General features: G+C 63.9%; 104 protein-coding genes and 1 tRNA gene. 54 read left to right on the top strand and 51 right to left on the bottom strand.

The annotated features are described in order from the left end of the window. Nucleotides 1-22: 22 nt before the first annotated feature. Nucleotides 23-1051: a DNA polymerase III subunit delta gene (gene holA, locus H1B27_RS03545; RefSeq protein WP_197965112.1), complete on the top strand. Its 1029-nt coding sequence runs from the start codon at nt 23-25 to the stop codon at nt 1049-1051. Between the two features lie 214 nt (nt 1052-1265). On the opposite strand, the gene H1B27_RS03540 is transcribed toward holA, so the two are convergent. The 7 genes from H1B27_RS03540 to hemJ all read right to left on the bottom strand — a co-directional run bounded on the left by H1B27_RS03540 (nt 1266) and on the right by hemJ (nt 9972). Then, nucleotides 1266-2150, bottom strand: a complete 885-nt coding sequence (locus H1B27_RS03540) for a ParB/RepB/Spo0J family partition protein (RefSeq protein WP_197965025.1) — start codon at nt 2148-2150, stop codon at nt 1266-1268. 147 nt (nt 2151-2297) lie between these two features. Next, nucleotides 2298-3164 (bottom strand): ParA family protein, encoded by an 867-nt coding sequence (locus tag H1B27_RS03535; protein ID WP_197965024.1) that lies wholly within the window; start codon nt 3162-3164, stop codon nt 2298-2300. A gap of 28 nt (nt 3165-3192) precedes the next feature. Then, nucleotides 3193-3834, bottom strand: a complete 642-nt coding sequence (rsmG, locus tag H1B27_RS03530) for a 16S rRNA (guanine(527)-N(7))-methyltransferase RsmG (protein ID WP_197965111.1) — start codon at nt 3832-3834, stop codon at nt 3193-3195. A 138-nt stretch (nt 3835-3972) separates the two neighbouring features. Further along, on the bottom strand, nt 3973-5853 hold the full coding sequence (mnmG, locus tag H1B27_RS03525) for a tRNA uridine-5-carboxymethylaminomethyl(34) synthesis enzyme MnmG (RefSeq protein ID WP_197965023.1): 1881 nt from the start codon (nt 5851-5853) through the stop codon (nt 3973-3975). A 510-nt stretch (nt 5854-6363) separates the two neighbouring features. Then, nucleotides 6364-7722, bottom strand: a complete 1359-nt coding sequence (gene mnmE, locus H1B27_RS03520) for a tRNA uridine-5-carboxymethylaminomethyl(34) synthesis GTPase MnmE (RefSeq protein WP_197965022.1) — start codon at nt 7720-7722, stop codon at nt 6364-6366. A gap of 312 nt (nt 7723-8034) precedes the next feature. Beyond that, nucleotides 8035-9300: a transcription termination factor Rho gene (rho, locus tag H1B27_RS03515; protein WP_061880048.1), complete on the bottom strand. Its 1266-nt coding sequence runs from the start codon at nt 9298-9300 to the stop codon at nt 8035-8037. A 249-nt stretch (nt 9301-9549) separates the two neighbouring features. Further along, a complete protein-coding gene (gene hemJ, locus H1B27_RS03510) occupies nt 9550-9972 on the bottom strand; it encodes a protoporphyrinogen oxidase HemJ (RefSeq protein ID WP_028181379.1) in 423 nt (140 codons plus the stop codon). 521 nt (nt 9973-10493) lie between these two features. Here hemJ and H1B27_RS03505 point away from each other — a divergent pair. Genes H1B27_RS03505 through dnaQ form a run of 4 tightly spaced genes read left to right on the top strand, consistent with a single transcriptional unit; the run spans nt 10494 to nt 13329 of the window. Continuing rightward, entirely contained in the window at nt 10494-11339 is an 846-nt protein-coding gene (locus tag H1B27_RS03505; protein ID WP_061880046.1) for a pyruvate, water dikinase regulatory protein, read from the top strand. An 8-nt stretch (nt 11340-11347) separates the two neighbouring features. Beyond that, a complete protein-coding gene (locus H1B27_RS03500) occupies nt 11348-11956 on the top strand; it encodes a Maf family nucleotide pyrophosphatase (RefSeq protein ID WP_197965021.1) in 609 nt (202 codons plus the stop codon). Nucleotides 11957-11979: 23 nt separating this feature from the next. Then, complete coding sequence (gene coaE, locus H1B27_RS03495; RefSeq protein WP_061880044.1) at nt 11980-12579, top strand: dephospho-CoA kinase; 600 nt, start codon at nt 11980-11982, stop codon at nt 12577-12579. A 27-nt stretch (nt 12580-12606) separates the two neighbouring features. Then, nucleotides 12607-13329, top strand: a complete 723-nt coding sequence (gene dnaQ / locus H1B27_RS03490) for a DNA polymerase III subunit epsilon (protein WP_197965020.1) — start codon at nt 12607-12609, stop codon at nt 13327-13329. On the opposite strand, the gene secB is transcribed toward dnaQ, so the two are convergent. Further along, on the bottom strand, nt 13320-13805 hold the full coding sequence (gene secB / locus H1B27_RS03485) for a protein-export chaperone SecB (protein WP_028181895.1): 486 nt from the start codon (nt 13803-13805) through the stop codon (nt 13320-13322). The two genes, dnaQ and secB, sit on opposite strands and share 10 nt — an antisense overlap. A 397-nt stretch (nt 13806-14202) precedes the next feature. Here secB and H1B27_RS03480 point away from each other — a divergent pair, with 397 nt between their 5' ends. From H1B27_RS03480 to H1B27_RS03470, 3 genes are read left to right on the top strand one after another with little or no spacing between them, the layout of a single operon-like run. Further along, nucleotides 14203-14910: a Tim44/TimA family putative adaptor protein gene (locus tag H1B27_RS03480; RefSeq protein ID WP_197965019.1), complete on the top strand. Its 708-nt coding sequence runs from the start codon at nt 14203-14205 to the stop codon at nt 14908-14910. After that, on the top strand, nt 14888-16447 hold the full coding sequence (gene mltA / locus H1B27_RS03475) for a murein transglycosylase A (RefSeq protein ID WP_197965018.1): 1560 nt from the start codon (nt 14888-14890) through the stop codon (nt 16445-16447). Before H1B27_RS03480 ends, mltA begins: the two co-directional genes overlap by 23 nt. Next, on the top strand, nt 16444-17034 hold the full coding sequence (locus H1B27_RS03470; RefSeq protein ID WP_197965017.1) for a Smr/MutS family protein: 591 nt from the start codon (nt 16444-16446) through the stop codon (nt 17032-17034). Before mltA ends, H1B27_RS03470 begins: the two co-directional genes overlap by 4 nt. A gap of 60 nt (nt 17035-17094) precedes the next feature. On the opposite strand, the gene H1B27_RS03465 is transcribed toward H1B27_RS03470, so the two are convergent. The 5 genes from H1B27_RS03465 to hslV are packed head-to-tail and all read right to left on the bottom strand — an operon-like array spanning nt 17095 to nt 21292. Beyond that, the gene (locus H1B27_RS03465; RefSeq protein ID WP_197965016.1) at nt 17095-18219 is read right to left on the bottom strand and encodes a hypothetical protein; all 1125 of its coding nucleotides are present in this window, start codon (nt 18217-18219) and stop codon (nt 17095-17097) included. 28 nt (nt 18220-18247) lie between these two features. Further along, nucleotides 18248-19552: an ATP-dependent protease ATPase subunit HslU gene (gene hslU, locus H1B27_RS03460; protein ID WP_061880038.1), complete on the bottom strand. Its 1305-nt coding sequence runs from the start codon at nt 19550-19552 to the stop codon at nt 18248-18250. A 49-nt stretch (nt 19553-19601) separates the two neighbouring features. Next, entirely contained in the window at nt 19602-20249 is a 648-nt protein-coding gene (locus tag H1B27_RS03455) for a DUF2585 domain-containing protein (protein ID WP_210343205.1), read from the bottom strand. Continuing rightward, a complete protein-coding gene (locus H1B27_RS03450; protein WP_197965015.1) occupies nt 20246-20728 on the bottom strand; it encodes a GNAT family N-acetyltransferase in 483 nt (160 codons plus the stop codon). Before H1B27_RS03450 ends, H1B27_RS03455 begins: the two co-directional genes overlap by 4 nt. A 3-nt stretch (nt 20729-20731) precedes the next feature. After that, nucleotides 20732-21292, bottom strand: a complete 561-nt coding sequence (gene hslV, locus H1B27_RS03445) for an ATP-dependent protease subunit HslV (RefSeq protein ID WP_061880035.1) — start codon at nt 21290-21292, stop codon at nt 20732-20734. Nucleotides 21293-21490: 198 nt separating this feature from the next. Here hslV and hisB point away from each other — a divergent pair, with 198 nt between their 5' ends. From hisB to H1B27_RS03405, 8 genes are all read left to right on the top strand, one after another. After that, nucleotides 21491-22084: an imidazoleglycerol-phosphate dehydratase HisB gene (gene hisB / locus H1B27_RS03440; RefSeq protein WP_197965014.1), complete on the top strand. Its 594-nt coding sequence runs from the start codon at nt 21491-21493 to the stop codon at nt 22082-22084. A 65-nt stretch (nt 22085-22149) separates the two neighbouring features. Then, nucleotides 22150-22680 carry a DUF2628 domain-containing protein gene (locus tag H1B27_RS03435; protein WP_197965013.1) on the top strand — a complete coding sequence of 177 codons (531 nt, stop codon included), beginning with the start codon at nt 22150-22152 and terminating at the stop codon, nt 22678-22680. Continuing rightward, nucleotides 22677-23327, top strand: coding sequence for an imidazole glycerol phosphate synthase subunit HisH (hisH, locus tag H1B27_RS03430; protein WP_197965012.1), 651 nt, complete (start codon nt 22677-22679; stop codon nt 23325-23327). The genes H1B27_RS03435 and hisH overlap by 4 nt, the downstream gene beginning before the upstream one ends. Nucleotides 23328-23481: 154 nt before the next feature. Further along, on the top strand, nt 23482-24216 hold the full coding sequence (gene hisA, locus H1B27_RS03425) for a 1-(5-phosphoribosyl)-5-[(5-phosphoribosylamino)methylideneamino]imidazole-4-carboxamide isomerase (RefSeq protein ID WP_197965011.1): 735 nt from the start codon (nt 23482-23484) through the stop codon (nt 24214-24216). Nucleotides 24217-24226: 10 nt separating this feature from the next. Continuing rightward, nucleotides 24227-25000, top strand: a complete 774-nt coding sequence (gene hisF, locus H1B27_RS03420) for an imidazole glycerol phosphate synthase subunit HisF (RefSeq protein ID WP_061023640.1) — start codon at nt 24227-24229, stop codon at nt 24998-25000. A 71-nt stretch (nt 25001-25071) separates the two neighbouring features. Next, entirely contained in the window at nt 25072-25398 is a 327-nt protein-coding gene (locus H1B27_RS03415; RefSeq protein ID WP_028180742.1) for a phosphoribosyl-ATP diphosphatase, read from the top strand. Between the two features lie 21 nt (nt 25399-25419). After that, nucleotides 25420-26376, top strand: a complete 957-nt coding sequence (coaA, locus tag H1B27_RS03410) for a type I pantothenate kinase (RefSeq protein WP_061880030.1) — start codon at nt 25420-25422, stop codon at nt 26374-26376. Between the two features lie 494 nt (nt 26377-26870). Next, a complete protein-coding gene (locus H1B27_RS03405) occupies nt 26871-28841 on the top strand; it encodes a hybrid sensor histidine kinase/response regulator (RefSeq protein WP_197965010.1) in 1971 nt (656 codons plus the stop codon). A 17-nt stretch (nt 28842-28858) separates the two neighbouring features. Here H1B27_RS03405 and H1B27_RS03400 read toward each other — a convergent pair whose 3' ends face one another. The 5 genes from H1B27_RS03400 to H1B27_RS03380 form a co-directional block, all read right to left on the bottom strand. Then, nucleotides 28859-29917, bottom strand: coding sequence for an AI-2E family transporter (locus H1B27_RS03400; protein WP_197965009.1), 1059 nt, complete (start codon nt 29915-29917; stop codon nt 28859-28861). Between the two features lie 90 nt (nt 29918-30007). Continuing rightward, entirely contained in the window at nt 30008-30637 is a 630-nt protein-coding gene (locus H1B27_RS03395; protein ID WP_197965008.1) for a histidine phosphatase family protein, read from the bottom strand. Between the two features lie 62 nt (nt 30638-30699). Beyond that, nucleotides 30700-32973, bottom strand: coding sequence for a PAS domain-containing hybrid sensor histidine kinase/response regulator (locus H1B27_RS03390; RefSeq protein ID WP_197965007.1), 2274 nt, complete (start codon nt 32971-32973; stop codon nt 30700-30702). Nucleotides 32974-33098: 125 nt separating this feature from the next. Next, nucleotides 33099-33566: a hypothetical protein gene (locus tag H1B27_RS03385; RefSeq protein WP_197965006.1), complete on the bottom strand. Its 468-nt coding sequence runs from the start codon at nt 33564-33566 to the stop codon at nt 33099-33101. A gap of 110 nt (nt 33567-33676) precedes the next feature. Further along, the gene (locus tag H1B27_RS03380) at nt 33677-35215 is read right to left on the bottom strand and encodes a YifB family Mg chelatase-like AAA ATPase (RefSeq protein WP_197965005.1); all 1539 of its coding nucleotides are present in this window, start codon (nt 35213-35215) and stop codon (nt 33677-33679) included. 229 nt (nt 35216-35444) lie between these two features. On the opposite strand from H1B27_RS03380, the gene H1B27_RS03375 reads away from it, so the two are divergent. Together H1B27_RS03375 and H1B27_RS03370 are read left to right on the top strand one after the other, a co-directional pair. Continuing rightward, nucleotides 35445-35690, top strand: coding sequence for a PilZ domain-containing protein (locus H1B27_RS03375; protein ID WP_018644993.1), 246 nt, complete (start codon nt 35445-35447; stop codon nt 35688-35690). A gap of 78 nt (nt 35691-35768) precedes the next feature. Further along, nucleotides 35769-36539, top strand: a complete 771-nt coding sequence (locus H1B27_RS03370; protein ID WP_197965004.1) for a tetratricopeptide repeat protein — start codon at nt 35769-35771, stop codon at nt 36537-36539. 34 nt (nt 36540-36573) lie between these two features. Here the strand turns inward: H1B27_RS03370 and H1B27_RS03365 are convergent, their stop codons facing one another. The 7 genes from H1B27_RS03365 to rsmI all read right to left on the bottom strand — a co-directional run bounded on the left by H1B27_RS03365 (nt 36574) and on the right by rsmI (nt 43762). Further along, a complete protein-coding gene (locus H1B27_RS03365) occupies nt 36574-37863 on the bottom strand; it encodes a CpaE/TadZ family protein (RefSeq protein ID WP_197965003.1) in 1290 nt (429 codons plus the stop codon). Beyond that, entirely contained in the window at nt 37860-38591 is a 732-nt protein-coding gene (locus H1B27_RS03360; protein ID WP_197965002.1) for a CpaD family pilus assembly protein, read from the bottom strand. The genes H1B27_RS03365 and H1B27_RS03360 overlap by 4 nt, the downstream gene beginning before the upstream one ends. 56 nt (nt 38592-38647) lie before the next feature. Beyond that, entirely contained in the window at nt 38648-40165 is a 1518-nt protein-coding gene (locus H1B27_RS03355) for a type II and III secretion system protein family protein (protein WP_197965001.1), read from the bottom strand. Between the two features lie 10 nt (nt 40166-40175). After that, nucleotides 40176-40994 (bottom strand): Flp pilus assembly protein CpaB, encoded by an 819-nt coding sequence (gene cpaB, locus H1B27_RS03350; protein WP_197965000.1) that lies wholly within the window; start codon nt 40992-40994, stop codon nt 40176-40178. Nucleotides 40995-41468: 474 nt separating this feature from the next. Beyond that, a complete protein-coding gene (gene gshB / locus H1B27_RS03345; RefSeq protein WP_197964999.1) occupies nt 41469-42413 on the bottom strand; it encodes a glutathione synthase in 945 nt (314 codons plus the stop codon). A gap of 10 nt (nt 42414-42423) precedes the next feature. Beyond that, nucleotides 42424-42825 carry a YraN family protein gene (locus H1B27_RS03340; protein WP_131870580.1) on the bottom strand — a complete coding sequence of 134 codons (402 nt, stop codon included), beginning with the start codon at nt 42823-42825 and terminating at the stop codon, nt 42424-42426. Further along, nucleotides 42812-43762, bottom strand: a complete 951-nt coding sequence (rsmI, locus tag H1B27_RS03335) for a 16S rRNA (cytidine(1402)-2'-O)-methyltransferase (protein WP_197964998.1) — start codon at nt 43760-43762, stop codon at nt 42812-42814. Before rsmI ends, H1B27_RS03340 begins: the two co-directional genes overlap by 14 nt. Before the next feature lie 350 nt (nt 43763-44112). Here rsmI and H1B27_RS03330 point away from each other — a divergent pair, with 350 nt between their 5' ends. Further along, nucleotides 44113-45345 (top strand): penicillin-binding protein activator, encoded by a 1233-nt coding sequence (locus tag H1B27_RS03330; protein ID WP_197964997.1) that lies wholly within the window; start codon nt 44113-44115, stop codon nt 45343-45345. A gap of 160 nt (nt 45346-45505) precedes the next feature. Here the strand turns inward: H1B27_RS03330 and hemW are convergent, their stop codons facing one another. Genes hemW through rph form a run of 3 tightly spaced genes read right to left on the bottom strand, consistent with a single transcriptional unit; the run spans nt 45506 to nt 48066 of the window. Further along, entirely contained in the window at nt 45506-46690 is a 1185-nt protein-coding gene (hemW, locus tag H1B27_RS03325) for a radical SAM family heme chaperone HemW (RefSeq protein ID WP_197965109.1), read from the bottom strand. Nucleotides 46691-46706: 16 nt separating this feature from the next. Then, complete coding sequence (gene rdgB, locus H1B27_RS03320; RefSeq protein ID WP_194390646.1) at nt 46707-47342, bottom strand: RdgB/HAM1 family non-canonical purine NTP pyrophosphatase; 636 nt, start codon at nt 47340-47342, stop codon at nt 46707-46709. A 10-nt stretch (nt 47343-47352) separates the two neighbouring features. Next, the gene (rph, locus tag H1B27_RS03315; RefSeq protein ID WP_028178946.1) at nt 47353-48066 is read right to left on the bottom strand and encodes a ribonuclease PH; all 714 of its coding nucleotides are present in this window, start codon (nt 48064-48066) and stop codon (nt 47353-47355) included. Nucleotides 48067-48234: 168 nt separating this feature from the next. Here rph and hrcA point away from each other — a divergent pair, with 168 nt between their 5' ends. Beyond that, complete coding sequence (gene hrcA, locus H1B27_RS03310) at nt 48235-49323, top strand: heat-inducible transcriptional repressor HrcA (protein WP_061880012.1); 1089 nt, start codon at nt 48235-48237, stop codon at nt 49321-49323. Nucleotides 49324-49419: 96 nt separating this feature from the next. Next, nucleotides 49420-50037: a nucleotide exchange factor GrpE gene (gene grpE, locus H1B27_RS03305; protein WP_197964996.1), complete on the top strand. Its 618-nt coding sequence runs from the start codon at nt 49420-49422 to the stop codon at nt 50035-50037. 129 nt (nt 50038-50166) lie between these two features. Here grpE and H1B27_RS03300 read toward each other — a convergent pair whose 3' ends face one another. Then, complete coding sequence (locus H1B27_RS03300) at nt 50167-51108, bottom strand: hypothetical protein (RefSeq protein ID WP_197964995.1); 942 nt, start codon at nt 51106-51108, stop codon at nt 50167-50169. A 394-nt stretch (nt 51109-51502) separates the two neighbouring features. Here H1B27_RS03300 and dnaK point away from each other — a divergent pair, with 394 nt between their 5' ends. The 8 genes from dnaK (at nt 51503) to H1B27_RS03260 (ending at nt 58791) form a co-directional block, all read left to right on the top strand. After that, nucleotides 51503-53404, top strand: a complete 1902-nt coding sequence (gene dnaK / locus H1B27_RS03295; protein ID WP_025033017.1) for a molecular chaperone DnaK — start codon at nt 51503-51505, stop codon at nt 53402-53404. Nucleotides 53405-53664: 260 nt separating this feature from the next. After that, nucleotides 53665-54801, top strand: a complete 1137-nt coding sequence (dnaJ, locus tag H1B27_RS03290) for a molecular chaperone DnaJ (protein WP_061880008.1) — start codon at nt 53665-53667, stop codon at nt 54799-54801. 88 nt (nt 54802-54889) lie between these two features. Beyond that, on the top strand, nt 54890-55489 hold the full coding sequence (locus H1B27_RS03285) for a class I SAM-dependent methyltransferase (protein WP_028178941.1): 600 nt from the start codon (nt 54890-54892) through the stop codon (nt 55487-55489). 57 nt (nt 55490-55546) lie between these two features. Further along, the gene (locus H1B27_RS03280; RefSeq protein WP_194390641.1) at nt 55547-56125 is read left to right on the top strand and encodes an NADPH-dependent FMN reductase; all 579 of its coding nucleotides are present in this window, start codon (nt 55547-55549) and stop codon (nt 56123-56125) included. A 6-nt stretch (nt 56126-56131) separates the two neighbouring features. Then, a complete protein-coding gene (gene pyrF / locus H1B27_RS03275) occupies nt 56132-56842 on the top strand; it encodes an orotidine-5'-phosphate decarboxylase (protein ID WP_061880006.1) in 711 nt (236 codons plus the stop codon). Nucleotides 56843-56861: 19 nt separating this feature from the next. After that, nucleotides 56862-57173 carry a DUF1330 domain-containing protein gene (locus H1B27_RS03270; protein ID WP_197964994.1) on the top strand — a complete coding sequence of 104 codons (312 nt, stop codon included), beginning with the start codon at nt 56862-56864 and terminating at the stop codon, nt 57171-57173. A gap of 156 nt (nt 57174-57329) precedes the next feature. Next, on the top strand, nt 57330-58145 hold the full coding sequence (gene dapB / locus H1B27_RS03265) for a 4-hydroxy-tetrahydrodipicolinate reductase (protein WP_197964993.1): 816 nt from the start codon (nt 57330-57332) through the stop codon (nt 58143-58145). Between the two features lie 22 nt (nt 58146-58167). Continuing rightward, nucleotides 58168-58791 carry a 2,3-bisphosphoglycerate-dependent phosphoglycerate mutase gene (locus tag H1B27_RS03260; RefSeq protein WP_197964992.1) on the top strand — a complete coding sequence of 208 codons (624 nt, stop codon included), beginning with the start codon at nt 58168-58170 and terminating at the stop codon, nt 58789-58791. A 40-nt stretch (nt 58792-58831) separates the two neighbouring features. Here H1B27_RS03260 and H1B27_RS03255 read toward each other — a convergent pair whose 3' ends face one another. Both H1B27_RS03255 and H1B27_RS03250 read right to left on the bottom strand, forming a co-directional pair. Then, on the bottom strand, nt 58832-59728 hold the full coding sequence (locus H1B27_RS03255) for a methylated-DNA--[protein]-cysteine S-methyltransferase (protein ID WP_197964991.1): 897 nt from the start codon (nt 59726-59728) through the stop codon (nt 58832-58834). A 54-nt stretch (nt 59729-59782) separates the two neighbouring features. Further along, on the bottom strand, nt 59783-60316 hold the full coding sequence (locus tag H1B27_RS03250; RefSeq protein WP_197964990.1) for a DUF2244 domain-containing protein: 534 nt from the start codon (nt 60314-60316) through the stop codon (nt 59783-59785). Nucleotides 60317-60338: 22 nt separating this feature from the next. Here H1B27_RS03250 and nth point away from each other — a divergent pair, with 22 nt between their 5' ends. The 3 genes from nth to H1B27_RS03235 are packed head-to-tail and all read left to right on the top strand — an operon-like array spanning nt 60339 to nt 63887. Continuing rightward, on the top strand, nt 60339-61091 hold the full coding sequence (nth, locus tag H1B27_RS03245) for an endonuclease III (RefSeq protein WP_197964989.1): 753 nt from the start codon (nt 60339-60341) through the stop codon (nt 61089-61091). 53 nt (nt 61092-61144) lie between these two features. Next, nucleotides 61145-62272, top strand: a complete 1128-nt coding sequence (locus H1B27_RS03240) for an HlyD family secretion protein (protein WP_197964988.1) — start codon at nt 61145-61147, stop codon at nt 62270-62272. Next, nucleotides 62259-63887: an MFS transporter gene (locus tag H1B27_RS03235; protein ID WP_197964987.1), complete on the top strand. Its 1629-nt coding sequence runs from the start codon at nt 62259-62261 to the stop codon at nt 63885-63887. Before H1B27_RS03240 ends, H1B27_RS03235 begins: the two co-directional genes overlap by 14 nt. Before the next feature lie 77 nt (nt 63888-63964). Here the strand turns inward: H1B27_RS03235 and H1B27_RS03230 are convergent, their stop codons facing one another. From H1B27_RS03230 to H1B27_RS03220, 3 genes are all read right to left on the bottom strand, one after another. Further along, nucleotides 63965-64705, bottom strand: coding sequence for a sulfate transporter family protein (locus H1B27_RS03230; protein ID WP_197964986.1), 741 nt, complete (start codon nt 64703-64705; stop codon nt 63965-63967). Between the two features lie 234 nt (nt 64706-64939). Then, complete coding sequence (nikR, locus tag H1B27_RS03225) at nt 64940-65386, bottom strand: nickel-responsive transcriptional regulator NikR (protein ID WP_197964985.1); 447 nt, start codon at nt 65384-65386, stop codon at nt 64940-64942. Nucleotides 65387-65460: 74 nt separating this feature from the next. Continuing rightward, the gene (locus H1B27_RS03220) at nt 65461-67905 is read right to left on the bottom strand and encodes a heavy metal translocating P-type ATPase (protein WP_197964984.1); all 2445 of its coding nucleotides are present in this window, start codon (nt 67903-67905) and stop codon (nt 65461-65463) included. 56 nt (nt 67906-67961) lie between these two features. Here H1B27_RS03220 and H1B27_RS03215 point away from each other — a divergent pair, with 56 nt between their 5' ends. Next, complete coding sequence (locus H1B27_RS03215; RefSeq protein WP_197964983.1) at nt 67962-68237, top strand: metal-sensitive transcriptional regulator; 276 nt, start codon at nt 67962-67964, stop codon at nt 68235-68237. 173 nt (nt 68238-68410) lie between these two features. On the opposite strand, the gene H1B27_RS03210 is transcribed toward H1B27_RS03215, so the two are convergent. Next, complete coding sequence (locus H1B27_RS03210) at nt 68411-69376, bottom strand: YiiX/YebB-like N1pC/P60 family cysteine hydrolase (RefSeq protein ID WP_061879995.1); 966 nt, start codon at nt 69374-69376, stop codon at nt 68411-68413. Between the two features lie 192 nt (nt 69377-69568). Here H1B27_RS03210 and H1B27_RS03205 point away from each other — a divergent pair, with 192 nt between their 5' ends. Further along, complete coding sequence (locus H1B27_RS03205) at nt 69569-70957, top strand: flavin monoamine oxidase family protein (RefSeq protein WP_197964982.1); 1389 nt, start codon at nt 69569-69571, stop codon at nt 70955-70957. A gap of 191 nt (nt 70958-71148) precedes the next feature. On the opposite strand, the gene H1B27_RS03200 is transcribed toward H1B27_RS03205, so the two are convergent. From H1B27_RS03200 to pheS, 4 genes are all read right to left on the bottom strand, one after another. Further along, nucleotides 71149-71919: a sulfite exporter TauE/SafE family protein gene (locus H1B27_RS03200; protein ID WP_197964981.1), complete on the bottom strand. Its 771-nt coding sequence runs from the start codon at nt 71917-71919 to the stop codon at nt 71149-71151. A 55-nt stretch (nt 71920-71974) separates the two neighbouring features. After that, nucleotides 71975-74383 carry a phenylalanine--tRNA ligase subunit beta gene (pheT, locus tag H1B27_RS03195; RefSeq protein ID WP_197964980.1) on the bottom strand — a complete coding sequence of 803 codons (2409 nt, stop codon included), beginning with the start codon at nt 74381-74383 and terminating at the stop codon, nt 71975-71977. Next, nucleotides 74380-74844: an endonuclease domain-containing protein gene (locus H1B27_RS03190; protein WP_197964979.1), complete on the bottom strand. Its 465-nt coding sequence runs from the start codon at nt 74842-74844 to the stop codon at nt 74380-74382. The genes pheT and H1B27_RS03190 overlap by 4 nt, the downstream gene beginning before the upstream one ends. A gap of 80 nt (nt 74845-74924) precedes the next feature. Then, the gene (gene pheS / locus H1B27_RS03185) at nt 74925-76007 is read right to left on the bottom strand and encodes a phenylalanine--tRNA ligase subunit alpha (RefSeq protein ID WP_197964978.1); all 1083 of its coding nucleotides are present in this window, start codon (nt 76005-76007) and stop codon (nt 74925-74927) included. Between the two features lie 31 nt (nt 76008-76038). Between pheS and H1B27_RS03180 the strand changes: the two genes are divergently transcribed. Next, nucleotides 76039-76578, top strand: coding sequence for a hypothetical protein (locus H1B27_RS03180; RefSeq protein ID WP_311976924.1), 540 nt, complete (start codon nt 76039-76041; stop codon nt 76576-76578). A gap of 8 nt (nt 76579-76586) precedes the next feature. On the opposite strand, the gene rplT is transcribed toward H1B27_RS03180, so the two are convergent. Then, nucleotides 76587-76946: a 50S ribosomal protein L20 gene (gene rplT, locus H1B27_RS03175; RefSeq protein WP_027561620.1), complete on the bottom strand. Its 360-nt coding sequence runs from the start codon at nt 76944-76946 to the stop codon at nt 76587-76589. A 79-nt stretch (nt 76947-77025) separates the two neighbouring features. Further along, the gene (gene rpmI / locus H1B27_RS03170; RefSeq protein ID WP_008539890.1) at nt 77026-77226 is read right to left on the bottom strand and encodes a 50S ribosomal protein L35; all 201 of its coding nucleotides are present in this window, start codon (nt 77224-77226) and stop codon (nt 77026-77028) included. A 275-nt stretch (nt 77227-77501) separates the two neighbouring features. Here rpmI and H1B27_RS03165 point away from each other — a divergent pair, with 275 nt between their 5' ends. Next, a complete protein-coding gene (locus H1B27_RS03165; RefSeq protein WP_197964977.1) occupies nt 77502-77900 on the top strand; it encodes a hypothetical protein in 399 nt (132 codons plus the stop codon). Between the two features lie 150 nt (nt 77901-78050). On the opposite strand, the gene infC is transcribed toward H1B27_RS03165, so the two are convergent. After that, on the bottom strand, nt 78051-78590 hold the full coding sequence (gene infC / locus H1B27_RS03160) for a translation initiation factor IF-3 (RefSeq protein WP_082822073.1): 540 nt from the start codon (nt 78588-78590) through the stop codon (nt 78051-78053). Between the two features lie 249 nt (nt 78591-78839). Between infC and H1B27_RS03155 the strand changes: the two genes are divergently transcribed. Together H1B27_RS03155 and H1B27_RS03150 are read left to right on the top strand one after the other, a co-directional pair. Next, entirely contained in the window at nt 78840-79628 is a 789-nt protein-coding gene (locus H1B27_RS03155) for an alpha/beta hydrolase (RefSeq protein ID WP_061879987.1), read from the top strand. 143 nt (nt 79629-79771) lie between these two features. Further along, a complete protein-coding gene (locus H1B27_RS03150; protein WP_197964976.1) occupies nt 79772-80239 on the top strand; it encodes a nuclear transport factor 2 family protein in 468 nt (155 codons plus the stop codon). Between the two features lie 115 nt (nt 80240-80354). Here the strand turns inward: H1B27_RS03150 and H1B27_RS03145 are convergent, their stop codons facing one another. From H1B27_RS03145 to H1B27_RS03135, 3 genes are all read right to left on the bottom strand, one after another. Continuing rightward, nucleotides 80355-81152, bottom strand: coding sequence for an acyl-CoA thioesterase domain-containing protein (locus tag H1B27_RS03145; RefSeq protein WP_197964975.1), 798 nt, complete (start codon nt 81150-81152; stop codon nt 80355-80357). Nucleotides 81153-81307: 155 nt separating this feature from the next. After that, nucleotides 81308-82483 (bottom strand): tRNA epoxyqueuosine(34) reductase QueG, encoded by a 1176-nt coding sequence (queG, locus tag H1B27_RS03140; protein WP_197964974.1) that lies wholly within the window; start codon nt 82481-82483, stop codon nt 81308-81310. After that, complete coding sequence (locus H1B27_RS03135; RefSeq protein WP_028179134.1) at nt 82432-83124, bottom strand: glutathione S-transferase family protein; 693 nt, start codon at nt 83122-83124, stop codon at nt 82432-82434. The genes queG and H1B27_RS03135 overlap by 52 nt, the downstream gene beginning before the upstream one ends. A gap of 169 nt (nt 83125-83293) precedes the next feature. Here H1B27_RS03135 and H1B27_RS03130 point away from each other — a divergent pair, with 169 nt between their 5' ends. Continuing rightward, nucleotides 83294-84100, top strand: a complete 807-nt coding sequence (locus H1B27_RS03130; protein ID WP_197964973.1) for an undecaprenyl-diphosphate phosphatase — start codon at nt 83294-83296, stop codon at nt 84098-84100. Between the two features lie 78 nt (nt 84101-84178). Here H1B27_RS03130 and H1B27_RS03125 read toward each other — a convergent pair whose 3' ends face one another. Beyond that, nucleotides 84179-85144 (bottom strand): complex I NDUFA9 subunit family protein, encoded by a 966-nt coding sequence (locus tag H1B27_RS03125; RefSeq protein ID WP_197964972.1) that lies wholly within the window; start codon nt 85142-85144, stop codon nt 84179-84181. 154 nt (nt 85145-85298) lie between these two features. On the opposite strand from H1B27_RS03125, the gene H1B27_RS03120 reads away from it, so the two are divergent. The 14 genes from H1B27_RS03120 to H1B27_RS03055 all read left to right on the top strand — a co-directional run bounded on the left by H1B27_RS03120 (nt 85299) and on the right by H1B27_RS03055 (nt 108807). Then, a tRNA-Leu gene (locus H1B27_RS03120) sits at nt 85299-85385 on the top strand. An 84-nt stretch (nt 85386-85469) separates the two neighbouring features. Then, a complete protein-coding gene (locus tag H1B27_RS03115) occupies nt 85470-87005 on the top strand; it encodes a DUF6538 domain-containing protein (protein WP_197964971.1) in 1536 nt (511 codons plus the stop codon). Between the two features lie 106 nt (nt 87006-87111). After that, entirely contained in the window at nt 87112-87360 is a 249-nt protein-coding gene (locus H1B27_RS03110) for a hypothetical protein (protein ID WP_197964970.1), read from the top strand. A 159-nt stretch (nt 87361-87519) separates the two neighbouring features. Next, nucleotides 87520-89340 (top strand): McrB family protein, encoded by a 1821-nt coding sequence (locus H1B27_RS03105; RefSeq protein WP_197964969.1) that lies wholly within the window; start codon nt 87520-87522, stop codon nt 89338-89340. Further along, nucleotides 89337-90698 carry a 5-methylcytosine restriction system specificity protein McrC gene (locus tag H1B27_RS03100; protein ID WP_197964968.1) on the top strand — a complete coding sequence of 454 codons (1362 nt, stop codon included), beginning with the start codon at nt 89337-89339 and terminating at the stop codon, nt 90696-90698. The genes H1B27_RS03105 and H1B27_RS03100 overlap by 4 nt, the downstream gene beginning before the upstream one ends. 203 nt (nt 90699-90901) lie before the next feature. Beyond that, the gene (gene mads1 / locus H1B27_RS03095) at nt 90902-91117 is read left to right on the top strand and encodes a methylation-associated defense system helix-turn-helix domain-containing protein MAD1 (protein WP_197964967.1); all 216 of its coding nucleotides are present in this window, start codon (nt 90902-90904) and stop codon (nt 91115-91117) included. Beyond that, complete coding sequence (gene mads2 / locus H1B27_RS03090; RefSeq protein WP_210343202.1) at nt 91092-93194, top strand: methylation-associated defense system DNA methyltransferase MAD2; 2103 nt, start codon at nt 91092-91094, stop codon at nt 93192-93194. Before mads1 ends, mads2 begins: the two co-directional genes overlap by 26 nt. After that, the gene (gene mads3, locus H1B27_RS03085; protein WP_197964965.1) at nt 93191-94489 is read left to right on the top strand and encodes a methylation-associated defense system AAA family ATPase MAD3; all 1299 of its coding nucleotides are present in this window, start codon (nt 93191-93193) and stop codon (nt 94487-94489) included. The genes mads2 and mads3 overlap by 4 nt, the downstream gene beginning before the upstream one ends. Beyond that, complete coding sequence (mads4, locus tag H1B27_RS03080) at nt 94486-95118, top strand: methylation-associated defense system protein MAD4 (RefSeq protein ID WP_197964964.1); 633 nt, start codon at nt 94486-94488, stop codon at nt 95116-95118. The genes mads3 and mads4 overlap by 4 nt, the downstream gene beginning before the upstream one ends. Continuing rightward, entirely contained in the window at nt 95115-96524 is a 1410-nt protein-coding gene (mads5, locus tag H1B27_RS03075) for a methylation-associated defense system restriction endonuclease subunit S MAD5 (protein WP_197964963.1), read from the top strand. Before mads4 ends, mads5 begins: the two co-directional genes overlap by 4 nt. Beyond that, nucleotides 96524-100654 carry a methylation-associated defense system protein kinase MAD6 gene (gene mads6 / locus H1B27_RS03070; RefSeq protein WP_197964962.1) on the top strand — a complete coding sequence of 1377 codons (4131 nt, stop codon included), beginning with the start codon at nt 96524-96526 and terminating at the stop codon, nt 100652-100654. Before mads5 ends, mads6 begins: the two co-directional genes overlap by 1 nt. Next, nucleotides 100654-102336 (top strand): methylation-associated defense system protein MAD7, encoded by a 1683-nt coding sequence (gene mads7, locus H1B27_RS03065; RefSeq protein WP_197964961.1) that lies wholly within the window; start codon nt 100654-100656, stop codon nt 102334-102336. The genes mads6 and mads7 overlap by 1 nt, the downstream gene beginning before the upstream one ends. Beyond that, the gene (gene mads8, locus H1B27_RS03060; RefSeq protein ID WP_210343201.1) at nt 102333-107867 is read left to right on the top strand and encodes a methylation-associated defense system ATP-binding protein MAD8; all 5535 of its coding nucleotides are present in this window, start codon (nt 102333-102335) and stop codon (nt 107865-107867) included. Before mads7 ends, mads8 begins: the two co-directional genes overlap by 4 nt. Nucleotides 107868-107892: 25 nt before the next feature. Next, nucleotides 107893-108807 carry a restriction endonuclease gene (locus H1B27_RS03055; RefSeq protein ID WP_197964959.1) on the top strand — a complete coding sequence of 305 codons (915 nt, stop codon included), beginning with the start codon at nt 107893-107895 and terminating at the stop codon, nt 108805-108807. A gap of 599 nt (nt 108808-109406) precedes the next feature. Here H1B27_RS03055 and H1B27_RS03050 read toward each other — a convergent pair. Continuing rightward, nucleotides 109407-109988, bottom strand: a complete 582-nt coding sequence (locus tag H1B27_RS03050; protein ID WP_197964958.1) for a hypothetical protein — start codon at nt 109986-109988, stop codon at nt 109407-109409. A gap of 110 nt (nt 109989-110098) precedes the next feature. Beyond that, nucleotides 110099-110491, bottom strand: coding sequence for a hypothetical protein (locus H1B27_RS03045; protein WP_197964957.1), 393 nt, complete (start codon nt 110489-110491; stop codon nt 110099-110101). Nucleotides 110492-110702: 211 nt separating this feature from the next. Here H1B27_RS03045 and H1B27_RS03040 point away from each other — a divergent pair, with 211 nt between their 5' ends. Next, nucleotides 110703-110963 (top strand): helix-turn-helix domain-containing protein, encoded by a 261-nt coding sequence (locus H1B27_RS03040; protein WP_197964956.1) that lies wholly within the window; start codon nt 110703-110705, stop codon nt 110961-110963. Between the two features lie 26 nt (nt 110964-110989). Here the strand turns inward: H1B27_RS03040 and H1B27_RS03035 are convergent, their stop codons facing one another. From H1B27_RS03035 to H1B27_RS03025, 3 genes are all read right to left on the bottom strand, one after another. Continuing rightward, nucleotides 110990-111754 (bottom strand): PP2C family protein-serine/threonine phosphatase, encoded by a 765-nt coding sequence (locus H1B27_RS03035; RefSeq protein WP_197964955.1) that lies wholly within the window; start codon nt 111752-111754, stop codon nt 110990-110992. Between the two features lie 624 nt (nt 111755-112378). Continuing rightward, nucleotides 112379-112618, bottom strand: coding sequence for a hypothetical protein (locus H1B27_RS03030; RefSeq protein WP_197964954.1), 240 nt, complete (start codon nt 112616-112618; stop codon nt 112379-112381). Nucleotides 112619-113002: 384 nt separating this feature from the next. Next, the gene (locus H1B27_RS03025) at nt 113003-113629 is read right to left on the bottom strand and encodes an ATP-dependent DNA ligase (RefSeq protein WP_197964953.1); all 627 of its coding nucleotides are present in this window, start codon (nt 113627-113629) and stop codon (nt 113003-113005) included. Nucleotides 113630-113898 lie beyond the last annotated feature (269 nt).

The raw sequence follows: 113898 nt of genomic DNA, 5'->3' as shown, positions 1-113898 counted from the left end.
CCCCGGAATGACAATCTGGACCATGGTCGCGCTGCGCGGAAAAGAGATCGACGCTTTCCTCGCCCGTCCTGATGCGGGCCGTCCGATCATCCTTCTCTACGGTCCCGATGCCGGCCTCGTGCGCGAGCGCGCCGATGCGCTGATCGCGTCAGCCGTCGACGATCCCAACGATCCGTTCTCGCTGGTCAAGCTCGACGGCGACGAGCTCTCCGCCGAGCCCTCGCGCCTCGTCGACGAAGCCATGACGGTGCCGCTGTTCGGCGGCCGCCGCGCCATCCGCGTTCGCGCCGGCTCGCGCAGCTTTGCCAGCGGCATCGAGACGCTGGCCGAGATGAACGTGAAGGATTGCCGCATTGTGATCGAGGCCGGCGAGCTTCGCCCGGAATCGCCGCTGCGCAAGACTTGCGAGCGCGCCAAGACGGCCGTGGCGATCGGCTGCTATCCCGACACTGAGCGCGATCTGGCCAGGCTGATGGAGGACGAGCTCCGTATCGCGAATTTGCGCATCGCGCAGGACGCCCGCGCGGCGCTGATGTCCTTTCTCGGCGGCGACCGCCAGGCCTCGCGCAACGAGCTGCGCAAGCTGACGCTCTATGCTCACGGCAAGGGCGAGGTCACGCTGGATGACGTCATGGCTGTGGTCGCCGATGCGTCGGAGCTGAAGCTCGATCCGATCGTCGACGGCGCCTTTGCCGGACGGCCCGACATCGTCGAGACCGAGTTCGCCAAGGCCATGATCGCCGGCACCTATCCCGGCGTGATCATATCCGCCGCGCTGCGGCAGGCTGCGTGGCTGCACAAATCCGCGCTCGCGATCGCCGACGGCACGCCGGCCTCCGCCGTGCTCGACGGCGGCTTTCCACGCCTGCATTTTTCGCGAAAGCCCGCGGTCGAAACCGCGCTGCGCAATTTCAGCCCGGCGCGGCTTGCCGCCATCATCGAGCAGCTCGCAACCGCGGCGCTCGACACCCGCAAGCAGTCCACCCTCGCCGCGGCGATAGCCCAGCGCGCACTGATGTCAATCGCCGCGAACGCGAAGCGGCGGGGCTGAGCTCTCTCCGCGTCACTGCGAACGCAACGAAGCAAGGGGCCAAATCCGTCGTCCTGAGGCGCGAGTGGCACGATGCTGCGCATCGTGCCAGAAGCCTCGAAGGATGAAAGGCCGCGCTGCTACAGCCGGGCCGTCGCCCTTCGAGGGCCGCCGAAGAAGCGGCCACTTCAGGATGACGGGTGGAGATCAGTGCCCGCGGCACGGGACAGCGGCGTTACAGCGCGCCCTTGGCGAGCCGCTTCATCACCTCGTCGAGCTGATCGAGGTTGCGGTAGTTGATCTGCACGGAGCCGCCGGGATCACGGTGATTGACGGTGACCTTGAGACCCAGCGCGTCGCTGACGCGCTTTTCGAGGTCGATCGTATCGGGGTCCTTTTCCTTCACGCCGGCGCGCGCCTTCTGCGGCTTGCGCTCGGGCACGCCCTCTTCATGTGCCAGCGCCTCGGCCTGGCGCACGTTGAGCCCCTCCTCGACGATGCGCTTGGCGGCGGCGAGCGGATCCGGCACGCCGATCAGCGCGCGGGCGTGGCCCGCCGTCAATTCGCCGGTCGCGATGTAGGCCTGCACCTCGGCCGGCAGCTTCGTCAGCCGCATCATGTTGGCGACGTGGCTGCGGCTCTTGCCGACGACCTTCGCGATGTCGTCCTGGCTGCGTTTGAACTCGTTGGCGAGCGCGTGATAGCCCTGCGCCTCTTCCATCGGGTTGAGGTCTTCACGCTGCACGTTCTCGATGATCGCGAACTCCAGCGCGTCGCTGTCGCTGATGTCGACCGGAACGATCGGCACGTCATGCAGGCCGGCGAGCTGCGAGGCGCGCCAGCGCCGCTCGCCCGCGATGATCTCGTAGCGATCCTGCGCGCCCTTCACCGGACGCACCACGATCGGCTGGATCACGCCGTGCTGCCTGATGGAGTCGGAGAGCTCCTTGAGCTCGGCCTCCGAAAAGGTACGGCGCGGGTTGCGCGGGTTGGGCTTGATGAACTCGATCGGAACCTTGCGCTGCGCGCGCGGACGATCGACATGCTGAGCCTCGCCGCCGACGTCACCGATCAGACTCGCAAGACCTCGGCCCAGTCGCGAACGCGCTTCGTCGGCCATCGCCAGCTCCCTTGGATTCACGGTGCAGCACTCCAGAACTGAATTTCGAATCGTAGGGTGGGTTAGCGAAGCGTAACCCACCTCCTCTGTTTCCACGGAGATAGACAGTGGTGGGTTACGCCTTCGGCTAACCCACCCTACGCAGCCTCAATGCGTCGTGCGCAACTCGCGCTCGCGCTGGATCACTTCGGTGGCGAGCCGCAAATAGGCTTCGCTGCCGACGCATTTGAGATCATAGACCAGCACCGGCTTGCCGTAGGACGGCGCTTCCGAGATGCGCACGTTGCGCGGGATCATGGTCTTGTAGACCTTCTCGCCCATGAACTGGCGGACGTCGGCGACGACCTGGTTCGAGAGGTTGTTGCGCGAGTCGAACATGGTCAGCACGATGCCGTGGATCGACAGGTTCGGATTGAGCGTCGAACGCACCTGCTCCACCGTCTGCAGCAATTGTGAAAGACCCTCGAGCGCGAAGAACTCGCATTGCAGCGGCACCAGGATCGCGTCGGAGGCCGCCATCGCGTTCACCGTGAGCAGGTTGAGCGAGGGCGGGCAGTCGATCAGCACATAGGTGTAGTCGGCGTCCGGCGAGACGTTGTTGTTGAGCGCGCCGATGGCATCGCGCAGCTTGAAGGCGCGGCCGGGCGTGGTGCCGAGCTCGAGCTCGAGGCCGGAGAGGTCCATGGTCGAGGGCGCGATGTGCAGCCGCGGCACCGCGGTCGAGACCACCGCCTCGCGCAATGCGGCTTCGCCGACCAGCACGTCGTAGGTCGAGCAGGAACGGTTGCGGCGATCGATGCCGAGGCCGGTCGAGGCGTTGCCCTGCGGATCGAGATCGACGATCAGGACGCGCTCGCCGATCGCCGCGAGCGCCGTGCCGAGATTGATCGCTGTGGTTGTCTTCCCCACACCGCCCTTCTGGTTCGCCAGCGCCAGGATGCGCGGGTGGCCATGCGGGACCTCGTTGGCCTCTTGGGCCGGCTGTTCTTGCTGCGGTTCGTCAATCACGCTCATCGCAATTCCCCACTCACCCCTGAACGCCTCACCCGCGTCGTTCGACGGACGTCAGCTCCACGATCCAGCCGTCACCCGTGCGGCTTCGATGGAGCTGAGGTTGAATATTCCAATATTTAGCGGCTTCGGTCAATTCAGCCTCTACATCTTGACCCTTCGGAAACAGCGCCTTTGCGCCCTGGCGCATCAGCGGCTCCGCAAAGCCGATGAGTTGATGTAGCGGAGCCAGTGCGCGTGCGGTGACGCAATCGACGGGGCCGGTGATTCTATCCACATTATCCCCGATCTCAGCGAGATGTACGACTCCCGGAGATGCGGTGACGCGAATCGCTTCGCGCAGGAAGGCCGCCTTCTTGGCGATTCGCTCGACGAGGTGGACGCTCGCGCCGGGCGTCCCGGCCATGGCGCAGGCCAGGACGACACCGGGGAAGCCGCCGCCACTGCCGAGGTCGGCCCAACGTCTTGCGGTCGGTGCGAGATCGATCAGCTGAAGCGAATCGGCGATGTGCCGCGTCCAGAGATGCGGCAAGGTCGAAGGCGCGACCAGATTGGTCTTGGCCTGCCACTCGCGCAGCAGCGCGATGTAGCGATCGAGCCGGGCTTCGGTTTCACGTGAAACGGGAGCAAGCTTGAGCGCCGCGGTCTTGTCGGCTGCAATGATCGCGTCCAGCGATTGATCGTTGGCGCTGGCCTTGTCGATCTTCGGTCGACCCGGTGTCGTGTCGGATGGACGCACGGCGGCGCCTGCTCCGCCTCGTCGCGATAGCGGCCTGTCCCCGCCCGGTCCGCGCTGTTTCACGTGAAACGCCTATGCAATTGCCTTGGAAGTTCTCCGGGCTTCACGGCGCAGATAGGCCGCGAGGATGCCGAGGGCGGCCGGTGTCATCCCATCGATCCGGCCAGCCTGGCCGACGGTGAAGGGCCGGGCCTTCTCCAGCTTGGCCCGGACCTCGTTGGAGAGACCCGGGACCCGCTGGTAATCGATGTCCGAGAGCACCATCCCCTCGTCGCGCCTGAACGCTTCGACGTCGGCGCTCTGGCGCTCCAGATAGACATCGTATTTCGCATCGATCTCGAGATGGGCGGCGATGACCGGATCGATCGCCGCCAGCTCCGGCCAGATCGCGCGGACCTGGCTCCAGCCGATCTCCGGATACGCCATCAGCTCGAAGGCCGACCGGCGCTGGCCATCCCGGTTCAGGGAGAGTCCGTGCTTGATAGCCTCGTTCGGGGTGATGGTCAGGGACTTCGACAGCGTCCGGGCTGCATTCAGAGCATCCATCTTGGCGCGATGATGCCTGATACGGGCACTGCCGACACATCCCAAGGCGATGCCCTTCTCGGTCAGGCGCTGGTCCGCATTGTCAGCCCGCAGCGTCAAACGATATTCGGCCCTGGAGGTGAACATCCGATAGGGCTCGCTGATGCCGCGGGTGACGAGGTCATCGATCATGACGCCGAGATAGCCGTCAGCCCGATCGAACACCATCAGCGCGGCCCCACTGGCGGACAATGCCGCATTCAGCCCAGCCACGATACCCTGCCCGGCGGCCTCTTCATATCCGGTGGTGCCGTTGATCTGCCCGGCCAGGAACAGCCCGCGCAGGCGCTTGGTCTGCAGGGTCGGATCGAGCTCGCGGGGATCGATGTGGTCGTACTCGATGGCATAGCCCGGCCGCACCATCTTCACCCGCTCCAGGCCCGGAATGCTGGCGAGGATCGCAAGCTGGACCTCCTCCGGCAGCGAGGTCGAGATGCCGTTGGGATAGACGGTCGTATCGTCCAGCCCTTCCGGCTCCAGGAAGATCTGATGGCCGTCGCGGTCGCCGAAGCGGACGATCTTGTCCTCGATCGAGGGGCAATAGCGCGGACCCGAGCTCTTGATCTGGCCGGAGTACATCGGAGAGCGATGGACATTGGCGCGGATCACCTCATGGGTCGCGGCCGTGGTCCGGGTGATCCCGCACTGGATCTGCGGGGTCGTGATCCGCTCCGTCAGGACCGAGAACGGCTCCGGCGGCTCGTCCCCGGGCTGCATCTCGACGGCGGACCAGTCGATCGTGGTGCCGTCCAGACGGGGCGGCGTGCCGGTCTTGAGGCGTCCGAGGGTGAAGCCGGAACGCTCGAAGGAGCTTGAAAGGCCCATCGCAGGAGCTTCGCCGACCCGGCCGGCGGGCCAGCTCTTCTCACCGAGATGGATCAGACCGCGGAGGAATGTGCCGGTGGTGACCACAACCGCCCCTGCCCGCAGCTCCCGGCCATCAGCCAGGCGAAGACCTGTGACCCGCCCTTCGGCCACGATCAACTCGTCGGCCTCGCCTTCGATGACGGAAAGGCCCTCGGTCTCCCGGATCGCGGCCTGCATGGCGGCCGCATAGAGCTTCCGGTCCGCCTGGGCTCGCGGACCGCGGACGGCCGGCCCCTTCCGCCGATTGAGAACACGAAACTGGATGCCGCCGGCGTCGCCCACGCGACCCATCAGACCATCGAGAGCATCGATTTCGCGGACCAGGTGACCCTTGCCGAGACCACCGATGGCCGGATTACAGGACATCGCGCCCACAGTCGCGAAGTGGTGCGTCACCAGAGCGGTCGACGCGCCCATCCGCGCCGCCGCAGCAGCAGCCTCACAGCCGGCGTGGCCGCCGCCGATCACGATGACGTCGAAGCTTGCTCGCTCTGTTCGCATGGTCGGACTTCTATCTCAGAGCGGAAAAGGCCGGAAGTGGAAACTCAGGGCCGGACCTGTTTCACGTGACACAGGTGCTGGTGGCCAATGCCGGTTCTCGCGAAACAACCCCATGCACAGTAGAAGAGCGTTGAAGATGCTGTTGTTTCACGACGCCAAAACGAACCATGGGCCGGGGTAGATTGCGCGGATGCTCCTGGGCGATTCATCGAGAAAAGGAGATCAGCACCTCACACCTTATGCGAGCGCGGCGAAAGCTATCTAGAGCATGCCGTGTACGGACGGTTGGTTGCTTCGTCGCAAGGGCTCCTCGCAATGACGGAATCGCGGCCAGCGGCCCTGGCGTCCACCCCTATAAGTGAGCCCCCAGGTCGTGCAATGAGCGAGTGTATTAGAGCCTAACGATCCGCCGGTGTTTCACGTGAAACGGGCCGTAGGAATTCCCCGCCACTGTTTCACGTGAAACACAAGGAATGGAACAAATCCTAGTGCTACAATGAAGAACTAGCCCTACTTTCCAATGCAGAACTTCTGAAAGATAGCCCCGAGGACGTCCTCAACGTCCACCCGACCCAGCAGCCGGCCTAGAGAATAGGCCGCAGCGCGCAGCTCTTCGGCCGCCAGCTCTTCGCCCTCTTCTACAAGCTCCAGACTCCGGCGCAAGCTGTCCGACGCCTGACGCAGCAAATCACGCTGCCGCGCCCGGGTCACCAAGGCGCCTTCCGTTGTCCCGAAGAAGTTGGCGGCAAACATTACGAGGGCCTCGACCAGTTCCGGAATGCCGTCGCCCCGGCTCGCGGAGATCGGGAACTCGCCAGGCGGCACGGGGTCCTCGCGCCCACCGAGATCGATCTTGTTGCGGACGATCCAGACCAAGCCGCCCGGCGAAACAGCACCGTCGCCGGATCTCCGAAGCGAGCGCATGGCTTCCGGGTCGACAGCTTGCCCGCCCTCCACCAACCACAGGACCAGGTCGGCATCCCCGGCTCGCGCACGCGCCCGACGCACGCCCTCCTGCTCCACGGGATCATTGGTCTCGCGAATGCCGGCGGTGTCGATGACAGTGACGGGGTAACCGTCGAGATCGAGCTGCACCTCGATCACGTCGCGCGTGGTGCCGGCATGAGGCGAGACGATCGCGACATCGCGCCGCGCGAGCTGGTTGATCAAGGTCGACTTGCCGACATTCGGCTCGCCCGCGATCGCCACCACCAGCCCGTCGCGCAGACGTTCAGCTTGTCCCTGTGCCGCAAGGACTTTCGAGATTTCGTCATACAGGGCTTGGATTGCCCTGACTGCCGGCGCCATCAATTCGGCCGGCACGTCGCCTTCGTCGGAGAAATCGATGCCCGCTTCGATCAGCGCGGACGCCTCGATGATGCGCTCGCGCCAGTCGCGCGCGCGATCGCCGAGCAGGCCCTGCAACTGGCGCAGCGCCTGGCGCCGTTGCCGGTCGGTGTCGGCATGGATGAGATCGTCGAGACCCTCGGCTTCGGTGAGGTCGAGTTTTCCGTTCTCGAATGCGCGCCGCGTGAACTCGCCCGGCTCCGCCGCGCGCGTATTCGGAATAGTCGAAATATCCGCAAGGAGCGCCGCAAGCACCGCACGTCCGCCATGGACGTGAAACTCGGCGACGTCCTCGCCGGTCGCGCTGGCCGGTCCCGGAAACCAGAGCACCACCGCATCGTCGATCGGCTGGCCCGCGCCGTCACGAAGCAACCGGCGGCTTGCCTGTCGCGGCGCCGGCTGCCGGCCCGCGAGCCTTGTCAGCACCCGGACGGCCTGCGAGCCCGACACGCGCACCACCGCGATCGCGCTGGGCGCCCGGCCGGATGACAGCGCAAAAATGGTCTGGTCTCTCGGATGCATGGCCTATTTGTCCGCCTCCTGGCGAAAAGGCAAACTTCCGATTTCCGCCGGCCAACCGGAGGATTTGCTGCACTAAATTATGTCGCCATACTTATGCTGCAACGCAGCATTATTGCAGCATTTTGCTGCAAAAGTGCCCAACCCGAGAGAACCCAGGCCGAGTCAAATTCCAGCTTTTCTTTGCGATATCAATAAATTAATGACCGCCGCGATCCGGACAGGAAACAACCCTCCATGCTGCAATTACGCTGCAGCAAAGCCGCAAACAAAAGGGCGCCCGAAGGCGCCCTGCAATCCTTTGCTGCACCGCACTCAGGTGTTCATGGAGTCGAAGAACTCCGAGTTGCTCTTGGTCGAGCGCAGCTTGTCGAGCAGGAAGTCGATCGCGTCCATCGTGCCCATCGGATTGAGGATGCGGCGGAGCACGTACATCTTCTTGAGCACCTGCGGATCGGTGATGAGCTCCTCCTTGCGGGTGCCGGAGCGCGAGATGTCGATCGCCGGGAAGGTGCGCTTGTCCGACACCTTGCGGTCCAGGATCAGTTCCGAGTTACCGGTGCCCTTGAACTCTTCGAAGATGACTTCGTCCATGCGGCTGCCGGTATCGACCAGCGCGGTCGCGATGATGGTTAGCGAGCCGCCCTCCTCGATGTTGCGGGCGGCGCCGAAGAACCGCTTCGGGCGCTGCAGCGCGTTGGCGTCGACACCGCCGGTCAGCACCTTGCCCGATGACGGCACCACGGTGTTGTAGGCGCGGCCGAGGCGGGTGATCGAATCGAGCAAGATCACGACGTCGCGGCCGTGCTCAACCAGGCGCTTGGCCTTCTCGATCACCATCTCGGCGACCTGGACGTGGCGCACCGCCGGCTCGTCGAAGGTCGAGGACACGACCTCGCCCTTCACCGAACGTTGCATGTCCGTGACTTCTTCCGGACGCTCGTCGATCAGCAGCACGATCAGATAGCATTCGGGATGATTGTGCGTGATCGAGTGCGCGATGTTCTGCATCAGCACCGTCTTGCCGGTGCGCGGCGGCGCGACAATCAATGCGCGCTGGCCCTTGCCGATCGGCGCGACGATGTCGATCACGCGTGCGGACAGGTCTTTCCGCGTCGGATCGTCGATTTCCATGCGGAAGCGCTGATTCGGAAACAGCGGCGTGAGGTTGTCGAAATTGACTTTGTGCTTGGACTTTTCCGGGTCCTCGAAATTGAGCGTGTTGACCTTCAGCAGCGCGAAATAGCGCTCGCCCTCCTTCGGGCTGCGGATATGGCCTTCGATGGTGTCGCCGGTGCGCAGGCCGAAACGGCGGATCTGCGAGGGCGACACGTAGATGTCGTCGGGGCCCGGCAGATAATTTGCATCGGGCGAGCGGAGGAAGCCGAAGCCGTCGGAGAGCACCTCGACGACGCCTTCGCCGACGATGTCGGTCTCGGCGAGCGAGAGCTGCTTGAGGATGGCGAACAGCAGCTCCTGCTTGCGCATGGTGCTTGCGTTCTCGACCCCGTTCTCTTCCGCGAACGAGACGAGCTCGGCCGGGGTTTTCGACTTGAGGTCCTGGAGTTTAATTTCCCGCATTGGGGTGGTCCTGTGGGGTAGCCTTAAGAAGAGGGGGGTGCGAGGAGGCTCTGAAATGCGGACGCGAGAAGGTAAGGTCCGCAGGACTGGCAAGGTGAGCGCCGGGAGGCTTCAAACCTGATGCGGTATCCGGCTTCTGGAAAGCCCGGACACAACCACATCCGCCTGCGTTGGGTGGGATGTCGACAATATAGAAAATCGCTTCCAGCTCCGCAAGCCGAAGCGCTGAGCGAATCGTCGGCGCGATGCCTAGAACGGCTTCACGATCACCATGATGACGATGAAGATCATCAGAACGGTCGGCACCTCATTGATTATTCGATAGAATTTCTGGCTCCGCGGGCGCCGGTCGGCGGCGAAATCCTTCAGCCAACGGGAAAAAAAGCCGTGGACCGCGGACATCGCCAGGACCAATGCCAGTTTTACGTGCAACCAGGGCGATGCGAACCAATGACCGGACCACGCGAGATAGAGACCGGCCAGCCAGGTCACGATCATGGCCGGGTTGATGATCGCCTTGAGCAACCGGCGTTCCATGACCTTGAACGTTTCCGACTGCTTCGAGCCGATCTCCGCCTCGCAATGATAAACGAACAGCCGCGGCAGATAGAGCATGCCGGCCATCCAGGAGATGACCGCGATCACGTGCAGCGCCTTGATCCACTCGTACATTCCGGCAGCCTTCCGTGTCTTGCCTGACGCGTTTTCTGGACGCTAACGGGATCCATGTCGTTCGAACGCGCCCTGTCTCACCGGACAGTGGATGGAACGAGCTCGGTAAGAATTCATTCATAGATTTGGGTGCACACACATATCCGCGTGCTCGGCTCTTCTAAACCTAAAAATTTTAGAATCTTAAGGTTTGAGTCTTAGTGACCGTGGATTGGACTCACACAATTCCGTCCGCCGCTTCGCACGCGCTTGTTCACATCCATCAACATATCCTGCGCGGCCTTGAGCCATTCGGATAAGCCGCCCGGACTCAAGAGCTTGCGGTTCCCCGTCGGCAGCTTATCAAGAGGGTTATCCGCGCAATCCCGCTCGCCTCGTCGGAGGGTGCCGGACTTGTCCTGACGGGCACTGGTGTGAAGAAAATTGGCCGTTGTCCCGCCCCTGGTGTCGCACATCCCTTTCCAAGGGGTTAAGCTCCACAGAAATCCACAAACCGCCCCGCCCTCATACAAAGAGTTTCTGTGCCGACCTCGAACAATTATTTCCATCTGCATCTGGTCTCGGACTCCACGGGTGAGACGCTCATCACCGTGGCGCGCGCGGTCGCGGCCCAATACGCCAACGTGACGCCCGTCGAGCACGTCTATCCGCTGGTGCGCAGCCAGAAGCAGCTCGACCGTGTGCTCGATGAGATCGAGGAAGCGCCGGGAATCGTACTGTTCACGCTGCTCGAAAAGGATCTCGTCGCGAGGCTCGAGGACAAGTGCAAGCAGATCAACGTTCCAAGCCTGTCGATCATCGGCCCGGTGATGCAGCTGTTCGAAGCCTATCTCGGCGCTGCAACCACCGGACGTGTCGGGGCCCAGCACGTTCTCAACGCGGAATATTTCAAGCGCATCGACGCGTTGAACTACACGATGATTCATGACGATGGTCAGCACGTCGAAGGTCTCGACGAAGCCGACGTGGTCCTGGTCGGCGTATCCCGGACGTCGAAGACGCCGACCTCGATCTATCTCGCCAATCGCGGCATCCGCACCGCCAACGTGCCGCTGGTTCCAGGCATTCCGGTGCCCTCGCAACTGGAGACGCTGACGCGCCCGCTGGTCGTCAGCCTGCACGCGACGCCGGAACGCCTGATCCAGATCCGGCAGAATCGCCTGCTCTCCATGGGCGCTGAATCCGGCAGCGGCAGCGACACCTATACCGACAAGCAATCGGTCACCGAGGAAGTCGCGTTCGCTCGCAAGCTCAGCGCCAAGCACGACTGGCCGCTGCTCGACGTCACGCGCCGCTCGATCGAGGAAACCGCGGCGGCGATCATGAAGCTCTATAGTGATCGCCAGCGCAACCGGCCCTCGGAATAGTTTCCGCCATGGCTCTGTGGCGCGGCACATCTCCGTTGATCCTGGCCTCACAAAGCAGCGCGCGCAAAATGCTGCTGGCCAATGCCGGGCTCGAATTCGAGGCCGTGACGGCCGATATCGACGAGCGCGGCATTCAGGCCGCATCGCGACTCTCAAACCCGCGCGAGATCGCCCTGTTGCTGGCGCGAGAAAAGGCCAGGGCGGTTTCGGCGAGTCATCCAGGAAGCTACGTGATCGGCGCCGATCAGACATTGGCTCTCGGGATGCGTCTCTTCAACAAGCCCGCAGGCCGCGCACAGGCGCTGGCGCAGTTGCGCGATCTCGCCGGCAAGAGCCACGAGCTGAATTCGGCCGTGGCCGTTGCGCGTGACGGCAAGATTGTCTTCGAGGACGTGTCGGTCGCCCGCATGACGATGAGAGAGACGACCGAGGCCGAGCTTTCGGCCTATCTCGCCGCCGCTGGCGATGCCGTCACGACCAGCGTCGGCGCCTATCAGCTCGAAGGCCTCGGCATCCATCTGTTCGAGCGGATCGAGGGCGATCATTTCACCATTCTCGGCCTGCCACTGCTGCCGCTGCTTGCGTTCCTGCGCCGCGAGCGGCTAGTTGCAGTGTGACTGACAGACATGGCTATGGCTTGATGCGGATCCTCGGACTGACCGGCTCGATCGGGATGGGCAAATCCACCACCGCGAAACTATTCGCGGAGGCCGGTGTGCCCGTCTACGATGCGGATGCCGCCGTGCATCAGCTCTATGAAGGCGAAGCGGCTCCCGCGATCGAGGCCGCCTTCCCCGGCACCACCGTCAACGGCAAGGTCGACCGCACAAAACTGTCGGCGCGCGTCGTGCACGATCCTGCCGCGATCAAGCAGCTCGAGCAGATCGTTCATCCGATGCTGGGCGCCTCCCGGCAGAGATTCTTCGCCGACGCCGAGGCCGCCAAGGCGCCGGTCGTGGTGCTGGACATCCCGTTGCTGTTCGAGACCGGCGGCGACAAGCGGGTGGACGCCGTGGTCGTGGTCTCGACGTCGCCGGAGCTCCAGCGCCAGCGGGTGCTGGCGCGCGGCACCATGGACGAAGCCAAGCTCGACGCCATCATCGCCAAGCAGACGCCGGATGCCGAAAAGCGCCGGCGCGCCGATTTCGTGGTGGATACGTCACACGGACTTGAGCCGGTGCGGGCGCAAATCGCGCACATTCTGGCCGAGGTCGTTAAGATGCCGCAGCGGCGAGCCTGATTCGCCGTCTCACACGGCGACCAAGACATGCGCGAAATCGTCCTCGACACCGAAACGACCGGCCTCGATCCGCTCCGCGGCGACCGCCTCGTCGAAATCGGCTGCGTCGAGATCCTCAACCGCATGCCGACGGGGCAGACTTTTCACGTCTACATCAACCCCGAACGGGACATGCCGGCGGAAGCGTTCGCGGTGCACGGATTGTCGTCCGAATTCCTGGCGACGAAACCATTGTTTCACGAGGTCGCCGACGAGTTTCTGGAGTTCATCGGCGACGCCCCGCTGGTGATCCACAACGCCTCGTTCGACATCGGCTTCATCAATGCCGAGCTTGACCGCATCAAGCGCGCCGCAATCCCGCGTGAGCGGTTGGTGGACACACTGCTGCTGGCGCGCCGCAAGCATCCCGGCGTGTCCAACCGGCTCGACGATCTCTGCTCGCGCTATGCGATCGACAATTCACGCCGCACCAAGCACGGCGCGCTGCTGGACGCAGAGCTGCTGGCCGAAGTCTATGTCGATCTGGTCGGGGCGCGACAGTCGCAGCTGTTGCTGGCTTCGGACACCCAGGAGATCCGCGTCAATGCGGGCGGCGATGCGCCGCGGCGGCAGCGCCTGGTGCCGCTGGCGCCGCGGATTTCGGAGGCCGAACGAGAGGCCCATCGGGCCTTCATCGCGACACTCGGCGACAAGGCGATCTGGAACGAGTACCTGCCCGCTCCAGCCGCCGTGGCGGTCGGTCAGGCCTGACCGGCTTGACCTTGAGCGGCCATTTGCCGCTCCATGTTCTGGCGATAGAGACCGACGAAGTCGACCGGATCCAGCATCAGGGGCGGGAACCCGCCGTCGCGCACCGCGGTCGCGATGATCTCGCGGGCAAACGGGAACAACAGGCGCGGGCATTCGATCATGACCAGCGGATGCAGGTTCTCCTTGGGCACGTTGACGATCCGGAACACGCCGGCATAGGCGAGCTCGAACGAGAACATCACCTTGCCTGCGGTCTCGGCCTTGCCCTCGACCGACAACGTTACCTCGAACTCCTGTTCGCTGAGATTGTTGGCGTTGACGTTGATCTGGATGTTGATCTGCGGCGGCTGGCTCTGCTGCTGGAGCGAGCCCGGCGCGTTGGGATTTTCGAACGAGAGGTCCTTGGTATATTGCGCCAGCACGTTGAGCTGGGGAGCCTGGGCCGCCTCGGGAGGGGTGCCGTTACCGTTGGTCATGAAAGTCTCTCCTTACCCGATTGGGGCTGAATTTCGCGGCGGTTGGCTAACATAGGGCCGCCTCGTTCCACAAGGACGAACGGTCCCGGATCGGGAATTCGGAACGCCCCCGTATCCTGGACGTTCGTCCGGCCTTTTCCGCGAAATTGCGCCTTAAATGATTGAAGATGCGCGATTTCCCGGCAGGATCGGGTTTCCCCTTAAGCCTAAAACGCGCTACACTTGCTACTGTGCCAAAAGGCGCCATTGGCCCGGCAAGATTTCGTGCCTACATCCCACGGACCTGACGCGGACCCAAAATGGTGATGTGGACTTGCCGTTTCCGTAGGGAACGGTCTACTGGCCGGATTGATTTTCCCGGCAACGACCCCTGAAAAGACCAGAAAGCGAATACGACGTGGACATCTACACCATCATATTCCTGGCGCTGGCAGTCTTCATCTTTTTGAGGCTGCGTAGCGTGCTGGGGCAGCGCACGGGCAACGAGCGGCCGCCGTTCGATCGCACCGCCGCCCGCAATGCGCTGGGAGGTGCCCAGGACAACAACGTCGTGACCGTGCCGGGCAAGGTGATCGACCAGGCCCCGCTGGCGCCGACGGCCGAGCCGACCCCGCCCTCCGATCGCTGGAAGGGGCTGACCGAGCCCGGCACTGCGCTGGCGCAGGGCCTCGATGCCATCGTCGAGAGGGATTCCACGTTCGACCCGCGCCATTTCATCTCGGGCGCCCGCGGCGCCTACGAGATGATCGTGCTGGCCTTCGCCAATGGCGACCGCCGCGCGCTGCGCGACCTGTTGTCGTCGGATGTCTATGACAGTTTCGATGCCGCGATCAAGGAACGCGAGAAGAACGAGCAGAAGACCGAGACGCGCTTCGTCTCGATCGACAAGGCCGAGCTCGTCGGCGCCGAGATGCGCGACCGCACTGCCCAGCTCACCGTGCGCTTCGTTTCGCAGATGATCTCGGCCACCCGCGACAAGGCCGGCAACATCGTCGACGGCAGCGCCGACACGGTCGCGGACATCACCGACATCTGGACTTTCGCCCGCGACACCTCCTCTCGCGATCCGAACTGGAAGCTGGTTGGCACCGGAAGCGCGAACTAAGGTCTTTCTGAAGAACAGCGCGACGGCGCTTTGCGCGTGTGCCGTCGTGCTCTCGTCGTTTTCGCTCGGTGCCGAGGCGGCGCGGCGCCACCATCGCAGCCATCATCATCACGCCCGGCAATTGCCTGCCGCCCCGCTGCGGGCCTTGCCCTATCCGCAGCTTCCCCTGCCGTTCGAAATTCCCGGCGCTCAATATCTGCCGCTGGCCTGGGCGGACGTGAAGGGTTGGGAAGACGACGACCATCTCGCCGCCTACAAGACCTTCCGCGCCAGCTGCCGGCCGATCAATGCGCAGAACGGCGCGGCCGAATCCAAGGCCTTCGACTCCAAGGCCTTCGAACCCAAGGCCTTGGGCGCCTCGCTGAGCGAGCCTTGCCGCGCTGCCAAGACGCTCGATCTCGCCGACGACGCCAAGGCGAAGACCTTCTTCGAGGAGAACTTCACGCCGCTGCGGATCTCGCGCCTCGGCGAGCCCGACGGTTTCGTCACCGGCTATTACGAACCGGTGCTGGAGGGGTCGCGCACGCAAACCGATGTCTACAACGTGCCGGTCTATCGCCGTCCCTCGAATCTGTTCGTGCGCGGCTACAAGCAGGATTCGGTCAGCCTGCCCAACAAGGGCCCGGTCTATCGCAAGATCGGCCGCCGCAAGCTGGTGCCCTATTACGACCGTGGCGAGATCGAGGACGGCAAGATCGCCGGCCGCGGGCTCGAAATTGCCTGGCTCAAGGATCCGACCGATCTTCTGTTCGCCCAGATCCAGGGCTCGGCACGGATCAAGTTCGAGGACGGCAGCTCGGTTCGGCTCAACTACGACGCCTATAACGGCTATCCCTACACGGCCGTCGGCCGCATCCTGATCGAGCGCGGCATCATCCCGAAAGAGGAGATGTCGATGCAGAAGATCAGGGAGTGGATGGCGCAGAACCCCGACGGCGCCAAGGAGCTGCGCCGCGCGAACCGTGCCTACATCTTCTTCCGCGAGGTCAACCTCTCCGACAAGGACGAGGCGGTGGGCGCGCAAGGCATTCCGCTGACCGCCGGCCGCTCGATCGCGGTCGACAAATCGCTGCATGTCTACGGCACGCCGTTCTTCATCGAGGGCGAGCTGCCGATCGAGTCCGAACGCGCCAAGACGCCGTTCCACCGGCTGATGATCGCGCAGGACACCGGTTCGGCCATCATCGGCCCCGCACGCGCCGATCTGTTTTTCGGCGCCGGCGCGGATGCCGGCCGTGTCTCCGGGCGGCTGCGCCATCCCATGCGTTTCGTGATGCTGGTGCCGAAGAGCCTCGATCCCGGCCCGCGCGCTGCGAAATTGCCGATACCGGATCCCAGGCCTTCGGAGAAGATCGCAAAGCTGTTTCCGCAGACCGTCCCGGCCAAGACGGCAACGCCTGCTGCCGCCGCGCCGCAAGACAAGAACGAAACGGTTGCCATCGCCGGTCCCGTTCCGCTACCGGTGCCGCGTCCCGCGATCGACCCTGCTTCTGAGCCGCGTCGGCCAGTGAAGAATCGCCCTCATCGGCAGCAATGAAACGATCGTCTCGTCCGCCCGTGCTCGAGCCTCGCCCCTCGCCGCGCCGCCGTGCGCTGAGCGATGAAGAGCGCGAGCTGTGGGACCTCGTTTCGAGGCAGGTCAAGCCGCTGAGGAAGCCCCGCGTGCCGAAGGTGCATGCCGCGCCGCGCCCGGAGTCGTCACCCGCCGGTCCGGCCAATCGACCGGCATCATCGCCACGGCCCATCGCTGCCGCGCCGGCGCCGCGCGTGACGAAGCCGTCCATTCCGCCCCTGGCGCCGCTTGGCAAGCGCGAGCGCACAAAGCTCTCGCGCGGCCGCAGCGAGATCGAGGCGCGGCTCGACCTGCACGGCATGACCCAGACGCGCGCCCATCGCGCGCTGACCGGCTTCCTGCACCGCGCCCATCAGGATGGCCTGACTTTCGTGCTCGTCATCACCGGCAAGGGCCGCAGCGGCGGCGAAAGCGGCGTGCTCCGCCGTCAGGTGCCGGAATGGCTCAGCCTGCCGGAATTCCGCGCCTTCGTCGTCGGCTTCGAGACCGCGCATATCGGCCACGGCGGCGAGGGGGCGCTGTATGTGCGGATCAGGCGGGCGAGGGGTTAGCAGTCCCGACGCGTGCGGCTTCTCGTGCCTCTCCCGCAAGCGGGAGAGGGAGCGCACCGTCTAGAACGGCCGGACGATTCCGACGCGTGGGATCAGCGTGAGTATCAAGCCGAAGATGTTGGTCTTCCGATCCTCCGCCGGGATCAGCTCTGTCTCCCGAGCGGCCGGCAGCATTTTCACCGCATGCAGGATCAGGAACATGCAGACCGCCCAGTTCGAGATCCAGCGCGAATAGTCGAACACCATCGCGAATATCACGACATAGGCGAGGCTGATGCCGAACAGCGCTGCGACGACGAGGCGGCGGTGCATCTCGCTCGCGAGCGCGCCGATCAGGCGCGCAAGATAGCGCCCCAGCGGCGTGTGCAGCCAGATTAGCAGTGCAAACACCGGCACGCCGAGAATGTTGTGCGGCAGGCGGCCCCAGGTGTCGGCAATTTCCTTCGCCAGCGGCTGGTACCAGATGTAGGCAAATTGCAGCAGGTCGGTCCGCGACGAATCGGCCATCCGGCTCTTCAGATAGGCCACGAAATCCGCTTCGGGGATCGGCATCGTTCCCCAAAACTGCGCCGCGAAGAACAGCGCGGAGACGACGGCGAGGGCGACGCTACCGAGAGCAATGTTGGTGCGATTGCAGCCATGGGTCAGGTAGTGCCTGATCGCGACGATGGTGATGATCGTCGGCACATACATCAAGAGATGAATGTGATGGATCAGCACGAGAACGATCGAGAACAGCGCGGCCGTGGCAACGAACAGCAGCGAGCCCGCGGGCATCAGCAGCAGGACGATCGCCAGCGCGCAGCCATAGATGTCGAAATGACCGAGCGTGTGCATGAAGTTCTTCAGGAAGAACGGCGAGCCCGCGGTGAAGACGAACAGCGGCAGCGTCCTCGCGGTGATGCCGAAGGTCTTCTGAAACAGCCTCGCGTAAAGCGCTGATGTCACCAGCCACGTCGCCCCGCCGATCGCGAACACAAGCCAGACCGGCACCTTGTCGGTGAAGACGGCGACGACGGCACCGATCAGCGCGCGCTTGATGAAGCCGAAATGATAGTCGACGAGGAGGTGAATATAGGGGACGTAAGGCGGCAGCTGGATCTTGTGAACGAAGACGCCGACGAGGACGGCGGCGTTGATTGCGAGCAGCAGCCGCCAGGGATTTTGCAGGATGTGTACGGTCACGCCGCATCAATAGCGTGACCGCCTCAAATTACAAAATGAACCGGCTCAGATCCGCATTCTTGGCGAGATCCCCGACGTGCTTCTGCACGAAATCCGCATCCACCTTGATCGTCTCGCCGCTGCGGTCGGGGGCGGTGAACGAGATCTCGTCCAGCACCCGCTCCATCACGGTCTGGAGCCGCCGCGCGCCGATGTTCTCGACGGTGGAGTTGACGGCCACCGCGACGTCGGCGAGCGCGTCGATCGCGCCGTCGGTGATGTCGAGTGTCACGCCCTCGGTCTGCATCAGCGCGACATATTGCTTGATCAGCGAGGCCTCGGGCTCGGTCAGGATGCGGCGCATGTCGTCGCGGGTCAGCGCCTGCAATTCGACGCGGATCGGCAGGCGGCCCTGCAATTCCGGCAGCAGGTCGGATGGTTTTGCGACATGGAAAGCGCCGGAGGCGATGAACAGGATGTGGTCGGTCTTGACCGCGCCGTGCTTGGTCGAGACCGTGGTGCCTTCGATCAGCGGCAGGAGATCGCGCTGCACGCCCTCGCGCGAGACGTCGCCACCGACGCGGCCGTCGCGCGCGCAGATCTTGTCGATCTCGTCCAGGAACACGATGCCGTTGTTCTCGACCGCGCTGATCGCCTCCAGCGTCAGCTGCTCGGTGTCCAGCAGCTTGTCGGATTCCTCGTTGACGAGGATCTCGTGCGAGCTCTCCACCGTCAGCCGCCGCGTCTTGCTGCGGCCTCCCAACTTGCCGAAAATGTCGCCGAGCGAGATCGCGCCCATCTGTGCGCCCGGCATGCCCGGGATCTCGAACATCGGCATGCCGCCGCCGGACGATTGCGTCTCGATCTCGATCTCCTTGTCGTTGAGCTCGCCGGCACGCAGCTTCTTGCGGAAGGATTCGCGCGTCGCCGAGCTCGCATTGGCGCCGACCAAGGCATCGAGCACGCGCTCCTCGGCGGCGAGCTGGGCACGCGCCTGCACGTCCTTGCGCTTCTTCTCGCGCACCTGGGCGATCGCGACCTCGACGAGATCGCGCACGATCTGCTCGACGTCGCGGCCGACATAGCCGACCTCGGTGAATTTCGTCGCTTCCACCTTCAGGAACGGCGCGTTCGCGAGCTTGGCGAGCCGTCGCGCGATTTCCGTCTTGCCGACGCCGGTAGGGCCGATCATCAGGATGTTCTTCGGCAGAACCTCCTCCCGCAAGGAGCCGGACAGCTGCTGCCGCCGCCAGCGGTTGCGCAGCGCGATCGAGACGGCGCGCTTGGCGTCGCCCTGGCCGACGATGAAACGGTCGAGTTCGGAAACGATTTCGCGGGGAGAGAAGTCTGTCATGTGTGCTTAGCTAGGGTCAGATGCGGGCCGGGACAAGCCGCATTTCAGGTCAGATGATCGGCGGCCCCGATTGCCATTGTTTCACCGCCTCGATCGGGTGGATCAGCATCAGGATGTTGAGCGTCAGATTGTCGCGAATGTGAAGCGCCAGCACGATCTCGAAGGCGATGCCGAGCAGGACGGTCGCTGTGACCGGCAGCACGCGTGCGGCCAGGAACCCCAGGATCATGGCCAGATTGTCCGAGACCGAATTGACGATGCTGTCGCCGTAATAATCCAGCGAGATCGTGCCGGCGCGGTAGCGCTCGATGATGAACGGTGAGTTCTCGACGATCTCCCAGGCGCCCTCGATCAGCATGGCGACGATCAGCCGGGCCGGCCAGGACAAACTTCGAAAAGACAAGGGCAGGAACGGCAGCCGTGCGAACAGCAGCCAGGTCAGGCCGTAGAACAGGAAGCCGTGCAGCACGTGCGAAAAGCTGTACCAGTCGGCGATCTGCTGGGAATTCTCCGAGCTGTTCACCACTCCGTGCCAGAGCTTGATGGTGCCGCAGGTGCAGATCGGCACGCGCCCCATTGCGAGCAGGATCGAGGCCTGCAGCGCCAGCAGCAGCAGCGCAATGCCGACCCAGGCGAGCGGCGGAAATGCGGTCTTGGCAGTGAGGGTCTTGGAGGTGGGGGTCACGGCGAACGTCATGGGTCTCGGATCATCAGGAGGGCCGGACCATCGGGCGTGACGATGACATGCTGCGGCACGAATCCGGCCTTTTCATAGGCACGGATCGCACGGGTGTTGGCGGGACTCGGATCAATCACGATGCGCGGCACGCCGCGCGCGAAGAGTTCGTCGGTGAACGCGCGGATGAAAGCGGAGCCGTGGCCGCATCCGAGCATGTCTGCCTCGCCGATGAACTGATCGAGGCCGCGTGTGCCCATCGGCTGCGGACCGAAGCCGAGGTGCCATTCGCCGAGCTGGTAGCACTGCAGATACGCCAAGGGTCGCCCGTCCTTGCTGACGATGAACTGCGCGAGGTCGGGATGATCGAGGTCGCCGCCGACGAATTCAAGCGTCTCCGGATCATGCCACCATTCGGCGACATGCGGTGCGTCCAGCCACCGCCGGATCAGCGGCATGTCGGCCGTGGTCATCGGGCGGAAGGTGCAGGCATGCGCCATGGCCTAACCGCTTGCCAGGCTTTCGATCGTCACATTCCGGTTGGTGTAGACGCAGATGTCGGCGGCGATGTCGAGGGAGCGGCGGACGATGGTCTCGGCGTCCTTGTCGGTGTCGAGCAGGGCCCGTGCCGCCGCAAGGGCATAGTTGCCGCCGGAGCCGATCGCCATCACGCCGGCCTCGGGCTCGAGCACGTCGCCGGTGCCCGTCAGCACCAGGGAGACGTCCTTGTCGGCGACGATCATCATGGCCTCCAGCCGCCGCAAGTACCGGTCGGTGCGCCAGTCCTTGGCGAGCTCGACCGCGGCCCGGGTCAGCTGTCCCGGATATTGCTCGAGTTTGGCTTCCAGCCGCTCGAACAGCGTGAAGGCGTCGGCGGTCGCGCCGGCAAAGCCCCCGATCACGTCGCCCTTGCCGAGTTTGCGGACCTTCCTGGCATTGGACTTGATTACGGTCTGGCCGATCGAGACCTGGCCGTCGCCGCCGACCACCACCTTGCCGCCCTTGCGGACCGTCAAGATCGTGGTGCCGTGCCAGACCGGCGAGCTGTTCTGGGAAGCCTGCATGGATGATCCTCGTTGTCCGGCCTGATTTAGGCGGTCGGGGCAAAGGGCACAACCTGGGCACAACGGGCCGTTCCGGCCCTAGATTTCGCTCACCATAGGCGGAAGTGCCGGCCTGCCGGAGCGTTCCCGCAGTAGCGAAGCCGTCATTTGGCTGTTAAAAGACCGCCGTTTTCGGGCAAACCATAGCGAAAGCTCTCAATGCGCACCGCGACGATCAAGCGCAAGACCAAGGAAACCGACATCGAGGTCTCCGTGAACCTCGATGGATCAGGCGCGTCCAATATCGCGACCGGCATCGGCTTTTTCGACCATATGCTCGATCTCCTCGCCCGCCATTCCCGCATCGACCTCACGGTCAAGGCGGTGGGCGATCTGCACATTGACCATCACCATACCACCGAAGACACCGGCATCGCGCTCGGCCAGGCGGTCAGGCAGGCGCTCGGCAACATGGCGGGCATCACCCGCTATGCCGGCGTGCACATGCCCATGGACGAGACGCTCTCGCGCGTGGTGATCGACATCTCGGGCCGCCCGTTCCTGGTGTTCAAGGTCGATTTCCCCCGCGACAAGATCGGCGAGTTCGACACCGAGCTGGTGCGCGAGTGGTTCCAGGCCTTCGCCATCAACGCCGGCGTGACTCTCCACGTTGAGACCCTATATGGCGATAACAGCCACCATATCGCCGAGTCCTGCTTCAAGGGTCTGGCGCGGGCGCTGCGGGCGGCGGTCGCGATCGATCCGAAGGCGGCGGGCGAAATCCCGTCCACCAAGGGTTCGCTCGGCGGCTGACATCTTCGTCTCGGCGGCAAAACGCGGCCGGCGGCATCACTGAATTCAGAGAACGGGGCATCACCATGCCTGTCTACACAGTCCACGCTCCCTTTCCTGGCGGAGCCGATCTGCGCGCGACCGACAAGTTCGTTTTCGTGCGCGACGGCTTCCATTTCTGGGCGATGATCTTCGGTCCGTTCTGGCTGCTGTGGAATCGGCTGTGGCTGGCGCTGATCGGCTGGGTGCTTTTCACGGTCGCGTTCAGCGCGGGGCTGTCCAGCCTCGGTGTCGGCCGCAGTTCGGTCGTCTTTGCCAATCTCATCATCGCGCTGCTGATGGGTTTCGAAGCCTCGAGCCTGCGCCGCTGGACCTTGTCGCGCGGCAAATGGCGACAGCTCGACGTGGTGGTTGCCGACAACGGCGACACCGCCGAGCGCCGCTTCTTCGAGCGCTGGAGCCAGAAGCAGCACGGCATCGTCAACGATCAATGGGTCATCGATCGCGGCGGTCCGCCGCCCACCCGCAACACGCAGGGTCAGTCGTTTTCGAACCCGCCGCCAATTCCGGCCGGCGGCATCATTGGATTGTTTCCAGAACCGGGAGGGTCAAGATGAGCGTCGCCATCATCGATTACGGTTCCGGCAATCTGCATTCCGCCGCCAAGGCGTTCGAGCGCGCCGCGCGCAGCCTGGAGAGCCCGCAAAAGGTCTTCGTCACCAGCGATCCGGACCAGGCTTACGAGGCTGACCGCCTGGTGCTGCCGGGCGTCGGTGCCTTCGCCGATTGCCGGCGCGGCCTTGATGCCGTCAACGGCATGGTCGAGGCGATCACCGAGGCGGTGCGGGTCAAGGCGCGGCCCTTTTTCGGCATCTGCGTCGGCATGCAGCTGATGGCCAGCCGCGGCAAGGAACATGTCATCACCGAAGGCCTGAACTGGATCGGCGGTGACGTCGAGAAGATCACGCCGCGCGACGAGAGCCTGAAGATCCCGCACATGGGCTGGAATACGCTCGAGGTGCTCAGGGAGCATCCGGTGCTGGACAAGCTGCCGCTCGGCCCGAAGGGCCAGCACGCTTATTTCGTGCACTCCTATCACCTCAACCCCGCCAGCGAGGCGGACGTGCTCGCGCGCGCCGATTACGGCGGGCCCGTCACCGCGATCGTGGCGAAGGACACCGCGATCGGAACGCAATTCCACCCCGAGAAGAGCCAGCGCTTCGGGCTGGCCCTGATCTCGAACTTCCTGCGATGGAAGCCGTGATGGATTCGACGGCTTTCACCTCGTCATTGCGAGCGCAGCGAAGCAATCCAGCGTCTTTCCGCGGCGGCAGTCTGGATTGCTTCGCTGCGCTCGCAATGACGGAGTGCATAGCTGACAGGCCCGTTCCCATGATGGGGACGGGAGCAGGTGCGACATGATCCTCTTTCCCGCGATCGACCTCAAGAACGGCCAGTGCGTGCGCCTCGAGCAAGGCGACATGGCGCGCGCGACCGTGTTCAACCTCAATCCGGCCGCGCAGGCGCAGAGCTTTGCCGAGCAGGGCTTCGAATATCTCCACGTCGTCGACCTCGACGGCGCCTTCGCCGGCAAGCCGGTGAACGCGCAGGCTGTCGAGGCGATGCTGAAGACGATCAAGATCCCGGTGCAGCTCGGCGGCGGCATTCGCGATCTCAAGACCGTCGAAGCCTGGCTCGACAAGGGCATCACCCGCGTCATCATCGGCACCGCCGCGGTGCGCGACCCTGAACTGGTGAAGTCTGCGGCGAAGAAGTTTCCCGGCCGCGTCGCCGTGGGCCTCGATGCCCGCGACGGCAAGGTCGCGGTCGAAGGCTGGGCCGAGACCTCTGAGGTCACGGTGCTCGAGATCGCAAAGCGTTTCGAGGATGCCGGCGTCGCCGCCATCATCTTCACCGACATCGCGCGCGACGGCCTGCTGAAGGGTCTGAACCTGGAGGCGACCATTGCGCTCGCCGAGGCCATCTCTATTCCCGTGATCGCCTCCGGCGGCCTCGCCTCGATCGAGGACGTCAAGGCGATGCTGACGCCGCGCGCCAAGAAGCTCGCCGGCGCGATCGCCGGCCGCGCGCTCTACGACGGCCGGCTCGACCCCGCCGCCGCCCTCGCCTTGATCCGCAGCGCGCGCACTTAGGAGACATCGGATGTTCAAGGTGCGCGTGATCCCCTGCCTCGACGTCAAGGACGGTCGCGTCGTCAAGGGCGTCAACTTCGTCGATCTGCGCGATGCCGGCGATCCCGTCGAAGCCGCGATCGCCTATGATGCCGCCGGCGCCGACGAGCTCACCTTCCTCGACATCACCGCGACCCATGAGAACCGCGGCATCATGCTGGACGTGGTCCGGCGCACGGCGGAGGCCTGCTTCATGCCCGTCACCGTCGGCGGCGGCGTGCGCGAGGTCAACGACATCAAGACGCTGCTGCGCGCCGGTGCCGACAAGGTCTCGATCAACAGCGCCGCCGTGGCGCGGCGCGAGTTCGTCAAGGAAGCTGCTGAAAAATTCGGCGAGCAGTGCGTGGTGGTCGCGATCGACGCCAAGCGCGTCAAGCGCCCGGGCGGTGACCGCTGGGAGATCTTTACCCATGGCGGGCGCAACTCGACCGGCATCGACGCGATCGAATATGCCCAGGAAGTGGTCTCGCTCGGCGCCGGTGAGATCCTGCTCACCTCGATGGATCGCGACGGCACCCGGCAGGGGTTCGACATTCCGCTGACCCGTGCGATCGCCGACAGTATTCCCGTTCCCGTGATCGCCTCCGGCGGCGTCGGCAATCTCGACCATCTCGTCGACGGTATCCGCGACGGGCACGCCACGGCCGTGCTGGCCGCCTCGATCTTCCATTTCGGGGAATTCACCATCCGCGAAGCCAAGGAGCACATGGCGCGGCGGGGACTCCCCATGCGCCTGGATGCCTGACGACTCCTGTACTCAAGAATGCTAGATTGGCGGATGGCCGCCGTGGCCCTGTGCGTTTCCGAGTAAGTCCGATGCCGCGTTTCACGATCCATGATCTGGCCGAGACCATCGATGCCCGCGCGGCCTCGGGTGGCGAAGCCTCCTATACCCGCAAGCTCCTCGACAAGGGCGCCGAGCATTGCGCCAAGAAGTTCGGCGAGGAAGCAGTCGAAACCGTAATCGCTGCAGTCGAAAACGATCGCGCGCATCTGATCGCTGAAAGCGCCGACCTGCTCTATCATTTCCTTGTGCTGCTCAAGGTACGCGGCGTAAAGCTGGAGGAGGTCGAAGCCGCGCTGGACAAGCGTACGAATATGTCAGGGTTGGAAGAAAAGGCGTCGCGCAAGAGCGGCAGCTAGCCGAAGTGGAGAGGTCGCGTTATGGATATCCGCGCACCCGAGCAGCAGTATAATCCGTACCGCGTCTATACGCGCGAGCAGTGGGCGCGCCTCCGCGACGATACGCCGATGACGCTGGAGCCGGGTGAATTCGACCGGCTGCGCTCACTGCACGACCGCCTCGATCTCCAGGAAGTCGAGGACATTTATCTTCCGCTGTCGCGCCTGTTGTCGATCTATGTCGACGCCATGCAGCGCCTGTATTACGCAGAGCGCCAGTTCCTCAACATCAGGGATCGCAAGGTCCCCTACATCATTGGCGTCGCCGGCTCGGTTGCGGTCGGGAAATCCACCACGGCACGCGTTCTTCAGGCCCTGCTGGCGCGCTGGTCGCCGCGGCCGAAGGTCGAGCTGATCACCACCGACGGATTCCTCTATCCCAACGCAGTGCTCGAGCGGCACGGCATGATGCAGAAGAAGGGTTTTCCGGAAAGCTACGATCTGCCCCTGCTGCTCAGCTTCCTCTCCGACATCAAGGCCGGCCGCCGCCACGTGCGCGCGCCGGTCTATTCGCATCTGACCTACGACATCGTGCCGAACCAGTGGGCCGAGATCGACCAGCCCGACATCCTGATCGTCGAGGGCGTCAACGTGCTGCAAACCGGCAAGCTGCCGCGTGACGGCAAGGCAGTGCCTGTTGTCTCCGACTTCTTCGATTTCTCGGTCTACATCGATGCCGACGAGGCGGCACTGCGGCAATGGTACATCAAGCGCTTCCTGGCGCTGCGCGACACCGCATTCACCAATCCAAGATCCTACTTCAACCGCTACGCGTTGCTGTCGGACGAGGAAGCCACCGCCACCGCGATCGCGATCTGGGAACGCACCAACCTCGCCAATCTCGAGGACAACATCCTGCCGACCCGTCCCCGGGCGACGCTGATCCTGAAGAAGGGCGCCGACCATACGGTGGAGAGCGTGGCGCTCAGGCGGCTGTGATCGCGTGCGAGCGGCAAATATCGAGCTCAGTATCTTTTGATGCAGACTAACTAGGGGTATTGGGTTATGGCCTTCGAACACGCGAGGGGGCCATGGTTGATCGTCTCAGAAGCGCTGCGGAACAGCTCGAAGCGCCAATATGCCCGGACTGCCACATTGAGATGAAGTGGTATCGCTCGGAGCTGCTTGCAGACGAGCCGGTCCCGGTCATCGCACATCTCTTCGCCTGCCCCCATTGCAAGCGCGTAGCCCAAACCGAGACGATCTTCAGGGGGAGCGAAGGTCCGCCCGGCCGACTTTCGGCCCCCCGTTTCCGCGCTTACGCCGCATAGCAGTCGTTGCGCCAGAGGGTCTCGGGCCTGCGCGGGTGGCCGGCGGGCGCGCGTAGTGGAGTGCGTGCCACGGGCGCGGGATAATCGTAACATTTATTGGAACCAGTATCCTGCCAATCCGTTGATTGGGCCCGTCGCTCGCCCCGCAGCCTGAGGATCCGTATGAGCCAAACGCCGCTTGACGAGCTCGATGACGGCCGTCGTCTCGAGCTCCTGGTCAACGCGATCGTGGACTACGCGATCTTCATGCTCGATACCGACGGCACCGTGCGGAGCTGGAACTCGGGGGCCGAGCGTCTCAAGGGCTATTCTGCCCGGGACATCATCGGCACGTCGTTTTCGGTGTTCTACACGCCTGAGGATCGGGCGGCGGGCCTGCCAGCGAGGGCGCTGGCGACAGCGCGCGAGACCGGGCGCTTCAATTCCGAGGGCTGGCGCGTGCGCAAGGACGGCAGCCGGTTCTGGGCGCTCGTCGTCCTCGACTCCATCAAGGACGAGCAGGGCCGCCTGATCGGCTTTGCCAAGGTGACGCGGGACATCACCGAACGGCAGCAGGCGCACACGGAGCTGCTCGAGAGCGAGCGGCGGTACCGTCGGCTGATCGAGGCCGTGATCGACTATGCCATCTTCCAGCTCGATCCCGAGGGCAACGTCGCCACCTGGAATCCCGGGGCCCAGCGCATCAAGGGCTATGCTCCACTGGACATCATCGGCCAGCATTTCAGCCGATTCTACACGCCGGAAGACGTCGCAAGCGGAGTTCCCAAGCGGGCGTTGGAAGAAGCGCGCGAGCACGGCCGCTTCGAGGCGGAAGGCTGGCGCATGCGAAAGGACGGAACGCGCTTCTGGGCGTCGGTCATCATCGATCGGATCGTCGGCGAGGCCGGCGAGATCATCGGATTTGCCAAGGTCACGCGCGATCTCACCGAGCGCAAGCGTGCGCAGGACGAGCTCAAGCAGGTCCAGGAGCAGTTGATCGCGTCCCAGAAGCTCGAGGCCGTCGGGCAGCTCAGCGGCGGCATCGCGCACGACTTCAACAACCTGCTGATGATCGTGCTGGGCAACATCGAGACCGCCGAGCGCAACGCCCGTCAGCTCGCCGGAACAGCCAACCTCCAGCGTGCTCTGAGCCATGCCAAGCGAGGCGCCCAGCGCGCGGCAGCGCTCACCAGCCGGCTTCTCGCCTTCTCGCGCCGGCAGGCGCTCGATCCCAAGCCGATCAACGTCAACAACTTCCTCAGCAACATGCAGGACTTCCTGCAGCGAACGCTCGGCGAGCGCATCGAGGTCGAAACCGTCGGCAGCGCGGGACTCTGGCAGATCGAAGCCGACGCCAACCATCTGGAGTCCGCCATCATCAATCTCGCGATCAATGCGCGCGACGCCATGCCCGACGGCGGCAAGCTCACGGTGGAGGCCGTGAATGTCTCGGCTGACGATGATTACAGCCGTGTCAATCCGGAGCTGTCGCCCGGCCAGTACGTCGTGGTTTGCGTGACCGACACCGGAAGCGGAATGTCGAGCGAGGTGCTCGATCACGCCTTCGAGCCCTTCTTCACGACAAAAGAGCCGGGGCACGGGACCGGGCTCGGTCTCAGCCAGGTCTATGGGTTCGTCAAGCAATCCGGCGGCCATGTGAAGATCTACAGCGAGGTCGGCCACGGCACGAGCATCAAGATGTATTTCCCGCGCTACCTCGGCACACGCCAGGCGCCCGTCAACGAGCCCGAGGACGTGCTGCCGGAAGGCGAGAAGATCGAGACCATTCTCGTCGTCGAGGATGATTCCGATCTCCGGACCTATGTATGCGACGTCCTGCGCGACCTGAACTATCGCATCCTGGCTGCACCGAGCGCCCAGGGAGCCCTGACCATCCTCCTCCAGGAGGAGCCGAAAGTGAATCTGCTTCTGACCGATGTCGTGATGCCCGGGATCAACGGTCGTGAGCTCGGCAGGCGGGCGCAGCAGATACGGCCGGGACTGAAGGTTCTCTACATGACCGGATATTCAAGGAACGCCGTCGTTCACCAGGGCCGCCTGGATGAAGGCGTCGATATTCTCGAGAAGCCGGTCTCGCAGGCGAAGCTGGCGCTTCGTGTGCGTGAGATCCTGGACCGGCCGGTCAAGGAATGAAGCTTACTCAATGAAGCTTACTTGCGGGCCTCCTGTCGCGCTTTCGAGCTCATGAAGATTTGCCACGCCGTCAGAAACATCGCGGCAACGAGCGGGCCGATGACGAAGCCGTTCGCTCCGAAGCTCGCAAGTCCGCCCAAGGTGGCAAGCAGCACGACGTAGCTCGGCATCTGGATCGACTGGCCGACCAGGATCGGGCGGAGGAAATTGTCCGCAAGGCCAATCACGAAAGTGCCGAAAGCGAGCAGAATGAGACCCTTCGTCACGGCGCCTGACACGAGCAAATAGAGTGCGACCGGAACCCAGATCAGGGCGGAGCCCAGCACGGGCAGGAGCGAGACCAGCGCCATGAGCGCGCCCGCCAGCAGCGGCGCAGTCAAGCCGAGCAGCCAGAAGATGAGCCCGCCAAGCGCCCCCTGTATCAGCGCGACGAGAACGATCCCCTTGATCGTTCCGCGAACCGCGAGGGTGAACGCATCGAGGATCTCGGCGGTCTGGCTCGGACGCAGCGGGAGTGCGTCGCGCATGCGTGCGCTCAGGTCTTCGCCGTCGCGCAGCAGGAAGAACAGCAGGTACAGCATCACGAGCAGGCTTGCGACGAACTCCAGCGTCAACTGGCCGATGTTGAGCGCATGTCCGGCCAGCTGTTGGCCGGCTGGGACGACCAGACCCGACAGGCGTTCCTTCAGGGCCGAAAGATCCATGCGGGCCAGGCGGTCTGACAGCGAAGCAGCCCAGCCAGGCAGTGCGGATCGCAATTGCTCCAGGGGATGAGCGAAACTGATCTCTCCGCTCTGAACGCGCTGATACAGCTCCCCGCCCTGGTCGACGAGCGAAGCGATGACGACCGCCACCGGGATCAGGACCATGACGATCACGACGACGACAGTGAACAATGCGGCAAGGTTGTGCTTGCCCGGGAGGGTTTTCAGGGCGCGCCGATAGAGGGGTGCGAAGATGATGGCCAGCAGGATGGCCCACAACAATGCGCCGGAGAATGGCCAAAGCACCCACCCGAACGCAACGGAGATCGCGGCAAGCAAGATGAGGAATGAGCGGTCTTCTGATGTTCTCACGTCGTCGCCAGCCTTTCGGTCGCTCGTCACAGGACCTCCGTACCACAACATCGTGGCGGAGCGGCAAGTCACGGCTGGATGCCAGGCCCCTCACCTGCCTGCTCTCGCGTTCCAGTCCGCAAGCTTGATGCGCCCCGCGAAGGTGGCGGGGCCGGAGCCGTTGGCCTTGTAGACGAAGGCTTCGCCTTCCTGCACGTCGCCGGCTTCCTTGCCGAAGGCATCGGCGATGTTCGTCTTGTGGGTGACCAGGAACGTGTTGGTGCCTGGCTTCGGCGGCGCATCGACGAGCAGGCGCACGGCCTGCCCGGCCTTTGCATTGGCACCGGTCGGGTTTGCCATTCCCGATGCGCTGGCATTGCTGCTGTCCGTGAGCGCATCGACCGGCTTGACCTCGCGGCCGGAGATCAACCTGCCGGCCTCGACCGCGCGGTTCAGCCTGCTGGTGTAGACATCGCCGATCGGGATCGCCTGCTCCCTGATCGCCGTCCCGATCTGGCGCGCCATGTCCCTGCCCTTGTCGCTGAGCTGACGCTGGGCGCTCATGTCGTCGAACTTGAACGGGTAGACGTCCTTCTGGCTGTCGTCGGTCGCGGTGTGCCGGAAGATCAGGACGTAACCGCCTTGCTTGAGCGACGAGATGAGGTCCGGCGTATCGGCTGCGACATGCCGGGAGATTCCAGCGAGGAGCGCAATAAGCGCGAGGCGGCAAAGCACGTTCATGCGCAAATCCTCTTTTGCAAATGCCCCCGGAGGATGGTGACGCGCAACGCGCTCGATTTCAATTAGCGATTGCCGGCGGGGATCGGGTTCCCGTGATCCGGGACTGCCAGATGCCGCGATGCGGCCAGCCCGGCCAGCGCCTCGTCCAGCTTCTCGCGGTCGAGCGGCTTGATCAGAAATCCGTTCATGCCCGCCTCGAAGCAGGCATGGCGGTCCTCCGCCAGCGTGTTGGCGGTGAGCGCCAGGATCGGGGTGTGCCGACCGCCCAAGTGACTACCCAAGCCGGCCTCATGCGCGCGGATGCGTTTTGTCGCCTCGATGCCGTCGAGCTGCGGCATCTGAATGTCCATCAGCACGAGATCGTAGGGCGTGCCGGCGGATGAGGCGGCGAGCCAGGATTCCAGCGCGGCCTCGCCATGGACGGCGATGACGACGCGGTGACCGAGCTTGGTCAGCAGCGAGCGCATCAGCAATGCGTTGATCTCGTTGTCTTCGGCGACGAGGATCGACAGGCTCTTCGCCAGCGCTGTACCGGTGGATGCGGCCGGCGGCTCCGGCGCGAGATCGGGCGAGGCGACCTCCGGCGTCAGGGCGAGGCGGGCGGCGAGCGATGCGGCTCGCAGCGGCTTCATCAGAAAGCCGGTGAAGGCCGGCGACAGCTTCTCGTGGCGCGAGCTCGACGTCAGCAGCACGAGGCGCTGCGAGGCATGCGCGCGGGCCGCGTCACCCAGATGGTCGGCAATGGCAGGGCCGATCGCGCGATCGATCAGCACCGCGTGCCATGAGCGTTCCGGCAGCAGTGCTTCGGCGACCGCCGCATCCGCAACCAGGCAGGTCTGGCCGCCCCAGCGCGCAAGGCGCCGCGCGATCAACGAGGCCTCGATGCCGTCGGCGACGAGGAGCATCGACTTGCCGGTGAGGTCGGGACTCGGAAATGCAGTCTGTCCGGCGCCGGCCTGCGACGGCGGAAGCGGCACCGCGACCTCGAAGGTCGAGCCCCTGCCCGGCTCGCTCGTGAGCGTGATCCGGCCGCCCATGCGCTTGACGATGCGTTCGCTGATGGCAAGGCCGAGCCCGGTGCCGCCATAGGTGCGGGCAATGCGCTGGTCGGCCTGCTCGAATTCGCGAAATATGCGCTGCTGGGCTTCGGCTGCGATGCCGATGCCGGTATCGCGGACCAGGAAGCTGATCTCGTTCGGCCAGATGCCGGGCTCGACGATCAGCGCAACGCCGCCGCCCGTGGTGAACTTGATGGCGTTGCCGGCGAGGTTGAGCAGCACCTGGCGCAGCCGCGCGGCGTCGCCGATCACCTCGATCGGCAGGCGCTCGTCGACATAGGCGGCGATCTCGAGCGTCTTCGCTTGCGCGCGCGGCGCGAGCAGCTCGGTGATCTCCTCGACCAGGGTCGAGAGCGCGAAGGGACGTTGATCGAGGTCGAGCTTGCCGGCCTCGATCTTGGAATAGTCCAGCAATTCCTCGATCAGCGCCATCAAGGCTTCGCCCGAGGTCTTCACCGCCCTGGCATAGGTCGCCTGCTCCGGCGTCAGATTGGTGTCGAGCAGGAGGCCGCCCATGCCGATGATGCCGTTGAGCGGCGTGCGGATCTCGTGCGAGGCCATCGCGAGGAAGCGCGACTTGGCGCGGTTGGCGGCATCGGCCTGGTCCCGCGCATCGGACAGCGCGCGTTCGGTCTCGGTGCGGTCGGTGACGTCGCGTCCCACGCTCTGCAGTTCGGCGGGCTGTCCGGCGTCGAGCCGGACATAGCCCTCGCGCCAGGCGATCCAGCGCGCGCCGAGCGGGGTTGCGATCTTCTGGTCGTGGATGCGCGTACCGTTGCTCTCGCGGGCGCTGTCGCCCTGCTCCAGCACGTCGAAATCGAAGTGCGTGCCGACAAGTGCGCCGCGCGCCCGTCCTGCCAGCGCGCAATAGGCCTCGTTGGCAAAGGTGATGCGGCCGTCCGTGTCGCGCAGCACGATGAGGTCGCCCTGCTGCTCGAACAGGCTGCGGGCGCGTTCTTCCGCTTCCTTCAGCTCCCAATTGCGGTCGATCAGGGCCTCATTGTGGGCGGCGAGCGTGCGCAGCCGCCTGTCGACGAAGCGCAGGCGCATGCTCAGCGTCGCAAGGCCGAGGCAGGCGAGCGCGAACAGGAAGCTCGCGCCGATCGCAAAGGCGTGGGGATCGTAGGCGGAATTCTCCGAGCGGCTGCCGGACACGAAACCATAGGCGCCGCCGAAGGTCGCCGAGAAGATCATGAAGGAGCGGATCGCGAAGGCAATGCGGGGGTGCTGCCGCTTGAAGCGGCGCATGCGCACCTTGATCCGGAACGTCCGACCCATCGCCACCGACCCGACTCTCTTGCTCGAAACCTGTGATCGCCGGCTGCCAAGATGTCGCGCCGACCTTGCGAACAGTTTGCGGCCTGGGCCCCGCCTTCCGACAGGGTTGACGGGATGTTAACGGCTCAGAGCGAGGCGGCCTGGAGCTGGCGGTGGCCGCCGCGGGCGCCGACGATCAGCGCCGCCGCCTCGCGCTGCGAGAAGGTCTTCGAGCGCACATAGATACGGTAATCCGCCGGTCCTTCGCTGGAGAGATAGACCACCGGCCCGCCGTCGACGGGCTGTGCGGCAATCGAGATCAGCCGTGTCGAGGGGGTGAGCTCGCAGGAGTCCGGCTCGGAGCCGAGGCCGTCGTCCACCACGGTGAAGTCCGCGGCGTCCGCGTCATCGGTGATCTGGACCCGCACCGTGGCCTTCGCGGGATCGTCGGTGAAGGCGACATGCACATTGGCGGTCCAGAACAGGGATGTGAGCTCGACCGTGGTGTCGCTGAGCGCGATGCAGGGATGCGAGACCGATCCGATCTCGGCACGGGCGAACACCGCAGCCGCCAGCAGGGGAACAACCGAGGCCAGGATCTTGAAACGCAACATGACACTCTACTCGCCGGGCCCGTCAGGAACTCTCGATACGAAACGCGCGGGCCTTATGGTTTGCAGAGCGTAAAGGAAAATCGTTACCGCCGGGTTGATGCGCGATGCGCTCACGCCATCTGGCGCACATCCTCCGCGAGTGCGCGGTAGGACAGCGCTTCGGCCAGATGCAGCCGGCCGATCTTGTCCGCATGATCGAGGTCGGCAAGCGTGCGCGCCACCCGCAGCACGCGGTGATAGCCGCGCGCCGACAGCCGCATGGTCTCGGCGGCATCGCGCAGCAGCTTGGCGCCTTGTGCATCCGGCTTTGCGATCTCCTCCAGCACCGAGGCGGGCGCCTCGGCATTGGTGCGGATCTTGGGCAGGCCGGCATCCGCATAGCGTGCGAGCTGGATGTCGCGCGCCGCCGCCACGCGTGCGGCGACCTCGGCGGAGCCTTCCGCCGGCGGCGGCAGGATCAGGTCCGCCGCGGTCACGGCCGGCACCTCGATGCGCAGATCGATGCGGTCCATGAGGGGACCGGAGATGCGCGCCTGGTAGTCGCCAGTGCAGCGGTCGATGCGGCCGCGCTTGCAGGCATAGCCGGGCTCGAACGCATTGCCGCAGCGGCAGGGATTCATCGCTGCGACCAGCATGAAGCGGGCAGGGTAGGTGACGCGGTGATTGGCGCGCGATACCGCGACCTCGCCGTTCTCCAGCGGCTGGCGCAGCGAATCCAGCACGCGCGGATCGAACTCCGGCAGCTCGTCGAGGAACAGCACGCCCTGATGCGCCAGCGAGATCTCGCCGGGCTTGGCGCGCATGCCGCCGCCGGTGAGCGCGGCCATGCTGGCGGAATGATGCGGCGCGCGGAACGGCCGCCGCGCCGTCAGCGCGCCGCCTTCGATCTCGCCGGCGACGGAGGCGATCATCGAGACCTCGAGCAGCTCGCCCGGCGACAGCGGCGGCAGGATCGAGGGCAGACGCGCCGCCAGCATCGATTTGCCGGCGCCGGGCGCGCCGATCATCAGCAGGTGATGCCCGCCGGCGGCCGCGATCTCCAGCGCGCGCTTGGCGCTTTCCTGGCCCTTGATGTCGCGCAGGTCGAGCGTGGAGGCGGGGGCCTCGTGCACCTTTGGCGAGGGCCGCGACAGCACCTGGGTGCCCTTGAAATGGTTGGCGATCTGGATCAGCGAACTCGCCGCGATGATCTGGATGTCCGGGCTCGCCCAGGCCGCCTCGGAGCCGCAGGCCGCCGGGCAGATCAAGCCTTCCTCGCGCGCATTGGCGCCGATCGCGGCGGGCAAGACACCGGCCACCGGTGCGATCGAGCCGTCGAGGCCGAGCTCGCCGAGAACGGTGAAGCCGGTCAGTGCATCCGGCGGGATCGCGCCGATCGCCGCCATCAGCCCGAGCGCGATCGGCAGGTCGTAATGGCTGCCTTCCTTCGGCAGGTCGGCCGGTGCCAGATTGACGATGATCCGCCGCGCCGGCAGCGCCAGCCCCGAGGCGATCAGCGCCGAGCGCACCCGCTCGCGCGCCTCCGACACCGCCTTGTCCGGAAGCCCGACGATGGCGAAGGCCGGCAGCCCAGGGGCGACCTGCACCTGCACGTCGACCGCACGGGCCTCGATCCCCTCAAAGGCGACGGTAGAAACCCGCTGAACCATGCTCAAACCAGCCTGCCCCTTTCGTGCAATTAGGGGTAGCAGAGGGCGGCCGCTTTCGCAAGAACAATACGGGAACGCTCTCCGACGCCTGCGCAGGCCCTAACGAGACGTAAACGTGACGCGAAGACTACGTCTCGAATGCTCCCTTCTGTCCTCAGCACATTCCAACGAATGTCCGTTACTCCTGGGCCTGCGGGATGGGCCGTGATCTAACGGGTGAACAGTTCAAATGCTTGCAAATCGCCGGAGAAGCGAACGTCGGGTGTGCAGCCGGCTCGCCAAGATTCATTTTGGCGCGGGCTCGCTGCCGCGGGATTGCACGATCACGGATATTTCGGATGGGGGTGTGAAAGTGGTGGCGGAATTCCTGGAAGTGCCGCCGCAATTCACCATCATCTTCGCGCCCGACTATTCCCGCCAATGCCGCCTGCGCTGGCGCATCGGCTGCGAGTTCGGCGCTGAATTCGTGGACTAGGCCGCAGGGGCCGCCTCCTTAACGGGACTTTAGCGTTAATGGGTCAGCATCTCTGATCAGTTGCCGAGTGATCAGAGTATGTCCAAGCGTCCGTCCCTCGCCCCTCCGGCGAGATTCCTGCTTCCCGCAATCCTGGTGCTCGGCCTCGGCGGCTGTCAGACGACGGGCCTCGAGGACGTCACCGGCGCGCTCGGTGGCAAACCGGAAACAGCCGGCAAGGCCGACGCCCGGCCGGACATGGACGCATTGCGCGAGCGCTATCGCGCCAGGCCCGGCGATCCCTCCGTTGCGCTCGCCTACGGCAAGGCGCTGCGCGAGACCGGCCAGCGCGCGCAGGCGGTCGCGGTGCTGGAGCAGGCCGTGCTCGGCCATCCCAGCAACAAGGCGCTGCTCGCCGGCTATGGCCGCGCGCTCGCCGATAGCGGCAATTTCCAGCAGGCCTTCGACGTTCTCAGCCGTGCGCATACGCCTGAGGATCCGGACTGGCGCATCTTGTCGGCGCAGGGCGCGGCGCTCGATCAGCTCGGCCGCAACGAGGAGGCGCAGCAATATTACGCCGCGGCGTTGAAGATCGTGCCGAACGAGCCGACCGTGCTGTCCAATCTCGGCCTGTCCTATGTGCTGCAAAACAATCTGCCGAAGGCCGAACAGGTGCTCGGCCGCGCCTATCAGCGCAATCAGAACGATCCGCGGGTTCGTGCCAATCTCGCGCTCGTGCTGGGATTGCAGGGCCGCGAGGCCGAAGCCGAAATACTCGTGAAGGCCGATCTGCCGCCCGATCAGGCGGCGGCCAAGGTCACGGCGTTGCGCCAGTTGCTGGCGAAGAAACAGCAAAGGGCGGACAAATAGTCCGCCCTCTTCCGATCTTTGCGATTCCCGTTCTTTACGACGCCTTGCGATGCGGGGCCGACGCGCGCCCCGACCGGCCCTTCAGCTTCTTCAGGAGCGGCTCGAGCAGCGAGCGCTTCGGCTTCTTCACCTCGCCGCGGCCGGCGAGGCGGTTCGCCATGTTCTGGAACAGAAGGGTGGTGCGGTGGGTCTTGGCGACCTCGGCGATCATCTGGCCGTTATTGGCAGCGGTCGAGAACAGCTTCGAATCGAACGGGATCACCGCGATCGGCTGACTCTCCATGGTCTTGGCGAAGGCCTTGACCTCGATCTCCGCGCGCTTGTGCATGCCGACCTGGTTGAGGCAGTACAGCGGCGGGCGATCATTGGGGCGTGCCGCCTTCAGCACGGTCAGCATGTTCTTGGTGTTGCGCAGGTTCGCGAGATCGGGCTCGGCCACGATCACGATGTCGTCGGCGTTGACCAGCGCGCGCCGCGTCCAGCCGGACCATTGATGGGGAACGTCGAGCACGATGCAGGGCGTGGTCATGCGCAGCGTGTCGAACACCGCATCGAAGGCTTCGGTACCGAAATCATAGACGCGGTCGAGCGCAGCCGGTGCCGCCAGCAGGCTGAGGCGATCGGTGCATTTGGCGAGCAGGCGTTCCATCAGCGCCGTGTCCGGCCGGTCCTGCGACAGCACCGCATTGGCGATGCCCTGCACCGGATCCTGGTTGTAGTCGAGGCTCGCCGTGCCGAAGGCGAGGTCGAGATCGATCACGACGGAATCGAGCGCGAGGTCCCGGGCGATGGTCCAGGCCACATTGTGCGCGACGGTGGACGCACCGACGCCGCCCTTGGCGCCGACCACGGCGATGACGCGGCCGGTGATGATGGCCTCGGAAGCCGAGAACAGGCTGCAGATCGAGCGAACGACGTCGAGTGTCTCGACCGGGCCGACCACGTAGTCGTTGACGCCGCGGCGCACCAGCTCGCGATAGGGCGCGGTGTCGTTGGGGTTGCCGATCACGACCACGCGGGTGCCGGGATCGCAGACGCCGGCGAGGTCGTCCAGGCCCTCGAGGATGTCGCGCGTGCCGTCGGACTCGATGACGATCACGTTCGGCGTCGGCATCGATTCATAGACCTCGATCGCCGCGGCGAGGCCGCCGTCCTTGGCGGTGAGGTGGGCCTTGGCGAGCCGGCGGTCCTCGCCCGCCGCGGTCACCGCCTTGAGCGTCTGCTCGGTCTCGCAAAAGGCTTGCACGGAAATGCGAGGAACCGGTGCAATGTGTTCCTCGGGGTGCCGCGGATCGTCCGCTTCTTCGTCGTCGAAGCTTGTCATCTGCCGGTGTCGCTGAGTTTGGCCTTGTCGGATTCGGGATAGGCGGTCGCGGTCGTCGTGCCCTTGCGATAGCGTTCGAACGCGATGTTGCGCCGTGCGGTATAGGCGGGCGTCTCGGCGCGCGGCTGCTCGAGATCGGCCGGGTTGTCGACCATGGCCGCGAGATTGCGCTGGGTGGCGCAGCCCAGATTGAAATAGGGCCGGTTCTCGTTGTAGCCGGGGTCGAGGATGGAGGGGCCGACGTCTTCCGGCCACAGCCCGCAGGGTCCGGCGACGGCCGCGATCTTCGAATAACTCAGGCGGATGGTGGGCAGCAGCCCGGGATCCTCGGGGCGGTAGGGATGCTGGACGATGGCACGCGACGGCACGCCGCCCGACGCCAGCACGGAGCGGATTTCCTGGTAGGTCGCAGCAGCCGCGCGCGAATTGGCGCTGTCGACGGGCACGTCGACGACGACGGAGCCGGTGCCTTCGCGCGCCCAGTCCCGCGCGATGCCCGCGACATCCGAATGCTGTGCGGCCGAGAGGCCGCCTCGTGCCTTGCCGACGAAAATCACAATCGACTTCTTGCCTTCCTGCACCGCGATCGGGTGGCGCTGGCGATAGTCGGTCGGCACCGTCTGGGTGACGATCTCGGTGGTGTTGCAGGCGCCGAGCATGACGGAGATCCCCGCCAGTGCCAGCACCACGCCCAGATTGCGACGTCGATCGGCTGTCGTCTTCGTCATCGCCTCATCCCCTCCTGCCCCAATTCCTGCACCGGTCCCCACGCCGCGCGTTCGTCTCAGTCGATGATGAAGCCGAAATCACCCGGCGTGCCGCTGATCGGATCGACGCGGCGCGCGATGCCATAGAGGCGGTTCATGCGGCCGAGCAGCGCCGTCTGCGCATCCGAGGCCGGCGCGAAGCCGTCGTCGGGCCGCGACAATTCCTTCTGGGCGACCGCGCGGACCACATAGGGCGTCACGATCACCATCAGCTCGGTCTCGTTGTTGACGAAGTCCTGGCTGCGGAACAGCGCGCCGATGATCGGCAGCTGGTCGACGCCGGGCAGGCCGTTGATCGCCTGCTTGGTCTGCTGCTGGATCAGGCCGGCCATCGCCATCGAGCCGCCCGAGGGAATTTCCAGCGTGGTCTCGGCGCGGCGGGTCTGGATCGACGGGATGGTGATCGAGCTGGTCTGGCCCGCGGACACTGCTTGCGTCACGGAGATGGCGTTCTGACTCGACAGCTCCGAGACTTCGGTCATCACGCGCAGGCTGATACGTCCCTCGCTGAGCACGACCGGCGTGAAGTTCAGGGAGATGCCGAACTTCTTGTAGGTGATCTGGGTGGTACAGACATGGGTGACCGGATCGCAGGAATAGCCCGCAGGGATCGGGAATTCGCCGCCGGCAATGAAGGTGGCGGACTCGCCGGAGATCGCCGTCAGGCTCGGCTCGGCCAGGGTCCGCATCACGCCGGCGCTTTCCATCGCGCGCATCGTGGCATTGACCGTGGCCACGCCTTTTGCGAGCCCGGTGACACCGAGCCCGTTGCTGCTGACGAGCGGGCCGCCGGAGATCGAGAACGGGTTGGAGTTGTTGAAGTTCACCACCGCGGTGCCGGCATTCAGGCTGGCGCTGAGATCGACGCCGAGCTGCTTGACGATGTCGCGGCGCACTTCGCCGACGACGACCTTGAGCATCACCTGGTCGCGGCCGCGCACGACGATGTTGTTGACGACCTTCTCGGCGCCGCCGACGAGCTTTGCGGCGACGTCGCCGGCCTGCTGGGCCTCGACCGGGCTCGACACCGAGCCGGTCAGCATCACGCTGTCGCCGACGCCTTCGACCTGTACGCCCGGCAAGGACTGGCGCAGCGCCGCGCGCATGCCGTTGAGATCGCGCTTCACGGCGATGTCGTAGGAGGCGACCTGTTGGCCGTCGGCGGTGAAGAACACGACGTTGGTCTGGCCGACCTGGCCGCCGATGATATAGGCGCGCTGCGCCGAGCGGATCACCGCGTTGGCGATCTTGGGGTCGGCCACGAGCACGTCCTTGACCTCGCGCGGCAGGTCGATGACGACGGATTTGCCCACACCAAGCGAGAGAAATCGCGTCCTCGCCGCTGCGACCGTCGAGACCGGCGACACGCCGAGGTCGGGCGCTTGCATCGGCGCCTGGTCGCCGACCGGCGCATCCGCGGCGCTGACGGCGTCGGAGGCTGCGAGCAGCCCCAGCATCAACATCGTCCCCGCCAGGAACGAGCGCGCGCGCTTCCCCCGAATGCGCAGGCCCGTCCGATCGCCCCCGTAACTCATGCTATCCCCATCACTTCTGTGACGTCAGTTGTCGTGCCTGCACGCCGTAACGGATCACGTTCACGCCGCCCGGGCGTTTGACCGCCTGGTCCTCGGGCGTGCCCTCGAATGCGTTGGCATCGACGATGCTGCGCAGCGCGAGCGTCAACGTGCCGCCCTGGCGTGCGGCCGAGAGCGTTGCGACCTGGTCGGGCCTGAGCTCGAGCGTGACGGTCTTGCCGAGCACGGCGTTCTGGCCGTCCTTTTCCTTCGGCGCCTGGTCGATCGCGAGCACGCGGATGTTGGCGAGAATGACCTCGGACAAGATGAGGTCGTTGCCGCCGGTCGGGCCATCGCTGTTGCCGTCGGGATTCTTCAGGCGGCGGGTCAGGATGATGTCGACGCGGTCGTTCGGAAGGATGAAGCCGCCGGCGCCCGTTTCGGCTGAAATCTCGGTGGAGACGGCGCGCATCCCGGACGGCAGGATCGCGGCCATGAAGCCGGAGCCTTCGGCCTTGACCAGCTTCTGCTCGCGGATCGGCTCGCCCTGCATCAACGGCACGCGTGCGATCGAGCCGGCGATCTGGGTCTGCGCGTCGGGCCTGCCGTCGCGGCGGATGAAGGCGCTGCTCGCCGTCGCGGCCGGCCAGGCTTGCCATTGCATATCATCTGGCTTTACGGCCTGGCCGAGCTGGATATCGTTCTTCGCGACGAGCACCTCGACCGTCGGCAGCTTTTCGGCGACGGGAGGGGCAGGCGCGGGATTGTTGTCGAAGCCGCTCGCCAGATACGCAGCGACGCCGCCGGCGCCCAGTGCGATGACGAGAACGACAATGCGTGCGGTGTTCATGCGCCTCTACTCTTACGCGGGGCACTCGAACTGCACGTGGCGTGTTCCCCCGCGTCGATGAGTAGGGAGCAAAAGTATAAGGGGTGTTGCGAGGCCGAATGCGATCGCCGGCCGCGATGCTGGTTTTCGGCGGATGGTGAACGCGGCGTTATTCGATTGGCCAGCGGCTCCGTAGTTTCACGCAGACCGCGCACGCGATCGAATGCGGCGCGTGGGCGTCATGGTGAACGGGTGGTTAGTGGTGGGCTCGGAAGCCGCGTCGCATCCGCGATAACCGCCCACGGTCCGTCATCCCCGCGCAATGGCGAAGCCATTGTCGCTGGAGGTGCGAGGCACGCGATGCGAATGCATGGCATGCGGAGCCTCGAAGGATGCACGGCCCCGGTGCTGCAGAAGGGCCGTCGCCCTTCGAGGGCCGCTGAAGAAGCGGCCACCTCGGGGTGACGGTGATGGAGCGGTTACGAAGTGACGGTCTTACTTCTTCCGCTTCTGCTCGATCACGTCCCAGATCCTCGCCGCAACGTCAGGGCCGCCGAGCCGCGAGATGGCGCGGATGCCGGTCGGAGAGGTGACGTTGATCTCGGTGAGGTTGCCGTTGATGACGTCGATGCCGACGAACAGGAGGCCGCGCGCGCGCAGCGCCGGGCCGACGGTGGCGCAGATCTCGCGCTCGCGCGGGGTGAGCTCGGTCTCCTGCGCCGCGCCGCCGCGCACCATGTTGGAGCGGAGGTCGTCGGCGGCCGGCACGCGGTTCACCGCGCCGGCGAACTCGCCGTCGACCAGGATGATGCGCTTGTCGCCGTGCTTCACCTCGGGGATGAACTGCTGGATCACCCAGGGCTCCCTGAACGTCACCGAGAACATGTCGAACAGCGAGCCGAAATTCATGTCCTGCGGCATCACGCGGAACACCGCCGCGCCGCCATGGCCGTGCAGCGGCTTCATGACGACGGCGCCGTGCTTGTCGCGAAACGCGTTGATCTCATCCAGGTCGCGCGAGATCAGCGTCGGCGGCATCAGCTGCGGAAAATTCATCACGAACAGCTTCTCCGGCGCGTTGCGCACGGAGGCGGGATCGTTGACGACCAGCGTCTTCGGATGGATGCGCTCCAGGAAATGTGTCGAGGTGATGTAGGCGAGGTCGAACGGCGGGTCCTGGCGGAGCAGCACCACGTCAAAGCCGTTCAACGCTTCGCGCCTGGGCTCGCCCAATGTGAAGTGGTCGCCGGGCTCGTCGCGCACGGTCAGGAGCTGAACCGGCGCGACCAGCTCTTCGCCGACCATCGAGAGCTTGTCGGGCGTGTAATAGGACAGGCCATGGCCGCGCTTCTGCGCTTCCAGAAGCAGCGCAAAGGTGGAATCGCCCTTGATGTTGATGCGGGCGATGGGATCCATCTGGACGGCGACATTGAGTTTCATGATCTGCCTTTCAGGTCGAGGCGTCGAATGCCGCCAACACATGGCGCGGAAGCGAGCGCGGCGCAATCAGCATCGCGTCGAATCGCAATTCGAATTCGGCATGCTCGGGATGCGCTACGAGCCAGCCTTGCGCGGCGTCGATGATGCGCTGCTGCTGGCGCGGCGTCACGGCGAAAGCGGCGTCGTCCAGGCTCGCCCGCGCCTTGACCTCCACGAAAGCGATCAGGTTGCGGCGGCGCGCCACGATGTCGATCTCGCCATGCGGGGTGCGGTAGCGTTTGGCGAGGATGCGGTAGCCCTTGGCCATCAGATAGGCCGCGGCGCGGCTCTCCGCGGAAATGCCGGTGCGGAACGCGGCGACGCGCTCGGGCGAGGCGACCTTCGGTTCCCTGGGAGGCTCAGTCTTCGCCATCGCCGCCCCGAAGATCCTTTGCGAGCTCCAGCGCACGGGCATAGACCTCGCGGCGCGGCCGGCCCGACAGTGCGACCGCATGCGCCACGGCATCCTTGACGCTGTTTGCGGCAAGCTGCTCGCGCAAGAGTCCGTCGAGCGCGTCCGATTCCAGCACGTCGGCGTCCGCTGCGGGCGGGCCGATCACCAGAACGAACTCGCCGCGCGTCTCGGGCGCATCGGCCTGCCGCGCGAGCTCGGCGAGCGGCGCACGCCTGACCTCCTCGTGCAACTTCGTCAGCTCGCGGCAGACCGCGGCCTCGCGATCGCCCATGATCTCCGCGAGATCGTCCAAGGTGGCCTGCATCCGGTTGCCCGATTCGAACATCACCAGCGTCGCGTCGACGCGCGCAAGCTCGGCGAGGCGTGCGCGGCGCGCGGCGGATTTCGCCGGCAGGAAACCCTCGAAGAAGAAGCGGTCGGTCGGCAGCGCGGCGACGGACAGCGCGGCCAGCACCGAGGACGGGCCGGGCAGCGCGTGCACCCGATGGCCGGCGGCGCAGACCTCGCGCACCAGCTTGAAGCCGGGATCGGAGATCAGTGGCGTGCCGGCGTCCGACACCAGCGCGACCGAGCCGCCTCGCGCCAGAGCCTCGAGAATCTTCGGACGCGCCGCTTCCGCATTGTGCTCGTGATATTGCTTGAGCGTTGCTGCAATCGCATAGCGCTCGGTCAGGCGGCGCGTGATGCGGGTGTCCTCGCAGGCGATGACATCGACGCCGGCGAGCGTCTGAAGCGCCCGCAGGGTGATGTCGCCGAGATTGCCGATGGGTGTCGCGACCAGATAGAGACCCGGCGCGGCCTTCGGCGCCGCGAGCCGATGGGCATCGATGGAGAAACCGCGCGAGGCGGCGTCTTGAGCTTCAGACGTATTTATCGGGGCCGGCTTTGCGCACATAATGAAGCCAACTTAGGCACGATCCGCAGGGCTGGGAACCGGCTGGTCGAAAAAGATCGGGCCCAAGATCGTGCCCATATGGGGGGCGAGGAACGGACGGGAATGTGATCGGCCAGGATCACCTCGAGTGGGAATGAGGGCCATCGCGCCATATTCACGACGGAAACGCCGCCTTGATGCTGGATGAGCGACGGCGAACGGCTGCCGGAACGGGAGGGCGGTCGCGTTAAGCGGCTGTTATCCTTTTGTTTTGGTTAACTGTTTGCCGACAATATGCCTGAGTCCGCGGCCTGTGTCGCGGAAGGAATGTCGTGACCGGCCGGCAACGGCGGGTCAGAAGAGAAGCTGCCATGATGGGCCCGCGTCATCCAAAGTCTCTCGCTCCGGGATCCCGATCGTCGGGGGCCACCCGTCGGAGCGCGCTCGGCCTGCTGCTCGGTGCGCCCCTGCTGTCGGCCTGCGCCGGCGTGCAGCAGAGTCTCAGCCAGTTCTCCAACCCGTTCTCGAGTTCCGCGCCGCCGGCCCAGCCGGCGGGTCCGCAGCAACAGGCGACGACCGCCGGCACCGGCGGCGTGAAGGTAGGTCTGATCCTGCCGCTCTCAGCTGCCGGTAACGCCGGGCTCGCGGCGCAATCCATGCGCAACGCCGCCGAGATGGCGCTGGCCGAGTTCCAGAACCCGAACATCCAGCTCCTGATCAAGGACGACAATGGCAGCCCGCAAGGCGCGCAAGCCGGCGCGCAGCAGGCGGTCGACGAAGGCGCCGAGATCATCCTCGGGCCGCTGTTCGCGCAATCGGTGCCGGCGGTGGCGCAGGTCGCGCGCACGCGCGGCATTTCCGTCATCGCGTTCTCGACCGATTCCAGCATCGCCGGGCGCGGCGTCTATCTGCTCTCGTTCCTGCCGGAGTCCGACGTCAACCGCATCGTCGAATATTCCGCCAGCATCGGAAAGCGCTCTTTCGCCGTGCTGGTGCCCGACAACGCCTACGGCAATGTCGTCGAGGCCGCGGTGAAGGCGGCGGCGCCGCGGCGCGGCGGGCGCATCGTCGCCTTCGAGAAATACGGCGCCGATCGCGCCACGCCGGCACGCACCGTGGCGCAGCAGCTCGGCAGCGCGGACGCGCTGTTCATTGCCGATGACGGCGATGCGGTGGTCTCAGTGGCGGATGCGATGACGGCCGCAGGTGCCAATCTGCGCAACATCCAGCTGCTCGGCACCGGCCTGTGGGACAATCCGCGCGTCTATGCCAGCGCCGCGCTTCAGGGCGGGCTTTACGCCGCGCCCGACCCGGCCGGCTTCCGCGCCTTCTCCGGCCGCTATCGCACCAAATACGGCGCCGAGCCGATCCGCACCGCGACGCTCGCTTATGACGCCGTCGCGCTCGTCGCTGCGCTGGCGCGCACACAGGGTACGACGCGCTTTTCGTCCGACGTGCTCACCAACCCCTCCGGCTTTGCCGGCATCGACGGCCTGTTCCGCTTCCGCGCGGACGGCACCAATGAACGCGGCCTCGCGGTGATGAAGGTGACGCAGGGCGGCGGCGTTGCGGTTGCGGGCTCGCCGAAGAGTTTTGGGGCGTAGCGAGATGTGCTCCCTCGCCCCGCTTGCGGGGAGAGGGTTGGGGTGAGGGGAGTCTCCGCGGAGACGGTGAGAGTTGGATTCGTGGAGAGTCCCCCTCACCCGGAATCCGCGCGTTGCGCGCATTCGGGCCTCTCCCCGCAAGCGGGGAGGCGAAGAATTGTTACGCCGCCAGATCCGCGACCACGGCATCCAGCACCGGAAATCCGCTGCTGGTCACGCGCAGGCGGCCCGTCGGGTCCACCGTGATCGCGCCTTCCTCGCGCAGCAGCGCGATGCGGCGGGGGTCGAGCGGGCGGCCCGCGAGTGCTTTGTAGCGCTCGGGGTCGATGCCCTCGGCGAGGCGCAATCCCATCAGCAGGAATTCGTCGGCGCGCTCTTCGCTGTTGAGGAGCTCGTCGGTGACGACGCCGTGGCCGTTGGTTTCGACGCGCAGCAGCCAGGCCTCGGGACGCTTCTCGGTGGCGGTGGCGTGGCGCACGCCGTCGATGTCGAGGCGGCCGTGCGCGCCGGGGCCGATGCCGGCATATTCCTCGCCGCGCCAGTACACCAGATTGTGCCGGCACTCGGCGCCGCGCCGGGCGTGATTGGAGATCTCGTAGGCGGGCAGACCCAGTCTGTCGCAGGTCTCCTGCGTGACGTCGTAGAGAGCGCGCGCGACCGCTTCATCCGGCGTCTTCAATTTGCCGGCCTGGTGCAGGCCGAAGAACGGCGTGCCTTCCTCGATCGTCAATTGATAGAGCGACAGATGCTCGGCCGCCTCATCGATTGCGAGACGCAACTCGTCGGCCCACATCGCCGGCGTCTGGTCGGGACGGGCGTAGATCAGGTCGAACGAATAGCGGTCGAACGAGCGGCGTGCGATGGCGACCGCATCGAGCGCCTCGCGCGCGCTGTGCATGCGGCCGAGCGCCTTCAGCGAGGCATCGTCGAGCGCCTGCACGCCAAGCGAGACGCGGTTGACGCCGGCAGTGCGATAGCCGGCGAAGCGCGTGGCCTCGACGCTGGTCGGGTTCGCCTCCAGCGTGACTTCGACATCGCCTGCGACGGTCCAGTGCTGGCCGATCGCATCGAGCACGGCGCCGACCGTTGCGGGCTGCATCAGGGAGGGCGTGCCGCCACCGAGGAAGATCGAGGTGACCTCGCGGCCCGGCGCACGCTCTGCGGTGGTTGCGATCTCTCGCGCGAAGGCGGAAGCGAAGCGCGCCTCGTCGATCGCGGCGTGGCGAACGTGGCTGTTGAAGTCGCAATAGGGGCACTTCGACAGGCAGAACGGCCAGTGCACGTAGACGCCAAAGGCTTTAGATTCCTGTTTTGACGCGTTGTCCTGGCGCGAACCGGTGTCCACTTCGCTCGAAAACGCTCTAGCGCGGCTCAAGGCAGATCTCCGCCAGTTTCACGAAGGCGCGGGCGCGGTGCGACAGGCCGAGCCCGAGCGGCGGCAGGCCGTGCTTCTCGATGCTCTCCATCTCGCCGAAGGTGCGGTTGTGGCCGTCGGGCAGGAACATCGGGTCGTAGCCGAAGCCGGCAGTCCCGCGCGGCGGCCAGACCAGCGTGCCGTCGACGCGCGCCTCGACCTGTTCGAGGTGATCGTCGGGCCAGGCGACGCAGAGTGCCGAGACGAAATGCGCCCTGCGCTTGTCTGGCGTGGTGGCGCCGCGCTCCTGCAACAGGCGCTCGATCTGCGCCATCGCCGCGTTGAAATCCTTGGAAGGGCCGGCCCAGCGCGCGCTGTAGATGCCGGGCGCGCCGTCGAGCGCATCGACCACGATGCCGGAATCATCGGCGAAGGCGGGAAGCCTGGCTGCTTGCGCCGCCGCGATCGCCTTGATCGCGGCGTTGCTGCGGAAATCGCTGCCGGTCTCGTCCGGCTCGGACAGGCCGAGCTCTCCCGCCGACACCGCCTCGATGCCGTACGGCGCAAGCAGCTCCCGCATCTCGGCGAGCTTGCCGGGATTGTGGGTGGCGATGACCAGCTTGTCCGTGATTCGGCGGTGCATGGCTTATTGACTACGCCACAGCTAGTTTCTGCAAGTCCACCAGACGCGCGACGCCCTTGCGGGCCAGCGCCATCAGCGCCAGCAGCTCGGCTTCGGTGAACGGCTCGCGTTCCGCGGTGCCCTGCACCTCGATGATGCGGCCATCGCCGGTCATGACGAAATTGGCGTCGGTCTCGGCCTCGGAATCCTCGGCGTAGTCGAGGTCGAGCACCGGCGTGCCGTTGTAGATGCCGCAGGAGATCGCGGCGACGTTGTCGCGCAGCACGTTGGCCTTGACCATGTTCCGCGCCTTCATCCAGTTGACGCAGTCGGCGAGTGCGACCCAGGCGCCCGTGATCGAGGCCGTGCGCGTGCCGCCGTCGGCCTGGAGCACGTCGCAATCGACCGTGATCTGGCGCTCGCCGAGCGCTTCGAGATTGATGATGGTGCGGAGCGAGCGGCCGATCAGGCGCTGGATCTCGACGGTGCGGCCGCTCTGCTTGCCGGCGGAGGCCTCGCGGCGGGTCCGTTCCGAGGTCGCGCGCGGCAGCATGCCGTATTCGGCGGTGACCCAGCCGCGGCCCTGGCCCTTCAGCCACGGCGGCAGGCGGTCCTCCAGCGTGGCGGTGACCAGCACATGGGTGTCGCCGAATTTCACCAGGCACGAACCTTCCGCATATTTCACCACGCCGCGCTCCAGCGTCACGGGGCGCAATTCGTCGGGCGCACGGCGGCTTGGCCGCATGGGAAATCCTCCAAAACTCACGGGAAAAGGCTGCTCGCGGTGCTTGTAGGTGCGGCGGGGATGGGCGGCAAGGCTTTTTCACCCCCTGATTTCGCGGCCGCAAACACCACGCTTGTCAGAAGTGCCCGGGATAGACAAATTACGAGTATCTGAGAGGAGTTACCGTCTGTGGCCCATCACGATCCGATCCATCTGATCGCGCCGCGCGCAGGCCTTGCCCAGCTCAACGAGCGTTCCCGCGACATCTTTCGTCAGATTGTCGAAAGCTACCTCGCGACCGGCGAGCCTGTCGGCTCGCGTAACATTTCCCGCCTGATCGCCATGCCGCTGTCGCCGGCCTCGGTCCGTAACGTCATGGCGGATCTGGAACAGCTCGGCCTGATCTATGCCCCGCACACCTCCGCCGGCCGGTTGCCGACGGAACTCGGCCTGCGCTTCTTCGTCGATGCCCTGATGCAGGTCGGCGACCTCAACGAGGCCGAGCGGCAGTCGATCCAGAGCCAGCTCTCCTCGGTCGGCGAGGCGCAGTCGGTCGAGGCGGCGCTGGACGAGGCCTTGATGCGGCTCTCCGGCCTCACCCGGGCCGCCGCCGTCGTGTTGACGCCAAAATCCAATGCGCGGCTGAAGCACATCGAATTCGTCCGCCTGGAACCCGAGAAAGCGCTGGTCATCCTCGTCGGCGAGGACGGCCAGGTGGAAAACCGCGTGCTGGCGCTGCCGCCCGGGGTTCCCTCCTCGGCGCTCACCGAAGCCGGGAATTTCCTCAATGCGCGGATCCGCGGCCGCACCCTGGCCGAGGCGCGGCTCGAGCTTGAGACGGCCCTTGGAGAGGCCCGTGCCGAACTCGATCAGCTGACGCAGAAAGTTATCTCGGCCGGCATCGCCAGCTGGTCCGGCGGCGAGAACGAGGATCGCCAGCTCATCGTCCGCGGCCATGCCAATCTGCTCGAAGATCTGCATGCGCTGGAGGATCTGGAGCGCGTTCGCCTGTTGTTCGACGACCTCGAGACCAAGCGCGGTGTGATCGACCTGCTCGGCCGCGCCGAGACCGCCGAGGGCGTGCGCATCTTCATCGGCAGCGAGAACAAGCTGTTCTCGCTGTCGGGGTCCTCCACCATCATCTCGCCCTATCGGGATGCCGCCGGCCACATCGTCGGCGTTCTCGGCGTGATCGGGCCGACGCGGCTGAATTATGCCCGCGTGATCACGACCGTGGACTACGCCGCCCGCATCGTCAGCCGCCTCTTGGGGGGCTGACCGGCGCCTCCTCCGATCACAGGCGCTTGATTTTCGCAAGCTAAGGCACGATATCCGGGCCAACAATCCCTGGAAACGAGTTCGAGATTAGAGCCGATGACCGATCGAGACCGGCAACCCGAAGACACGACCGCGCCGACGCCCGAGCCCGTGGTGTCAAAGCCCTACATCATGCCCGACGATCCCGAGCCGGGCTCGGTCGAAACGTTGCAGAAGGAAGCGGCCGAGGCGCGCGACCGCATGCTGCGGACGCTGGCCGAGATGGAGAATCTGCGCAAGCGCACCACGAAGGAGATCGCCGACGCGCGCCTCTACGGCATCACCGGCTTTGCCCGCGACGTGCTGGACATCGCCGACAATCTCCAGCGTGCGCTCGATGCCGTTCCGGCCGAAGCGCGTGCTGCGGCCGATCCCGGCCTCACGGCGCTGATCGAGGGTGTCGAGTTGACCGAGCGCTCGCTGCACAGCGCGCTCGAGAAGCATGGCGTGAAGAAGCTCGATCCGCAGGGCCAGAAGTTCGACCCGAATTTCCACCAGGCGATGTACGAAGTGCCCGATGCGTCGGTGCCGTCAGGCACCGTGGTGCAGGTTATGCAGGCCGGCTACACCATCGGCGAGCGCGTGCTGCGCCCGGCGCTGGTCGGTGTCGCCAAGGGCGGTGCGAAGGCAACTCCCGCTGCCAACAACAATGAATCGAATGGCGCGCCGAACTGATCGATCCTCATGGTGCGCAAAGCGGCCGGTTGAGGCTCTCCTCTGGGAGAGTCTTCGCTGGTGAGACAGCGCTCTCCAAGCCTCCCGCAAGCAAGCGAGGGAGGGAGCGCATCTCGCTTGCGGATGCAGCTATCCCTTCGGCTGGATGCCGTCGCGAACGGCGCGAAAGCGGGTGAAGGCGGGCAGCCACTGGTCGCGTGGGGCGCTGGCGATGATGCGCAATGATGCGCCGCCAGTCGAGAAGCGGATCCACTGCACCACGGTCACAGGGATCTTGTCCTTGCCGCTGACGCCGTCGATCCGGGTCTCGAAACCCTGCTGGCCGTTGATGCGAATCGGCTCGGACATGGTGATGCGCGACTCGCGCACGCCGGGAATCTGGAGCGCCGCCTCCTGGGCGAAGCGGGCGCGGTCGTCGGCCTGCTGCGGGGTGGCGCCGATCACGCCGAGAATCATGAACGGCTTCGACTCGTAACCCGTGCTCTCATCGCCGTCGGCGAGGATGATGCTGCTGCCCGGCGCGAGCGTTCGGATGTCCTTGAAGTTGGCGAGATCGGTGATCTTGAACGGCATCAGCGCGATCTGCTCTTCAGCCGAGACCTGCCTGCGGGTGACTGTGCTCGCAAACATCTGCCGCACCGCTTCATCCGTGTAGATCTTGGTCGCATTCTCCGGGATCTGCACCGCGACATAGCCGGAGAAGCCGGCGCCGGGCACGATCATCGAATAGCGCTTCACCGGGGTATCGCCGGCCTTGCCGCTTTCGGTGGTGAAATAGGCGAGGCCCGCGGGGGTCTCGATCTTGTCCTGCGTGACGCCATTGGTCCCGGCGGGATTGGCATTGAAGGCGCTCACGACCTCGCCATAGGCCGCCGGCGGCAGCTCGGTGACCAGTACCTTGACACTGCCATCCTCGCTCTCGAAGCCCGGAAAGGTCTTGGCGGTGCTGAGGCCGATCAGCGGCACCATGCCGAGGCGCAAGCCAGGTGGGAAAACGGCGTCGGCGGCAAGGGCCGGAAACACTGTTACGGCGAGGAGGGCCAGCGCGGCGAGGGGGCGGATCAGCTTCATGGGCACTCTGATTGGTTCACATTGAGGCCGTTCGATGGTCGGCCGCCGGGCCGCTTTGTCGCGCGAAGCAGTTGCGCCGGCTGTCCGGCCGGTTCGCCTTTTAGCGGGTTTGGCCCTGCCGCAACAGGGCAGGGCCTGTTGCGGGTGGCAGGGGCTTGCCGAGGCCCGAACCTGTTAATAATTCCACACCCGCAAGGGCGGCTGAGCCCGACATCATCTTTCAAAACCCAATGTTTTCGCGGCAGAAACGTAGCTTCGGTCCTTGCGGGCCCCTCCCCCCCTCCTATATGAGCCTCAATCATCGCAATATCGCGGATGTTTGATCTTAGGGGGTTTCGGTTCGGGTGCCTTCTGGGCCCAGCCAACCTGCCGCAAAAAGAAGGGTATCAGGACCATGGGAAAGGTCATTGGGATCGACCTCGGCACCACGAATTCGTGCGTCGCCGTGATGGATGGCAAGAACGCGAAAGTCATCGAGAATTCCGAAGGCATGCGCACGACGCCTTCGATCGTCGCCGTGACGGACGACGGTGAGCGCCTCGTCGGCCAGCCGGCCAAGCGCCAGGCCGTCACCAATCCCGAGCGTACCTTCTTCGCAGTGAAGCGCCTCATCGGCCGCCGCTACGACGATCCGATGGTCGAGAAGGACAAGAAGCTCGTCCCGTACAAGATCGTGAAAGCCTCCAACGGCGACGCCTGGGTCGAGGCCGACGGCCAGACCTACTCGCCCTCGCAGGTCTCGGCGTTCATCCTGCAGAAGATGAAGGAGACCGCGGAAGCCCATCTCGGCCAGAAGGTCGATCAGGCCGTCATCACCGTTCCCGCCTACTTCAACGACGCCCAGCGCCAGGCGACCAAGGACGCCGGCAAGATCGCGGGCCTCGAAGTGCTGCGCATCATCAACGAGCCGACCGCGGCCGCGCTCGCCTATGGTCTCGACAAGACCAAGGCCGGCACCATCGCCGTGTACGACCTCGGCGGCGGCACCTTCGATATCTCCATTCTCGAAATCGGCGACGGCGTGTTCGAGGTGAAGTCGACCAACGGCGACACCTTCCTCGGCGGCGAAGACTTCGACATGCGCCTCGTGGGCTATCTGGCCGACGAGTTCCAGAAGGAGCAGGGCATCAACCTGCGCAACGACAAGCTTGCGTTGCAGCGCCTGAAGGAAGCCGCTGAAAAGGCCAAGATCGAGCTGTCCTCGACGACGCAGACCGAGATCAACCTGCCGTTCATCACGGCGGACCAGACCGGCCCGAAGCATCTGACGATGAAGCTCACCCGCGCCAAGTTCGAGGCGCTGGTCGACGACCTCATCCAGAAGACCGTCGAGCCCTGCCGCAAGGCGCTGAAGGATGCCGGCGTCACCGCCGGTGAGATCGGCGAAGTCGTGCTGGTCGGCGGCATGTCGCGCATGCCGAAGGTCCAGGAAGTCGTGAAGCAGCTGTTCGGCAAGGAGCCGCACAAGGGCGTCAATCCGGACGAAGTCGTGGCGATCGGTGCCGCGATCCAGGCCGGCGTGCTCCAGGGCGACGTCAAGGACGTGCTGCTGCTCGACGTGACCCCGCTGTCGCTGGGCATCGAGACGCTGGGCGGCGTGTTCACCCGCATCATCGACCGCAACACCACGATCCCGACCAAGAAGAGCCAGGTGTTCTCGACGGCTGAGGACAATCAGAATGCCGTCACCATCCGCGTCTTCCAGGGCGAGCGTGAAATGGCGGCCGACAACAAGATGCTCGGCCAGTTCGACCTGATGGGCATCCCGCCGGCTCCGCGCGGCATGCCGCAGATCGAGGTGACCTTCGACATCGACGCCAACGGCATCGTCAACGTCTCGGCCAAGGACAAGGCCACGGGCAAGGAGCAGCAGATCCGCATCCAGGCCTCGGGTGGTCTGTCGGAAGCCGACATCGAGAAGATGGTCAAGGACGCCGAGGCCAATGCCGAGGCGGACAAGAAGCGCCGCGAGGCCGTGACCGCCAAGAACGAGGCCGACGGCCTGGTGCATTCGACCGAGAAGGCGCTGGCCGAGCACGGTTCGAAGGTCGCCGAGAGCGAGCGCCGCGCCATCGAGGATGCCGTCAGCGACCTTAAGGAAGCGCTGAAGGGCGACGATGCCGAGGCGATCAAGGCCAAGACCCAGACGCTGGCGCAGGCTTCGATGAAGCTCGGCGAGGCGATGTACAAGCAGCAGGCCGAGGCCGACGCCAAGAAGGATGCGGCCAAGGACGACGTCGTCGATGCGGAATTCACCGAGGTCGACGACGACAAGAACAACAAGAAGTCCGCTTAAGCCCCGAGAGGGTGACGATGCGGGCGACCTGGACCCCACACGCGCTACCGGCCTCCTCCCTCGCGGGGGAGGCCGTCGCGTCGGGGCGGACGGGCCAAGACTCCCTCGAAGTCGGCCCCGTTACGATCGATCAATTCCCAGCCGTTATTCTCAGCGCTGCCATGCTGCCCTCTGCCGCAAGGTCGAAGGGCTCTTATATCGCCGTATGTCAGCGTTGTTCCGCGCCAACTTGAATCGCGATTGGATAGACCGAGCTCAGCATGTCCACGTCCACCAAGCGCTGCTATTACGAGACCCTCGAAGTCGAACGCGACGCCGACGAATCCAGGCTGAAATCGTCGTTCCGCAAGCTGGCCATGAAATTCCATCCCGACCGCAATCCCGGGGATGAGACCAGCGAGGTCAAGTTCAAGGAAATCAACGAGGCTTACGAGGTCCTGAAAGACAAGGACAAGCGCGCGGCCTACGACCGCTATGGCCACGCCGCGTTCGAGCAGGGCGGCGGCTTTGGCGGCGCTGCCGGTTTCGGTGCGGGCTTCGCCTCCTCTTTCTCCGACATTTTCGAAGACCTGTTCGGCATGGCCGGTCAGCGCGGCCGCGGCGGCCGCGAGCGCGGGGCGGACCTGCGCTACAACATGGAAATCACCCTCGAGGAGGCCTTTGGCGGCAAGACCGCGCAAATCGAGATCCCGGTCTCGGTCACCTGCGAGGCCTGCTCGGGCATCGGTGCCAAGGCCGGCACCAAGCCGAAGACCTGCTCCACCTGCGGCGGCGCCGGCCGCGTGCGGCAGTCGCAGGGCTTCTTCACGCTCGAGCGCACCTGTCCCGGCTGCCAGGGCCGCGGCCAGATGATCGAGGACGCCTGCCCGGCCTGTGCCGGCCAGGGCCGGGTCACCCGCGAGCGCACGCTGTCGGTCAACATTCCGCAAGGCGTCGAGGACGGCACACGGATCAGGCTCGCCGGCGAGGGCGAGGCCGGAGTCCGCGGCGGACCGCCCGGCGACCTCTACATCTTCCTGTCGCTGGCCCAGCACCAGTTCTTCCAACGCGACGGCGCCGATCTGCATTGCCGCGTGCCGATCTCGATGGTGACGGCCGCGCTCGGCGGCGAATTCGAGGTGCCGACAATCGAGAAGGCCAAGACCAAGGTGAAGGTGCCCGCCGGAACCCAGTCGGGCCGCCGATTCCGCATTGCATCAAAGGGTATGCCGGTGCTGCGCTCGCGCCAGATGGGCGACATGTATGTCCAGGTCGTGGTCGAGACCCCGCAGAATCTCACCAAGAAGCAACAGGAATTGCTGGCCGAGTTCGACAAGCTCTCCTCCGGCAACACCCAGCCGGAATCCGAGGGTTTCTTCGCCAAGGTCAAGGATTTCTTCGGTAATCGGGCGAGTTGACTTGTCTTGACCGTACCGTCTTCGGCCTATACGTCTTTATGACCATTTTCTGACACGCCGCGGTCCCGCGGTCCCGTCCGGTCCCAACATGCCATTGCCATCGTCCGCGCGTGCGTTGAAGAAGCCTCGACTCGATGACGAGGTGCGCTTTCTCAGGTCGTGGATCGAAAAGCCGCTGCACATGGGCGCGGTCATGCCGTCAGGCAAGCTGCTGGCGCGGACCATGGCTCATTACGTCGATGTCGATTCGGACGCACCGGTGGTCGAGCTCGGACCCGGCACCGGCGCCATCACCTCGGCCTTGATCGAGCGCGGCGTCGATCAGAAGCGTCTTGTCCTCGTCGAATACAATCCCGGCTTCTGCGCGCTGCTGCGCGATCGCTACCCACAAGCCAAGGTGGTGCAGGGCGATGCCTATCGCCTCCGCGACACGCTCTGGAATGTCTTGAGCGCGCCGGCTAGCGCTGTCGTATCGGGCCTGCCGCTCGTCACAAAACCGATGCTGACGCGGCTGCGGCTCATTCGCGACGCCTTCACCGCGCTCGCGCCCGGCGCGCCCTTCATCCAGTTCACCTATGCGGTGGTGCCGCCGATCCCGAAATCGCTGCACGGCGTGTCCACAGAGGCTTCGGAACGGATCTGGATGAACCTTCCGCCGGCCCGCGTCTGGGTGTATCGCAAGGATTAATTCCGCCGGCTCCTCCTTTAGCGCGGCGGGCCCGTTTCGCCGAACGCATGGGATTGGATGTCCGCGCCCAGAATCCTGATCATTCCCGGCTCGCTGCGCACCGGCTCGCACAATGCGAAGCTGGCAGCGCTCGCCGCGTATGAATTCGCTCAGGCCGGCGTCGACGTCACCCGCATCTCGCTGGCCGATTTTCCGCTGCCGATCTACGACGGCGATCTCCAGGCCAAATCCGGAGTGCCCAAGCACGCCATCAATCTCAAGCGCATGATCGGCGCCCATCACGGCATCCTCATCGTCTCGCCCGAATACAACGCCTCGGTGCCGCCGCTGCTCAAAAACGCGATCGACTGGGTCAGCCGCGTGCACGAGCTGCACGAGGCGCGCGGCGAGGTGTTCCGCAACCGCGTCTTCGCGCTTGCCGGCGCCTCGCAGAGCCGGCTTGGTGCTGCCCGCGCGCTCCAGGCCTTGCGGCTGATCCTCTCCTCGTGCCACGCCAATGTGATTGCCAGCCAGCTCACGCTCGCCTTTGCCGACCAGGCCTATGACGATATGGACAGGCTGAAGAACGAGGGCGATATCGCCGCGTTGAAGGAGCTGGTAGCGCAGTTGATCGACGTTTCCCAACGCATGATGTGAGGTGACATGACGCCAGCCGAGATCGCCCCCAAGGACCGCCTGATCGTTCCGCTCGACGTGTCGAGCCCGGAGGCTGCGGAGGCGATGGTCGCAAGGCTCGGCGACAGCGTCACGTTCTACAAGATCGGCTATCAGCTGGCCTATGCCGGCGGCCTGCCGCTGATCGGCAAGCTCGCCGGCGAGGGCAAGAAAGTGTTTGCCGATCTCAAGATGCACGACATCGGCAACACCGTGATGCGCGGTGTCGAGAGTGTCGCCAGGCTGGGGGCGACCTTCCTCACCGTCCACGCTTATCCGCAGACCATGAAGGCGGCGGTCGAAGGGCGTGGCGGATCGAGCTTGAAGATTCTCGCGGTCACGGTGCTGACCTCGTACAATGACGACGACCTGCACGCGGCCGGATATCGGCTCGGCGTCTCCGATCTGGTCGAAGCGCGCGCACAGCAGGCACAGGTGCTCGGCATCGATGGACTCGTCTGCTCGCCGGAAGAGGTCGGTGCCTTGCGCAAGATCGTCGGCCATCAGATGAGCCTCGTCACGCCCGGCATCCGTCCGGCGGGCGCACCGACCGGCGACCAGAAGCGCGTCATGACACCGGGTCGTGCGATCGCGGCGGGCGCCGACTATCTCGTCGTCGGACGGCCGATCCTCGAGGCCTCCGATCCCAAGGCGGCGGCCGACGCAATCCAGGCCGAGATCGTGCAAGCGCTCAGCTAATCAACAAGGGAGAAGAGCAATGGCAAAGGGCTACTGGATCGGGCGTGTCGATGTGAGCAGTGACGAGGGCTACAAGCCCTACGCCGTCGCCAACGGTCCGATCTTCAAGAAATGGGGCGGCCGCTTCGTCGTTCGCGCCGGCAAGTTCACCACCGTCGAAGGCGCCAGCCGCACCCGCAACGTCGTGATTGAATTTCCGGACTACGAGACCGCGCTCGCCTGTTACAATTCACCGGAGTACCAGGCCAACATCAAGGTGCGCCAGCCGCACTCGGTCGCCGACCTCATCATCATCGAAGGCTATGACGGCCCGCAGCCGCAGGAGGGCTGAGGCTGCAGTCATTCCGGGGCGATGCGCAGCATCGAACCCGGAATCTCAAGATTCCGGGTCTGGTCCTTCGGACCATCCCGGAATGACGGCCTATGATCCCCCTCGGTTGCCGGAACTGCATCCCCCCGCTACAACGGCGGCTCAGAGGATCACACCATGTCCGACATGCGCTTGATTGTTGCAGGAGCCGGCGGCCGGATGGGCCGGGCGCTGACGCGGGCGATTGCCGAGAGCAAGGGCGCGGTGCTGGCGGGCGCACTGGAGGCGCCGGGTTCGGAGCTGCTCGGCAAGGATGCCGGCGTGCTCGCAGGCCTGCCGGCCAACGGCATCAAGCTGTCCGCCGATCTCTGGGCGATGTCCAGGGATGCCGACGGCATCCTCGACTTCACCGTCCCGGCGGCGACCATCGCCAATGTCGCGATCGCCGCCGAGCGCGGCATCGTCCACGTCATCGGCACGACCGGACTGTCCGGCTCCGACAACGCCGTGATCAAGAGCGTCACCAATCGCGCGGTGGTGGTGCAGTCGGGCAATATGAGCCTCGGCGTCAACCTGCTCGCCGCCGTGGTCAAGCGCGTCGCCAAGGCGCTCGATCAGAGCTTCGACATCGAGATCGTCGAAACCCATCACCGCATGAAGGTCGACGCGCCCTCGGGTACGGCGCTGATGCTGGGCCAGGCCGCAGCCGGCGGCCGCGGCGTCACCCTCGATGACCATTCCGAGCGCGGGCGCGACGGCATCACCGGCGCGCGCAAGCCGGGCAATATCGGTTTCGCCTCCTTGCGCGGCGGCACCGTCGCCGGCGACCACAGCGTCACCTTCCTCGGCCCGTTCGAGCGCCTGACGCTGTCGCATCAGGCCGAGGACCGCATGCTGTTCGCCCATGGTGCGCTGAAGGCGGCGCTGTGGGCGCATGGCAAGGCGCCGGGGCATTACTCGATGGCCGACGTGCTCGGCCTCGCCGATTTCTGATTGAGCAAACGGAAAGCAGTCAATGAGCGAACGTCTTCTCGTGCTCGTGCGCCACGGCCAGAGCGAATGGAATCTGAAGAACCTGTTTACGGGGTGGAAGGATCCTGATCTCACCGAGCTCGGCGTGAACGAAGCCAAGGAAGCCGGCCGCAAGCTCAAGGCACAGGGTCTCGTGTTCGACGTCGCCTTCACCTCGGTCCTGACGCGCGCGCAGCACACGCTGGATCTCATCCTCGCCGAGCTCGGCCAGACCGATCTTCCGACCTCGAAGAACCTCGCGTTGAACGAGCGCGATTACGGCGATCTCTCCGGTCTCAACAAGGACGATGCGCGCAAGAAATGGGGCGAGGACCAGGTGCTGATCTGGCGCCGTTCCTACGACGTGCCGCCGCCCGGCGGCGAAAGCCTGAAGGACACGCTCGCGCGCGCGCTGCCGTACTACGTGCAGGAGATCCTGCCCGCCGTGCTCAACGGCAAGCGCACCCTGGTCGCCGCCCACGGCAACTCGCTGCGCGCGCTGATCATGGTGCTGGAGAAGCTCTCGCCCGAGGGCATCCTGAAGCGCGAGCTCGCCACCGGCGTGCCGATCATCTACCGGCTCAATGCGGATTCGACGGTGGCGTCGAAGCTGGACCTGGCGGGTTGATTTCTTCGCCTGTCCCCGCATGCGGGGAGAGGGAGAAGACCTACTGCAGCCCCAGCTGCCCGGCCTCCCAGCCCAGCATCGCCTGCTTGCGGGTGATGCCCCAATGATAGCCGGTGAGCGTGCCGCTCTTGCCGAGCGCGCGGTGGCAGGGCACGACGAAGGAGACCGGGTTCTTGCCGACGGCGGCGCCAACGGCGCGCGAGGCCTTCGGGCTGTTGATGTTGCAGGCGATGTCGGAATAGGACACCGCACGCCCCATCGGGATCTTCAGCAGCGTCTCCCACACCCGCACCTCGAAATCGGTGCCGATCAGGACCACGCGCAGTGGCTGGTCCGGTCGCCACAGCTTGGGGTCGAAGACACGCGCTGCGAGCGGTGCGGTGCCTTCGTGATCTTCCACATAGGTGGCGTTCGGCCAGCGCCGCGTCATGTCGGCGAGCGCAATCTTCTCCTCGCCGTGATCGGCGAAGGCGAGGCCTGACAGGCCGCGATCGGTGGCGATCACGATCGCGGTGCCGAATGGTGAGGAATGGAAGCCGTAGCGCAGGGTGAGGCCGGCACCGCCGTTCTTCCATTCGCCCGGCGACATCGCTTCGTGGGTGACGAAGAGATCGTGCAGCCGGCCGGGGCCCGACAGGCCGGAGTCGAGCGCCGCGTCGAGGATGCTGGCGGAATCCCTGAGCAGGTTCTTGGCGTGGTCGAGGGTGAGCGCCTGCATGAAGGCCTTCGGTGTGATCGAAGCCCAGCGGCGGAACAGATGGTGCAGTTCGTCCGGCGTGACGCCGGCGGCATCCGCCATCGCCTCGATGGTCGGCTGCGCGCGCCAGTTCGCCGAGATGAAGGCGATCGCCCGGCGCACCGAATCATAGTCGCGCAACGCGGCGTTCTGGGTGCCCGGCTTGGCCAGGCGCTGGTCATGTATCGCGAGGGTCATCATGGCCGGAAATGTAGGAGAAGGGGTGGCTCGAAACCACCCGATTTCCGACTGTGCTCAGGTCACCGGATTATAGGTCGGCCCACGCCGCGCCGCGTTCAGGGCTCCGACCAACGCATTGTAAAAGCTTGCTTTTTCTTCTGGCCCGAGAAACCCGGCGATGAGCAGCCGGCGGCCGCGCGAGATCAGATAGAGGTGCTCGATGCCGTATTCCTCGTCGACCTCCTGGTCGAGCCGGACCCAGAGCGGATTGAACGCCCATTCGGCAACCTGGCCACGATGGCTGACGCGCCGCACGCGCAGTTCCGACGGTGTCACCACGATCTCCTCGCTGGCCCGCGCCGCGCGGAAATTGACCTTGAAGGCCCACCAGATCACCAGCACATCGAGACCGAAAAAGCCGAACACCGGCCAGGCGCCCATCATCAGGAAGGCGAGACCGGTGACGAAGCTGACGACGCTCAGGAACAGCATCACGGCGAGGAAGCCGGTGCGGTTCAGCGAGCGGTGCGGCGTCAGCAGCGCGGAGAAGATCTGAGGCTCATCCTCACTTTCAGATCGCGCGCGCTCAATTTCGTTGCCTGTGCTCATCGTCCATCAGTATATCCCGATCATGGCGAAAATCACCCGCAAGCCGGCCCCGCGTAAAGCGGCGGTGCCGAAGAAAAAGGCAAAACCGGTCGCGGCCAAACCGAAAGCGCCCGCGAAGAGATCGCTCAGAGCCACAAGACCCTGGACGCCGGCCGAGATCCACGAGGTCTTTAGTCGTTTCCGCAAGGCCAATCCGGAGCCGAAGGGCGAGCTCGAGCACGTCAATCCGTTCACGCTGCTGGTCGCGGTGGTGCTGTCGGCGCAGGCGACCGACGCCGGCGTCAACAAGGCGACGCGTGCATTGTTCGAGGTCGCGGACACCCCGCAGAAGATGCTCGATCTCGGCGAGGAGCGCCTGCGCGAGTACATCAGGACCATCGGCCTCTATCGCACCAAGGCGAAGAACGTGATCGCGCTGTCGGCGAAGCTGCTCAGCGAATTCGGCGGCCAGGTGCCGCGCACGCGTGCCGAGATCGAGTCGCTGCCCGGCGCCGGGCGCAAGACCGCCAACGTCGTGCTCAACATGGCCTTCGGCGAGCACACCATGGCGGTCGACACGCATGTCTTCCGCGTCGGCAACCGCACCGGACTTGCGCCCGGCAAGACGCCGCTCGAGGTCGAGCTCGGTCTCGAAAAGGTCATTCCGGCAGAATTCATGCTGCATGCCCATCATTGGTTGATCCTGCACGGGCGCTATACCTGCCTCGCGCGCAAGCCGCGCTGCGAGGTGTGCCTGATCAACGATCTCTGCCGGTGGCCGGAGAAGACGGTGTGATCTAATGACAAGGCGGGATTTGTGTTCTAGCAGCGCCGGGTTGAGGTGATCTCGTGAGTCAACAAGAACAGAACGCACCACCCGCATCACCGGCCCCACCGCCGAAGCCGACACAGCGGCCGGCCACGCCGCTCTGGAGCCGGCTCGCGATCCCGCTGTTTGCGGTCATCGTCGCGCTCGCCTTCGTCGCGCTGGCAACGCTGCGCTTCGACGAATGGGTCGGCAATGCGGTGATCCAGACCACCAATGACGCCTATGTGCGCGCCGAGCTGACGCGGCTGTCGAGCCGCGTCTCGGGTGAAGTGCTCAGCGTGGGGGTGACCGATTTCCAGCGCGTCAAGGCCGGCGACCTCCTGATCCAGATCGATCCCGCCGATTACGAGGCGCAAGTCGCGCAGGCCGAAGCTGCGGTCGCCGCGGCGCAAGCCGCGCTCGACAATCTCGCCAACCAGATCGAGCTGCAATATGCGACGATCGCGCAGGCGCAGGCCGCGCGGCTGTCTGCGGAGGCCATGGAGGTCGAGGCACGGCAGGAGCAGGAGCGTCAGCAATCGCTGTCGCAGAGCGAGTCCGGCACGCGCCAGCGTCTCGAGCAGGCGGTGGCCGCCTACGCCAAGGCACAGGCCGACGTGCGCGCGAGCCGCGCCGTGATCGCGGCCCAGCAGCACCAGCTCGAAGTCCTGCAAGGCACCAGGAAGCAGCGCGCCGCCGATGTCGAGGCGGCCAAGGCGACGCTGGCGGGTACGAAGCTCAAGCTTGGATACACGAGGATCACCGCGCCGTTCGACGGGGTTGTCGGCGAGCGCCAGGTGCAGCCCGGCGATTACGTCAATATCGGCACCAACCTCATCAACGTGGTGCCGCTGCCCAAGGTCTATGTGATCGCGAACTACAAGGAGACCCAGCTCACGCACGTGGCACCGGGCCAGCCGGTCGAGATCACCGTCGACAGTTTCCCGCGCGAGAAGCTGCGCGGCCGGGTCGAGCGCATTGCGCCGGCGACGGGTGCACAGGTGGCGCTGCTGCCGCCCGACAACGCAACAGGCAATTTCACGAAGGTGGTGCAGCGCATTCCCGTGCGCATTCAGTTCGATGACGACCAGCCGCTGCTGGCGCGGCTGGTGCCGGGCATGTCGGTGGTCACCAGCATCGATACGAAGGCCGCGAATGGCCGAAAATGACGATGCCAGCCGCGAACCGCTCTCGCGCGGCGGCGTCGCGCCGCAGCCCCTGTTCGCCGTCGCGGCGGTACTGCTCGGCTCGTTCCTTGCCAATTTCGACAGCCGGCTGACCACGGTCGGCCTGCCGGACCTGCGCGGCGCGTTCTCGCTCGGCTTCGACGAGGGCGCCTGGCTCTCGACCGCCGGCATCGGCTCGCAGATCTTCATCGCGCCTGCGGTGGCCTGGCTTGCCACGGTGTTCGGCCTGCGCCGCGTGCTCGGCATCCCCAGCCTCGTCTATGCCGCCGTCTCGTTCATCATTCCGTTCGTGCACGACTATCCGACATTGCTTGCGCTCAGCGTCGTGCATGGTCTCCTGCTCGGCACCTTCGTGCCGGCGACGCTGATGATCGTGTTCCGCAATCTGCCGATCCGCTGGTGGCTGCCGGCGATCTCGATCTATGCGATCCGCGTCGGCTTCGCGTTGGACACCTCGACCTCGCTGGTCGGCTTCTATGTCGACCATCTCGGCTGGCAATGGCTGTACTGGCAGGGCGTGGTGATCGCACCCTTGATGGGCCTGATGGTCTATCTGGGCACGCCGAACGAGCCGGTGAACCGCGCGCTGCTGCGCGAGGCCGATTGGGGCGGCATGCTGCTACTCGGCGCCTCGGTGTCGATGATCTATGCGGGGCTTGACCAGGGCAACCGGCTGGACTGGCTCGGCTCCGGCACGGTGATGGCACTGCTCGCAGCGGGCGCGGTGCTGTTTCTGGCCTTCCTCGTCAACGAGTCCCTGGTGCGGCAGCCCTGGGCACATGTCAACGTGCTGTTCTCGCGCAACATCGGCCTGGGACTGGTCCTGATCCTGCTCTACACGCTGACCAGCCTGTCCAATGCGTCGCTGGTGCCGAACTTCCTCGCCACCATCGCGCTGCTCAGGCCGGAGCAGAGCGGCATGCTGCTGCTCATCTGTGGCGCCTTGCCGATGTTCGTGCTGGTGCCGGTCTCGATCTGGCTGCTGCGGCATTTCGATACGCGGACGGTGATCGTCGTGGGCTTTGCCTGCTTCGCCGCGGCCAATCTCTGGGGCACGCAACTCAACCACGACTGGGCGCGCGAGGACTTCGCCGGCATCGTGCTGCTCCAGGCGATCGGGCAGTCGCTGACCTTGCTGCCGCTGATCATCACGCTGCTCTCCAACTCCGATCCCAGCCGCGCCACCTCCTTTGCCGCCTATATCCAGATCATGCGGCTCGGCGGCGCCGAGATCGGCGTGGCGCTGATGGGCACCTGGCTGCGCGTGCGCGAGCAGGTCCATTCCTTCTATCTCGGCCAGAACCTTGCGGTCGGCGATGTCGATGTGGTGCAGAGGCTGCAGCAACTCGCCGACCACTTCGCCGCCCATGGCACAGGATCGGCGCAGCCGCGCGCGGTCGGCACGCTGGCGGGCATCGTCCAGCGCGAGGCCAATGTGCTCGCCTATATCGACGGCTTCTGGCTCTGCTTCTGGCTCGCGATAGCCGCGCTCGCAATCGTCGCGCTGGTCACCCGCGCGCCGACGGGTCCCTTCACGCCGGCGCTGTTCGGCTTCGCCAGGATGCTGCTGCGAAAGTGTGGTGTGCGGGCCGCCTGAATGCGGTGATGGTTGGTTCGTTCGCTCGCGCGAGGCGGGTGGTCACCTCTCCCGCAAGCGCAAGCGGGAGAGCACAATCACCGCACCTGCCGCGCCGGCTCGATCAGCTCTGGCCGCGGACCCGACAGGCGCTTGTGCATGTGGACCATGAAGGCCATGGCGAAGATCGGCGTCGCCAGATTGACGATCGGGATCGAGACGAAGGCGGCGATGAAGAGCCCGGCCGTGAAGATCGTGGCGGCGTTGTCACGCCGCATCGCCTTGGCTTCCTCCGGCGGCCGGAAGCGCATCGCCGCGAGCTCGAAATATTCGCGGCCAAGCAGCCAGGCGGCGGCGATGAAGAAGATCAGGAATCCCGCGCCGGCGAACAGCACCAGCGGCAACGCGACCAGATAGACCACGATCGTCAGCAGCGCGGTCTTGATGCCCTCGAGGATCGCCTGGCTGAGCGGCAGCGCCACGCCGGGCCGCTCGGCCGGATAATGCTCGCGCTCGACGATGTCGGCGACGTCGTCGACGAACAGGCTCGCCACCAGCGAGGTGATCGCGGGCATCAGGAAGATGCCGCCGAACACGACCCCGAGGCCCGCCGCGATCGAGACGATCCAGGACAGGACGTCGATCGATGAATGCCAGCCCGGTCCGAGCAGGCCTTCCAGCCAGACCTCGCCATTGGTCGCAAACCAGCTGAGCAGCCGCTGCAGGCCGATCGCCAGCACGGTGATCAGCACCAGCGCCAGGCCGACCGATCGCCACAGGATCGAGCGCATCGGCGGCGAGAGCAGTTGCGACAGCGCCTTGATGGCGGCATCCAGCATGGGAGATCCTCTCAGGTCAACACTTCGCGAGAGGTAGACACCGAATGCGGCTTCGGCAAGGGCGGGTGGCTGCCCAGGTCTGCGGATTGCGGGTCCCGTGTCCCGGACGCAGCGCGGCATGCAATGACGCGCTGCTGAGCCGGGACCCAGGAGCTTGCGGCGAGATGGGCCCCGGCTCTACAGCACATCGCGCAAGTGCGCGCTGCGCTGCGTCCGGGGCACTCAAGCTCCTAGCTACCCATGCCGGTGCCCGTGCTTGCGCGCCTTCGCCTGCTTGCCTTCGCCGGTCGGGATCATCACCACGCGGCCGTAGCGCACGCCGCGTTCGGCGATGATGTGGTCGGCGAAGTGCCTGACTTCGGAGGCGTTGCCGCGCAGCGCCGTCATCTCCATGCAATTGTCGTCGTCGAGATGGACGTGCAGCGTCGCCAGCGCGAGGTCGTGATGGCCGTGGAATTCCTGCACCAGGCGCTTTGAGAGATCGCGCGCGGCGTGGTCGTAGACATAGACGAGACCGGCCACGCATTGGCCGGTCTGTGGCGTGCCCTCCGTGCTCTGTTGCAGGCCGGCGCGGGCGAGATCGCGGATGATCTCGGAGCGGTTCTGATAGCCGCGCGCCTCCGCCGCGGCGTCGATCTCCGCCAGGAGATCGTCCTCGATCGTGATCGTTATCCGCTGCATCGGGTCCTCTCCATCGGGCTACCGGGCTGTTGTAGCCTTTCCGCCAAGGCGAGGCGAGAGAGTGTGCCGGTAGCTCACAGTCGCGTCGTGCGCAGGCGCAGCGCATTGCCGACCACGCTCACCGAGGACAGCGCCATCGCCGCTGCGGCGATGATCGGCGAGAGCAGCACGCCAAAGGTGGGATAGAGCACCCCGGCGGCGATCGGAATGCCGGCGGCGTTGTAGATGAAGGCGAAAAACAGGTTCTGGCGGATGTTGCTCATCGTCGCCTGCGACAGTTTTCGCGCCCGCACGATGCCGACAAGATCGCCCTTGAGCAGCGTGACGCCGGCACTCTCCATCGCCACGTCGGTGCCGGTGCCCATGGCGATGCCGACCTCGGCTGCCGCCAGCGCCGGTGCGTCGTTGACGCCGTCGCCGGCCATCGCGACGCTGCGGCCGGCCTTCTGCAGCTTGGTGACCACCGCGCTCTTCTGGTCCGGCAGCACCTCGGCCTCGACATCGGCGATGCCGAGCCTGCGCGCCACGGCCTCGGCCGTCGTGCGGTTGTCGCCGGTCAGCATGATCACCTTGATGCCTTCCGCCGCGAGCGCCTTCAGCGCCTCCGGGGTCGAGGCCTTGACCGGATCGGCGATCGCGAACAGGCCGGCCAGCCGGCCGTCGACGGCCATGTTGATCACGGTCGCGCCGTCGCCACGCAGCCGTTCGGCTTCGGTGTCGAGCGCCCTGGTCTCGATGCCGATCGACGTCAGGTATCTTGCATTGCCGAGCACGATGGTCCTGCCCTCGACCCTGCCGGTCGCGCCCTTGCCCGTCGGCGAATCGAATTGCTCGACCTGGCCAAGCGTGAGCTGCTTCTCCTTGGCCGCGCGCACGATGGCGTCAGCCAATGGATGCTCGCTCGCCCGCTCGACGCTGGCCGCGAGCCGAAGGATGTCGTCTTCGGCAAAGCCGGCCGCGGGCACGATCGCGACCACCTTGGGCTTGCCCTCGGTCAGGGTGCCGGTCTTGTCGACCACCAGCGTGTCGATTTTCTCCATGCGCTCCAGCGCCTCGGCGTTCTTGATCAGAACGCCGCCTTGCGCACCGCGTCCGACGCCGACCATGATCGACATCGGGGTCGCGAGGCCGAGCGCACAGGGGCAGGCGATGATCAGCACGCTGACGGCTGCAACGAGGCCGAAGGCCAGCCGCGGCTCCGGTCCGAACCAGGCCCAGGCGCCGAAGGCAGCGAGCGCGACGACGATCACCATCGGGACGAACCAGCCGGAGACCTGATCGGCCAGGCGCTGGATCGGCGCGCGCGAGCGCTGCGCGTCCGCGACCATCTGCACGATCTGCGACAACAGCGTCTCGCGCCCGACCTTGTCCGCCCGCATCACGAAGCTGCCCGACTGGTTCAGCGTGCCGGCAATGACCTTGGCGCCGGTCTCCTTGGTGACCGGCATGGATTCGCCTGTGACCAGGGATTCGTCGAGCGAGGAGCGTCCCTCCAGGATGATACCGTCCACCGGCACCTTCTCGCCGGGACGAACGCGCAAGCGGTCGCCGGCATGGAGCGTGTCGATCTCGACCTCGTGCTCGCTGCCATCAGCATCGACGCGGCGTGCCGTCTTCGGTGCAAGCTGGAGCAGCGCCTTGATCGCACCCGAGGTCGCGTCGCGGGCGCGCAGCTCCAGCACCTGGCCGAGCAGCACCAGCACGGTGATGACGGCGGCTGCCTCGAAATAGACGGCGACCGCGCCTTCATGACCGCGGAAGGTGGCGGGGAAGATCTGCGGCGTGACGGTGCCGAGCACGCTGTAGACATAGGCAACGCCGGTACCCATCGCGATCAGCGTGAACATGTTGAGGTTGCGCGTCAGCAGCGACTGCCAGCCGCGGACGAAGAACGGCCAGCCCGCCCACAGCACCACGGGCGTCGCAAAGACGAATTGGATCCAGTTCGACAGCGTCGGATCGATCCAGTTGTGCGGGCCCGCGAGATGGCCGCCCATCTCCAGCACCACGGCCGGCAGCGCCAGCGCGCCGCCGATCCAGAACCGCCGGGTCATGTCGGCGAGCTCCGGATTGGGGCCGGTCTCCAGGCTTGCGACCTCAGGCTCCAGCGCCATGCCGCAGATCGGGCAGCTGCCCGGGCCGACCTGGCGGATCTCGGGGTGCATCGGACAGGTGTAGATGGTGCCCGCGGGCATCTCGGGCTCGCGCGCCTTCTCCTTCGCAAGATATTTGGCAGGATCGGCGGCGAACTTGGTGCGGCAGCCGGCCGAGCAGAAATGGAAGGTCTCGCCGTGATGTGTGAAGTGGTGCTTCGAGGTCGCGGGATCGACCGTCATGCCGCAAACCGGGTCCTTCACCCTGGTCGCGGCATCACCATGGTCGTGGCCGGAATGATCGCCGTGGCCGCCGCAGCATGCGGATGCCGCGGGCTTCGCCGCCGGCGGTGCAGCTTTCGTGGAACAGCCGCAGCCGGAATGTGTTTCCGCGTCGTGACGATGCTCGCTGCTGTTCGTTGCCATGCTCCGGTCCTGTCCCTGGTCTTGCAACCTATACCCAGTAGGGGTATATAGACCCCATGCGCAAGGACATCAAGGCATCTGTCGGAAAACGTCTCGGCCGGATCGAAGGCCAGGTTCGCGGCCTGTCGAAAATGGTAGAGGAAGACCGCTACTGCATCGACATCGTGACGCAGATCTCGGCGGTGCGCGCCGCTTTGCGCCGCGTCGAGGAGGAGGTCCTGAAGGATCACGTCGCCCATTGCGTCGAGCACGCCATTGCGAGCGGCGACAAGGCCGACCAGCGCGAGAAGATCGCGGAGCTGATGGCGGTGATCGGGCGGGCCGACCGGTAGCCCACGCTCCCTCCACCGTCATTGCGAGGAGCTCTTGCGACGAAGCAATCCAGACTGTCGCCGCGGTAACAGTCTGGATTGCTTCGCTGTGCTCGCAACGACGGAGGAGAGGGACGCGGCATCTCCTCCAGCGTCGTTCTGGCGAAAGCCAGGGCGATGTTTCGGGGCGTGACTTAAGCCGCCATCTCCCGCGCCCGCGCGCGGTACGCCGCGAGGTCGCTCAGTTGCACAAAATGCTCGGAGAACGCGGCGGTGATCTCCGCGAGTTGCGCCTTCACTTCTTCAGCCGGAATCTCAGCCGGCGCCTCTTCGTCAATCGCCTCAGGAATGAGCGGCGGCGCCAGGACCGTTTCTGGAAACACACTGAATGAGCCCGCTACCTCCTCGAGCGGCTTCTGCTTGTCGGCCCAGTGCAGGGCGGTGTAGTCGAAGCCGTGCACGATGGTGGGTTTGACGACTTCGAAATAGGGCGAGATGTCGAAGTCGCGGGGCATGTAGAGCGAGGAATCGCGGATGTGCAGGATCTCGCGGCGCGCGGCACGGCTGCCGGCCTTGGTGATCTTCGGCAGGATCGGATAGCGCACGGCGTCGAAGGCCTGCGCGATCAGCGCCGAGCAGATGATCTTGGTCGGGTCGCCCGAGCCGATCGCGATCATGCGCCGGCGCCAGCGCTGCGGTATCGGCATCGGGAACAGATAACGCATGAGGTCGACGATGTTCTTGGTGTCGTAGCCGAAGCCGATGCGGTTGATGGCGTAGCGGCAGACCGTGGTGCGGTCCTCATAGGACAGCCCGACAGGGCGGCAGAGGCGGGTGTGGTAGGGGAAATATTTCGACAGCGGCGCCGATGTGACGCCTTCGCCGATATTGGCCTCGATCAGCACATGCGGCTCGCCGTCAGCCTCCTCCGCACCCGCGACCGGGCCGACATAGAGCGCCGCATGCGACCAGGTCGACTGCGTCAGATATTTGATGATGCCGGAGATGCGGTTGTTGCCCTCGACCAGCAGCACGTCGCCGGGCTCGATGACGCCGCGCAGATGCTCCGGGTCGCTCGGCGTGAACGGCTCGTAGCCCGGCACCTCCTTCGAGAGGTACGCGGCAATCAGCTTGCCGACCGAATCCAGGACCGTCCCCATGTCAAACTCCCCCCACGGCCTTTTCCGGCCGTCTTTTTCCCTTCTCTATCATGGTCGAAACGTGTTGCAATTCGGTTCATCACTCTGTGAGATCAAGCACGATTGATTCACCATGATGGTTGCCGTGCAACATCAGATGCAGCAAGGTTCGCGGGCTGTTCCCATACGCCGCAAGTCCCCGGAAACCATGACATGACAATCACGCGCCGCGGTTTCCTTGTCGCGTCGGCGTCCTTTGCGGCGATGCCGGTCCTGCGCGCATCCGCCGCGCCCCTGCCGCGCGAGGCCGACATCGTCGTGATCGGGGCGGGAGCTGCTGGAATCGCCGCGGCGCGGCGCATCATGGCGACCGGCCGCAAGGTCATCGTGGTGGAAGCGGCACCGCACGTTGGCGGCCGTTGCATCACCGATCGCACGACCTTCGACACGCCGTTCGACCGCGGCGCGCGCTGGATGTACAATCCCGACACCAATCCGATGATCCGGCTGGCGCGCAGTGTCGGGCTGGACGCGCTGCCGGCGCCATCGGGCCAGAAGATGCGCATCGGCCGCCGCAACGCGCGTGCGGGCGAGACCGAGCAGTTCCTGGCGGCGCTGGTGCGCGCCAACCGCGCCATCGACGAGGCCGCGCGCGGCAAGCTGGACACCTCCTGCGCGTCCGTGCTGCCGAAGGACCTCGGCGACTGGGCAGGCGCGGCCGAGTTCATGCTGGGCCCGAGCTTCGCCGGCAAGGACCTGAAGGAGCTGTCCGCGATCGACAAGGGACGCGCGCAGGACCGCAATGCGGCGATCGCCTGCCGCCAGGGCCTCGGCACTCTGATCACCAAGCTCAGCGAGCAGGTGCCGATGGTGCTGTCGACGCCGGCGAGCCGGATCGTCTGGAGCAACCGCGACGTCGGCGTGGAGACGCAAGCCGGCAAGATCGCCGCACGCGCCGCCATCCTCACAGTTTCGACCAATGTGCTGACGTCGGGCGCGATCAAGTTCGCACCCGACATCCCCAAGCGCACCTTGGACGCGGCCTCGAAGCTCACCCTGGGCAGCTACGATCGCATCGTGCTGCAACTGCCGGGCAATCCGCTCGGATTGTCGCGCGACGATATCCTCATCGAGCAGAGCAACTCGACGCGCACGGCGCTCATGTTCGCCAATATCGGCGGCTCCTCGCTGTGCTCGATCGATGTCGGCGGCTCCTTCGGCCGCGATCTCTCCGAGCAGGGCGAGAAGGCCATGGCCGCCTTCGCGAAGGAGTGGATCACCAAGCTGTTCGGCAGCGAGGCCGCTTCGGCCGTGCAGAAGACCAGCGCCACGCGCTGGAATGCCGCGCCCTACGTGTTGGGCGCAATGTCGGCATCCTCGCCCGGCGGCCAGCTTTCGCGAAAGACCCTGGGCGAGCCGATCGGCAACATGTTCCTCGCCGGCGAAGCCACGCACGAGACGCTCTGGGGCACCGTCGACGGCGCCTGGGAAAGCGGCGAGCGCGCCGCGGATGCCGCCTTGCGCAAGATCGGCGCGCTCAAGTCCGAGCCGGCCGACGTGCCGACGCAATCGACGAAGAAGCGGCGCGTGCCGCGGCCGTAAGGCAATCAAGCCCCAACAATCTCCGCTGTCGTCCCGGACAAGCGAAGCGCAGATCCGGGACCCAGAACCACAGGGAGAAGTTTGGCGAAGGCTGGCAGTCAGGAGATCTGCGTCGGCACTGTCACCTGTGCCTACTCGATAGATCACGCGGTATGGGTCCCTGCGTTCGCAGGGACGACTGGCGGAGAGAGCTACCGCAGAATCCCGTCCAACGCTGGCAGCCCGGCGATCACCGCCACCGCGATCAGCGCATAGCAGATCCCGCGAAACACTCTTTCACTCGCGCGGCCGAACAGCGAGGCGCCGAAGGCGACGCCGATCGCATAGACCGGCCCGACGACTAGCGAGAGCGCCAGCGATTCGCGCGAAATCAGGCCCGTAGCCGCGTAACTGACCATCGAGAAGAAATCCGAGGCGCCGAAGAACAGCAAGATGTTGGCGCGTGCGATGATGGGTGCGATCGGGCGGCCGAGCCAGTAGCCGACGATCGGTGGGCCGCCGGTCTGCGCGAGGCCGCTGCAGAAGCCCGAGAGACCGCCGATGCCGACCGAGAGCCAGGCGTGGTCCTTGCCGCGATAGCGCCAGCCCGACAGCAGCAGGAGCAGGAGGGCGGCGACGAAGCAGGAGATGATCCATCGCGTGGTGACGGGCTCCAGCACGCTCAGGAAATACGTGCCGACGGGCACGCCGACCAGCGCGCCCAGCACGATCACGGCGGTGGCCCTGCGGTCGGCCTTCCGCCATGCGTCAGGCAGCAGCGGCGCGGCCGCGACGAAATCGATGACGAGCAGCAGGGCCGCAACGAGCCGCGGCGCTGCGATGCTGCTCGCCAGCGGCATGAAGATCAGGGCCGAGCCGAAGCCGGAGAAGCCGCGTGCGGTGCCCGAAACGAAAGCGACGGCGCAGAGCGCCATCGCAATGGTGAGGCTGACATCCTTCGGGAGAAAGTCGGCGAGACTCATGCTTATCGATTCTGGAGCATGATGTCGTCCGAAAACCGCTTCACACTTCTCGGCATCATGCTCTCAGAGTACCGCCGGTCTTCTTCGTGACTTCGGCCACGATCTTGGCGCCGACGGCCTCGATCTCCTGGTCGGTCAGGGTCTTCTCGCGCGGCTGGATCGTCACCGCGATCGCGATCGACTTCTTGCCGTCATCGATGCCCTTGCCCTCGTAGACGTCGAAAACGTTCACGCCGGTGATCAGCTTCTTGTCGACGGCTTGCGCGGCGCGGACGATGTCGCCGGCCTTCACGTCGCGGTCGACGATGAAGGCGAAGTCGCGCGTAACAGGCTGGAAGGCGGACAGCTCGATCAGCGGCTTGGCGCGGGTCGGCTTCTTCTTGGCCTCGGGGATGCGGTCGAGAATGACCTCGAACACCATCAAGGGACCATCGACGCCGAGCGCCTCGAGCGCGCGCGGATGCATCTCGCCGAAATGGCCGAGCACGTTCTGCGGGCCGATCTGGATCGTGGCGGAACGCCCCGGATGCAGCCAGCCAGGACCACCCGCCACGACCTGAAGCGCCTGCATCGGCGCACCGGCCGCAGCGAGCACCGCCAGCGCATCGGCTTTCGCGTCGAACACGTCCGCCTGCGTCGAGCCGGTCCAGTGCCGTCCGAGGCCTTCCGAGGAGGCAAAGCCGCGGCGCACGCCGCTTGCCGCCATGAACTGGTCCTGCGGGCGATCGCCCTTGAAGATCTGGCCGACCTCGAACAGCGCGACATCGCCAAAGCCGCGATCGGCATTGGCCTGCGCGGCCGCGATCAGGCCCGCAAGCAAGGTCGGGCGCATGTCCGACAAATCGGACGCGATCGGGTTGGCCACTTCGAGCTCGCGCTGGCCGCCGCCGAACAATTCGGCCGCGGGCTTGGCAATGAACGACCACGTCACGGCTTCGACCATGCCGCGGCTGGCGAGCGCGCGTCGCGCGCGGCGGGTGCGCAGCTGGAGCGGCGTCAGCACCGATTTGCGCGCGTCCTCGCCGCGTTCGAACGGCGTCATCGGCACCTTGTCGACGCCGAAGATGCGGACGATCTCCTCGACGATGTCGGCCTTGCCGTGCACGTCCGTGCGCCAGGACGGCACCGCCACCTTCACGACCGGGCCGGGGCCCGCCATCATGAAGCCGAGATGGGTCAGGATGCGCTTCATCTCCGCTTGCGGCACCTCGATGCCGGAGAGCCGCTTGACCTCAGTGACCGGGAACTCGATGAGGCGGTCATCGCCAAAGGCCTTGCCGACCACGACGGTCTCGGACGGTGTGCCGCCACACATCTCCATCACCAGCTTGGTCGCGAGCTCGAGCCCCGGCACCATGAAGGCGGGATCGACGCCACGCTCGAAGCGGTAGCGCGCATCGGAATTGATGCCGAGCTTGCGGCCGGTCTGGGCGATGTTGATCTCGTTCCACAGCGCCGATTCGATCAGCACGTCGGTGGTGTCATCGTCGCAGCCGGAGGCCTCGCCGCCCATGATGCCGGCGAGCGATTCGACGCCGTGCTCGTCCGCGATGACGCAAATCGCGGGATCGAGATTGTAGGTACGGCCGTCGAGCGCGAGAAGCGTCTCGCCGTCGCGGGCGCGCCGCACGACGAGATTGCCCTTCACCTTCTTGGCGTCGAACACGTGCAGCGGCCGCGCGCGGTCGAAGGTCATGAAATTGGTGATGTCGACCAGCGCGTTGATCGGACGCAGTCCGATCGCGGTCAGCCGCTTCTGCAGCCATTCCGGCGACGGTCCGTTCTTGACGCCGCGCACGAGGCGGAGCGCGAAGCCGGGACACAGCGAGGAATCCTCGACCGTGACCTTCACCGGGCACGGGAATTCGCCCGTGATGGGCTTGATGGTCGGGTCCTTGAACTTGCCCATGTCGGCGGCGGCGAGGTCGCGCGCGATGCCGTGCACGCCGGTGCAGTCCTGCCGGTTCGGCGTCAGGTTGATCTCGACCACGGGATCGCCGAGCCCGGCCCATTCGGCGTAGGCCGCGCCAACAGGCGCGTCCGCCGGCAATTCCATGATGCCGTCATGGTCGTTGGAGATCTGCAATTCGGCCGCCGAGCACAGCATGCCGCGGCTCTCGACGCCGCGGATGGTGCCGATGCCGAGCGTGATGTCCTTGCCGGGAATGTAGGTGCCGGGGGCTGAGAACACGCTGACGAGCCCGGCGCGCGCATTCGGCGCACCGCAGACGACCTGCACCGGCGCGCCGCCGTCGCCGGTATCGACCATGCAGACACGCAGCCGATCCGCGTTCGGATGCTGCTCGGCCGAGATCACTTTCGCGATGGTGAAAGGCTTCAGCGCCTTCGCCTTGTCCTCGATGTTCTCGACCTCGAGCCCGATCATGGTGAGCTTCTCGGCGAGCTTGTCGAGCGGCTCGTCGGTCTCGAGATGATCCTTCAGCCAGGAGAGGGTGAATTTCATGGCTGTGTGCCTCGGCTCTTGTCGGTGGAGTTACATTGGTCGGTGCTAGTGTTCCCTCCCCCCTTGTGGGGGAGGGTCAGGGAGGGGGGTGAGCCGCGGGCTCCGGCGGAAGCTGCCTGGCGAATTGCCTCAACAACTCCCTCAAGGTTCGTCATCACCTGATCGTTGGTGAAGCGCAGAACCTGAAAGCCCTCGGCTGCGAAGAAAGCGTCGCGACGCTCATCTTTTTTCTGACGTTCCTCGAAATCATGGGATTCCCCATCGAGCTCGATGATGAGCTTTGAGGAGAAGCACACGAAGTCAGCAATGTAGTTTCCGATTGGCGATTGGCGACGGATGCCAACACCATCCATGCGGTTAGCCTTCAGGTGCCGCCACAGCAGTGTTTCGGCGCGCGTCATCGCTCGGCGAAGCTGTTTCGCCCGGCTGCGCTGTCGCTCGCTTACAACTGCGTGCGGCATCCGCGGCTACCCCCCTCCCTGACCCTCCCCCACAAGGGGGGAGGGAACGGAGAGAGTCTTTGTACGGCTACTCACAACCCTCACGAGCTCAGTCCCCCCGCAAGCGTCGGCACCTCCAGCGGCTTGAAGCCATAGTGGCTCAGCCAGCGGACGTCGCTGTCGAACAGCTGGCGCAAATCGGCGATGCCGTATTTCAGCATGGCGATGCGGTCGATGCCCATGCCCCAGGCGAAGCCCTGGTACTCGTCGGGATCGATGCCGCAGGCGCGCAGCACGTTCGGATGCACCATGCCGCAGCCGAGAATCTCGAGCCAGTCCTCGCCCTCGCCGAAGCGGATCTCACCCTTGTCGCGGCGGCACTGGATGTCGACTTCCAGCGACGGCTCGGTGAACGGGAAGAACGAGGGACGGAAGCGCATGTTGATGTGGTCAACCTCGAAGAACGCCTTGCAGAACTCATGCAGGATCCACTTGAGGTGGCCGAGATGCGAGGTCTTGTCGATGACGAGGCCCTCGACCTGGTGGAATTGCGGCGTATGGGTCGCGTCCGAATCGATGCGGTAGGTGCGGCCCGGACAGATCACGCGGATCGGCGGCTTCTGGCTCAGCATGGTGCGCACCTGCACCGGCGAGGTGTGGGTTCGCAGCAGCATGCGCGAGCCGTCCTCCTTCGGGTGGAAGAAGAATGTGTCGTGCATCTCGCGCGCGGGATGGCCTTCCGGGAAATTCAGCTTGGTGAAGTTGTAGTCGTCGGTCTCGATGTCGGGACCTTCGGCGACCGAGAATCCCATGTCGGCGAAGATCGTGGTCAGTTCGTCCCAGACCTGGCTCAGCGGATGGATGCGGCCGGCCTCGACCGGTGCGTCGCGCAGCGGCAGGGTGACGTCGATGGTCTCGGACGCGAGCCGCGCATCGAGCGCCGCCGACTTCAGCACGTGGCGCCGCGCGGCGAGCGCCTCGGTGACCTTGTCCTTGGCCTGGTTGATCGCGGCGCCCTGCGTCTTGCGCTCATCAGGCGACATCTTGCCGAGCGTGGCGAGGAGCGCCGAGATCGAGCCCTTCTTGCCGAGGGCTGCGACGCGTACCGCTTCGAGCGCGGCTTCATCGCCGGCGGCGGCGATCTGGTCGAGGATGGATGTTTCGAGCGTTGCGAGGTCGGACACAGTCAAATCCTTGGCTCCAAATTCGGCTGGGTTGTCGCCGCCCGAAGGCCGTAACGTCAAGCAAAAAGCCGGTCATTTCGGGCTTGCGGCCGGCCGGGTTGAACGCTGCGCGGGGACCCGGCACCAATGGGGGTATAAGGAGAGTCTTGCGATGCTTTCGAGATCCTGTCTGGTTGGTCTGGCCCTGCTTGTGCTGGAAGGTGCTTTGCGTGGCGCGGCCTACGCCGAGGAATGCCCGGCCAAATCGACGTCGATGGACGACGTCATCGCAGTCCTCAATGCGGCGCCTGGCTGCGGCCCTGCCATGAAGCTGTTCGAGGCCTGCGCATATGGCGCCAGCGGCGACGCGCAGTTCGGTGAAGTGGTCGAGAAGAAATGCGAAGCTGATTTCGTCGGCCAGCAGAAGCCGCCGCAGAAGCTCAGCTATCAGCGCGAGTTGCAGGCGTGTGATCGCAAGTACCGGAACAAGTCCGGCACCATGTATATTTCGGCGACAGCATTCTGCCGGGCGGAGGTCGCCCAGCGCTACTCGCAACAAGCTTTGAAGGCTGCGGGCCAAAAGGCCCGCTAGCGCAGGCCTCAGGCGGCCAGCGCAGCCTTGGCCTTCTCGGCGATCGCCTGGAAGGCGGCGGGTTCGCTGATCGCGAGATCCGACAGCACCTTGCGGTCCACGGTGATCCCGGACTTGGCCATGCCGTCGATAAATCGGCTGTAGGTCAGGCCGAACGGACGGACGGCAGCGTTGATGCGCTGGATCCAGAGCGCGCGGAACGTCCGCTTCTTACGCTTGCGGTCGCGGAAGGCGTATTGCTGGGCCTTCTCCACGGCCGGCTTGGCGGCGCGGATGGTGTTCTTGCGGCGGCCATAGAAGCCCTTGGCGGCCTTGTAGACTTTCTTGTGCTTGGCGTGGGCGGTCACACCGCGTTTGACGCGAGACATGACGAAATCCTTCAGAGATGACTTGGTTTTCGGATCGCCGCGCGAAGGCGGCGCGAGAGGGCAGTGATCGTGGACGCGATCAGGCGTTCGGCAAGAAGTACTTCTTGACGTTGTCGCCGTCGGTCTTGAACAGCACGCGGGTGCCGCGGAGCTGACGGATCTGCTTCTTCGTCCGCTTGATCATGCCGTGACGCTTGCCGCGCTGGGCGTGCATCACTTTGCCGGTGGCAGTCACCTTGAAGCGCTTTTTAGCGCCCGATTTGGTCTTCAGCTTGGGCATTTGGCTCTCCTATGGCCACAACAGAAATCCGCCCGTGAAGGCGGCTGGCCGTCTAAATGCTCGTTAGAGCGTTGATTGTGCTCAGGTTTTTGCGAACGAGCGCGAAACCCACACGAAACACCGCCACGGCAGCCCTTAATCAGCCGGGCGATGAAGGCTGGGCTTATGACAGAGCGGGAGCCAAATGGCAACGATGAACCGGCGGAACAGGCCCGGAGACTATCCGGTGTTGCCACCCTCATGTCCCAGCCGTGTCGCCCCGGAGCAGGACCAAAATGGCCAATTTGTCCCAATCGCCTTCACCTGGTTTCGTCCGCCCGCGTCATCTGGCGGTGCTTGCCGTGCTCGCGGCCGTCATGCTGCCGTCGACTGCCGATGCCCGAATCGGCGGCTATGACGGCATCTGGAACGTCACCTTCGCCACCACGAGGGGCAGTTGCAGCTCGGGCTACAGCGTCCCCTTCACCGTGACGGGCAGCCGCGTCTCGTCCGCCGGCGGCGGCCGGGTCTCGGGCAGGATCAACCGTTCCGGTGCTGTGGCTGTCCACGTCTCGGTCGGCGCCTCCCACGCCAGCGGCGGCGGCCGGCTCGCCGGCATGAACGGCGCCGGCTCGTGGAGAGGTGTCATCTCCGGCGACCAATGCAGCGGCACCTGGCAGGCGACGCGGACGTAGCTGTCGCGATGCGGAAGATGCGCTGCCTCCCCCGCTCGCGGGCGAGGGTTGCAGCAGTGCTCGTGGCCTACACCTCGACCAAAACAAAACGGCCCGCCGGAGATCCGGACGGGCCGTTGAAAACTCAGTCCTGAACCAAAGCGCTTCGCGTCAGCGCGGCGCCAGCACCATGACGACCTGGCGACCTTCGAACCGCGCGTCCTGCTCGACCTTGGCGAGCTCGGCGACGTCGGACTTGATCTTGTCCAGCAGCTTGGTGCCGATCTCCTGGTGCGCCATTTCGCGGCCACGATAGCGCAACGTGATCTTGACCTTGTCGCCCTCTTCGAAGAACCGCTGCATCGCGCGCATCTTCACGTCGTAATCATGATCGTCGATCATCGGGCGGAGCTTGATCTCCTTGATCTCGACGGTCTTCTGCCGCTTGCGGGCTTCCGCGGCTTTCTTCTGAGCGGAATACTTGTACTTCCCGTAGTCCATGATCTTGCAGACGGGAGGGCTGGCATTCGGCGAAATCTCGACCAGATCCATGCCGGCTTCCTGAGCCATCCGGATGGCGACGACGGTCTCGACCGTGCCTTTGTTGTCACCGGTCTGGTCGATCAGCTGGATCTGCGCATTGCGGATATCATCATTGATGCGCGGCCCGTCTTTGCTGGCAGCGGGCGGAGCTTTATTAGGACGGCGAATGGGTGGTTCTCCAAAGTTGTGAAGGAAGCGGCTATCTTGAAGGAAGATGCGTTTGCCGGCAAGCAAGTCACTCATGCGGCGCGAAAAACCCTCAAATGCGAGGCATTTTGGTCACGCCTGAGCACGCAGACGACATAGACACCTTGCTTCTGTTCCGCAAGCGTCCCAAAGGGCGGCCAATGCAGCCATCGGGTCGCATCGCGGGACGCGCCCGGACAGCTCAAACCGCACAGCCAGAGTAAATGTTCCATGACCGATATAATTCATGATGCCATGCTCGACTTCACCGATGTGGGTGAGGGCCCGTCCGCACGCAGGATCGCGGTACGCAGTCGGCGCGGACAGGGGCCGGGACTGGTCTGGCTGGGCGGATTCAACTCGGACATGCAGGGCAGCAAGGCCTTGGCGCTGGACGCCTTCGCCCGGGATCACAGCCGCGCGATGGTGCGGTTCGACTATTCCGGCCACGGCGAGTCCGGCGGCGACTTCGCCGACGGAACCATCGGACGTTGGCTGGAGGAGAGCGTTGCGGTGTTCGAGCGGTTTTGCGATGGCCCGCAAGTCCTGATCGGCTCATCCATGGGCGGCTGGATCGCACTGCTGCTCGCGCGCGAGATCAAGAAGCGTCCCGGCAAGGCGTCGCTGGCCGGCCTCGTCCTGATCGCGCCCGCGCCCGATTTCACCGAGGAGCTGATGTGGAAGAATTTTTCGCCCGCGGTGAAGAAGGAGATCGAGACCAAGGGCGTCTGGATGCGGCCGTCGGATTACGGCGACGGCTCACCCTATCCGATCACGCGGAACCTGATCGAGGAGGGCCGCAATCACCTCGTGCTCGGCAGCGCCATCGATCTCGGCTGCCCCGTCCGCATCCTGCAGGGCGCGAAAGATCCCGACGTGCCATGGCAGCACGCTTTCGCGCTGACGCACCGCCTGCCGGCCGACGACGTCGTGCTGACCATGATCCAGGACGGCGATCACCGCCTCTCCCGCCCGCAGGATATCGCGCGCATTCTTGCGGCGGTGGCGGAGATCGGGTGATGTTGTAATACTCGCTGTCATTGCCCGCGAAGGCGGGCAATCCAGTATTCCAGAAACGGCAGAGATAGAGCCGAGAAGTCACGGCGCACTGGATGCCCCGGTCGAGCCGGGGCATGACAGAGAACGGGGAAGGAGCAACGCCAATGACCACCACCGCCATGCTGCGCGCCTTCTGCGACGCGGTCGAGCAGCGCAATGGCCGCGCCTTTGCCGAGTTGTTCACCGAGGACGGCGTCTATCACGATGTGTTCTACGGCGCCTTCGAAGGCCGCGAAAAAATCGCGGCGATGATCGACGACTGGTTCTATCGCACGGCAACCGATTTCCGCTGGGACATGCATGACCCCGTCTCCGACGGCACCACGCTCTATGCGCGCTACACCTTCAGCTACAAATCGACTTTGCCGGAAGCGGGCGGCGCGCGGGCGATGTTCGAGGGCGTGGCGATCATGACCCTGCGTGACGGCAGGATCGCCAGCTATCACGAGGTCGCCAACACCGCACCGGCGTTCGTGGATTTGAAATTTGCGCCTGAAAGAATTGCGAAGATCGTCGGCAGGCAGGGCGCCGAGTTGAAGGCGCGGCCGGAGATGCAGCAGCATCTCTCCTAACCGTCATTCCGGGGCGCGCCACTTGGCGCGAGCCCGGAATCCATCGAGCCGCAGAAATCGTGGAGGAATGGATTCCGGGCTCGTGCTTCGCACGCCCCGGAATGACGGCCGTCTCCTACCGCTTCGACGGATTCGCCATCGGCTTGCGCTGCGCCAGTGCGGCGACCGTGGCGGTGCCGATCGGGCCCTGCTCGTCATAGAGCCAGCATTCGCCGATGGCGACGCCGTCGGTGGCGTGGTGGTTCACGACTTCGAAGCCGATCCATTTCGTGACCGGCAGGCGGTGCAGATAGATCGTGACGTCGCTGTTGATGTAGCCGAGCCCCTTGTCGCCGGCATTGGCAAACGGGCTGGCGAAATCGGCGCCGGTTGCGACATGGACGAACGGCGTCATCGGCACGCCCGCAACGAGCTCGCGCACCTCGCTCATCCACAGCCGGCGCGGTCCGAGCGAGCCCATATGGCCGACGATCGGCCGCGTCGTCCATTTGCCGTTCATGCCGAGCCTGGGATCCGTGGGCTTGGGAATGTCGGCCGGCTTCGGCGCGTCCCAGTTCGGCGGCGACCAGACATTGCCATCAGGATTTTGCGTCTTGCGCAGCAGCTGGCACGAGGCGCGCGCCATGCTGACGCCGCCGGAGACGAACTCCGCTTCCACCACGCGGATGCGTAGTCCATCGCGCACCAGCCGCGTCGTCACTTCAATCGGCTTGTCGATGGTCGGCAGCCGAAACATGTCGACGGTGAGCCGCGCCGGCACGAACTCGGGCCCGGAATGGCGTTCCTCGATGGCGAAGCCGAGCAGGCCGATGATGACGCGCCCGTACAGCGACTTCGGATCCCAGGGGCCATTGGCAACTTCCGTCGGGTGGAATGTCTCGCCGTCGCGGGTGAAGAAGGGCATGTTTGTCATGACGCGCGAGATTGCTGGAACGCGCGGGGAAATCAAGATGTTCAATCCTCATGGTGAGGAGGCGCGAAGCGCCGTCTCGAACCATGCAGGCCGCGCTGCGGCAGCTCGGCCTCTATCCTTCGAGACGCCGCTCGCGCGGCTCCTCAGGATGAGGGTCAGAGAGCGGCTTTCCACTCTTCGCGAATGCTCTCGTCGGGCTCGCGATCGAGAGCATGCAGCTTCATCGCCTGAAACTCTTCCCGTGCCACCAATTGCTCGAGCGCCCACACCGCAGCCCCGCGCACCAGCGGGCTCGCATCACCCAGCAACCGCCGCGCCTCCTCCGCCAGCGCCGCCTCGCCCGAATTGCCGATCGCGATCAGCACGTTTCGCAAGAAGCGGTCGCGGCCGATGCGCTTGACCGGCGACTTCGTGAACAGCGCGCGGAACGCCGCGTCGTCGAGCCGTGCCAATTCGGCAAGCCGAGGTGCACGCAGTTCGTCGCGCGCCGCGAGCCTGGCCTCGCGACCTTCCTGCGCGAACTTGTTCCAGGGGCACGCGGCGAGGCAATCGTCGCAGCCATAGATGCGATTGCCGATGGCTTTGCGAAATTCGCGCGGGATCGGTCCCTTGTTCTCGATGGTGAGATACGAGATGCAGCGCCGCGCATCGAGCTTGTAGGGCGCGGGGAACGCCGCGGTCGGGCAGATGTCGAGACAGGCCCGGCACGAGCCGCAATGATCGATCTCGGCGGCATCGCGCGGCAGCTCCAGCGTGGTGTAGATCGCGCCGAGAAAAAGCCATGAGCCGAACTCGCGCGAGACGAGGTTGGTGTGCTTGCCCTGCCAGCCCAGATGCGCCGTCTGCGCCAGCGGCTTCTCCATTACCGCCGCGGTGTCGACGAAGACTTTCACGTCCGACGGCGCGGTCGCGACCAGCCAGCGCGCCAGCGTCTTCAGGCGCTTCTTGATGAGGTCGTGATAATCGTCGCCCTGCGCATAGACCGAGATCGCCGCGCGCGTCCGCTGCTCGAGGATCGCCAGCGGATCGGAGTCGGGACCGTAATTGACGCCGAGCATGATCACGCTGCGCACGTCCTGCCACAGCCCGCGCGGATCGACGCGGCGCTCAGGACTTGCGGCGAGCCAGTCCATGTCGCCATGGCCGCCCGATGCGATGAATTCGAGGAAGTGTTTGCCGGCACTCTCGATCGTGCCCGGCGCAGTGATGCCGATGCAGTCGAAGCCAAGCGCGCGCGCTTCGCGGGCAAGCGCCGTCTTCAGTTCAGTCGGATCGGAGCTCAGAAATCCAGGTCCACGTAGGTCCGCGACGCCGGCACGCCGGCCAGCCATTCGCTGAGCAGCGGACGGAACGACGGACGGGATTTCACCCGCGCGTACCACGCCTTTGCTGCGTCGTCCTCGCTCCATGGCACGTCGCCCAGATAGTCGATCGCCGAGAGATGCGCCGCGGCGGCGAGATCCGCGTAGGTGAGCCGGTCGCCGGCGAGGAAATTGCGCGTCTGCGCCAGCCAGCCGATATAGGCCAGATGATAGCGCACATTGGCCTTCGCCGCGCGCATCACGTCGGCCGAAGGCGGGCCGCCGCCATTCTCCTCGCTCATGAAGCGCTTGTAGATGCGCTCGGTGACGAGCGGGTGCGAGACTTCCTCGAAGAACTTCTCGTTGAACCAGGCCATCAGCCGGCGCACCTCGACGCGTTCGCCGATCGTCTGCGGCATCAGGCGTTTCGGGCCCATCTCGGCACCATAGGCCTCGTCGACATATTCGGCGATGATGGCCGCGCCGGGAATCGGCGGCTGTTCCTCGTCCACCAACACCGGCGTGGTGCCGGCCGCATTGAGAAGCAGAAACGCCTCGCGCCGCTCCCAGCTGCGCTCTTCGATCAGCTTCAGATCAAGCCCGTATTCGCCCGCGATCAGGCGGATGAAGCGCGAATGCGGGCAGAAGGGATGATGAAACAGCGTAAACATGAAGCCTTTGACTATTTGATGGTGCTTAAGAATCCATCAATGTTTGTGCGGCGCCACACTAGTCCCTCAAAACCGCGAGGCAAGATCGTGATCTCGCATTTTGCGATTGCGGCATGGGAACGAATAGGCGAGAAGAGCCCCGCTTTTCCAGCCGAAATGGACCGTAAATATGTCAGACGCAATACGGGCAGTGATCCTCGGCATCATCGAGGGTGTGACCGAGTTCCTTCCCGTATCCTCGACCGGTCACCTCCTGCTCGCGGAGCGCTTCTTCCATCTCGGCGAAGGCGCCTTCTGGGATTCGTTTACCGTTCTGATCCAGCTGGGCGCGATCCTGGCGATCGTCGGGCTATATTTCAGGAAGCTGTGGGACGTCGTGATCGGCCTGTTCACGGGCGATGCCGATGCGCGGCGCTTCGTGATCGGCGTGCTGGTGGCGTTCCTGCCGGCCGTGCTGGTCGGCCTCGTCGCCGGCAAGTACATCAAGGCCCTGCTGTTCAATCCCTGGGTCATCTGCTTCACGCTGATCGTCGGCGGCGCCATCCTGCTCTGGGTCGACAAGCTCGAGCTCAAGCCGCGCGAGTACGACGCCACCAGATTTCCGCTCTTGATGTATCTCTATATCGGCATCGCGCAGTGCGTGGCGATGATCCCGGGCGTGTCCCGCTCCGGCGCCAGCATCGTCGCGGCCATGCTGCTGGGGGCCGACAAGCGCGCGGCGGCGGAGTTCTCGTTCTTCCTCGCCATCCCCACCATGATCGGCGCGTTCGCCTACGACTTCTACAAGAGCCGCGCCGAGATGACGATGGACCACATGGGCATCGTCGCGATCGGATTCGTGGTGTCGTTCATCACCGCCATCATCGTGGTGAAGACGTTCCTGACCTACGTCACCCGGCACGGCTTCGTGGTGTTCGCCTGGTGGCGCGTCATCGTCGGCACGCTCGGCCTGATCGCGCTGGCGCTGGGGCAGTAGGAGCTGCTGAAGTTTTGAAGCCAACTCCGGCGAGGCCGCGCTCCCTCTCCCGCAAGCGAGAGAGGTGAAAGAGAGAGCTCACACGCTCATGCGCTGGAACTGACCGGCGGCGCGGAAGCGCCAGAGATATTGCGGGGCGATCGCTTCCAGCGAATCGGGGGTGATGCCGAAGCCTTCCAGCGTCAGGCCGGCCGCCTTCGCCGCGTCCGAGACGACGTTGTCGCGCTCGAGCAGCGTGACCTGGTCCGGTGTCAGCTTGAACGCGCCCGGCGCGAATTGCAGCAAGGCGGCCTGGAGGCGGGCGAGGCCGAACGGCAGCGGGATCAGCATCCGCTTGCGATCAGTGATCTCCAGGATGGTCTCGATGATCTCGCGCATGGTCAGCACTTCCGGCCCGCCGAGCTCGTAAGTCGCGCCCGCCTTGGCCTTGCCGTCGACGGCATCCGCGATCGCGGTGGCGACGTCGCCGACATAGACCGGCTGCATCCGGGTCGTCTCGCCGATCAGCGGGAGCACCGGCGACATCCGGGCCAGCGCGGCAAAGCGGTTGGTGAACTGGTCCTCGGGGCCGAACATCACGGAGGGGCGGAAGATCGTGGCGGAGGGAACCGCGGCCAGAACCGCGGCTTCGCCCGCCGCCTTGGCCCTGGCATAGCGCGAGGGCGATTCCGCGTCGGCGCCGATGGCGGAGACATGCACCAGGCCGGCATCGGCCGCGGCCGATGCCTTGGCGACGGTTTCGGCGCCCTTGGCCTGGACGGCGTCGAAGGTCTGTGCGCCGCCCTCGGTGAGGACGCCGACGAGGTTGATCGCGACATGCGAATCACGCAGCGCCGCCTCGACCGAGGCCGGATAGCGCAGATTCGCCTGCACGGTGTGGACCTGTCCGACCTTGCCGGAGGGCTGCAGGTATCCGGCGAGTTCCGGCCGCCGTACCGCAACCCGGACCCGGTAATCCCTCTTGCACAGGGCCCGGACGACATTCCGGCCCAAAAACCCCGATCCGCCGAAAACCGTGACGAGCGTGTCCAGATTCGATGCCATGGGGGTGTCCGTTCCTGCGGAAAAGAGTGCGTCTTGTCAGGCTTTTATCGGGCCGGTTTGCGATGCGCAATCGGCATCCCGAACCGGGCCTCACGCATGAATTGACAACGGCGTCACCGAACCGTAGTAACCGCCTCCGTGCCCCAAACGGCATGCCCAGGTGGTGGAATTGGTAGACGCGCTGGCTTCAGGTGCCAGTGGCTTAACGGCCGTGAAGGTTCGAGTCCTTTCCTGGGCACCACCCTCCTTTTAAACCATTGGTTTGTAAGGAAATCAGCAAGATCAACGGCTTGACGCTACCCGCCTGGTACAAAAGGCTGGTACAATGCCCCTTGCAATGTCACGTCCATGGAAACATCCCGACAGCGGTGTCTATTGGCTTCGCAAAGGCGTCCCAGACGACCTGCGAGCGCTTGTCGGCAAGCGCGAGGAGAAGCGCAGTCTCGGCACCCGCGACCCCGTCGAGGCCAAGCGCCGCCACGCTGAGGCACTGGCGGAAATCGAGGAGCGGTGGGCCAACCTGCGTTTGGGACCAAAGATCCTCACGGAGAGGGAGGCACACCAACTGGCCATGGTCGTTCATGACTGGTGGCTCCAGCAACACACGGATAACCCAAGCCAGCAGACAACCTGGAATGTTGACCTTGCCGACCGGGTGTTCGCACCTCAAGCGACTCCGAAATCGTATGATTTTCTATACGACGCTTTTCAGATCGAGATCGATCCTGACAGATTTCGAATCCTGCAGATGGAAACGTGGTGCCGGGAACTGGCTGACCAGTTTGCCTCGACTCGGGGACTGATACTCAACGAAGAAGGCCGCCGTGTCCTTGCCCGCGCCGTCGCCGCCGCCCTGCAGCGTGCAAGCTTGACCCTCGCACAACTTGCGAAAGGAGCGACGTTCTCGAACATCCTCCCGCTAGCACATGGCCAAGGGGCTCCGCGCTTGGCATCTTCCCAATCGCCGCTTCCCCTGATCGACCTCGTTAAAGGATGGGCAGCCGAACGTCGGCCCGCAGCCAAGACGCTGTACGAGTGGTCTCGGGTGGCGAATCAACTGAAGGATTATGTGGGCCATGACGATGCCAGGCGATTGACCGGAGAGGATATCGTTGGCTGGAAGCAATCAATGGTAGCAGGCGGATTGCGTCCGAAGACGATCCAGGATGCGAAATTGGCGCCCATAAGGACAATTTTGCAGTGGGCGGTCCAGAACAAGCATATCCTGTCCAACCCTGCCGAAGGTGTTTCCCTTGATGTGAAAAGCAAGCAAGGCGAGAAAAAGCGCAGCTTTACCGATGAAGAGGCGAAACTGATCCTCCGAGCCGCGCTGACCGAAAAAGACCCGGTCCGGCGGTGGGTACCTTGGATCGGTGCTTATACTGGAGCTCGAGTTTCCGAGATCTGCCAATTGCGCTCCGAAGACGTCATCAAGCTCGATCAAATCTGGTGCATCAAATTTGATCCGGAGGCCGGTTCGCTCAAGACAAGCGGGTCGGAGCGCATCATTCCCGTGCACCCGGCTCTCATTGAGAATGGGTTCTTGAAGTTTGCGAACACGGTAAAGTCTGGACCGCTTTTCGTAGAGCTGTCGCCGGATAAATTTGGGAAGCGCGGCGGAAATGGCACCAAAGTAATTGGCCGGTTCGTTCGCCAACTCGGATTAAAAGATCCGAGGCTTTCGCCGAGCCACTCGTGGCGCCATCGCATCAAGACGTCGGGACGCAAGTATGGACTTGCTCAGGACATTCTAAACGCCATCACCGGTCATGGGGCGACGTCCGTCGCGGACTCCTATGGGGAGTTTCCGGTCGATGCTCTTTTCCGCGAGATATCTAAAATTCCGCGTCTCGAACTTTAACCGGATTTCGAAACCCTCCCTCTCCGCCATACAGGTTGAAAAGTCCTTATCTTTCAGTGCTTCCTGAAGAGAGACGTTCGAGAGCCCATATCTCGGCCCATACTTCATGATGGACGGCAGAAGCGGCGATCTGGTGGCTCTGAAGCCCGAACGACAGCAGCAACCAGATCATCGGGAACGCGTGCGCCGCCCTCGCGCTTCGCGCGCTACCGCCGATCAGATCGATGATCTGGAGGCTGCCATCGTTCGGTGCGGACGTAGCCGCTTAGGCTATGCGCAAAGGGTGCACCTGAAGGATTTTCATTTCACCGTCGAGGATGTCTATAGCTGGGGGATTTTGGCGAGTTTGACCTAACAGGAAATGGCAGGGACAGCCCTGGGAGAGCAAGGCGGACGCTGTTACAAGTCCGCCAGGACCAATGTAGGCAGGCAAAATCGTTTCAGCAGGGCGTCGGATTTTGTGGCCACCATGCTACTGTAGCTTGGTATTGCCGGGGCAGGGGTTTCACGGGCTATGGCACGAATCACAGAGCACGACTCATCGCGCATTTTCGATGCCGCGCGCGACTGGCGCGATCAATGCCTAGTCGCCGGAAAATCTCTTCTCTGGGGGGATCGTGAGCTCTGGTCGCCGAGCAACTTGCAGCGCTTCAAGGCTTGCTTCATCGATCGGCCGGACACCTCGAAAGACAAGAACTTCGAGCAGAAGTTCAAGGCTCAGCTCGCGACGGAGAATGAAGACGTAACGCGCCTCGCTTGCGAACTGCTGTTTGTGTACTTCCTCTTTCCTACCAGCGTTGGCCGTTCGAGAAAGACTGGGCTGATCCGGGAAGTTGCGAGTTGGAGGAGCATTGAAATCGACGGTAAGGCCCCCCTGTTCGATGCCTTCGACACCGGCATTGGCAATCCCGGACTAGTCTACAACACCGGCAGACCCAATGAGCTCACCTACTTAGCTCGGTTTGCAATTGCAGTGACTAACAAACCCGAAGCCGAACGGGTAGAGATGTTACAGGATCACCTGCGCGCCCGGGCGATGCTCGACGATTTGGCCGAGGCGCATCGAGATGAATTCGGACGACCACCGCAACTCCGACACATCCTCCTCTATCTCTTGTTTCCAGACGACTACGAACGGATCGCGAGCGAGGACCACAAATCGCGCATAGCTGAAGCCTTTCGTGAGATGATCGAGGGCGAAACGCCTGACGACGTTGATGATCAACTCAAGGCTATTCGACAGAGGCTGACGAAATTCCTGTCCGACCACGAACTCGATTTTTATTGGGAACCGCTACGCGCCTGCTGGTACACTGACGGCGAGAGTGAAACGCTTGGCGCTCTACCGGCGCTGCATATCAAGCAGCAAATCGTTCTCTACGGTCCACCAGGAACTGGCAAGACCTATCAGGCGAGGGACATCGCCGGCAGCCTGATCCGACAAGAGCTGCTTAAGCAGTGGGGGCCGGGGCGCTTCTTTTCGACCCCCGATAAAAAGCTTTCAGAGCTTGTCGCGACGCGCACGCAAAGGGTCCAGTTTCATCCCGGGTACGGCTATGAAGATTTCGTGCGAGGACTTCAGATCGCAAGCAATGGCCAGACCGAATATCGCGATGGAGTCCTGTTGAGAGTTGTTGAGGAGATGCAACGTGAATCCGTCGAAGAACAAAAGATTCCGGTAGTTCTCATTCTCGACGAGATGAATCGTGCTGATCTCAGTAAGGTGCTCGGGGAATGCTTCTCACTTCTTGAAGATCGCGATACCGAGGTACGTCTTGGCGGTCACGACGAGAAGCCGCGCAAGGTGCGGCTTCCTGCAAACCTCTATGTTATTGGCACAATGAATCTGATCGACCAGTCTCTTGAACACGTCGATTTTGCTTTGCGCCGCCGCTTTCTATGGTTCTTTCGTGGATTTTCCCGCGATGATTTTCTCGCCGTATCGCAAAAGCGCTGGAGCGCGCTGCTGGAAGTAGGGAAGCTGCGTCGCGGCTGGGAGAAGGTCGAAGCGGAGTTCGAGATCCTTGCCGATCGTGCGCTCCTGCTGAACGAGATTATTGATGGCAACAGCTATCTTGGATCGCAGTACGAAATCGGCCATACCTATTTCTGCGACGTGGTATCATTCGCACACCGGTATCTTGTGTCGTCGGAAAAGCGGCGAAACCGGGTATTGTTCAATAGCAGAGGGATGGCGCTCGACCCGGTCGATACGCTCTGGCGTTACTCGCTGGCACCTCTTCTTACACAATATCTTTCCGGGATCGATTCTGCCGAGCGCGAGGCTCTCCTGACGCGCGCGGCGGGCATTCTTCTTGCGGGCGAAGGATCGTGACCGAGCAAATCGACGCCAGCACAATTCTCGCGCGGGATTGTTCACCAATTCCGATTGCCAACCGCGAGGATGATGACTGGCTTCGAAAGCTCGTCCTTGCGGCGAAACCGCCCGATATGCTTCTCCGCCTCGGCCATCAGGCCGATGAGCTCGACGAGGAGCCTGTAGCCTCTTTCGACGCCGCGACCGGCACTTGGTGGGCGGGGCGATACATCGGCGAAGTCCAGTTCGAAGGGCGGATCCTGCGTCTCGAACCCAGGTTTGGTATGCCGGCTCTGATGAAATGGCTTTCCGCTATCTGGGGAGTCAGGCTGGTAGATTCAAAAGGCCGATATGAGCAGCAGCGCATTTGGCTTTGGCTTGTAATCGCTCATCTTTGGGCTGGTCGGCTCCTCGTTGCCGCGAAGCATGGACTGCCGTTCCGACGAGTCGAAACGGTCCATTTCGGTGCCGCCCTGCGCGGTAGGCTCTTGCCGCGTGAAACCGCTCTCATGCGCGCAGTTAGGGACGACCGTCTCGCGAGCGTTACGCGCACACGCGTCGTCGATCCGGTCATTGGTCGCATTCTGCTAGGCGCGTTCGAACGCTTGCGCGCCGCTCTCGGCTCACGTGGCGAGAAAAATTACTGGTTGCCCGAGCGCGGCAGAACCATAGTCGAAGACCTCCAAGCGGCCCTTGGCCCACGCGTGGGCATAACAACGGTCGAGAATCACATCGTGCGATACTCGCCGATAACTGAAAACTACAGACCCGCAATCGAGCTCTCGCTCTCTATCCTCGCGCGACGTCCGCGTATGGCGTCATCTGCTGGTGAGGGCAAGGCGTTCGGGGTGCTGCTCGACATGGCCGAGATTTGGGAATTATACGTCGCCAAGCTCTTGCAAGTTGGTCTTCCTGGGTTGCGGGTTGTCCATACGGGCCGCGCCATCGAACACATCCGATCACTTTTGATTGCAGATGGCGACGAGCTCGGTTCGTTGCGCCCGGATGTTCTTATACTCGATCATGAGGGGCGTTGCCGTGCCATCGCCGATGCCAAATACAAGACGACGCGGGCACACGCTCTCAACCGTACGGGCGTAGTCACCGATGATCTTTACCAACTCACCGCTTATCTAGCTGGCTTTGGTGATCCTGCATCGCGACTGGACGGCTTTCTGATCTACCCTGGCGACCCTGAAGGACAGGTAGTTCGCCGTTTGGCACCAAAAAATCCTTGGCGGGTCGCGTCGACACCCTCGCGGCAGCTTTGGTTCGTATCGGTCAATTGTGGGGACGAGGCTGACGGCGAAAAGCCGGGCGAGTCCGAGCAGATGATGAACAGCCTCGTCCGTGCAGCGATTCTGGGTGGTCAATAGGGGGTCGATTTGCGACGTATTTTTCTGGTAGTGCAGCCCAGACGCTGCAATTTCGGATTGGCTGCCGGGGGACGCACTTCTTTCGCGCCGAAGCCGCGCTTGGGGACTGGTATAACCCAACTCAACCGGTATAAAACCGACTCAACCCGGTCAAAAGCTGCTACGGTCGGTATGCGGCTCGATCGACGGTCGGGAGGAGTTTCATGGATGATAGGTGGCTCTCAGCCGATGAGATCGCCTCGTATCTCGGGGTGACCAAGGACACCGTCTACACGTGGGTCACCTCGAAAGGGATGCCTGGCCATAAGGTCGGTCGGTTCTGGAAGTTCAAGCGCGAGGAGGTCGATACCTGGGTGCGCAACGGCGGCGCCGCTTCGTCTTCCGACGAGATTGGTGAGAAAGAAGGCAAGCATGGTTAGGCGAAGGAAGGCAGCGAAGTCGGCGGCGGTAACGCCGGCCGAAGGCACTGAGGAGAGCGACGCGTCGACCGGCGAGATCAATTCGATCGAGGACGGGAAAGTTTTTGATTACATAACGGGCAAGCCCGTTGCCGAGAACGATAAGGAGCGCGTTCGCCAACGCATTGCTCGCGCTCTGTTTCACGAGTACGGCATCTCAGTTGATGATATGGAGCCGGACTTCAAAGTGAAGGTCGACGGCTCGAACAAGAAGATCGACATCGCGGTTTTCGAGCCGGGTTCCGAGCACGCTCCCGAGAACGTTCGCCGACTCGTCGTCTGTCAGAAGGAGTTGAAGCTCGGTGATAGGGGCGCGTATAAGATGCGCGACCACGAGCAGGCGGCGAAGGACCTCGATGTACTGAAGGCCGCGATGGCGGCCTGCGAGAACTGCAAGTATGGCCTTTGGACCAACGGACTCGAGTTCTTTTTCTTCCGTGTTGAGCGCTCGCGCTTTGACGTGAAGTTCAAGCCGATCGGCGATTGGCCGCTCTCCGATGAATCAATCGGAACGCGAGACGTCGCATCGCACGCCAGGCTGCGTCGAGCCGATCCGGAGATGCTGCGGACAGCATTTCGGCGATGCCACAATTTCATTCACGGCAACGAGGGAATGCCGAAGGATGCGGCCTTTTGGCAGTTCCTTTATCTTATCTTTTCCAAAATGTACGACGAGCGACAACCGAACGACGCGCGCCGCTTTTGGGCGGGGCGTTTCGAGAAGAACGGCCAGCTCATCGACGAGCAGTTCGACCCTGCTGGACAGAAGGCGATACGCAAGCGGGTTGAATCGCTTTTCGCCGAAGTGAAGAAGAAGTACTCGACTGTCTTCCGCGGCGCCGAAGAGATTACGCTCTCGGACCGTGCCCTTGCATTCATGGTTTCCGAGTTGGCCAAGTACGATTTTGGTCGCACTGACGTAGATGCGAAAGGCGCTGCGTACCAGGAGATTGTCGGCACGAACCTGCGCGGTGACCGCGGCCAATACTTCACGCCGCGCGGCGCCATTGAGCTCGTTGTGGCCGTGCTCGACCCGAAGCCCAGTGAACGCGTGCTTGATCCGGCGTGCGGCACTGGCGGCTTCCTCACTGCTACGCTCGCGCATCTGGCGCATAAATTCCAGGAGGAAAGGGGTATTCAGCCCGGCGCCGAGTCGACGCAGGAGCTTCGTTCCATTCAGGAGCGGCTAGCCGAGTTCGTTAAGAAAAACCTTTTCGGCGCCGACTTCGATCCGTTCCTCGTGCGTGCAACGATGATGAGCCTGAGTATGGCCGCGAATGAGCCTGGCAATGTCTTCTACATGGACTCACTGGCCTTCCCTCGTGGGCACCTCGCAGGCCTCGAGCCAGCCAAAGCGGCGATTCCGCTGGGAAGCATTGATATCGTTATGACCAATCCTCCGTTTGGGTCGGAGATTCCCATAACGGACCCCCAACTACTCCGCGATTATGAGCTGGCACGCAGGCCCGGAAAAGCGGAAGACGATTTTGCTTGGGGTGATGGGTATCAGAAATCTGTCGCCCCAGAAGTGCTCTTCATCCAGCGTGCAGTCGATTGGCTAAAGCCAGGGGGCCGGATGGGGATTGTCCTTCCGAACGGCATCCTCGGCAATCCAGGAGACGAGTACATTCGTCGGTGGATTTTACGCCATACTTGGGTGCTTGCCAGCATCGATCTGCCTGTAGAGGTCTTCATAGTCGAAGCGAATGTCAACATTCTGACGTCACTTCTTTTCCTGAAGAAGAAGCCTCAAAGCGTGATCCAGGCCGAGGACCTTGGGCGGCGCGAAGGCTACCCGGTATTCATGGCGGTCGCCGAGAAGGTCGGATTCGATCGTCGCGGCAATACGCTCTATAAGCGCAGTCCCGACGGAGAGGAGATTCTCGAAGACGTTGAAGAGGTCGAGCGTATTCGCATGAATGGCCACTTCGTCGAGCGGCGACTGCGTCGCAAGATGAAGGTCCTGGACGATGACCTTCCGGCTATCGCCGTCGCATACCAAAAGTTTCGAGCAAAGAACAAGGAGCCAGGCACGTGATTACGCGCATCGAAGCAACGCGCTATCGCTGCTTTGACAAACTTGATGTGGATCTCGGAGAGTTCCGCGTGCTGGTGGGCGCCAACGGCTCGGGCAAGACTACGCTACTTGACGTGCCTGTGCTCCTCGGTGATTTGCTCCGTGAGCGGGCGGTCAGCGCGGCGTTCACTGAGCGACGAGATGGGCGAGCGCCGCGCGCGACCGCTCTCCGTGAGCTGATCTTCCAGAGTCAGGGCGACAACTTCATTCTCTCCGTCGAAGCTGCGCTTCCCAATCAGGTCAAAAGCGCCCTCCTCGAAAGCATGTCCGAAAAGGTCCGCGGCAGTAAAGACCAGTGGCCGACCCACATCCGTTACGAGCTTCGTCTTCAGATCTTCAACGAGACGGAGCTACAGGTGCAGAACGAGTACCTTTTCGTCTTTCCCGAGGCTCACTCGCCGGCCCGAACCGCGGCCGATGCGAGCGCTCCGCGCATGCACGGTGAGGTGAACCCGAATCGAAACTGGAAGTTCATCCTTAAGCGAGAGTACGGCGGTGAGGCCGAATATACTCCCGAGACACTGCGTCGCCCTCGCCCCACGAATTCAATGGTCTCACCGCAACAGCTCGCGCTCCCGCGCTTGCAGTTCGAGAGTCAGAACGAATTCCCGGCAGCCCGGTGGCTTTTCGATCTGCTTGTCGAAGACGCTGTGTTCTTTGACCCTGACTGGAATGCGCTTCGAATTGCAAGTCCTCCAGGACTATCGAAGACGCGGGTACTTGGTTCTGGGAAGAACGCGCCGTGGCTTGCCCTTGAGCTTCAAAGAACAGACCCCGATCGTTTCGCGCTCTGGAAGAGCCATGTCCGCCTGGCGCTGCCGCAAGTCTCCGACATAAGCGTGCATGAGCGCGAGGATGATCATCATGCGTACTACCGCGTCCGATACGGCGATCGCTACGACGTACCGTCGTCAGGCCTTTCTGACGGCACGCTGCGTATCCTGGTGCTAACGCTGCTTGCTTATATTGCCAATCCACCTCGCTTTCTGGTGACCGAGGAGCCTGAAAATGGCATCCATCCGAAGGCAATCGAGGCGGTCATCCAGAGTCTTGAGTCGATATATGGCAGCCAAGTCATAGTTGCGTCTCATTCTCCCGTCGTGCTCGCGCGTACGGAGCTGGCGCACATCCTAGCGGCACGTATCCGTGACGACGGAGCTGTCGAGGTCGTCGCCGGTCCCCTCCACCCACGTCTCGTGGACTGGAAAGGAGAGGTGAGCCTCTCGACACTTTTCGCTACGGGGGTGCTTGGATGACGCGCGAGCTTATTATCCTCGTCGCTGATGGTACAATGGCGGCGGTTCTGCGCGCATTCTTCGAGCGGCAGTTCCATCACGCGTTGGCATGCGCGCCTTTCCAATTTGATCCCACGAACGACATCGTGCACGACCCATTAAATACAGATGGTGGCGTGCATCGGCGCTGTCATGAGATCTTGCGCCCGTACCTCAACACGCATCGACGAGCCCTCGTGGTGCTGGATCAGCAGTTCGGCGGCGCGCGGCCTTCCCAAGAAGTGCGTGGCGAGATCGAACATCGGCTCAACGCCAACGGTTGGCACGACCGAGCTGCAGTGGCGGTCATCGATCCTGAACTCGAGGTGCTGCTGTGGCAGGACAACCCGAACGTCGAGCGTGCACTCGGGCACACTGGGCCATCGCTTCGGCAGATTCTCGCGCAAGATGGGCGCTGGCCGCTAGGTTCTGCCAAGCCTCTCGCGCCGAAGGAAGTGATCCAAGCCCTCATTCGCGCCAACCGCGCGGGCCCGCCGATAGTCGTGTATAGCCAGATTGCACGCGTAGTCTCAACGGCGGGATGTGTCGATCCGGCCTTCCATTGCGTTCGAGATGCGCTGCGCGCGTGGTTCCCGGCGGGGGCCGCATGAAGACGAAAACGGTTCCGAGCGGATGGCTCGAGCGGGACGGACGGCGTCTCGACTGCGGGCCATACATGTCCGGCGCGCTCGAAGCGAAGGTACTGCTTGAGAGGCTTGCAGTTCGCAAAGAAGCTTTGCAGGACGTGACGGAGCAGGGGATCGCGGGCATTTTCAACGGCCCCCGTTTCGCTCGCTCGTATGTCGACGATCCTGCCCACGGTGTACCGTTCCTTGGCAGCACGGACATTCTAAAGGCCGACCTTACGCATCTTCCCATGCTTTCTAGGAAGCAGGTCGCCGCAAACCCGCGCTTCATCGTGCGGCCTCGTTGGACTCTAATTACGTGCTCCGGGACGATCGGCCGCATGGCATACGCGCGATCGAACATGGACGGGATGGCTGGCTCTCAGCACTTCATGCGCATTGTGCCAGACCCCAAGAAAATCCCGCCCGGGTATTTATACGCTTACCTGAGCAGCAAGTTCGGAGTGCCCCTCGTCGTTGGCGGAACTTACGGCGCAATCATTCAGCACATAGAACCAGAGCATATCATCAATCTGCCGGTGCCTCGGCTCGGTTCAACTCTCGAAGCAAAGATCCATGATCTTGTCGAGGAGGCTGCGCGACAGTTGTCTGAGTACGAGACACTGTGTAATCGCGCGACAGCTGATCTTCTGGCCTGGGTCGGCACCACTGACATGCTTCCCCGACAATGGCTCAGCGATCGTCGTTCTCTCGGCTGGAGTGAGAGCCAGATCTCGACAGAAACATTTAGGGCGATGAATTACGATCCGCGAGCCAGCGACTTGTGGCGGCTCTTTGAGCGAGCAGGTGGGCAGCCACTAGGTTCATTATGCCAACCAGAGTACTTCAAAGGAAAAAACATCTTTAAGCGAGTTGACGCGGAGCCTGAGTTTGGCGTGATGCTTCTTGGTCAGCGCAACGCATTTCGTTTTCGTCCAGAAGGTCGATGGATTTCGCGTAGCTCGGTGGAACAACAAGGACTGCATGTTCCCGCTTTTACAACGCTAATTCCATCCCATGGCACTCTCGGGGAGCAGGAACTTTACTGTCGTGCGCTTATCGTGACGCCATCAATGCGTGACTTTGTGTTCAGTGGGGACTTTTTTCGCTGTGTTCCTGATACGACAAAGGTGCGTCCTGGTTACCTCTTCGCTTTTCTCCGTTCCAACGCGGCCTTCCGGATACTTCGTTCCATAAGCATCGGCGGAAAACAGCAGGAGCAACATCCAAGCTTGATGTGGAGGCTCCCCGTCCCCCGACTGGGCGCCGAGCGTGAGGGAAAAGTCGCAGACCAAATCGAGAAGGCTGTGGCAGCCTATGATGATGCTGTGTCTGCGGATAAACAAGCTCGCGCGCTCGTGGAAGAGGCAATCGAGCAGGGGGCAAATTGATGGCCAAGGTCATCCCCATCGGCGAGCCGGTTAACGAGGCCGAACGTCAAGCCATCGCATACCTGCGCGATTACCTGCCGGCTGGCTACCTTGTGCTGCACAACTTCGAGGTGCGCCGTGATGGTGAGACCTTCGAGGTCGACATCGCCATCATCGCGCCCCATGCCGTCTATCTCGTCGACGTAAAGGGTACTCGAGGTCTGATCGATGTCTATGGGCCCAAATGGTATCCGGAGGGGCGGCAGCCCTTTAGCTCGCCGCTCGCCAAGCTGCGCGGGCACGCGCGCGCCATCAAGGGCGTCATCACAGGCAGCCAACCCGGCCGCCGCGACCTCGAGGATATCTATGTCGACGCGGTCGTCTTGCTTACTGCTCCCGATGCGACGCTCGTGGACCAGGGCGGGCGCGACGCGCATCACGTCACGACGCTGAAGAAGGCGGTAGCATTCTTCCAGAATACCACGCGCATTCCCGCTGGCAGGTCGAAGAACATTGGCGCTCACCGTAACATCGTGCTGAAGGCGATCCAAGGTGTGGCCAAGCCGCGCGCCGGGCCACTGCGCTTTGGAAGCTGGCAAGTCACCGAGAAGCTCGGAAGCACCGACAGCTACGTCGAGTACCGCGCGTTCAATGCCTACGCCGGGCAGAAGACGAGTGCGATCGTTCGCGCATACCAGGCAGACCCGTACAAGCCGCCGGAGGAAAGAGAGAAGCAGAGACTTCTCATCTCGAACGCGTATCGCGCCCTCAGTTCGATGCCCGGACACCCCAGTATCGTCGGTGTGCGTGACTTCTTCCCAAGCGAAGCCGAGGACAAGTACTTCCTCGTGACGGAGGACCTGCCAGGACAGGCACTGCGGGTCCACATCGAGAAGCCAACTCTGGCACTTACGCTGGATCAGAAGATCAGGATCGCCGACGACCTCATGAACGCGCTCGAGCATCTCCAGGCGCATAAGGTTGTCCACCGCAACATCTCGCCATCGAACATCCTCGTCGGCACCGATGGGCGCATTCGTCTCACCGGCTTCGACTTCGCGCGGCCCGGCACCGATCATAGCCGAACCATCGCACACGAGATCGTCGACGACCTCGAGCCAAAGTACATGGCGCCCGAGATTCACGGCGAGCCGGGGGCAGCTTCACCTTACTCCGACATCTTCAGCGTCGGTCTCGTGCTGTACGAGCTCTTCGTGGGCGAGCCTCCCTTCAAGACCGCGACGGAGCTCTTCGAGCAGAAGGCTGTGTTTGCTGTGAAGCCGAGTGAGCAGCGCCCCGAGCTCCCCATGGGCTTTGACCAGTGGCTCCAGAAGCTCTGCACGTTCGAGCCCGACAAACGGTCGGCCCCTGCGGGGGCCCTGAGCGAACTTAGGATTCTCCTCAACCCGAGCGTTACGCCGGCATCGTCGGAGGGCGCGCCTCCGCCTACGCCCGCACAGGAACCCGCCACGGCCCAACTCGACTACTCGAACCTGCTGCCGCAGACCCAGCTTACGCCGAAGTACGTCATAGAGAAGCGCCTCGGGAAATCGGGGTCTTTCGGCGTCGCGTACAAGGTTATCGACACGCTGGGTGACGTTTCTCGCGCAATGAAGCTTGTGCTGCGCGACCGTGTGTCAACCGTAGACCGGCTCAAAAAGGAGTACAAGACGCTTCTTCAGATCCCCGATCACCCGAATGTCGTGAAGGTAATCGACGCGGACTTCATTCCCGGTGGTCCGCCCTTCATCGTCTTCGAGTTCATCGACGGCTTTGACGTCGGGGAGATGATCGAGAACAACGCGCTCACCCGCGAGGACGCGCTGGAGCTAGGGCGGCACGTGGCATTCGGCCTCGAACATTTGCATGAGCACGGTGTCTTCCACTGCGACATCAAGCCTCGCAATCTGCTGTGGACTGGGCGCGGGACCAAGATCATCGACTTCAACGTTTCCGTTGCCGCCAAAGACGAGGAGCGCCGTGGCGGCGGCTCCCGCCGTTACCTCCCCCCGGACCTTGATCTCGACGCAATCCCGTCGGCGAGCGACCTTGCGGACCGCGACCTCTACGCCCTTGGCCTCACTCTCTACGAGGTGGTGACCGGACGGTACGCGTGGGACGTACAAGTACCACCGCCCGGCATGCCCGCGAGCGACCCGCGTGAATTCTCAAACCTCAGCGACCTCGCGCCCGAACTCGTGGACGTAATGCTGAAGGCCATCGCACCTAAGCGAGCCGACCGATTCGCAACCGCGCGGGAGTTGCGGAGCGCCCTTGCTAATGTCCCCGCTGCGCGGCGCGCCCCGCAGCCTGTCACACCATCGCGGGCGCCAAGCGATGGCATCTACGTTGGATCAGGCGGGTCGATCCCGCCGAACACCAACCCATTCGTCCGCCACCTGCTCACGGTCTACAGCCAGAGCAAGCACAGCAACGCGGGCACACGTGGCCTCGATGTCATCAGCGAGCAGACCTACGTCGAGACTGCGCTCGATCGCGACCTCTTGCCGTCGGTGCTCTCGGGCGAGTTCTCGCTCGTCATCATCTCGGGCAACGCTGGTGACGGAAAGACGGCCTTCCTTCAAAAGCTCGAGCGCCGCGCGAAGGACGAGCAGGCCATCGTTGACCATTCGTTGGCGAACGGCGCTCGCTTCGAGCTGCGCGGGCGCAAGTTCCTGTCGAACTACGACGGCAGCCAGGACGAAGGCGATCAGAAGAATGACGATGTCCTGCGTGCCTTCCTCGCTCCGTTCAAGGGCGACGACTCGACCGCCTGGCGCACATCGAAGGAGACGCGCCTCATCGCCATCAACGAGGGCCGTCTCGTCGACTTCCTTGAGACGAACCTCGCTGACTTCGCCGAACTGGCGGCGCTCGTGAAAGAGGGGCTTCGCACGGGCGAACCCGCCGATGGCGTCGCCACCGTGAACCTCAATCTGCGCAGCGTCGTCACCGACCCGCAGGGCTTCGACGGCTCGATCCTCGAGCGGCTAGTGCGCCGCATGACGCACGAGAAGTTCTGGGACCCGTGCCACGGCTGTGATCTAAAGGACCGTTGTTACGCATTCCACAACGCGCAGACGATCCAGGACGAGACGTCGGGTCCGCACGTCATCGAACGAATCAAGGACATTTATTCGATCACTCATCTACGCGGGCGCCTTCACGTCACGCTGCGCGACCTGCGATCTGCGCTCGCCTACATGCTCGTCGGCACACGTGACTGCGACGAAATCCACGAGCTCTACCGTACCGGGCAGCGCGACGAGATCGCGCAGGGGTATTACTTCAACAGCTGGAAAGGCGGCGACGCGCCGAACGCGGACCGTCTCCTCACGCTGCTATCCGAGATTGATGTCGCCGAGGCCGATGATCCTCGCCTCGATCGCGTGCTTGACTTCGTCTCGCCCACCGAGGACCGGACACTCTTCCGCTTCGAGCTGCGCGGCAAATACGACCGAGAGATCCTTGGCAGTCTCTACGACGAGCTTCCGCGCGACGTTTCCGGGCGGACGAGCGCCCACCGCGCGAAGGCCCACAGGCGCTTCATCGCGATGGCGCGACGCCGCGCATTCTTCGAGCGCCGCGACACAGGCTGGCGCTCCATGCTGCCGTACAAGAGGGCCGACGAGCTGCTCTCCGTCGTGCGCGGCGGCCGTATGCCGGAGGGATTGCTTGAATCGCTGCTCGTTGCAATCAATCGCGGCGAGGGGATCACACGGCCTGAACGCATAGGTAATCACCTCGCGCTCGAGGTGCGGCGAGTCGAAGGCGGTAGCGTTCGCTCGTATCGGCTCTTCCCTCGCGAGGGCTTTTCGCTGGCGCTCTCCGACCAGGCCTCGCGCTCTCGCTTCGTGGAGCACATGCCCACGGGCCTAGTGCTTCGCTACGAGGATAAGGCCGGGCTTGTTGCCGAACTCCTCGTCTCGCTCGACGTCTACGAGATGCTTCAACGCTTGAACGAAGGCTACCGGCCAAGCGTTGAGGAGGAGCAGGGTCATTATCTGAGCCTCGCCGTATTCAAGAACCAGCTTGGCTCTGCGCCTTATCAGGAAGTGCTGCTCAGTACATCAGGCCATGACTTCTACCGCGTCGCACGGCATACCGATGGTCGCCTCGAGATGACGCGCGCGCAGGAAGGAGCCGCCTGATGTCCTTGTCCAAGCGCGATCGAGAGTTTCGGCTACCGAAGATCAGCTATTTCGACTTCAAGCATCTTGAAATGGATCGCGTGCTCACCGCGTTCTTCGCGCGGCTGGCGCACAACGGCTTCCCGAGCCGCCTGCGACGGAAAGTGGAACTATCCGTCGAGAGCTTCGTCGAGGAGTTCATGGAACACCCGGAGTGGTTTACCGGGTTCCAGGCGCACCCTGATGTTCTCGCGCGTTGGGTGGAGACGCACTTGCTCGACGTCGTGAATCGAGGAAAGACGACCCAGGCGGTGGCCGCCCCAAGGCCGTTGCATGGCTTCACGTACCGCTTCCGCAACCCGAAGCACTCGCGTGACTATGGCGCCGCGCAACACCTCTACGAAACACTTTATGGCGCTCGGAATGGCGCCGGACAGAAGGCGATCGAGCACCTCAAACTCTTCTTTTTCCAGGGCCACGACAAGGTTACCGGAAGGGCCGATGCGTCGACGGTCCTCGACGTCGAGACGCAGGCGCTACTGCGGCTCGTCGATCAGGTTGAGGATGCACCGGACACGAAGTCCGACCGTGAGAGCTTCGTGCCGCTATGTGTAGGTGCAGCGGACCTGGTCGCTGAGGACATCCAGCGGCTGCTGTTCTACCAACGCTTTATTCCGCGCTCGGTGATGGTCGAGTACCTAAAGGTGCTCATTGCTTTCCATCTGGGTCTTTATCATCTTCGGCTCCTGAAGCTTTTGCCAGCATTGGTGCACCGCAAAGGCGCAGACCCGACGTGCGCGACAAGCGCATGTCCGATGGATCCGAAGAGCGCCGAGAATCCTTTCGGCGACTGCCCTTATCGTTTGGGCATGCTAGTCGACGTCGCGGGCCAACCTGGCACGCCGATGGCGTCGCTCGCGCAGCGCAGCGCGGACACCCACTACCGGCGCATCCCGACTTTCGTGCGCGCCTATTTCGCAACAAAGAAGCTCGACGAGTTTGCTGCCGATCTTGTTCGTCGTGGCAAACTCTCGAAGCCGCCCGCCGGCGAATTCTCGGTGGGGGAGGTTCTGCAGCTCCTCGACGCTCCACTGAAGGGCGAGCGCGAGAAGTTCTTTGGGCAGCGTATCTCCAGTCTTTTAGAGGAGACGTCGGGCGCCAAGGACGCCGAGCTCGATCCAGAGCTGAAGGCGGTCACGGAGATGGAGTTGCCGGAATTCGACGCCTACGTCGAGATGATCGTCGCGCTTCGCGGCCGTTTCCAGCGCCAGTACATAGTCGAATGCCTCGACTCGCTGCTTCTCAAGAACCGGCCCGGCGCTGCCCTCGCGCAGGGGAGAACGAAGAGCGCGCCTCGCCGCTTCGTCCTAGATAGCCGACTATTAGAGGTGCTGCTTCAGATCGCCGTGCTAAAGCCAGGCGGTGTTGCGGGGTTCCACACAGGTGAGCTGCGCGTAGACGAGCTGCTGGTCTTCTTGCGCGAGCGTTACGGCATCTTCATCGATCAGCTGCCGAGAGGTGATGGCTTTGTGACGACAAGCATCGACGATCGCCACGCGCTTCGTGACAACATGCGCGCTTTCACCGGGCGACTCCGTGAGGTCGGCTTCTACCGCGACCTCTCTGATGCTTACGTCACGCAAACCATCACACCGAGGTATCGCATTGCCGTCGATGATACGGCTGCGGGAGGCCAGTCTTGAGCGCGGGATTGCAGGAACTGTCTCCGATGCAGCTCACGGTCGAGCTGGAGAACGTCGCCGTACCACTACTCGTGGAGCAGCTTCGCTTACGTGTGGCCGGGCACTGCATGCGCATTGGTGACCTCGACGTCGACTTGATGATTCGTCTTTGCGCCCGCTTACGCGCCGAGCTGTCGAGCACAACGGTTGTCGTGCTCACCGATGGTACCCTGTCGATACCTGCCGAGCTTGCGGTAACGAGTACCAAGCTCGTCGAGTTGCGGAACCCATACCCCGACGGCACACAGCGTCAGCCACTCCTCGTGTTTGTTCCGAGCGAGGTGCGCGCCTCGGCCGAGGATTCCTTCGGTGTTGCGACATTCGAGGAGGTCTCGATCGTCGGGCTGTACGAGACGCTTATTCAGCAGCTCGTCGGTGAGATTCCAGCGGTTCTGCGCGGGGCCGTTCAGGAGTCTCTGCGTCAGCTCAATGACGCAGAGAGACCGTGGATCTTCGCTGATGCGCTCTCGACGACGCGGTTCCTGTTAACCGCGAAGGTGAACGGCAACGACGCCGAGGCGATCGGAGCCGCGCTTTACGAAATCGGGCTCGTGCCCGATTTCGAGTGGCTTGCGCAGCCGGAGAAGGCACCGCATCGCTTATTTCGCAACCGCGAGTGCGTCGAGAAGCTTACCTGGTCTCCAAAGTCTGAGCGAGGCCGGGTTGGGGACCTGCGCCTGGCCAATCGCGCCGTTCGCAACGGCCTCGGTAACTTCCTCGCAGAGGCGGGCACCGACGACCCGCGCCAGTGGGCTCGCCGCATCGTCGTCGACCGAGCGCTCTGGCCGCTCGCCTTCAACAAGTGGGAGTTCGAGGACGGCGGCGTTCAGCCTGACACAGTCTTTATCGGCGAGGTGCAGACAGACCTTCCGGTCGTCGACGACGATCAGACCAAGGAGCCCCTCGCACAGCTGATTGGACAGCGCATCCTGCCGGCCAGCAGCCTGAAGAAGTTCAACGTTACCTTCCGCGTCGAACCTCACCCGACGAAGGTGCAGGGCCTCGCCAAGTTCGTCGCTCAGGTCATCTCGAAGGAGCACGGCCCCATAGGCCTGGCGCGTAGCAAGGCCGTATGGAAGACCGCGTCTGACAAGGCGACCGTCTCCTTGGCGCTGAACAAGATCGAGTGGGAGGAAGGCTGGCACTTTGTCCGCGTCCTGGCGCAGACGGAGAGCGGAGACCTCATCCCTCTGGTCGATTCGAAAGGTCAACCCGTGCCGTGGAGCGCGGATACTACTGAAACGGCGTCGCCTAGCCCGAACGAGAGCGATCTCTTTTACGTGCTGCCCGACGCGGAGGTCGAGATCGAGCCTGCGCAACGAGCGGTTCCTCGTGAGCTGAGCGCGCAGCACGCGCTCTTTCGTGCACAATTCACCGCCATTCTCGATGATCGTGATCCGGCGAGCGTTGTCTTCGGGCATGCTGCGTGGGCGGAAAAGACGAAGGGGCATGTAACGGGTACAGAGATGCTCGAGGTGAAGCTCGGGCGCGAAGGCTCGGTGCATGTCCCGGTCTCTCGAGCCCTCAAGAGCATTGAGCAGAAGATCCTTGCTGCTCCGGACGGTCCGATCAGTTGGCGCATCCCACTGAATCTCGGTGTGCTGGGCACGAGCACGGGCGAGATCAATGGCTGGCCTAGCGGTGCTGCTAGCGAGCGTTTGATCAGTGCCCGTACCCGCTACTTCGAGGCGGTGCGGTGCGATACTGCAGAGCTGGTCACGCAGGGTATTGCTGCCACCGCCGCCGACCTTGCACGCGATTACGCGGAGGCGTACCTTGAGCTAATCGCCGATCTCACGCGCCGCGCTGAGGGTTCCGCGAACAGCGATTCGCAGCGCGCCTTCTCCGACATGCGCAAGGTTCTCGCGCTCGACTCGGTGCTGCTTGCCATAGTTGACTACCGTGGCCGCCGCCGCGACGCGGTGCTCGTCGCTCCGACGCACCCTCTTCGGGCTCTTTGGTTCGCCACGTGGGCAAAGCTCGGCGAGCGCTGGGTGGCGGCTGCGAGGATCGCGCCGCGCGAATACGTGGTCCCGACGCGCGAAGCCCTCCTGCGACTCATGTCACCGACGAGCTTCCCGCCAGTTATTCCCACGGAGGCCGGACATGTCCTGACCGCCGTCGACAGCATTAACCCGTTTTGGACCTTGTTTGCACCGTCTAACGAGGAGGACCCGCGCGGGCTCGTTGGCGAGGTGTGCAGCGCGCTAGGCCTGCCGGAACCGGCAATTGGCGGCGCGCTCATCGACGGCGTGTACCTCGCGTCGCGCGTTCGCCGCTACCTGGTCCAGCACCCCTACGTCAGAACACTCACCATCAATGCTTTCAACCCTGGCCGCGCGGGCGTCCTTGGTGACATGTTGATCGAGTTGCAGAAGGAGCCGGCGTTCGCCGACCTGCGCTATGATATCCGGCTCTTCGTTCCCGACCCGGAGGTGCCTGGCGTCGGTGAGGAGATCGCAGCGCTGCTGACGAGCGACGGAGGAACCGCCGCGCGCGAAGCGGATGCGTTCTCGATCCCGGCGGAGACGCATCTTTATCCGAAGCTCCGCCTCGCGGTGCGCGCCACCAAGGACTTTCGCGCCAGCCCCGAGACGCACGCGGCGCACCTGTCGCTGCTCTTTGACGTGTTCCCGGCCGAGGAAGTGGCCGCGCGCAAAGCCGACCCGCGCCATGCGACCGCCTTCGTCCACGGTCTCGTGCAGGACTTCTCGACCGAATATCACGAGGACGAGCTCACTGTTGCATGGCGACGCCTGCCTCGCCACGGCGTGGCGCAGCCGATCGAGTCAGCCGAGGAGCTCTCGGATCTGCTCGGCAGCCTTGCGGCCGCGATGTCAAGCGCGACGGCTACAATTGCCACTGGCCAGAGCGGCGTCAACCTGCGGCCAGTGGTCAGCCTCGTGCTCGGCCCCGACGACCGCGCACTCCTGCATCAAGTCCACGAGGTGAGTGACTGGGTACTGACCCTTGACCGAAACCTCGGCATCGAGTTCTTCGACCACGGCGGGCACTCGACGCGTCCCGATTATCTCATCGACCACTCCCCCGACATAGCGAGTACGCTGGGCCACCGGCTCGTGATCACGTCGCGCTCGGTTGCGGAGCTCGAAGCGCTGCTGCGCCCAGTGCTCGAACAGTACGGGCTCCAGGCCGAGGGGCGTCACGCTGTGGTGCTGCTCGACCAGCTCCGCTTCCTTTCGGGACGCCTTGCGTTAAAGCTTATCTCGTCGCCGACACAACGTGCAGAAGCCCTCGGCCTCGCGCTTTCACGTCTCTACTTGGAACATCAGGGCGTGTTCGAGAATCAGGTCGTCGTGCCGCTCGACGCACACCTCGACCTCTATCGCGTGCTGAAGGCGCATGCCAACGAGCTAGGCGACGAGGTCAGCTTCAGGCGCACGGACCTCGGACTCTTCGACCTCGACCTCGCCCGGCGTACGGTCACGTGCCGCCTCGTCGAGGTGAAGTGTTACTCGGGTGTTGGCGATCTCGCGCAGTACAACGCGCTCAAGGCGAACATCGCCGAGCAAATCGCCCAGAGCGAGCAGGTGCTCGCGCACCACTTTGACCCGCAGCGTACGCAACAGGATCGTCCGGATCGAGCGTTCAAGACACGCGAGCTTGCGCTACTCCTCGAGTTTTACCTGGAGCGCGCGGAGCGCTACGGCGCCATTAGCCGTCAAGCTGCAGACGAGGCTCGCTACTTCATCCATACCCTCGACGACGGGTACCAGCTCGCTTTCACGCGCAGTGCGTTCATTTTCGACTTCGCCAAGCCGGGCACTGAGCCGCCCGAGAGCGAGGGCGGCATCGAGTACCACCGCATCGGCGTCAACCTGATTCGCCAGCTCGTCGACGCTGCCGCGCCAAGCACCGAGACGTCGGCGAGCACCAGCTCAAGTTCGGGGAGCGGAGGTCCGAGCGATGGCCCGCGCCCGCGAGGCGTCGCCGAAGTTCGCCGCCGCCGCGAGCGAGCGCCCTCCGTGCCGACGCTCGACACGGCTGCGTTCCTCGGTTCGCCGCGCGACCGCACAGTGTCTTGGGAGGAGCTGGGTGCCCGCCAGCCCGGCGTCGCGCCACCTTTGCCCACCGCTCCGCAGGAGGCCGTACCCACGCCTGCCGTAGCGCCGCTAGCGCACCCGAATACGCCGGCGGCTCCGCCTGAGGTTGCTCCAGCAGCCAACCTGGCGCCTGTGTCGGCGCGTCGCGAGCTGCAAGCATCGGATGAACCGCGGCCGGCTTCAAGCGTCGAGGCGCACCTCGCCCCTGCCGTCCCCTACGACATCATGCTCGGCGTCACCAGCGAATCGCCCCAGTACGGACTTCTCGGCGACGTGTCTGGTCGGCGCGTCGCAATCGACCTGAATCAAACGCATACCATCAGCCTCTTCGGTGTGCAGGGCGGGGGCAAAAGCTATACCCTCGGGACGATCGCCGAGATGGCCTCGCTGCCCATCCCGAACATCAACGTCCTGCCGCGGCCGCTCGCGACGGTCATTTTCCATTATAGCCCAACGATGGACTACCCACCGGAGTTCACGTCGATGGTCGCGCCTAACAGCGAGGCAGCCCAAGTGAAGGCGTTGAAGGAGACCTTCGGCGCCGAGCCGGGCGCGCTCGCTGACGTCCTTCTACTAGCTCCCGCTGACAAGCTTGAGGAGCGTAAGAAGGAATACCCAGGCATCGAGGTACGCCCGCTGAAATTCGCCGCCGCCGAACTTCAGACGAGCCATTGGTGCTTTCTCATGGGCGCCGTCGGCAACCAGGCGACATACATCCGTCAGCTCAAGCGCATGATGAAGTCACTGCGCGACGAACTCACTCTTAAGGGGCTGGATCGTGAAATCGAAGCCTCGTCGCTGCCCGAGCACCTGAAGAGCATGGCAAAGATGCGGCTCGAACTAGCGAGCGAATACATCGACGACTCGATTCGCCTGAAGGACGAGATCCGGCCGGGCCGCCTCATCATCGTCGACCTCCGCGACGAGTTCATCGAGAAGGACGAGGCGCTTGGCCTCTTCGTTGTGCTGCTCCAACTCGTCGCCGATGCGAAATATCGCGACGAGAACGGGTTAGAGCGCTCGTTCAACAAACTCGTCGTGTTCGACGAGGCACACAAGTACATCGAGAGCCCCGATCTCGTCTCTGGCTTAATCGAGGTCGTCCGCGAGATGCGCCACAAGGGGACAAGCATCATGGTCGCCAGTCAGGATCCGCCGTCGGTACCAGTCTCGCTCATCGAGCTCTCGAGCCAGGTCATCCTGCACAAGTTCAACTCGCCTGCCTGGCTTAAGCACCTTCAGAAGGCCAATGCTGCCCTCGGTTCGCTGACGCCTGAGAAGATGTCAAATCTCCGCCCCGGAGAGGCATTCATCTGGTCAAGTAAGGCCACTGATGAGTCCTTCACCCGAGGAGTTGTTAAAGTTCGCTGTAGACCGCGTGTCACGCAGCACGGGGGTGGAACGAAAACTGCGGTTTCGAGTCCGTAGCAAACGCGAAGCGATGAGGCGGCCGATGCCAATTCCTGACTATCAATCGCTGATGCTGCCTGTCTTGGAAATTGCTGCGAGAGGCGAAACGTCAGTTCCCATTGCAGAGGCCGAAGTGGCGGCACGTTTTGGCCTAAGTGATGCTGATCGAGAGAAAAAGCTTCCGAGTGGCAAGCAGCGAGTTCTGCACAACCGCATCCATTGGGCAAAGTTTTATCTGAGCAAGGCTGGTTATCTGGATTCGCCGCGCCGCGGTCGATTTGTCATTACATCCGCTGGGAAGGCTTTGCTCAAGAACCCACCGACCAATCTCGATACGCAATACCTTCTGTCCGTTCCGGCGTTCCGCGAGTTCTATCGCAACAATCAGGCCGACGAGACCGTCGCGACGCCGATGCACCAAGCTCCGGCCGCGGCGACGCCCGAAGAGGTAATCGAATCGGCGTTCAATGCGACACAAGTGGCGCTACGGGCGGAGCTTCTGGAGAGAATACTTCAGAATGATCCGAGTTTTTTCGAGAGTGTTATCGTCGAACTCCTCGTCGCCATGGGATATGGCGGATCCCACCGGAACGCAGCGGCGCAGCTTGGCCGATCCGGAGACGGAGGCGTCGACGGCGTGATCAACGAAGACGTTCTTGGGCTCGACCGTATTTATGTTCAGGCAAAGCGATACGGACCAGGGTCGTCGGTCGGGCGGCCAGAGGTCCAGGCGTTCACGGGCAGCCTCGTCGGGCTCGGGGCGACCAAGGGGGTGTTCGTTACGACGTCGACCTTCTCTCTCCAGGCGGTCGAGTTCGCCGGACGGATCCCCCAGAGGGTTATCCTGATTGACGGCAGGCGTCTGACGGAGCTCATGATCGAGCACGGCGTTGGTGTCCGTTCGAGTCGCGTACTGGAGTTCAAGCGCATTGATGAAGACTTTTTTTCGGAAGAATGAAATGATTCTGGTGATAGGAATATTCCCAACTGATCCCAACCTTCCGTCGAACGTTTTCGCCCATACTCCGGCCCATATTTGCATGAAGATTGCTCGCGAATTGGGGTGAACCCGCACGAGGTCCGGCGCACAGCTCGCCCCTGCGGGGCAGGTGTTTCGTGAACGTCGGCGAACGTGTGCGACTGAGGGCAATATGTATAGATTTGGTCTCCCTCTCCGCCATACCGGCCTAAAAGTCCTTATTTTTCACTGCTTCCTGAACTGGGCTAATTGATAGCCCATACCTCGGCCCATACTTTGTGATGGACGGCAAAGGTGTTGATCGCACTCGTCATGGGCTTGTGCCGGGCAGCGGGAGCCGTCGCTTCATGACAGTGGGCTTCAACGCGCCGGCGCGGGACATGTTTCCGAATCCCAACGACAGCAGCAACCAGATCGTCGAGAACGCATAGGGCAGCCTCGCGCCTTGCGCGCGGCTGCCCTATCCACCCACGATGATCTGGAGGCAGCCGCCGTTGGGTGTCGGCTAAGAGCAAGGGCATTTCAAGTCGGTGGGAGGCGTTCGCTTGGTGCGACACGCCGTTTGCTGCGGTCCCGTCTCAAATCTTGTCCTTGACCGCGTCGGGGATCCTTTCGAGCGAGGGCTTGAAGTTCTTGTACGTCTTCTCGTTCTTGGCGACGCATTCGGCGAGCGCGTCGAGCATTGACGATCCCTTGCGCTCGAAGCTGACGGAGAGATTCTGGAGATTGCCCGGCATCACGAGAGTGAAATAGCGGGTGTTCCAAAGCACCTCTGAGAAACGCTTGGGCGTGATCTGCAGGATCAGGATTGTGTTCTTGTTTTTGATCTCATAGGTGAATTCTGTCCCGTCGATGAAGGCGTCCTTGTTCGCGCTGTAGAAGTTCCAACGCAACACGCCCCTGCCATCGCCGACGATCTCCCAGGCGGTGTTGCGGATGATGGCCCAGACTTCACCGTCCACGAGCGAGCGATGAATTTCAATAAACGATCCGTCCTTCTTGTTCGCGCGGCCCCAGCAGGTGGCTTGCCCCGTGTCCGTGTCAGCTCCGCCAAACACGGTCCAGAATTTGTCCGGTTCCTTTTGGTAGAAGACAACTTCTTCCGCGTTGACGGGAGCGATGCAAGCGAACGAGAGCAGCACGGCGATGATGAGCCGCATGGGTCGGTTTCTCTTTTGAATGCTCTGAACGGCGTGAGTGGTGGCGGCTGGTGCGCTTGAACCGACGGAAATGCCGGCGGCTTGTGTCAGCGCGTGACTAACGATGCTCCTCACGGCAGCACCGTCACAAAGTTTTGCCCCGACGCCATCGGCTGTACCGTGTAGTTTACTAGGTAGTCCTTCGTCAGCGGCAGACCTCTTTTCGGGGCTTCTTGCTTCATTTTCGCAAGGTCGGCATCGGAGGTGCCCGTGAACCTCGACATTTCCAGGATGTCGAGCTGAACCAGCACCGAGCAGAGGCTCTTGCCTCCTTCCTTATCGACAGATGCCAGTGTCGCGCTCTCTTCCTGAACCACAAAGATGGTTGGTGACGCTTGAATGAATTGGCCGAACTGCTGCTGATCGAACAGCTTCTTCACCGTCTTGAGAACCTCGCCATCGGCGCAGACGGACTGGCCGCCACAGCCTGAGAGGACAAGCGTCGCAAAGACAGAAGAGGCCATCCTGGAGGGGTTACTGGTCTTGCATTGCACAGGTAGGCGCTCCTTTCGCGAGCGGGCGGTGCCGGATTCAGGTTGCCGCGATGGGGTTTCAGGTTTGCGTGGAGGGAGTTGCGGGAGATGGCCGGGGTGGGAAGGATTTGGACACAGCTAAGTTCTAATTAGGGCATTATAGTGCGTGTTTTAATAGACCGCAAAGCCGTCTGTTGTCGCGATGAAAGCGACAGCGCTCGTGGCTTGGAATCTCAGACGGCTTCGCGTGAAGCGTGCCCTGTCCCAAGAGGCCCTAGCTGTTGATGCAGGAGTTGACCGCTCATACGTGGGGCGGATCGAGCGGGGCGTCGAAAATCCCACCGTTGAAACGCTGGATAGGCTCGCTAAGGCGCTCGAAGTCCCGGCCGCCGAACTTCTGTTGGTGCCGAAATCGAATGAGAAACCTCCGCCGACGCTTAGGAGAGGACGGAAGAAGCGCTGATTCCGCGCCGAGCTTCTGAGGACTGCCTACGGGCCGCCTGACGAGTCCGAGCGCACCGCGACAATCAGCGAGATATTGTCTCGCGCCCCCGCGCCAAATGCCCTGGCGGCGAGCTTGCGGACGGATTGGAGCGGCGTCCGGGCCGAGCGCAGCACTTTGCTGATGGACTGATTGTCGACCATGTCGGTGAGGCCGTCACTGCAAAGGAGCAGGGCTTCCCCGGATGCGAGCGGTGCCTCGACGGTGACGTGAGGCTCAATCGCTACGGGAAGTGAAGAGCCGCCGAGCGCCTGAGTGATGGCATGGGACCGGCGGAGACCGACGCGATGGTTCTCGTGTTCGGGCACGTCGTCGTGGCTGAGTTGGATTAGCTGGCCTGAGCTGAACAGGTAGGTACGGCTATCGCCGACATTGAATGTGACCAGCTGGTCCGCTTTCAGGGCGGCGCCGACGATGGTCGAGCCCATGCCGAGCGCTTCCTGATGCAGGTGCATGAGTTCAAAGAGATGCTGATTGGCTTCCTCGATCACCTCGGCGCAGGAAACAGGATCTGAAAGCCGAACAATAGCTGTAACCAGATAATCGAGAACAGCGCGGCTGGCCTTCGCGCCTTGCGCGTGGCCACCCATGCCATCCGCGATCATCAGGACGCAGCAATCGTCCGCTGCCGAAATGACCAAAGGTTCGGTCATGTCACCGGTCAGAATGCGCTTGTGGACGGCGACAGCGTCCTCGTTGGTGGAGCGCACGCGACCGCGATGGGTGAAGGCGGCAATGTTCCAGCTTGGCATTGCGAATGATCCCGGGCTATTCAATGGGCGCCTATAGGAAGAGCCCCCAATTGGGGGCTCTCTGACATTTCGCACGTTGCGGGTCATCAGCTCTCAACGGGTTTCCGAAATCCCTCACCACGCCAGCGTGCCTAGCCGCTGCTCTGGGAAGACTCGCACGAATGTCACTTGGGGTTCAACCTTGAGCGCGTGATGTTTCGTCGTGAGACCCAGGAATCTGCAGCGCAGCGAATCTCCTCACGTCCCAGGTACTCGCAGGCGCAAGGGAAAACCTTTTCAGAGCGGCGTAGATTCGTATCGACATGGCAGTTGGAACACTCGTTGGCACAGCCGCGGGAACAGGCGTTTTCCAGACAGCCCCGCAGCGGTCGCATTGGTAGCGGTTGATTAACGCCCGGTAGCAAGTGTCTTGCCATCCTCTTGATGAGTGCGTCCCGGACGTTTCTTCTCCCAACGCATCTAGGTGACAATTCTTCCCCTGGTGCGCGACTCACGTAAGCCGAAAAGCGCGTCTTCAGCTACAAGGTGCTCCGAGAGCTCGGCCAAGAAGACGTATCCGTGCTGCGAGTGCCGCAGAGCGCAGAGTGGAGTGCTTCTGAGGGGTGTGTTCCTCGTAGAGGCGCTCTAGTTGCTCGGCTTCTTAAGCCATTTTATGACTTCTTCGAACGTATCATCGACATTGCGAGGCCGATGGCCGGTTTCCTTTACGAAAGAATCCCATACGTCATCAAAGACGGCTTCCCTGAGCGCTTCGGGAGATCGTTGTAATTCATCCCACATCAGCTCCTTAAGTTCGGCCGCACTCGCGTTTGGATTTAGCTCTCGAAGCCGTTTTAGCAGGTCATGGGGTGATTGCTTCGACATCTGAACTTCTATTCCTTAATCTAACGTTGGGATACGGATCGGGCATCTAGCGATAGCCAGTCTGCGCAACTGGTGTGGGTGTGTACGGAGAGAAGACTTGTTCGTAAGCGAAGCAGCGACGCTACGAAGCGAGCGCGAACTCGCCTTGATCCGAGACGCTTGTCAAGCTCAGAGAATCAAATGGGTGGCGGCGCTTTTTCATTGCATCATCTCAAGGTGATGAGGCCGCCCCAGCAGCTTAGCTTTGAGGCATCAACTCGGTTGCGAGATGGCGCCGCCGGGAAGAAGCCCTATGAGAAATTGGATCCCAGTTTCGTCGCGATCAGGCGGCGAACCGGCTACTTAGACTAAAGTTGTGTCGGAGCAGCTGCGCCCGTCGATTTCTCAAGCACTAAGCTTATCAGGGCGCATCCGGACGAAGAATGGGTGACGGAATTGGCCGTTCGGAGTGAATTGCATGCAACTCACCTCGATCACTTGGCCGACCAATGCTCCAGCTTTGGCTTCGGCCCACAGGATTTCGCGTTCCCTGTCGGTGAAACCGGCCCCCACGGCGCCTTTGGCAGTTGTGACGAAGCCCAACCGGCCGCGGTGCTTGCCCTTGCCCTCAACGCATCCGGTGATGGGGACGTCGTGAGTCTCTGCGGGCTTGATTTTGACCCAATGGTCGCCCTGACGAAGAACGAGACCCTCGTAACCAAGGTCGTTGGCGAGTTGGAGGTGAGCGCAGATGGCTGCGGAAGAGGGATCGGTCAGGCTGCCCCAATGAAGGCGCGGGTCGAGAGGGGCGAGGCCGAAGAGGTGCTCTTGTGTAATTGAGGGTGTGCCTAACTTCCGGCGCCTGGTCCTGGTCGCGCGGATTGTGTCGCGGAAATTGTTGACGAAGACCTCGCAGTCGCGGGGTTGGTCCTCTCGCCACGGCGGAATGTTATGAAGCTCCTTGTCGGCCCGGCTCAGCCAGCCACGCTCGTCGTGCCAGATTGCGCGGACGCCGTCGATTTTCAGCGTCACCAACCAGTCGCCGGCCAGTGCCTTTCCATTCCATGAACGTGGACTAGTTATCCTTGGGGCAGTCATGTTTCTTGGTGGCGGCTTGCTTGTTCTCTCGGGATTCCGGGGAGGCATCGAGCTGTTGCGTGCACGCAGCCGTCCAGTGCGACAGGGCGCGTTGCGGTGGGCCACCTCTCTTGCTTCATTCGAACATTGACGAACGCGGTCTTCAGAAGCGCAGGCTTGCTTAACCTTCCAGCCTAAGCGGAGAGGAAGGGGTGGGGTAGGGC

The organism is Bradyrhizobium diversitatis (assembly GCF_016031635.1).
GTDB lineage: Bacteria > Pseudomonadota > Alphaproteobacteria > Rhizobiales > Xanthobacteraceae > Bradyrhizobium > Bradyrhizobium diversitatis.
Note: the sequence above shows the minus strand (reverse complement) of the source record. Positions and strands in the feature narration are given on the sequence as shown.

Excerpts from the sequence above, each read along its gene's own strand:
- H1B27_RS03540 (WP_197965025.1), bottom strand. The coding sequence starts at position 2,150 with ATGGCCGACGAAGCGCGTTCGCGACTGGGCCGAGGTCTTGCGAGTCTG.
- H1B27_RS03105 (WP_197964969.1), top strand. The coding sequence starts at position 87,520 with ATGGCACGAATCACAGAGCACGACTCATCGCGCATTTTCGATGCCGCG.
- H1B27_RS03130 (WP_197964973.1), top strand. The coding sequence starts at position 83,294 with ATGTCAGACGCAATACGGGCAGTGATCCTCGGCATCATCGAGGGTGTG.
- H1B27_RS03365 (WP_197965003.1), bottom strand. The coding sequence starts at position 37,863 with ATGACAAGCTTCGACGACGAAGAAGCGGACGATCCGCGGCACCCCGAG.
- H1B27_RS03215 (WP_197964983.1), top strand. The coding sequence starts at position 67,962 with ATGCGCAAGGACATCAAGGCATCTGTCGGAAAACGTCTCGGCCGGATC.
- H1B27_RS03190 (WP_197964979.1), bottom strand. The coding sequence starts at position 74,844 with ATGCCGCACGCAGTTGTAAGCGAGCGACAGCGCAGCCGGGCGAAACAG.
- H1B27_RS03115 (WP_197964971.1), top strand. The coding sequence starts at position 85,470 with ATGCCCCTTGCAATGTCACGTCCATGGAAACATCCCGACAGCGGTGTC.
- H1B27_RS03030 (WP_197964954.1), bottom strand. The coding sequence starts at position 112,618 with ATGTCGAAGCAATCACCCCATGACCTGCTAAAACGGCTTCGAGAGCTA.
- H1B27_RS03205 (WP_197964982.1), top strand. The coding sequence starts at position 69,569 with ATGACAATCACGCGCCGCGGTTTCCTTGTCGCGTCGGCGTCCTTTGCG.
- nikR (WP_197964985.1), bottom strand. The coding sequence starts at position 65,386 with ATGCAGCGGATAACGATCACGATCGAGGACGATCTCCTGGCGGAGATC.
- H1B27_RS03450 (WP_197965015.1), bottom strand. The coding sequence starts at position 20,728 with ATGGCGCATGCCTGCACCTTCCGCCCGATGACCACGGCCGACATGCCG.
- hslU (WP_061880038.1), bottom strand. The coding sequence starts at position 19,552 with ATGACAGACTTCTCTCCCCGCGAAATCGTTTCCGAACTCGACCGTTTC.
- dapB (WP_197964993.1), top strand. The coding sequence starts at position 57,330 with ATGTCCGACATGCGCTTGATTGTTGCAGGAGCCGGCGGCCGGATGGGC.
- dnaJ (WP_061880008.1), top strand. The coding sequence starts at position 53,665 with ATGTCCACGTCCACCAAGCGCTGCTATTACGAGACCCTCGAAGTCGAA.
- dnaK (WP_025033017.1), top strand. The coding sequence starts at position 51,503 with ATGGGAAAGGTCATTGGGATCGACCTCGGCACCACGAATTCGTGCGTC.
- rho (WP_061880048.1), bottom strand. The coding sequence starts at position 9,300 with ATGCGGGAAATTAAACTCCAGGACCTCAAGTCGAAAACCCCGGCCGAG.
- H1B27_RS03165 (WP_197964977.1), top strand. The coding sequence starts at position 77,502 with ATGGCCAATTTGTCCCAATCGCCTTCACCTGGTTTCGTCCGCCCGCGT.
- H1B27_RS03390 (WP_197965007.1), bottom strand. The coding sequence starts at position 32,973 with ATGGGTCGGACGTTCCGGATCAAGGTGCGCATGCGCCGCTTCAAGCGG.
- mads7 (WP_197964961.1), top strand. The coding sequence starts at position 100,654 with ATGTCCTTGTCCAAGCGCGATCGAGAGTTTCGGCTACCGAAGATCAGC.
- hisA (WP_197965011.1), top strand. The coding sequence starts at position 23,482 with ATGATCCTCTTTCCCGCGATCGACCTCAAGAACGGCCAGTGCGTGCGC.
- hslV (WP_061880035.1), bottom strand. The coding sequence starts at position 21,292 with ATGCAGGCTTCCCAGAACAGCTCGCCGGTCTGGCACGGCACCACGATC.
- rpmI (WP_008539890.1), bottom strand. The coding sequence starts at position 77,226 with ATGCCCAAGCTGAAGACCAAATCGGGCGCTAAAAAGCGCTTCAAGGTG.
- grpE (WP_197964996.1), top strand. The coding sequence starts at position 49,420 with ATGACCGATCGAGACCGGCAACCCGAAGACACGACCGCGCCGACGCCC.
- queG (WP_197964974.1), bottom strand. The coding sequence starts at position 82,483 with ATGGCTGGCCGGCGTGCCGGCGTCGCGGACCTACGTGGACCTGGATTT.
- H1B27_RS03210 (WP_061879995.1), bottom strand. The coding sequence starts at position 69,376 with ATGGGGACGGTCCTGGATTCGGTCGGCAAGCTGATTGCCGCGTACCTC.
- H1B27_RS03155 (WP_061879987.1), top strand. The coding sequence starts at position 78,840 with ATGACCGATATAATTCATGATGCCATGCTCGACTTCACCGATGTGGGT.
- H1B27_RS03395 (WP_197965008.1), bottom strand. The coding sequence starts at position 30,637 with ATGAACGTGCTTTGCCGCCTCGCGCTTATTGCGCTCCTCGCTGGAATC.
- H1B27_RS03110 (WP_197964970.1), top strand. The coding sequence starts at position 87,112 with ATGATGGACGGCAGAAGCGGCGATCTGGTGGCTCTGAAGCCCGAACGA.
- H1B27_RS03455 (WP_210343205.1), bottom strand. The coding sequence starts at position 20,249 with ATGACGTTCGCCGTGACCCCCACCTCCAAGACCCTCACTGCCAAGACC.
- H1B27_RS03380 (WP_197965005.1), bottom strand. The coding sequence starts at position 35,215 with ATGGTTCAGCGGGTTTCTACCGTCGCCTTTGAGGGGATCGAGGCCCGT.
- H1B27_RS03125 (WP_197964972.1), bottom strand. The coding sequence starts at position 85,144 with ATGGCATCGAATCTGGACACGCTCGTCACGGTTTTCGGCGGATCGGGG.
- dnaQ (WP_197965020.1), top strand. The coding sequence starts at position 12,607 with ATGCGCGAAATCGTCCTCGACACCGAAACGACCGGCCTCGATCCGCTC.
- H1B27_RS03050 (WP_197964958.1), bottom strand. The coding sequence starts at position 109,988 with ATGCGGCTCATCATCGCCGTGCTGCTCTCGTTCGCTTGCATCGCTCCC.
- coaE (WP_061880044.1), top strand. The coding sequence starts at position 11,980 with ATGCGGATCCTCGGACTGACCGGCTCGATCGGGATGGGCAAATCCACC.
- H1B27_RS03375 (WP_018644993.1), top strand. The coding sequence starts at position 35,445 with ATGCTTGCAAATCGCCGGAGAAGCGAACGTCGGGTGTGCAGCCGGCTC.
- H1B27_RS03300 (WP_197964995.1), bottom strand. The coding sequence starts at position 51,108 with ATGAAGCTGATCCGCCCCCTCGCCGCGCTGGCCCTCCTCGCCGTAACA.
- rdgB (WP_194390646.1), bottom strand. The coding sequence starts at position 47,342 with ATGCACCGCCGAATCACGGACAAGCTGGTCATCGCCACCCACAATCCC.
- cpaB (WP_197965000.1), bottom strand. The coding sequence starts at position 40,994 with ATGAACACCGCACGCATTGTCGTTCTCGTCATCGCACTGGGCGCCGGC.
- mads5 (WP_197964963.1), top strand. The coding sequence starts at position 95,115 with ATGAAGACGAAAACGGTTCCGAGCGGATGGCTCGAGCGGGACGGACGG.
- nth (WP_197964989.1), top strand. The coding sequence starts at position 60,339 with ATGGCGAAAATCACCCGCAAGCCGGCCCCGCGTAAAGCGGCGGTGCCG.
- H1B27_RS03260 (WP_197964992.1), top strand. The coding sequence starts at position 58,168 with ATGAGCGAACGTCTTCTCGTGCTCGTGCGCCACGGCCAGAGCGAATGG.
- H1B27_RS03250 (WP_197964990.1), bottom strand. The coding sequence starts at position 60,316 with ATGAGCACAGGCAACGAAATTGAGCGCGCGCGATCTGAAAGTGAGGAT.
- H1B27_RS03230 (WP_197964986.1), bottom strand. The coding sequence starts at position 64,705 with ATGCTGGATGCCGCCATCAAGGCGCTGTCGCAACTGCTCTCGCCGCCG.
- H1B27_RS03255 (WP_197964991.1), bottom strand. The coding sequence starts at position 59,728 with ATGATGACCCTCGCGATACATGACCAGCGCCTGGCCAAGCCGGGCACC.
- hisB (WP_197965014.1), top strand. The coding sequence starts at position 21,491 with ATGCGCACCGCGACGATCAAGCGCAAGACCAAGGAAACCGACATCGAG.
- H1B27_RS03035 (WP_197964955.1), bottom strand. The coding sequence starts at position 111,754 with ATGCCAAGCTGGAACATTGCCGCCTTCACCCATCGCGGTCGCGTGCGC.
- gshB (WP_197964999.1), bottom strand. The coding sequence starts at position 42,413 with ATGAAACTCAATGTCGCCGTCCAGATGGATCCCATCGCCCGCATCAAC.
- mads1 (WP_197964967.1), top strand. The coding sequence starts at position 90,902 with ATGGATGATAGGTGGCTCTCAGCCGATGAGATCGCCTCGTATCTCGGG.
- hisH (WP_197965012.1), top strand. The coding sequence starts at position 22,677 with ATGAGCGTCGCCATCATCGATTACGGTTCCGGCAATCTGCATTCCGCC.
- H1B27_RS03330 (WP_197964997.1), top strand. The coding sequence starts at position 44,113 with ATGATGGGCCCGCGTCATCCAAAGTCTCTCGCTCCGGGATCCCGATCG.
- mnmG (WP_197965023.1), bottom strand. The coding sequence starts at position 5,853 with ATGCGAACAGAGCGAGCAAGCTTCGACGTCATCGTGATCGGCGGCGGC.
- mads4 (WP_197964964.1), top strand. The coding sequence starts at position 94,486 with ATGACGCGCGAGCTTATTATCCTCGTCGCTGATGGTACAATGGCGGCG.
- pyrF (WP_061880006.1), top strand. The coding sequence starts at position 56,132 with ATGACGCCAGCCGAGATCGCCCCCAAGGACCGCCTGATCGTTCCGCTC.
- H1B27_RS03535 (WP_197965024.1), bottom strand. The coding sequence starts at position 3,164 with ATGAGCGTGATTGACGAACCGCAGCAAGAACAGCCGGCCCAAGAGGCC.
- H1B27_RS03405 (WP_197965010.1), top strand. The coding sequence starts at position 26,871 with ATGAGCCAAACGCCGCTTGACGAGCTCGATGACGGCCGTCGTCTCGAG.
- hemJ (WP_028181379.1), bottom strand. The coding sequence starts at position 9,972 with ATGTACGAGTGGATCAAGGCGCTGCACGTGATCGCGGTCATCTCCTGG.
- H1B27_RS03355 (WP_197965001.1), bottom strand. The coding sequence starts at position 40,165 with ATGAGTTACGGGGGCGATCGGACGGGCCTGCGCATTCGGGGGAAGCGC.
- mads6 (WP_197964962.1), top strand. The coding sequence starts at position 96,524 with ATGGCCAAGGTCATCCCCATCGGCGAGCCGGTTAACGAGGCCGAACGT.
- H1B27_RS03340 (WP_131870580.1), bottom strand. The coding sequence starts at position 42,825 with ATGGCGAAGACTGAGCCTCCCAGGGAACCGAAGGTCGCCTCGCCCGAG.
- H1B27_RS03235 (WP_197964987.1), top strand. The coding sequence starts at position 62,259 with ATGGCCGAAAATGACGATGCCAGCCGCGAACCGCTCTCGCGCGGCGGC.
- H1B27_RS03370 (WP_197965004.1), top strand. The coding sequence starts at position 35,769 with ATGTCCAAGCGTCCGTCCCTCGCCCCTCCGGCGAGATTCCTGCTTCCC.
- rph (WP_028178946.1), bottom strand. The coding sequence starts at position 48,066 with ATGCGGCCAAGCCGCCGTGCGCCCGACGAATTGCGCCCCGTGACGCTG.
- mnmE (WP_197965022.1), bottom strand. The coding sequence starts at position 7,722 with ATGCATCCGAGAGACCAGACCATTTTTGCGCTGTCATCCGGCCGGGCG.
- H1B27_RS03360 (WP_197965002.1), bottom strand. The coding sequence starts at position 38,591 with ATGACGAAGACGACAGCCGATCGACGTCGCAATCTGGGCGTGGTGCTG.
- rplT (WP_027561620.1), bottom strand. The coding sequence starts at position 76,946 with ATGTCTCGCGTCAAACGCGGTGTGACCGCCCACGCCAAGCACAAGAAA.
- H1B27_RS03200 (WP_197964981.1), bottom strand. The coding sequence starts at position 71,919 with ATGAGTCTCGCCGACTTTCTCCCGAAGGATGTCAGCCTCACCATTGCG.
- H1B27_RS03435 (WP_197965013.1), top strand. The coding sequence starts at position 22,150 with ATGCCTGTCTACACAGTCCACGCTCCCTTTCCTGGCGGAGCCGATCTG.
- H1B27_RS03500 (WP_197965021.1), top strand. The coding sequence starts at position 11,348 with ATGGCTCTGTGGCGCGGCACATCTCCGTTGATCCTGGCCTCACAAAGC.
- hisF (WP_061023640.1), top strand. The coding sequence starts at position 24,227 with ATGTTCAAGGTGCGCGTGATCCCCTGCCTCGACGTCAAGGACGGTCGC.
- H1B27_RS03150 (WP_197964976.1), top strand. The coding sequence starts at position 79,772 with ATGACCACCACCGCCATGCTGCGCGCCTTCTGCGACGCGGTCGAGCAG.
- secB (WP_028181895.1), bottom strand. The coding sequence starts at position 13,805 with ATGACCAACGGTAACGGCACCCCTCCCGAGGCGGCCCAGGCTCCCCAG.
- H1B27_RS03385 (WP_197965006.1), bottom strand. The coding sequence starts at position 33,566 with ATGTTGCGTTTCAAGATCCTGGCCTCGGTTGTTCCCCTGCTGGCGGCT.
- H1B27_RS03285 (WP_028178941.1), top strand. The coding sequence starts at position 54,890 with ATGCCATTGCCATCGTCCGCGCGTGCGTTGAAGAAGCCTCGACTCGAT.
- pheT (WP_197964980.1), bottom strand. The coding sequence starts at position 74,383 with ATGAAATTCACCCTCTCCTGGCTGAAGGATCATCTCGAGACCGACGAG.
- rsmI (WP_197964998.1), bottom strand. The coding sequence starts at position 43,762 with ATGTGCGCAAAGCCGGCCCCGATAAATACGTCTGAAGCTCAAGACGCC.
- H1B27_RS03470 (WP_197965017.1), top strand. The coding sequence starts at position 16,444 with ATGAAACGATCGTCTCGTCCGCCCGTGCTCGAGCCTCGCCCCTCGCCG.
- H1B27_RS03415 (WP_028180742.1), top strand. The coding sequence starts at position 25,072 with ATGCCGCGTTTCACGATCCATGATCTGGCCGAGACCATCGATGCCCGC.
- H1B27_RS03145 (WP_197964975.1), bottom strand. The coding sequence starts at position 81,152 with ATGACAAACATGCCCTTCTTCACCCGCGACGGCGAGACATTCCACCCG.
- H1B27_RS03135 (WP_028179134.1), bottom strand. The coding sequence starts at position 83,124 with ATGTTTACGCTGTTTCATCATCCCTTCTGCCCGCATTCGCGCTTCATC.
- H1B27_RS03055 (WP_197964959.1), top strand. The coding sequence starts at position 107,893 with ATGCCAATTCCTGACTATCAATCGCTGATGCTGCCTGTCTTGGAAATT.
- H1B27_RS03045 (WP_197964957.1), bottom strand. The coding sequence starts at position 110,491 with ATGGCCTCTTCTGTCTTTGCGACGCTTGTCCTCTCAGGCTGTGGCGGC.
- coaA (WP_061880030.1), top strand. The coding sequence starts at position 25,420 with ATGGATATCCGCGCACCCGAGCAGCAGTATAATCCGTACCGCGTCTAT.
- H1B27_RS03270 (WP_197964994.1), top strand. The coding sequence starts at position 56,862 with ATGGCAAAGGGCTACTGGATCGGGCGTGTCGATGTGAGCAGTGACGAG.
- H1B27_RS03280 (WP_194390641.1), top strand. The coding sequence starts at position 55,547 with ATGTCCGCGCCCAGAATCCTGATCATTCCCGGCTCGCTGCGCACCGGC.
- holA (WP_197965112.1), top strand. The coding sequence starts at position 23 with ATGGTCGCGCTGCGCGGAAAAGAGATCGACGCTTTCCTCGCCCGTCCT.
- H1B27_RS03040 (WP_197964956.1), top strand. The coding sequence starts at position 110,703 with ATGAAAGCGACAGCGCTCGTGGCTTGGAATCTCAGACGGCTTCGCGTG.
- H1B27_RS03220 (WP_197964984.1), bottom strand. The coding sequence starts at position 67,905 with ATGGCAACGAACAGCAGCGAGCATCGTCACGACGCGGAAACACATTCC.